This window comes from Algoriphagus boritolerans DSM 17298 = JCM 18970 (assembly GCF_900108085.1).
GTDB lineage: Bacteria > Bacteroidota > Bacteroidia > Cytophagales > Cyclobacteriaceae > Algoriphagus > Algoriphagus boritolerans.
This window is the reverse complement of record NZ_FNVR01000005.1, coordinates 115,344-230,686: the sequence shown is the minus strand read 5'-3', so window position 1 is coordinate 230,686 and position 115,343 is coordinate 115,344. Positions and strand designations below refer to the sequence as shown.

At 43.3% G+C, this 115,343-nt stretch carries 105 protein-coding genes and 1 pseudogene (2 of these 106 cut by a window edge); 61 read left to right on the top strand and 45 right to left on the bottom strand.

Going from position 1 to position 115,343, the window contains the following annotated elements:
• The 4 genes from C4S61_RS07465 to C4S61_RS07450 form a co-directional block, all read right to left on the bottom strand.
• A protein-coding gene (locus tag C4S61_RS07465; RefSeq protein ID WP_103924152.1) for a DUF3078 domain-containing protein crosses the window boundary here: on the bottom strand, nt 1-407 show its start. It extends 586 nt beyond the left edge of the window; 407 of the gene's 993 nt are visible here — the first part of the coding sequence; the start codon lies at nt 405-407; its stop codon lies beyond the left edge, outside the window.
• A 23-nt stretch (nt 408-430) separates the two neighbouring features.
• Nucleotides 431-2,017, bottom strand: coding sequence for a LysM peptidoglycan-binding domain-containing protein (locus tag C4S61_RS07460; protein WP_103924151.1), 1,587 nt, complete (start codon nt 2,015-2,017; stop codon nt 431-433).
• A gap of 61 nt (nt 2,018-2,078) precedes the next feature.
• Nucleotides 2,079-2,723: an O-methyltransferase gene (locus tag C4S61_RS07455; protein WP_103924150.1), complete on the bottom strand. Its 645-nt coding sequence runs from the start codon at nt 2,721-2,723 to the stop codon at nt 2,079-2,081.
• A gap of 3 nt (nt 2,724-2,726) precedes the next feature.
• Nucleotides 2,727-3,956 carry a M16 family metallopeptidase gene (locus C4S61_RS07450; protein WP_103924149.1) on the bottom strand — a complete coding sequence of 410 codons (1,230 nt, stop codon included), beginning with the start codon at nt 3,954-3,956 and terminating at the stop codon, nt 2,727-2,729.
• Between the two features lie 132 nt (nt 3,957-4,088).
• Between C4S61_RS07450 and C4S61_RS07445 the strand changes: the two genes are divergently transcribed.
• Entirely contained in the window at nt 4,089-5,378 is a 1,290-nt protein-coding gene (locus C4S61_RS07445; RefSeq protein ID WP_103924148.1) for an aminopeptidase P family protein, read from the top strand.
• Nucleotides 5,379-5,397: 19 nt separating this feature from the next.
• Here the strand turns inward: C4S61_RS07445 and C4S61_RS07440 are convergent, their stop codons facing one another.
• The 7 genes from C4S61_RS07440 to C4S61_RS07410 form a co-directional block, all read right to left on the bottom strand.
• Nucleotides 5,398-6,576 (bottom strand): DUF4221 family protein, encoded by a 1,179-nt coding sequence (locus tag C4S61_RS07440; protein ID WP_103924147.1) that lies wholly within the window; start codon nt 6,574-6,576, stop codon nt 5,398-5,400.
• Nucleotides 6,577-6,626: 50 nt separating this feature from the next.
• Nucleotides 6,627-6,806: a hypothetical protein gene (locus tag C4S61_RS07435; protein ID WP_103924146.1), complete on the bottom strand. Its 180-nt coding sequence runs from the start codon at nt 6,804-6,806 to the stop codon at nt 6,627-6,629.
• Nucleotides 6,807-7,004: 198 nt separating this feature from the next.
• On the bottom strand, nt 7,005-7,835 hold the full coding sequence (gene tsf / locus C4S61_RS07430; protein ID WP_103924145.1) for a translation elongation factor Ts: 831 nt from the start codon (nt 7,833-7,835) through the stop codon (nt 7,005-7,007).
• Between the two features lie 113 nt (nt 7,836-7,948).
• Nucleotides 7,949-8,710: a 30S ribosomal protein S2 gene (gene rpsB, locus C4S61_RS07425; protein ID WP_103924144.1), complete on the bottom strand. Its 762-nt coding sequence runs from the start codon at nt 8,708-8,710 to the stop codon at nt 7,949-7,951.
• A gap of 38 nt (nt 8,711-8,748) precedes the next feature.
• Complete coding sequence (gene rpsI / locus C4S61_RS07420; RefSeq protein WP_103924143.1) at nt 8,749-9,135, bottom strand: 30S ribosomal protein S9; 387 nt, start codon at nt 9,133-9,135, stop codon at nt 8,749-8,751.
• 11 nt (nt 9,136-9,146) lie between these two features.
• The gene (gene rplM / locus C4S61_RS07415) at nt 9,147-9,590 is read right to left on the bottom strand and encodes a 50S ribosomal protein L13 (protein WP_103924142.1); all 444 of its coding nucleotides are present in this window, start codon (nt 9,588-9,590) and stop codon (nt 9,147-9,149) included.
• Between the two features lie 177 nt (nt 9,591-9,767).
• On the bottom strand, nt 9,768-10,478 hold the full coding sequence (locus C4S61_RS07410) for an RluA family pseudouridine synthase (protein ID WP_103924141.1): 711 nt from the start codon (nt 10,476-10,478) through the stop codon (nt 9,768-9,770).
• Nucleotides 10,479-10,892: 414 nt separating this feature from the next.
• Here C4S61_RS07410 and C4S61_RS07405 point away from each other — a divergent pair, with 414 nt between their 5' ends.
• Entirely contained in the window at nt 10,893-11,696 is an 804-nt protein-coding gene (locus tag C4S61_RS07405) for a HipA family kinase (protein ID WP_103924140.1), read from the top strand.
• Nucleotides 11,674-12,057: a DUF3037 domain-containing protein gene (locus tag C4S61_RS07400; RefSeq protein WP_103924139.1), complete on the top strand. Its 384-nt coding sequence runs from the start codon at nt 11,674-11,676 to the stop codon at nt 12,055-12,057. Before C4S61_RS07405 ends, C4S61_RS07400 begins: the two co-directional genes overlap by 23 nt.
• On the opposite strand, the gene C4S61_RS07395 is transcribed toward C4S61_RS07400, so the two are convergent.
• The 3 genes from C4S61_RS07395 to C4S61_RS07385 form a co-directional block, all read right to left on the bottom strand.
• A complete protein-coding gene (locus C4S61_RS07395) occupies nt 12,054-13,142 on the bottom strand; it encodes a sensor histidine kinase (RefSeq protein WP_103924138.1) in 1,089 nt (362 codons plus the stop codon). The genes C4S61_RS07400 and C4S61_RS07395 overlap by 4 nt on opposite strands.
• Nucleotide 13,143: 1 nt before the next feature.
• The gene (locus tag C4S61_RS07390; RefSeq protein ID WP_103924137.1) at nt 13,144-13,833 is read right to left on the bottom strand and encodes a response regulator transcription factor; all 690 of its coding nucleotides are present in this window, start codon (nt 13,831-13,833) and stop codon (nt 13,144-13,146) included.
• Nucleotides 13,834-13,984: 151 nt separating this feature from the next.
• On the bottom strand, nt 13,985-14,926 hold the full coding sequence (locus tag C4S61_RS07385; RefSeq protein WP_235009861.1) for a DUF3108 domain-containing protein: 942 nt from the start codon (nt 14,924-14,926) through the stop codon (nt 13,985-13,987).
• 31 nt (nt 14,927-14,957) lie between these two features.
• Here C4S61_RS07385 and recA point away from each other — a divergent pair, with 31 nt between their 5' ends.
• Nucleotides 14,958-15,986 (top strand): recombinase RecA, encoded by a 1,029-nt coding sequence (gene recA, locus C4S61_RS07380; RefSeq protein ID WP_103924136.1) that lies wholly within the window; start codon nt 14,958-14,960, stop codon nt 15,984-15,986.
• Nucleotides 15,987-16,051: 65 nt separating this feature from the next.
• Here recA and C4S61_RS07375 read toward each other — a convergent pair whose 3' ends face one another.
• Nucleotides 16,052-17,299 carry an ABC transporter permease gene (locus tag C4S61_RS07375; protein WP_103924135.1) on the bottom strand — a complete coding sequence of 416 codons (1,248 nt, stop codon included), beginning with the start codon at nt 17,297-17,299 and terminating at the stop codon, nt 16,052-16,054.
• A 216-nt stretch (nt 17,300-17,515) separates the two neighbouring features.
• Between C4S61_RS07375 and queA the strand changes: the two genes are divergently transcribed.
• The 5 genes from queA to C4S61_RS07350 all read left to right on the top strand — a co-directional run bounded on the left by queA (nt 17,516) and on the right by C4S61_RS07350 (nt 22,136).
• A complete protein-coding gene (queA, locus tag C4S61_RS07370; RefSeq protein ID WP_103924134.1) occupies nt 17,516-18,565 on the top strand; it encodes a tRNA preQ1(34) S-adenosylmethionine ribosyltransferase-isomerase QueA in 1,050 nt (349 codons plus the stop codon).
• Nucleotides 18,566-18,653: 88 nt separating this feature from the next.
• Nucleotides 18,654-19,352 carry a 2-C-methyl-D-erythritol 4-phosphate cytidylyltransferase gene (locus tag C4S61_RS07365; RefSeq protein WP_103924133.1) on the top strand — a complete coding sequence of 233 codons (699 nt, stop codon included), beginning with the start codon at nt 18,654-18,656 and terminating at the stop codon, nt 19,350-19,352.
• 115 nt (nt 19,353-19,467) lie between these two features.
• Nucleotides 19,468-20,334 (top strand): LiaF transmembrane domain-containing protein, encoded by an 867-nt coding sequence (locus tag C4S61_RS07360; RefSeq protein ID WP_103924132.1) that lies wholly within the window; start codon nt 19,468-19,470, stop codon nt 20,332-20,334.
• Nucleotides 20,335-20,367: 33 nt separating this feature from the next.
• The gene (locus C4S61_RS07355) at nt 20,368-21,405 is read left to right on the top strand and encodes a sensor histidine kinase (RefSeq protein ID WP_235009859.1); all 1,038 of its coding nucleotides are present in this window, start codon (nt 20,368-20,370) and stop codon (nt 21,403-21,405) included.
• Nucleotides 21,402-22,136 (top strand): LytR/AlgR family response regulator transcription factor, encoded by a 735-nt coding sequence (locus tag C4S61_RS07350; protein WP_103924131.1) that lies wholly within the window; start codon nt 21,402-21,404, stop codon nt 22,134-22,136. Before C4S61_RS07355 ends, C4S61_RS07350 begins: the two co-directional genes overlap by 4 nt.
• Before the next feature lie 80 nt (nt 22,137-22,216).
• On the opposite strand, the gene C4S61_RS07345 is transcribed toward C4S61_RS07350, so the two are convergent.
• The gene (locus tag C4S61_RS07345) at nt 22,217-22,438 is read right to left on the bottom strand and encodes a DUF2795 domain-containing protein (protein WP_026952747.1); all 222 of its coding nucleotides are present in this window, start codon (nt 22,436-22,438) and stop codon (nt 22,217-22,219) included.
• Nucleotides 22,439-22,514: 76 nt separating this feature from the next.
• Entirely contained in the window at nt 22,515-23,765 is a 1,251-nt protein-coding gene (locus tag C4S61_RS07340) for a DUF349 domain-containing protein (protein WP_103924130.1), read from the bottom strand.
• A gap of 131 nt (nt 23,766-23,896) precedes the next feature.
• On the opposite strand from C4S61_RS07340, the gene ettA reads away from it, so the two are divergent.
• Together ettA and C4S61_RS07330 are read left to right on the top strand one after the other, a co-directional pair.
• On the top strand, nt 23,897-25,576 hold the full coding sequence (gene ettA, locus C4S61_RS07335) for an energy-dependent translational throttle protein EttA (protein ID WP_103924129.1): 1,680 nt from the start codon (nt 23,897-23,899) through the stop codon (nt 25,574-25,576).
• Between the two features lie 258 nt (nt 25,577-25,834).
• Entirely contained in the window at nt 25,835-26,029 is a 195-nt protein-coding gene (locus tag C4S61_RS07330) for a hypothetical protein (protein ID WP_103924128.1), read from the top strand.
• 172 nt (nt 26,030-26,201) lie between these two features.
• On the opposite strand, the gene C4S61_RS07320 is transcribed toward C4S61_RS07330, so the two are convergent.
• Nucleotides 26,202-27,416 carry an ATP-binding protein gene (locus C4S61_RS07320; RefSeq protein ID WP_103924126.1) on the bottom strand — a complete coding sequence of 405 codons (1,215 nt, stop codon included), beginning with the start codon at nt 27,414-27,416 and terminating at the stop codon, nt 26,202-26,204.
• A gap of 388 nt (nt 27,417-27,804) precedes the next feature.
• Here C4S61_RS07320 and C4S61_RS07310 point away from each other — a divergent pair, with 388 nt between their 5' ends.
• Entirely contained in the window at nt 27,805-29,109 is a 1,305-nt protein-coding gene (locus tag C4S61_RS07310; RefSeq protein ID WP_103924124.1) for a pyridoxal phosphate-dependent aminotransferase, read from the top strand.
• Nucleotides 29,110-29,174: 65 nt separating this feature from the next.
• Here the strand turns inward: C4S61_RS07310 and C4S61_RS07305 are convergent, their stop codons facing one another.
• On the bottom strand, nt 29,175-30,113 hold the full coding sequence (locus tag C4S61_RS07305) for a zinc dependent phospholipase C family protein (RefSeq protein ID WP_235009857.1): 939 nt from the start codon (nt 30,111-30,113) through the stop codon (nt 29,175-29,177).
• Between the two features lie 211 nt (nt 30,114-30,324).
• Here C4S61_RS07305 and rpsT point away from each other — a divergent pair, with 211 nt between their 5' ends.
• The 10 genes from rpsT to C4S61_RS07255 all read left to right on the top strand — a co-directional run bounded on the left by rpsT (nt 30,325) and on the right by C4S61_RS07255 (nt 39,748).
• Complete coding sequence (gene rpsT, locus C4S61_RS07300; RefSeq protein ID WP_103924123.1) at nt 30,325-30,579, top strand: 30S ribosomal protein S20; 255 nt, start codon at nt 30,325-30,327, stop codon at nt 30,577-30,579.
• A 112-nt stretch (nt 30,580-30,691) separates the two neighbouring features.
• Nucleotides 30,692-31,387: a RadC family protein gene (gene radC, locus C4S61_RS07295; protein ID WP_103924122.1), complete on the top strand. Its 696-nt coding sequence runs from the start codon at nt 30,692-30,694 to the stop codon at nt 31,385-31,387.
• Nucleotides 31,388-32,005 carry a DUF1684 domain-containing protein gene (locus tag C4S61_RS07290; RefSeq protein ID WP_103924121.1) on the top strand — a complete coding sequence of 206 codons (618 nt, stop codon included), beginning with the start codon at nt 31,388-31,390 and terminating at the stop codon, nt 32,003-32,005.
• Between the two features lie 107 nt (nt 32,006-32,112).
• Nucleotides 32,113-34,527 carry a phenylalanine--tRNA ligase subunit beta gene (gene pheT / locus C4S61_RS07285; protein ID WP_103924120.1) on the top strand — a complete coding sequence of 805 codons (2,415 nt, stop codon included), beginning with the start codon at nt 32,113-32,115 and terminating at the stop codon, nt 34,525-34,527.
• Between the two features lie 2 nt (nt 34,528-34,529).
• Nucleotides 34,530-34,814, top strand: coding sequence for a hypothetical protein (locus C4S61_RS07280; RefSeq protein WP_103924119.1), 285 nt, complete (start codon nt 34,530-34,532; stop codon nt 34,812-34,814).
• 1 nt (nt 34,815) lies between these two features.
• A complete protein-coding gene (locus tag C4S61_RS07275; protein WP_103924118.1) occupies nt 34,816-35,100 on the top strand; it encodes a cell division protein ZapA in 285 nt (94 codons plus the stop codon).
• 66 nt (nt 35,101-35,166) lie between these two features.
• A complete protein-coding gene (gene rny / locus C4S61_RS07270) occupies nt 35,167-36,732 on the top strand; it encodes a ribonuclease Y (RefSeq protein ID WP_103924117.1) in 1,566 nt (521 codons plus the stop codon).
• A 23-nt stretch (nt 36,733-36,755) separates the two neighbouring features.
• Complete coding sequence (locus C4S61_RS07265; RefSeq protein ID WP_235009855.1) at nt 36,756-37,562, top strand: zinc-dependent peptidase; 807 nt, start codon at nt 36,756-36,758, stop codon at nt 37,560-37,562.
• A 147-nt stretch (nt 37,563-37,709) separates the two neighbouring features.
• Nucleotides 37,710-38,720, top strand: a complete 1,011-nt coding sequence (gene yiaK / locus C4S61_RS07260) for a 3-dehydro-L-gulonate 2-dehydrogenase (protein WP_103924116.1) — start codon at nt 37,710-37,712, stop codon at nt 38,718-38,720.
• Nucleotides 38,720-39,748 carry a Gfo/Idh/MocA family protein gene (locus C4S61_RS07255; protein ID WP_103924115.1) on the top strand — a complete coding sequence of 343 codons (1,029 nt, stop codon included), beginning with the start codon at nt 38,720-38,722 and terminating at the stop codon, nt 39,746-39,748. The genes yiaK and C4S61_RS07255 overlap by 1 nt, the downstream gene beginning before the upstream one ends.
• A gap of 152 nt (nt 39,749-39,900) precedes the next feature.
• Here C4S61_RS07255 and C4S61_RS07250 read toward each other — a convergent pair whose 3' ends face one another.
• Nucleotides 39,901-40,704 carry a hypothetical protein gene (locus tag C4S61_RS07250; RefSeq protein WP_103924114.1) on the bottom strand — a complete coding sequence of 268 codons (804 nt, stop codon included), beginning with the start codon at nt 40,702-40,704 and terminating at the stop codon, nt 39,901-39,903.
• 126 nt (nt 40,705-40,830) lie between these two features.
• On the opposite strand from C4S61_RS07250, the gene C4S61_RS07245 reads away from it, so the two are divergent.
• The 4 genes from C4S61_RS07245 to C4S61_RS07230 all read left to right on the top strand — a co-directional run bounded on the left by C4S61_RS07245 (nt 40,831) and on the right by C4S61_RS07230 (nt 45,993).
• Nucleotides 40,831-42,948 (top strand): T9SS type A sorting domain-containing protein, encoded by a 2,118-nt coding sequence (locus tag C4S61_RS07245; protein WP_103924113.1) that lies wholly within the window; start codon nt 40,831-40,833, stop codon nt 42,946-42,948.
• A 250-nt stretch (nt 42,949-43,198) separates the two neighbouring features.
• Nucleotides 43,199-44,185 carry a TRAP transporter substrate-binding protein gene (locus C4S61_RS07240; protein ID WP_103924112.1) on the top strand — a complete coding sequence of 329 codons (987 nt, stop codon included), beginning with the start codon at nt 43,199-43,201 and terminating at the stop codon, nt 44,183-44,185.
• 21 nt (nt 44,186-44,206) lie between these two features.
• The gene (locus C4S61_RS07235) at nt 44,207-44,698 is read left to right on the top strand and encodes a TRAP transporter small permease (RefSeq protein ID WP_103924111.1); all 492 of its coding nucleotides are present in this window, start codon (nt 44,207-44,209) and stop codon (nt 44,696-44,698) included.
• Nucleotides 44,698-45,993 (top strand): TRAP transporter large permease, encoded by a 1,296-nt coding sequence (locus C4S61_RS07230; protein ID WP_103924182.1) that lies wholly within the window; start codon nt 44,698-44,700, stop codon nt 45,991-45,993. The genes C4S61_RS07235 and C4S61_RS07230 overlap by 1 nt, the downstream gene beginning before the upstream one ends.
• Before the next feature lie 195 nt (nt 45,994-46,188).
• Here C4S61_RS07230 and C4S61_RS07225 read toward each other — a convergent pair whose 3' ends face one another.
• Together C4S61_RS07225 and C4S61_RS07220 are read right to left on the bottom strand one after the other, a co-directional pair.
• A complete protein-coding gene (locus tag C4S61_RS07225) occupies nt 46,189-46,410 on the bottom strand; it encodes an Imm27 family immunity protein (RefSeq protein ID WP_262495014.1) in 222 nt (73 codons plus the stop codon).
• Between the two features lie 332 nt (nt 46,411-46,742).
• Nucleotides 46,743-48,377: an ABC-F family ATP-binding cassette domain-containing protein gene (locus tag C4S61_RS07220; protein WP_103924109.1), complete on the bottom strand. Its 1,635-nt coding sequence runs from the start codon at nt 48,375-48,377 to the stop codon at nt 46,743-46,745.
• Between the two features lie 162 nt (nt 48,378-48,539).
• Here C4S61_RS07220 and gndA point away from each other — a divergent pair, with 162 nt between their 5' ends.
• The 3 genes from gndA to C4S61_RS07205 all read left to right on the top strand — a co-directional run bounded on the left by gndA (nt 48,540) and on the right by C4S61_RS07205 (nt 53,318).
• Complete coding sequence (gene gndA / locus C4S61_RS07215; RefSeq protein ID WP_103924108.1) at nt 48,540-50,435, top strand: NADP-dependent phosphogluconate dehydrogenase; 1,896 nt, start codon at nt 48,540-48,542, stop codon at nt 50,433-50,435.
• Between the two features lie 241 nt (nt 50,436-50,676).
• Nucleotides 50,677-52,047: an amidohydrolase family protein gene (locus C4S61_RS07210; RefSeq protein WP_103924107.1), complete on the top strand. Its 1,371-nt coding sequence runs from the start codon at nt 50,677-50,679 to the stop codon at nt 52,045-52,047.
• Between the two features lie 134 nt (nt 52,048-52,181).
• A complete protein-coding gene (locus C4S61_RS07205) occupies nt 52,182-53,318 on the top strand; it encodes an aldose epimerase family protein (RefSeq protein WP_235009851.1) in 1,137 nt (378 codons plus the stop codon).
• Nucleotides 53,319-53,385: 67 nt separating this feature from the next.
• Here C4S61_RS07205 and C4S61_RS07200 read toward each other — a convergent pair whose 3' ends face one another.
• The 10 genes and pseudogenes from C4S61_RS07200 to C4S61_RS07155 form a co-directional block, all read right to left on the bottom strand.
• Nucleotides 53,386-53,949, bottom strand: coding sequence for a transposase (locus C4S61_RS07200; protein ID WP_103924106.1), 564 nt, complete (start codon nt 53,947-53,949; stop codon nt 53,386-53,388).
• Between the two features lie 71 nt (nt 53,950-54,020).
• A complete protein-coding gene (locus C4S61_RS07195; RefSeq protein ID WP_235009849.1) occupies nt 54,021-55,523 on the bottom strand; it encodes a glycoside hydrolase family 3 protein in 1,503 nt (500 codons plus the stop codon).
• Between the two features lie 112 nt (nt 55,524-55,635).
• Nucleotides 55,636-56,901: an MFS transporter gene (locus C4S61_RS07190; RefSeq protein WP_103924105.1), complete on the bottom strand. Its 1,266-nt coding sequence runs from the start codon at nt 56,899-56,901 to the stop codon at nt 55,636-55,638.
• Entirely contained in the window at nt 56,898-57,377 is a 480-nt protein-coding gene (locus tag C4S61_RS07185; protein WP_103924104.1) for a GNAT family N-acetyltransferase, read from the bottom strand. The genes C4S61_RS07190 and C4S61_RS07185 overlap by 4 nt, the downstream gene beginning before the upstream one ends.
• Nucleotides 57,374-59,017, bottom strand: coding sequence for a glycoside hydrolase family 10 protein (locus C4S61_RS07180; protein WP_103924103.1), 1,644 nt, complete (start codon nt 59,015-59,017; stop codon nt 57,374-57,376). Before C4S61_RS07180 ends, C4S61_RS07185 begins: the two co-directional genes overlap by 4 nt.
• Before the next feature lie 77 nt (nt 59,018-59,094).
• Nucleotides 59,095-59,763, bottom strand: a complete 669-nt coding sequence (locus C4S61_RS07175) for an N-acetylmuramoyl-L-alanine amidase (protein ID WP_103924102.1) — start codon at nt 59,761-59,763, stop codon at nt 59,095-59,097.
• Between the two features lie 487 nt (nt 59,764-60,250).
• Nucleotides 60,251-60,717, bottom strand: a pseudogene (gene tnpA / locus C4S61_RS07170) (IS200/IS605 family transposase).
• Between the two features lie 51 nt (nt 60,718-60,768).
• Nucleotides 60,769-62,871, bottom strand: coding sequence for an acylase (locus tag C4S61_RS07165; protein ID WP_103924179.1), 2,103 nt, complete (start codon nt 62,869-62,871; stop codon nt 60,769-60,771).
• A gap of 112 nt (nt 62,872-62,983) precedes the next feature.
• A complete protein-coding gene (locus C4S61_RS07160; protein ID WP_103924101.1) occupies nt 62,984-64,657 on the bottom strand; it encodes a bifunctional metallophosphatase/5'-nucleotidase in 1,674 nt (557 codons plus the stop codon).
• 179 nt (nt 64,658-64,836) lie between these two features.
• Nucleotides 64,837-65,820: a c-type cytochrome gene (locus C4S61_RS07155; protein WP_103924100.1), complete on the bottom strand. Its 984-nt coding sequence runs from the start codon at nt 65,818-65,820 to the stop codon at nt 64,837-64,839.
• 216 nt (nt 65,821-66,036) lie between these two features.
• Between C4S61_RS07155 and C4S61_RS07150 the strand changes: the two genes are divergently transcribed.
• From C4S61_RS07150 to C4S61_RS07095, 12 genes are all read left to right on the top strand, one after another.
• Nucleotides 66,037-67,461, top strand: a complete 1,425-nt coding sequence (locus tag C4S61_RS07150) for an amidohydrolase (RefSeq protein WP_103924099.1) — start codon at nt 66,037-66,039, stop codon at nt 67,459-67,461.
• Nucleotides 67,462-67,583: 122 nt separating this feature from the next.
• Nucleotides 67,584-68,120: a gluconate 2-dehydrogenase subunit 3 family protein gene (locus C4S61_RS07145; RefSeq protein WP_103924098.1), complete on the top strand. Its 537-nt coding sequence runs from the start codon at nt 67,584-67,586 to the stop codon at nt 68,118-68,120.
• A 45-nt stretch (nt 68,121-68,165) separates the two neighbouring features.
• A complete protein-coding gene (locus tag C4S61_RS07140) occupies nt 68,166-68,393 on the top strand; it encodes a hypothetical protein (protein ID WP_103924097.1) in 228 nt (75 codons plus the stop codon).
• Nucleotides 68,383-68,799: a putative toxin-antitoxin system toxin component, PIN family gene (locus C4S61_RS22630; RefSeq protein ID WP_103924096.1), complete on the top strand. Its 417-nt coding sequence runs from the start codon at nt 68,383-68,385 to the stop codon at nt 68,797-68,799. The genes C4S61_RS07140 and C4S61_RS22630 overlap by 11 nt, the downstream gene beginning before the upstream one ends.
• A 124-nt stretch (nt 68,800-68,923) precedes the next feature.
• Nucleotides 68,924-70,627, top strand: coding sequence for a GMC oxidoreductase (locus C4S61_RS07130; protein ID WP_103924095.1), 1,704 nt, complete (start codon nt 68,924-68,926; stop codon nt 70,625-70,627).
• Between the two features lie 148 nt (nt 70,628-70,775).
• On the top strand, nt 70,776-71,642 hold the full coding sequence (locus tag C4S61_RS07125) for a sugar phosphate isomerase/epimerase family protein (RefSeq protein ID WP_103924094.1): 867 nt from the start codon (nt 70,776-70,778) through the stop codon (nt 71,640-71,642).
• 60 nt (nt 71,643-71,702) lie between these two features.
• The gene (locus C4S61_RS07120; RefSeq protein ID WP_103924093.1) at nt 71,703-72,287 is read left to right on the top strand and encodes a Crp/Fnr family transcriptional regulator; all 585 of its coding nucleotides are present in this window, start codon (nt 71,703-71,705) and stop codon (nt 72,285-72,287) included.
• A gap of 70 nt (nt 72,288-72,357) precedes the next feature.
• Entirely contained in the window at nt 72,358-73,437 is a 1,080-nt protein-coding gene (locus tag C4S61_RS07115; RefSeq protein ID WP_103924092.1) for a right-handed parallel beta-helix repeat-containing protein, read from the top strand.
• 160 nt (nt 73,438-73,597) lie between these two features.
• Entirely contained in the window at nt 73,598-74,860 is a 1,263-nt protein-coding gene (locus C4S61_RS07110; RefSeq protein ID WP_103924091.1) for an alpha/beta fold hydrolase, read from the top strand.
• Nucleotides 74,861-75,397: 537 nt separating this feature from the next.
• Entirely contained in the window at nt 75,398-75,859 is a 462-nt protein-coding gene (locus C4S61_RS07105; protein WP_146064361.1) for a hypothetical protein, read from the top strand.
• Nucleotides 75,860-75,928: 69 nt separating this feature from the next.
• Nucleotides 75,929-76,222 carry a hypothetical protein gene (locus C4S61_RS07100; RefSeq protein ID WP_103924089.1) on the top strand — a complete coding sequence of 98 codons (294 nt, stop codon included), beginning with the start codon at nt 75,929-75,931 and terminating at the stop codon, nt 76,220-76,222.
• 355 nt (nt 76,223-76,577) lie between these two features.
• Nucleotides 76,578-77,303 carry a hypothetical protein gene (locus C4S61_RS07095; RefSeq protein ID WP_146064360.1) on the top strand — a complete coding sequence of 242 codons (726 nt, stop codon included), beginning with the start codon at nt 76,578-76,580 and terminating at the stop codon, nt 77,301-77,303.
• 465 nt (nt 77,304-77,768) lie between these two features.
• On the opposite strand, the gene C4S61_RS07090 is transcribed toward C4S61_RS07095, so the two are convergent.
• The 4 genes from C4S61_RS07090 to C4S61_RS07070 all read right to left on the bottom strand — a co-directional run bounded on the left by C4S61_RS07090 (nt 77,769) and on the right by C4S61_RS07070 (nt 82,557).
• Nucleotides 77,769-77,912 carry a winged helix-turn-helix domain-containing protein gene (locus C4S61_RS07090; protein ID WP_103924087.1) on the bottom strand — a complete coding sequence of 48 codons (144 nt, stop codon included), beginning with the start codon at nt 77,910-77,912 and terminating at the stop codon, nt 77,769-77,771.
• A gap of 637 nt (nt 77,913-78,549) precedes the next feature.
• A complete protein-coding gene (locus C4S61_RS07080) occupies nt 78,550-79,863 on the bottom strand; it encodes an ATP-binding protein (RefSeq protein ID WP_235009847.1) in 1,314 nt (437 codons plus the stop codon).
• A gap of 451 nt (nt 79,864-80,314) precedes the next feature.
• Nucleotides 80,315-80,995, bottom strand: coding sequence for a response regulator transcription factor (locus C4S61_RS07075; RefSeq protein WP_103924085.1), 681 nt, complete (start codon nt 80,993-80,995; stop codon nt 80,315-80,317).
• Complete coding sequence (locus C4S61_RS07070) at nt 80,992-82,557, bottom strand: sensor histidine kinase (protein WP_103924084.1); 1,566 nt, start codon at nt 82,555-82,557, stop codon at nt 80,992-80,994. The genes C4S61_RS07075 and C4S61_RS07070 overlap by 4 nt, the downstream gene beginning before the upstream one ends.
• Nucleotides 82,558-82,692: 135 nt before the next feature.
• Here C4S61_RS07070 and C4S61_RS07065 point away from each other — a divergent pair, with 135 nt between their 5' ends.
• The 4 genes from C4S61_RS07065 to C4S61_RS07050 all read left to right on the top strand — a co-directional run bounded on the left by C4S61_RS07065 (nt 82,693) and on the right by C4S61_RS07050 (nt 89,235).
• Complete coding sequence (locus C4S61_RS07065) at nt 82,693-83,517, top strand: GLPGLI family protein (protein WP_103924083.1); 825 nt, start codon at nt 82,693-82,695, stop codon at nt 83,515-83,517.
• A 276-nt stretch (nt 83,518-83,793) separates the two neighbouring features.
• Entirely contained in the window at nt 83,794-84,633 is an 840-nt protein-coding gene (locus C4S61_RS07060) for a GLPGLI family protein (RefSeq protein ID WP_103924082.1), read from the top strand.
• Nucleotides 84,634-84,870: 237 nt separating this feature from the next.
• The gene (locus C4S61_RS07055; RefSeq protein WP_103924081.1) at nt 84,871-87,546 is read left to right on the top strand and encodes a carboxypeptidase-like regulatory domain-containing protein; all 2,676 of its coding nucleotides are present in this window, start codon (nt 84,871-84,873) and stop codon (nt 87,544-87,546) included.
• Between the two features lie 168 nt (nt 87,547-87,714).
• Entirely contained in the window at nt 87,715-89,235 is a 1,521-nt protein-coding gene (locus tag C4S61_RS07050) for a Fic family protein (RefSeq protein WP_103924080.1), read from the top strand.
• 306 nt (nt 89,236-89,541) lie between these two features.
• On the opposite strand, the gene C4S61_RS07045 is transcribed toward C4S61_RS07050, so the two are convergent.
• The 3 genes from C4S61_RS07045 to C4S61_RS07035 form a co-directional block, all read right to left on the bottom strand.
• Nucleotides 89,542-90,126 (bottom strand): YceI family protein, encoded by a 585-nt coding sequence (locus tag C4S61_RS07045; RefSeq protein ID WP_103924079.1) that lies wholly within the window; start codon nt 90,124-90,126, stop codon nt 89,542-89,544.
• Nucleotides 90,127-90,337: 211 nt separating this feature from the next.
• The gene (locus tag C4S61_RS07040) at nt 90,338-91,768 is read right to left on the bottom strand and encodes a DUF1501 domain-containing protein (protein WP_103924078.1); all 1,431 of its coding nucleotides are present in this window, start codon (nt 91,766-91,768) and stop codon (nt 90,338-90,340) included.
• Between the two features lie 173 nt (nt 91,769-91,941).
• The gene (locus C4S61_RS07035; RefSeq protein WP_235009866.1) at nt 91,942-94,266 is read right to left on the bottom strand and encodes a DUF1549 domain-containing protein; all 2,325 of its coding nucleotides are present in this window, start codon (nt 94,264-94,266) and stop codon (nt 91,942-91,944) included.
• A 273-nt stretch (nt 94,267-94,539) separates the two neighbouring features.
• Here C4S61_RS07035 and C4S61_RS07030 point away from each other — a divergent pair, with 273 nt between their 5' ends.
• Nucleotides 94,540-95,466 carry a C1 family peptidase gene (locus tag C4S61_RS07030; protein ID WP_160111211.1) on the top strand — a complete coding sequence of 309 codons (927 nt, stop codon included), beginning with the start codon at nt 94,540-94,542 and terminating at the stop codon, nt 95,464-95,466.
• A 47-nt stretch (nt 95,467-95,513) separates the two neighbouring features.
• On the opposite strand, the gene C4S61_RS07025 is transcribed toward C4S61_RS07030, so the two are convergent.
• Nucleotides 95,514-98,318: a PQQ-dependent sugar dehydrogenase gene (locus tag C4S61_RS07025; RefSeq protein ID WP_103924075.1), complete on the bottom strand. Its 2,805-nt coding sequence runs from the start codon at nt 98,316-98,318 to the stop codon at nt 95,514-95,516.
• A gap of 307 nt (nt 98,319-98,625) precedes the next feature.
• On the opposite strand from C4S61_RS07025, the gene C4S61_RS07020 reads away from it, so the two are divergent.
• The 3 genes from C4S61_RS07020 (at nt 98,626) to C4S61_RS07010 (ending at nt 101,102) form a co-directional block, all read left to right on the top strand.
• Nucleotides 98,626-99,588 carry a glycosyltransferase family 2 protein gene (locus C4S61_RS07020; protein ID WP_103924074.1) on the top strand — a complete coding sequence of 321 codons (963 nt, stop codon included), beginning with the start codon at nt 98,626-98,628 and terminating at the stop codon, nt 99,586-99,588.
• Between the two features lie 113 nt (nt 99,589-99,701).
• Complete coding sequence (locus C4S61_RS07015) at nt 99,702-100,349, top strand: glycosyltransferase family 2 protein (RefSeq protein ID WP_103924073.1); 648 nt, start codon at nt 99,702-99,704, stop codon at nt 100,347-100,349.
• A 3-nt stretch (nt 100,350-100,352) separates the two neighbouring features.
• On the top strand, nt 100,353-101,102 hold the full coding sequence (locus tag C4S61_RS07010) for a hypothetical protein (protein ID WP_103924072.1): 750 nt from the start codon (nt 100,353-100,355) through the stop codon (nt 101,100-101,102).
• Nucleotides 101,103-101,105: 3 nt separating this feature from the next.
• Here the strand turns inward: C4S61_RS07010 and C4S61_RS07005 are convergent, their stop codons facing one another.
• From C4S61_RS07005 to C4S61_RS06985, 5 genes are all read right to left on the bottom strand, one after another.
• Nucleotides 101,106-102,074 carry an NAD(P)-dependent alcohol dehydrogenase gene (locus tag C4S61_RS07005; protein ID WP_103924071.1) on the bottom strand — a complete coding sequence of 323 codons (969 nt, stop codon included), beginning with the start codon at nt 102,072-102,074 and terminating at the stop codon, nt 101,106-101,108.
• A 65-nt stretch (nt 102,075-102,139) separates the two neighbouring features.
• Nucleotides 102,140-102,511 (bottom strand): VOC family protein, encoded by a 372-nt coding sequence (locus C4S61_RS07000; RefSeq protein WP_103924070.1) that lies wholly within the window; start codon nt 102,509-102,511, stop codon nt 102,140-102,142.
• Between the two features lie 129 nt (nt 102,512-102,640).
• Nucleotides 102,641-104,275 carry an L-glutamate gamma-semialdehyde dehydrogenase gene (gene pruA, locus C4S61_RS06995; protein ID WP_103924069.1) on the bottom strand — a complete coding sequence of 545 codons (1,635 nt, stop codon included), beginning with the start codon at nt 104,273-104,275 and terminating at the stop codon, nt 102,641-102,643.
• A 72-nt stretch (nt 104,276-104,347) separates the two neighbouring features.
• Nucleotides 104,348-105,043: a YjjG family noncanonical pyrimidine nucleotidase gene (locus C4S61_RS06990; protein ID WP_103924068.1), complete on the bottom strand. Its 696-nt coding sequence runs from the start codon at nt 105,041-105,043 to the stop codon at nt 104,348-104,350.
• A gap of 7 nt (nt 105,044-105,050) precedes the next feature.
• Nucleotides 105,051-105,434: an ArsR/SmtB family transcription factor gene (locus C4S61_RS06985; protein WP_103924067.1), complete on the bottom strand. Its 384-nt coding sequence runs from the start codon at nt 105,432-105,434 to the stop codon at nt 105,051-105,053.
• 132 nt (nt 105,435-105,566) lie between these two features.
• Between C4S61_RS06985 and C4S61_RS06980 the strand changes: the two genes are divergently transcribed.
• The 12 genes from C4S61_RS06980 to C4S61_RS06925 form a co-directional block, all read left to right on the top strand.
• Entirely contained in the window at nt 105,567-106,184 is a 618-nt protein-coding gene (locus C4S61_RS06980; RefSeq protein WP_235009864.1) for a carboxypeptidase-like regulatory domain-containing protein, read from the top strand.
• 170 nt (nt 106,185-106,354) lie between these two features.
• Nucleotides 106,355-106,600 carry a type B 50S ribosomal protein L31 gene (locus C4S61_RS06975; protein WP_103924065.1) on the top strand — a complete coding sequence of 82 codons (246 nt, stop codon included), beginning with the start codon at nt 106,355-106,357 and terminating at the stop codon, nt 106,598-106,600.
• Between the two features lie 69 nt (nt 106,601-106,669).
• A complete protein-coding gene (locus C4S61_RS06970) occupies nt 106,670-107,866 on the top strand; it encodes a GlmU family protein (protein ID WP_103924177.1) in 1,197 nt (398 codons plus the stop codon).
• A gap of 11 nt (nt 107,867-107,877) precedes the next feature.
• On the top strand, nt 107,878-109,035 hold the full coding sequence (locus tag C4S61_RS06965) for a DNA polymerase III subunit (RefSeq protein WP_103924064.1): 1,158 nt from the start codon (nt 107,878-107,880) through the stop codon (nt 109,033-109,035).
• Between the two features lie 4 nt (nt 109,036-109,039).
• Nucleotides 109,040-109,480, top strand: a complete 441-nt coding sequence (locus C4S61_RS06960; protein WP_103924063.1) for an ATP-dependent zinc protease family protein — start codon at nt 109,040-109,042, stop codon at nt 109,478-109,480.
• Nucleotides 109,477-110,385, top strand: coding sequence for a 30S ribosomal protein S6--L-glutamate ligase (gene rimK / locus C4S61_RS06955; protein ID WP_103924062.1), 909 nt, complete (start codon nt 109,477-109,479; stop codon nt 110,383-110,385). The genes C4S61_RS06960 and rimK overlap by 4 nt, the downstream gene beginning before the upstream one ends.
• Nucleotides 110,382-111,311 (top strand): hydroxymethylbilane synthase, encoded by a 930-nt coding sequence (gene hemC / locus C4S61_RS06950; protein WP_103924061.1) that lies wholly within the window; start codon nt 110,382-110,384, stop codon nt 111,309-111,311. The genes rimK and hemC overlap by 4 nt, the downstream gene beginning before the upstream one ends.
• Before the next feature lie 8 nt (nt 111,312-111,319).
• Nucleotides 111,320-112,171 carry a peptidylprolyl isomerase gene (locus C4S61_RS06945; protein WP_103924060.1) on the top strand — a complete coding sequence of 284 codons (852 nt, stop codon included), beginning with the start codon at nt 111,320-111,322 and terminating at the stop codon, nt 112,169-112,171.
• Complete coding sequence (locus C4S61_RS06940; RefSeq protein WP_103924059.1) at nt 112,143-113,078, top strand: SDR family oxidoreductase; 936 nt, start codon at nt 112,143-112,145, stop codon at nt 113,076-113,078. The genes C4S61_RS06945 and C4S61_RS06940 overlap by 29 nt, the downstream gene beginning before the upstream one ends.
• A 39-nt stretch (nt 113,079-113,117) precedes the next feature.
• Nucleotides 113,118-114,503 (top strand): sodium-dependent transporter, encoded by a 1,386-nt coding sequence (locus tag C4S61_RS06935; RefSeq protein ID WP_103924058.1) that lies wholly within the window; start codon nt 113,118-113,120, stop codon nt 114,501-114,503.
• 120 nt (nt 114,504-114,623) lie between these two features.
• Nucleotides 114,624-114,995 carry a response regulator gene (locus C4S61_RS06930; RefSeq protein ID WP_103924176.1) on the top strand — a complete coding sequence of 124 codons (372 nt, stop codon included), beginning with the start codon at nt 114,624-114,626 and terminating at the stop codon, nt 114,993-114,995.
• Nucleotides 114,996-115,063: 68 nt separating this feature from the next.
• Nucleotides 115,064-115,343 carry the beginning of a porin family protein gene (locus C4S61_RS06925; RefSeq protein WP_103924057.1) on the top strand. 299 nt of this gene lie beyond the right edge of the window, so 280 of the gene's 579 nt are visible here — the first part of the coding sequence; the start codon lies at nt 115,064-115,066; the stop codon falls past the right edge of the window.

The following is a 115,343-nucleotide window of genomic DNA, read 5'->3' as shown; positions in this document are numbered from 1 at the left end:
CGTCCGTAATTACTGACAAAAACGAAATTATCATTCGTCTTTCGTGTTTGAAACTGCCGATCAGACTGCCTGTTAAATCCAAGATTAATGTTCAGTTGGGTGTCCCAGACTTTGGAGTCTTTTTTATAGTTGGCAAAAAGGGAAACACCGGAATTCAACGCAAATGAACTTGCGCCACCCGCTGCCCAATTGCTTAACGTGACTTGCTGAATGTTGAGATTGTAGTTTCCTCCTGTCTGCCAAAAAATCTCTTTTACAGGTTCATCCAACAAAATGGAATCCCCCAGCATCAACAAGGTATCGCCATTTATCAATACCGTGTCGGGGATTATTAATCGGTCCTGTGCAAGGACGGAAATACTCAAAATAAAAAAGAGGATTCCCGTAAAAAAGGTGTGCTTAAGCATTGAAAGGAAGTTTGACAGGCAAATCAAGGCTTGAAGATAACCAATTTTTGACCGATGCTGATGATGTTTTGGCTTCCTATACTGTTCCAGGATTTTAGGTTTTCGACAGTGACTCCATATTTTCTGGAGATAGCGAAAAGAGTTTCCCCCTGCGCTACGGTGTGGGTTACCCGATTTGGTTGCGCAGTCTCCCTAGGGTAAGTTGGAGTGGAAGGTTTGGCTTCAACAGGCTTGGTAGCGGAAGCAATTACTGATTTATTTTGTTGTACAGGTTGGGAAATCGGTAGTATGGTAATGTCTTCGCCCCGCTTTCTGGGTTCTCGGAGGTTGAGTACCATTCCCGCTTTGAGATCTGAGTCTTTCCTGATTCGATTTTTTGATTTAAGGGAAGCTAGTCGGATTCCGTATTTCTGTGAGATGGACCAGAGCGTTTCACCTGGAAGTACCAAGTGTGTGTCCACTTGAGCGCTGGTTTTTTTCTTTTCGGTATAATAGTACTTTCCCGTCTCGATTCGCTCACCTGGATTCATGTCGTTGATTCTTAGGAATTTCTTCTCTTTGACGCCAATCTCATCGGAGAATTTGCTTGGGCTGGTGGTTTTTCCGGCCAGTACCCCATCCAGTTCATTGACTGTAATTTGATTGGGTTGATTGGCTTTGGTCGTATTTCCCGAAATTCTCGGATAGGAATTGGCCTGCTTGTATATCGGTGAATTTTTTGCAGATGCAGTGGACGCGGACTGGGACTTTTTAGGTTTTTCCTCAGGGGATTTAACTATTGCCGGCTCGATCGGAAGACTTGCTTCTTTGATATAAAACAGGGTAAAAGTGCCCGCAGGTACCCTTCCGTTTCCTGCCCATTTATTGTATTCTTTCAGGTGTTCTTCACTCACTCCAAACCGTTTGGCAAGTGCCGCCATCGTGACAGGACCCTGAATTTTTTCTTCCACCAGTTGCCGATTGGATACCAGCAAGCCAAATGCATTTCCGTAAGCGATTTTGTGTGCCAGGAATTTTTTGAAATACCAATGGGTATTGCGATCTACCTCAATGACTTTTTTTCCCGAATATTGATTTCCAAAATAGGCTTTGGCACCTCCAAGACCCATTTGGTAGGAAACTAAGGCGGTCATCCAGTTATCGAGTGTGGCGTTGTGCTTTTTCAGGTACAGGGCGGCCCCTCGGGAGGAGGAAGCAATATTTTTCCGCTCATCCACCTGGGCATCAACCCGCAGGCCTACTTCCTCGGCAGTGCCTTGCTTAAACTGCCAAAATCCTACCGCATTGGAAGTGGAGACTGCGTCTGAAATAAGTCCACTTTCCTGTATCACCAGGTATTTTAGATCTTCGGGAATTCCCATGCCCCGGAGTTCGCGTTCCACGATGGGCATGTATAGTTGGAATCGTTCTTGTTTTACCTTGAAATAGCTCGGATTTCGATATTGGGCATCTACATCCAGCTGGATTTCGCGTTGTGCTTGAGGGGTGATTTTGAGGGTTAAATCTGCAAATTCCAACTGTGCCGGAACCTTTGGGATTTGAGCTAGAAGTGGATTTGTTCCGAAGAATAGGTAAAGGAAAAGAATCGGTAAAGCTTGCTGAAATCTCATCGAAAGGGTCTTTCGTTTTATTTACCCATGCTGTGCAAAAATGATTCCCATTTTGCCTGAATCAGAGTTTTCTGGCCATTAGGACTCCGTCACGGATCGGTAAGAGAATGTTTTCTACCCGGGGATCATCTTGGACTTTTTGATTGAAATCCAAAATCGCCTGAGTGTCTTTATCTACTTTTTGGCCTTCTTCCACAAGAATCTTCCCCGACCAAAGGACATTGTCAGCTAAAATGATTCCCCCCTTTGGCACTTTGTCAATGACCAAATCGAAATATTCCGAATAGAAAAATTTATCAGCGTCGATAAAAACGAATTCAAATGGTCCCTCCAGCATAGGGATGATTTCCCGTGCATTTCCCAGTCTGTAGTCGATTTGATTTGCAAGTCCACTTTCTTCAAAAAATTCCCGCACCATCGTTTCCAGCTCATCATTGATGTCCAAGGTGATCAGTTTACCACCTGGTTTTAAGCCTCTAGCCAGGCAAATTCCCGAATAGCCGGTGTAAGTACCGATTTCCAGGATCGTCTTAGGTTGGGTCATTTTCACAAATAATTCCAACATTTTTCCCTGCAGGTGTCCGGAGATCATTCGTGGCATCAATACCTTGGCTTGGGTTTCTCGCGTGATTTTTTTCAGAAGTGTATCTTCCGGACTTGTGATCGATTCACAATAGGAGAGCAATGCCGGATCAATGAATTCCATCGCCTAGTTTGGAGTGTAAATGAGGTAACTGAGTTGCTCAGGATTGAAAATTTCCTGCGCAATTGCCTGAATTTCTTCAGCGGTGGTAGTTCTTATCCTCTCAAATATCAAATCTAAAGGATCGATTTTTCCATGGTCGATCAGGCTTTTGCCATAGACAAGCATCAACGAGGCGTAATTTTCCTCCGCCATGGCCATCTGCCCAATCGCTTGTTCCTTGGCCATGTGCAATTGGATATAGCCCAATTTTTTGGTTCTGAGTTTTTCCAGTTCCCGATGTACGATGGTCAGGGATTTCTTCAACGTTTTCTCTTCAGTGCCGAAGAAAATTCCAAAAAATCCCGTGTCAGAGAAAGCCTGATAACTCGATTCGATACTATAAACGTACCCGTGATTTTCCCGTAAGGAGAGATTCAATCGGCTGTTCATTGTGGGTCCGCCGAGGATGTTATTCAGGAGGTAAAGCTTGAATCGGTTTGCATCATGGAGAGAATAAGCTGGCCTTCCTATTGCACAAAGCGATTGGGTGACGTCTCGGGCAATCGTTTTCCGCTTGGGAACGTAATCTTGAAAACCACTTCTCACATACAAGGTATGCTTTGCCTGAATCTGACTTAAAGGGCCTTCAATAGCTTTCAGCACTTTCTCAAAAGTGATATTGCCTACCACCGAGAAAACGACCTCAGAAGTATCCAAGCGGGAGGAAATAAAGTCAAAGAAATCCTGTTGCGAAAATCGGGAGACCGTTTCTTCGGTACCCAAAATGTTTCTCCCCAAGGCATGATTTTCAAAAACCAATTCGTCCAATTCATCCTGAATCGAATCATCCGGAGAATCCCGATACATGGCCATTTCTTCCAAAATCACCTGGCGCTCCTTTTCGATTTGCTTCGTTGGGAAGGTACTGTTGAAGGTGATGTCGAAAAGTAATTCGGCTGCTTTGTCGTAGTGCTCCTTCAAAATGGAAGCGTAAAAACATACCTTTTCCTTGGTGGTGTAGGCATTGAGCTCCCCGCCAAGCGATTCCAGTCGGTTGATGATGTGAAATGTTTTACGTTTATGGGTGCCTTTGAAGGCCATGTGCTCCCAAAAATGCGCCAATCCTTCGAGTTCTTTATCCTCGTCTCTGCTTCCGATATTCAAAACAAACCCACAGTGGACTATTCTGGTATGGGTAACTTGCTGATGAACAATACGAATCCCGTTGGAAAGTTCTTTGATATTTAACTGCATGCTGTTAATCTGTCTCCTCTTCGGATACTATACATAAATGCTAAAACTGTAATGATGGGAATATAATTCAGGAAAGAACCGAATTGTTAACTTTAGGGTGAAATAATTGGTAGAAATTTCCCCAAATCCTGCATGAAATATAATCCATTATCCAAAGAACTCTACATCCGTAACCGCACAAAGTTTGCCGCAAAAATGGCAAAGAACTCGGTTGCCATTTTTAACTCCAACGACATTATGCCCACCAATGCGGATGGCACGATGAAGTTTAGGCAAAACAATGACTTATTTTATCTGTCTGGAATAGATCAGGAAGAGACGATTTTGTTACTAGCTCCTGATTGCCCAAATCCTGCGATGCGTGAAGTGCTTTTTCTCAGAGAGACGAATGAGTTGATCGCAGTCTGGGAAGGACATAAATATACCAAGGAAGAAGCTGAAGCTGCCTCGGGAATTAAAAACATCCAGTGGCTGTCCAATTTTGAGCAGGTTTTGAATACCGTTGTCTCACTTTCGGAGCGGATTTATCTGAATACCAATGAGCATCTGAGAGCAGGAGTGGTAGTGGAGACTCGTGATGCCCGTTTTATCAAAACTTGCAAAGAGAAGTTCCCGCTTCACATTTTTGACCGGGCGGCGCCAATCATGCACGAGCTTCGTGGTAAGAAGGAAAAAGAAGAAATCGATCAGATGCAGATCGCTTGTGATATCACGGAAAAGGGATTTAGACGAATTCTTTCCTTCGTCAAACCAGGTGTCACCGAATATGAGATTGAAGCAGAATACCTCCATGAATTTGTAAGAAACCGGAGCAAGGGGTTTGCCTACGAGCCGATTATAGCCTCAGGTGCTTCGGCCTGCGTGCTGCACTACATCGAAAACTATAAGGCCTGTTTGGATGGAGAGATGCTACTCATGGATGTGGGTGCCGAATATGGCAACTACAATGCAGATATGACAAGGACTATTCCGGTTAATGGCAGATTTACAGCGAGACAGCGCGCGGTATATAATGCTGTACTAAGAGTTCACAAAGAAGCTTCGAATATTCTCAGGCCTGGCACCAACATTCAGGATTATCACAAAGAAGTAGGCTTGATCATGCAGTCGGAATTAATCGGATTGGGATTAATCGATCAGACAGACATTCAAAATCAGGATTCCAACTGGCCGGCTTACAAAAAGTACTTTATGCATGGAACCAGCCATCATTTGGGCTTGGATGTGCATGATGTTGGGACGATGCACAATCCGATCACACCGGGAATGGTGTTTACCGTGGAGCCTGGGATTTACATTCCTGCTGAGGGAATAGGGATCCGATTGGAAAACAATATTGTGATTCAAGAAAACGGATTTTTCGATCTAATGCGAAACATTCCGATTAAGGTGGAGGAGATTGAGGAGTTGATGAATAGCTAAAAATAAAATCCCTCTCAGATTACTCCGATAGGGATTTTTCATGATTATTCTTTTTTTTCACAAATTTTAAAAGTTCAAATTTCATTTCATCTTCCTTAATTTCTGGGTTGAGTGGATGGCTCGTTGAAATGTAAATTCCTTCAGAAGTGATAAAATAGTCGAATGGATGATACTTGTTTGCAGGAAATGGTGTTTCACTCACTAGGCTGAGATTTTTATCAAAAACTTGGATGGAAAAAGGACCTGAGTGGTTTCTCATGTCTGATGGAGAAACATTTTCATCCTGTTCAAAAGGATGAAAAGCAAATCTGATAAATACCTCACGATAAGGATCATATTCCAAACTTTCATAATGAGGGCTGTAATAGGAGTATTTTCTGAAGTCCAAGCCATCGCCTTGAAGGGGAAATAATGGGAAGGTCTCTGGTAAGTAGGCACTTTTCCCATTGACCGACTTAAGGGAATCTCCCAATTCTTCTACAAAAAATAAGCGATGATCTCCAAATAGAGAGTAAACGTATTTGTCAGCTCCCTTTGCAATTGAAGCCTCAAATAATTTCAATCCTTCAGGCATGTAGTCTTTTGGAAATTTGAAATCCAAAAACCAGGTTTTTCCTGTTTTCAGGTCAATTTCATAGACCAAGTCTTTTTCTTGAAGTTCACTTTGAGTCATATTTTGAAGTGGTCCATAAACATGTGTTTTTACAATCATATTATCTCCGTTAAGAATGGGAGGACTAGAAAAATATGCATTGTGAATAAAGGCTGGGCTATAGTTATCAGGGGCTTGGTACCGTATTTTGCTTTTGATTTTTCCTGAAGAATCAATCAATGTAATCTCAGGCTCTAATTGATTAAAAAGAAAAATACTGTCTGTAGAATAGGGTAATATTCCCATGATGTCTAACACTCCAAACGGTCCTTCGTAGTCAAACTTTAGATCTTTAATCTTTTTTCTTGAGTTTAGATCATAAATCTGAATGCTGTTTTGAATCCAGTTTAGATTAAAAAGCAATTTATTTTCTGGTAAATAGGTTAGGCCATCGCTTATGTTGGAAGTACTATCATCAATAGGTAAAATCAGTTGAATTTGAGATTCTTTCAATTCAAGGGGTATTGAATCTTTTTTAGAAGTTGTACAAGAAAAAATTGATCCTAAAGCGGATAGACTTAAAAGAATAATGAATAGTTTTTTCATACAATATCAATTTGGGAAAAAGGCAGGGAAGATATTCCCTGCCTAAAAATTTATTGTTCACCAGGACATTTCCTAGTACAACTTCCAAAGCCCTGTGGGTCACAATATTTGGAAGGGTAAGTTACATCATAAGCATTTGGACAAGAAGCATCTGCCTTTTGAATCGGAAGGAAAACTGCTAAGCCAAGCCCAAAAATGCTTGCCAGGAAAATTTTTTTTAAGTTTTTCATTTTTTGTAAAGAATTAGTTTTCAAAAAAACCTTTGGCCAAAAGTAGCTAACCGACTAGTTAGTTGATTCAATTTTATTATTATTATTATTATTATTATTATTATTATGCAAATTTTTTAGAAAGAAAATTTTGTTAAAAATTAAAAACCCTCTCAGATCGCTCCGAGAGGGTTTTTTACTTATCCGGTGATCGGGAAATTATCCGATAGAAATTCTCTTGAAAGCATTTACAGTCAATCCTTTGCTTACTCCGTCAAGGTATTGCGCGATTGACTTAGAGTTGTCTTTAACAAACTGCTGGCTCAACAAGGTGCTTTCTTTGTAGAACTTCTGAAGCTTGCCCATGGCGATTTTCTCAAGCATTTCTTCTGGCTTGCCTTCCGCTCTTGCTTGCTCTTTACCGATTTCGATTTCTCTTTCGATAGTAGAAGCATCTACGCCGTCTTTGTCTACGGCTACTGGATTCATCGCTGCAATCTGCATTGCCACGTCTTTGCCTGCTTCTTCCACATCAGCTCCTGAAGTATTTACAAGGCCTACCAACACACCCAATTTTCCATTGGAGTGGATGTAAGGTACTACAGCCTCTGCAGTGATGATTTCAAAATGAGAGATATCGATTTTTTCACCGATTTTACCGGTCATTTCGATGATTTTCTCAGCGATTGTGATGTTTTCAAACGGAAGTGCCAAAACCGCTTCTTTGGAAGTCGCTCCGTTTGCTACAGCGATATCGATCAGCGTGTTTGCAAATGCTCCGAATTCTTCATTTTTTGCCACGAAGTCAGTCTCACAAGTCAAAGAAAGCAAAGTCCCTTTTGTACCGTTTTCGGTTATGCGGGTAGCTACTATTCCTTCTTTGGTTTCGCGGTCAGCTCTGGATGCAGATACTTTTTGACCTTTTTTTCTGAGGATGTCTACTGCTTTTTCGAAGTCGCCTTCAGCTTCGGTCAAAGCTTTTTTGCAGTCCATCATACCGGCACCGGTCATTTGTCTCAGTTTGTTTACGTCTTGTGCAGTGATTGCCATTTTGTGATCTGTTTTTTTTTAACTGGATATTTTCGTTGTTCTGGATAAAACAAAAAATTGAACATCGACCTGAGCCGGATGTTCAATCCTTGAATTATCAAATCAAATGTGGATTATTCTTTTACTTCAGCGTCCACCGCTCTTTTTGCTTCTTCCTCTTCAGAAAGTTTAGCATCGTCCTTGTCTCTCTTGCGTTCAGAAAGTCCTTCTTCGATAGCCGCTCCGAAAGCTTTTACCAAAAGAGAAACTGACTTAAATGCATCGTCATTGGCCGGGATGGGGAATTCCACCTCGTTTGGGTTGGAGTTGGTATCTACCAATGCGAAAACCGGGATGCCAAGCTTTTGAGCTTCAGCAATAGCGATGTGTTCTCTTTTGATGTCCACAACAAATAGCGCTGCCGGAAGTCTGCTTAGTTCAGCGATACCGCCCAAGACACTTTCCATTTTCTCTTTGTCACGGCTCACCATGAGACGCTCTTTTTTAGCCAAGTTCTTGTAAGCTTCTTCTTTCATCAATTTCTCGAGGGAAGACAGCTTTTTTAGAGACTTTCTGATCGTTGCGAAGTTGGTCAACATACCTCCCAACCATCTTTCGGTCACGTAAGGCATATTCAGACGCTGTGCTTCTGCTGCTACTAGGTCTTTGGCTTGTTTTTTCGTGGCGACAAACATGATTTTTTTGCCGGAACGAACGATTTGCTTCACCGCGTTGGATGCTTCTTCGAGGCAGGCGAGCGTTTTGTTGAGGTCGATAATGTGGATACCGTTCTTCTCCATAAAGATATATGGAGACATTCTTGGATCCCACTTTCTCGTCAAGTGTCCGAAATGGACACCAGCATCCAGTAAGTCTTTGTATTCGATTTTTGACATGAATGAAATTGTTTTCTATTGAATGAAGTAAGTTCCGATTAACGCTTGGAGAACTGGAATTTCCTTCTTGCTTTTCTACGTCCTGGCTTCTTACGCTCGACCATTCTAGGGTCACGGGTAAGGAAACCTTCTTTTTTCAACAGCGGTCTGTATTCCGCATCGAATTCGCACAAAGCTCTGGAGATCGCCATTCGGGCAGCTTCTGCCTGACCTTTGATTCCTCCTCCGTCTACATTGATCTGGATGTCGTAGTTGCCGTCCACGCCCACTAGGGTCAAGGGCTGCTTTACCACGATCTGGTGAAGATCAAATGGGAAGTAAACTTCGATTGATTTGTTGTTGACGGTGATTTTGCCATTTCCCGGGCCCATATAAATACGAGCTACAGAGGTCTTTCTTCTACCGATTTTGTTGATCATTTCCATGATTTAGGCGATTAAAGTGTGATGGCTTGAGGCTGCTGTGCCGCATGAGGATGCTCGGCACCTTCATACACGTACAGGTTTCCGTACAACTTGCTTCCCAATCGATTTTTAGGCAACATGCCTCTGACAGCTTTCTCAACCAAGATTGTGGAAGACTTCTGCTTCAACATTCTAGGGGTAGAGATTCGCTGTCCACCTGGGTAACCTGAATGACGCACATATACTTTTGCATCCCACTTGTCACCTGTCATTCTGACTTTGTCAGCGTTGATTACAATGACGTTGTCACCGCAATCGACATTAGGAGTGAAGCTTGGCTTCTTCTTTCCTCGCAAAATTTTTGCTACCTCACTCGCCAATCGTCCTAGAATCGCAGCTTGGGCATCCACTACCACCCACTGCTTTTCTACTGTGGAAGAATTGGCTGAGATGGTTTTATAGCTCAGAGTATCCACTGTGTAACTGTTTAATTTTTAGCTTGTTATTAATTTATCGACCCCAAAAAGGGACACAAAGATAGAAGTATTTTATTTTTCATCCAAACTATTTGCAATCCTACCTCCTAATTTTCACAACCTTAGGAATTTGGCTCCCCTAAAGCCCAGGTTGATTGGGGAAAATTTTAGAATCGTTTAGGCGTTTTTCTCCAGCTGATGCACCAATACCTGGAAATCCTTTGGATAAGGAGCTTCCACCTTGAGCGGTTGATTATCCAATCCTTCGAATGTGATGGAATAGGCATGCAAAGAAACCCGCTGCATGATCGGCAACTCTTCGGTTTCTTTTTTCAAATTGAATCGTCGCTTCAGTGAAGAGAGATAAAGTATGTTTCCTCCATAGAGCGTATCCCCACAGATCGGTGACTTGAGGTATGCCAAGTGAACCCGAATCTGATGCAATCGTCCTGTGATCGGTTTGCACTCCACCAAGGTATGCTTGTAATACGTTTTCAAAGTATTGAAAATCGTCTGTGCAGGTTTGCCTTCCTTACTTACTTTGGCGATTCCTTTGTTATTGGAAAGCAAGTTGCGGTCTACCATTTCATTTTTGAATTCCTTGATGCCTTCTACTACTGCATGGTAGACTTTTTCTACTTTTCGGCTTTCAAACTGCATGGCTAAGTGCCGGTATGCCACTGGATTTTTTGCAATTACCAGACAACCGGAAGTTTCCTTGTCCAAGCGATGACACAGTTGCGGATCTGTGGTATGCATTCGGGCAAGGTCGAGGATGTTTTGCGCTTCGTGTCGGTCATCTAAACTCGACAGGTAGGGCGGCTTGTTGATTACCAGGTAATCTTCGCTTTCAAATAATATAAGTTTCTGAAAATCTACTTTCTTCATTGATAAATCGCCTCAATTGAAGCGGCTGCAAAAGTAGGCATTTGACGTGCCGAAAAAAAATGAGATGTGAATTGGGTTTAACGGTATCATTCTTTCTAGCTCTTTTTTAACCGCAGAGAACACGAAGTAGCGCAAAGGTTTTTTATCCAAAGACTTGCTTGTTCAAGGCAGGATTTTCAAAGAAAGCGGCTTTATGGATTTTTGCTTTAATGATCTATAAATTACCCGTTTGGCTCGCCCTTTTCCAAGGTCACAGAGGCCGTTCGCTTCGCTCTTTGATCCTAATTGCAAGACTATTGACGTCAGTCAGGTGCTCGGACTGACAAATCCTGAATGTAAACTACAAGGAGATATTTCTCAGCTTTCAAGCCTTTTTGAAGTTTTCGGCTTTTCTTTGTTTTCTATAAATTAAAAATGTCAGCATCAAACTCAATTTCACCACTTCGAGTAGTCAATGTCACCCGTTACGTCATGCCGCTGCGTGAAGGTGGTTCTCTGCCTGCCTTGGCTGAGGCGGATGACGGATTCAATTATGTCCTCAAATTCAAAGGTGCCGGACAGCGTGAGAAAGCCCTCATCGCTGAATTGATTGGTGGAGAATTGGCAAGGCGTGTAGGCTTCAAAGTTCCTGAGATCGTTTTCGCCAATCTGGATGCAGCTTTTGGAAATTCAGAAGGCGATGAAGAAATTCAGGATTTGCTGAAAAGCAGCCAAGGACTCAACCTTGCGCTTCACTTCCTTTCCAAGGCACTGACTTTTGACCCCGGTGCCACTCAAGTCGATGAAGAATTAGCATCCCGGATCGTATGGTTTGATGCGTGGATTACCAATGTGGATCGGACTTTTCGTAATACCAATCTTCTGATTTGGAAACGGGAACTCTGGCTGATTGATCACGGCGCGTCTTTGGTGTTTCATCATTCCTGGGATAATTGGGAAAAGCATGCGATGAGTCCATTTCCAACGGTAAAAGATCATGTCTTGCTCCCAAGAGCTTCAGCTTTGGAAAAAGCTGATGAAGAAATGAAGCAAATCATCACTTCTGAACTGATCGATGAAGTCGTGCAAATGGTGCCGGATGAGTGGATTTTAGCTTCCCGGGACACCGAGACTGCTGAGGAGACCAAGGAAGTCTATGCTGCCTTTTTGAAAATGAGACTAGCCAATTCACAAGTGTTTTTAACTGAAGCAATCGATGCAAGGAAAGCACTTATTTGAATATGCAATGATTCGCCTTGTTCCACGGGTGGAGCGGGAGGAGTTTGTGAACGTGGGTGTGGTGATCTGCTGCAAACGACAGAACTTCATCCGATGCCAGATTCATTTGAATGAGCAAAAAGTTCTGATGCTAGACCCTGAGGCAGATTTTGATTTGTTCAGAAGCTATCTGCACTCCTTTGAAAAAATCTGCAAAGGAGAAAATCCGGAGAATCCGATTGCGCTTCAGGATGCGGCATCAAGATTTCGCTGGCTGACCGCCGTGCGAAGTTCTATGCTTCAGACTTCCCGTCCGCATTCTGGATTTACATTGGATTTGGAAGAATCCTTGGTAAGTCTGATGAAGGAATATGTGCTTTAAGCTGTTGATGCTTTGTTTTCAGCCAGTTCTTTTTCCAAAGTTTTCTTATCTTTTATTAGTGGCAACGAAAAGCTAAACATCGAACCTTTTCCCACGGTGGAACTTACCGAGATTTTGCTTTGGTGGCCTTCGAGAATGTGTTTGACAATCGCCAATCCAAGCCCGGTTCCGCCATCTTTTTTGTTTCGGCTTTTCTCCACCCGATAGAATCGCTCAAAGATCCGCTTCAGGTCATCGGGAGGAATGCCTTGGCCATTGTCTTTGATGTCTATTTGGAGAGTGCTTTTGCTACTTTTGAGGGATACTTTCACTTCGCCTCCGTCGTGATTGTATTTGACGGCGTTGTAGATGAGGTTCTGGCAGACCCGATAGATTTTCTGATAATCCGCCTTGGTGATGTAGGTTTTTTCGTGATCAAAGGAGAAGTCAATTTTTATTTTACGCTTACTGGCTTTGTGTTCGAGTTCTTCGATGACTTCTTCGATCAGCAGTTTCAGATCAAATTCCGTGAAAATAAACTTGATCACGCCACTTTCCATCTGATTCAAAGTCAACAGATCCTGAACCAGCACGTCAAGTGAATCCAGGCTTTTTGCGGCACGTTTCAAAAACTTTAATCGTACTTGTTTATCCTCAATTGCCCCATCCAAAAGGGTGTGAATGTAACCTTGTGCGGAAAAAATGGGGGTTTTCAGTTCGTGGGAGATATCAGCGATAAATTCCTTTCTGAATTCAGCGGTTTTTTGAAGCGTATCGATTTCCTTTTGCCTGGCCAAAGCATAGGAATTGATTATTGAGTTTATTTTACCTAGAGGTGACAGGGAAGATCTAAGGGATTTGTCGTTGATTTCAGAAAGATCCTTCTTTTGAATTTTTTCCAGTAAAGAATAAATATTTCCGATCTCACGAAAGACAAGGAACTCGAGTGTGATGGTGACTAAAAGATAAGAAACAGAAAAAGAAAGACCCCAAGCGACCAATAGCAAAGTCGCACTGGTATCCGGCATCAGCGAGAGGAATGCAGCCACAAGTGCTGATATGGCAAAAGCCAAAACCAATGAAATTCCCCTCGAATTTGTCAGCATTTTATCCCAAATCGAACTTGTATCCTACACCTTTTACTGTAGAGATATAGTCTTCACCGATCTTTTCGCGGACTTTTCGGATGTGCACATCGACCGTGCGGGCCAACACAAACACATCAGAACCCCAGATGTTGTGAAGCAATTCGTCTCTACTGAAAACCATATTAGGGTTTTTGGCAAGGAAATACAACAGTTCGAATTCTTTCTTGGGCAAAGTGATGGTCTTGCCGGATTTATCTATGGTATAGCTGCCCCGATCGATGGTCAGATCTTTGACTTTGATTTGAGCTTGCTCTTGCTCCTTTTTGGATTCTCTTCTGAAGAGTGCAGAGATCCTACTCATCAATGCTCTTGGCTTGATCGGTTTGGTGATGTAGTCATCAGCCCCCACATCAAATGCGGCGACCTCCGAGTATTCTTCCATGCGTGCAGTCAGGAAGATGATAAACGTGTTTTTCAATTCCGGAATTTGGCGGATTTGAAGGCAGGTTTCGACTCCATCCTGATTGGGCATCATGATGTCGAGCAAGATTACATCCGGCTGGAACTTAGAGGCGATTTTGACACCCTTAATTCCATCTTCAGCTGTGGCTACGTCATAGCCTTCTTTGAGAAGGTTGTATTTCAAGATCTCTACAATGTCCGGTTCGTCATCTACGACCAGGACTTTGATCTTTTGCTTTTCACTCATGGAGGAATTGCTTTAAGGTTTGGTTAAAATTAGTGAATAAATGTCCATAGAAACCAAACAATAATTGGTAAACGCTTCCAGAAATACAGGAATTTGATGTGGGGCGCATCAAAATTTGGGTAATGTTAATCATGCGTTAAGACTCCATGAATTAATTGTTTCTTAAACCTTTGGCTGAGGAAATGTCCATATTCAATGATCCAATAAAAAGATTGGCTTTTATCTTTACCGGTATTTTGTTTTGATCCTTCGTGACCCAGACTTTGACAGGATAGTCCCCTCTGAAGAGTTTGTTCTGAGGCATCAGGGGGGAAAAAATATAGGTGTCTTTTAGCCCGAGACTGGTTTCGATTCGCTCAGTGCCTTCGAATATTAATTTTAGGTTATATATTTCCTTATCGAAAAATCCCGTGATCAAAATTGCCTGACCCTTCTTAAGATTAGTGAGGTCCATGGTTCGTAAATAATAAAATCCGCTCACCAAATCCTGAACCTGACTCGGTAACTTATATTCTTTGGATTCCTTGAGTGTCCGGTTGTCGCGATCATAAAGTTCCATGATCGCTTTTTGGTTTTTTTGGTCAAAATAGACCTTTTCGTTTTTTCGATATTTACCTTCTTCAATGTATCGATACGAAACCGATGGGAGCAAGGTACCAGTATCCATATGAGTGCCCCAGTTGTCATTGACCCGTCCAAAAATAGTCGCCGCACCTTTGGTTTTTCCGAAAGCATCAATTTTGTAATGGGGACGTGAGTTTTCGGTGACCACTCGTCTATTAATTTGAAGTTTGGCTTCAGCGAGATTTAGCCAGCCATAAGAGACGTCAAACTGAAGCTCCTCCCCAAAAGTAAATGCCGAGTTTTTTTCAGTACTCTGCCCGAAGGACGAGCTGGAGATGAATAAGAAGAGAAGGAATAGCCCTGTGAAAGTGGTTTTCATTTGAAGCCTGACAATACCTGACAATTTTTCATCGATTCGGAAGGTATTACGAAAAAAAGAATCATTTGATTGATTAAAAATACGAATTTGGCACATCGAAACAATAGCCCTTGCCATCTTGGTAATGCCTTCATCTTTCGTTAATTTCACCACCATTTGAAACTTTTATAATTTAATAATCATGAGTAATAACGCAGAAAAACTGAAAGCTTTACAGCTAACCATAGATAAGCTGGAAAAGACATACGGGAAAGGTACCGTAATGAAGCTAAGTGACAATAAGGTTTTGGACATTCCGGCAATATCTACGGGTTCTTTAGGTCTTGACATGGCTTTGGGGATTGGGGGAATTCCTCGGGGCCGGGTGATCGAAATTTATGGCCCGGAATCCTCAGGTAAAACGACGCTGACCTTGCATTGTATTGCTGAAGCCCAAAAGGCCGGAGGGATGGCCGCTTTTATTGATGCTGAACATGCATTTGACAAAAGCTATGCCGAGAAGCTCGGCATTGATACTGAAAATTTGTTAATCTCTCAACCTGACAATGGTGAACAAGCGTTGGAAATCGCCGAACACCTCATTCGATCGGGAGCAATCGACATCATTGTAATTGACTCTGTAGCGGCTTTGGTCCCAAAAGGAGAATTGGAAGGCGAGATGGGCGAAAGCAAAATGGGGCTTCAGGCCAGATTGATGTCGCAGGCACTTCGTAAACTCACCGGAGCAATTCATAAAACAGGATGTGCTTGTGTGTTTATCAACCAATTGAGAGATAAAATCGGAGTAATGTTCGGCAGTCCTGAGACAACCACCGGTGGCAATGCATTGAAGTTCTATGCTTCCGTGCGATTGGACATCCGTCGGGTTGGGCAAATCAAGGAAAACGCAGACAATATCTTGGGGAACAGAACCCGGGTGAAGGTGGTAAAAAATAAAGTTGCGCCGCCATTCAAGGTGGTAGAATTTGATATTATATACGGTCAGGGGATTTCCAAAGTAGGAGAGATAATTGACTTGGGGGTTGAACTGGAAATCATCAAAAAAGCAGGATCCTGGTTTTCATACAATGGAGAAAAACTGGGTCAGGGAAGAGACTCGGTAAAAAATCTTCTCCTGGACAATCCGGAATTGATGGTTGAATTGGAAGCTAAAATCAAATCGGCTTCGGGACTGCTCCCCACCGAACCTACACTTTCTATCGAGGAATAAGTAGCGAAGTAAGCGCAACAAAAAAGGAGGTATTTGCCTCCTTTTTTGTTGAATTCCATTATGGATCAGGCCATACGGATCGCTTCCACCGGATCCAGTCGAGCGGCCATGGTTGCCGGCACGATACCCGCGACCACTCCGATGGCAGAAGATACGCCCAAGCCAAGGATGATATTGTTGAAAGATAAAATCAAGTCCAAGCTTCCAAGCGGTACAAAACTCAGAAAATAAACAATCAATATCCCGGTACCTCCTCCGATCAAACTGAGGCAAATAGCTTCAAATAAAAATTGAAATAAGATAAAGTAGTTTTTAGCTCCTAAGGATTTTTGAATTCCGATGATATTGGTTCGTTCCCGGACTGATACAAACATGATATTGGCGATACCGAAACCTCCCACCAATATTGAGAATCCCCCAATCACCCAACCTGCCACAGAGATCACATCGAAGATTGATCCGATGGCATTTTGGATAAATTCAGTTTTGTTAAGAGCGAAATTGTCTTCCTGAGTTGGTTTCAATCCTCTTTTGGCACGAAGTAATCCGGTCAGTTCATTTTCCAATGCAACTAATCCAATGTCAGTCTCGAGGCCTTTGGCTGCGATAGTTGGCTCAAGTCCATTCCTGCCGGTGTAGTACATTTTATTAAAGGCTCCATAGGGAATTAAGCAAGCTTCGTCTTTTGAGGGCAGATCAAGAAATCCTTCACCCTCCTCCTCAAAGATTCCGATCACGGTAAACTTCATTCCTTTTATTTTCACCTCTTTCCCGATCGGTGATTGGTTGGGATAGAGGGTATTGGCGATCTTTTTACCTAGAATGGCCAGGTTTCTGGATGCTTTTATTTCGGATTCCGAAAAATACCGTCCTTCCTCAAGTGCAACTTCAAAAACATCCTGATAGGTATATTCCACTCCGGACAAGGCCATTCCTTCGAATGCATTGCTGCCAGCCTGAATAGTGGCAGTCGCGGATGCAGAGATGGTAACAGCCGATGCATTTTGAATTCTTTCTTCGATAAATTTGTATTCGGCAAGTGTCCCTGGTGGACGTCGGAAATATTTCCACCAAGGGTAATCTTGAGGGCCGCTTGCAAATGGAAATCTGTCAACCCGCATCACATTGGTGCCCAAGAAAGCAAAGGAAGATTTAATTTTTCCTTCCAGCGAATCGACCAGTGTAAACACAGCGATGATTGCAAAAATCCCTATCGTTACTCCTAAAAGTGACAGGATGGTTCGGGTGAGATTGGACTTAAGGGCAGTAATGGCGAAGCGGAAACTCTCCCAGGTGAGTTGGAAAAACAGCATGCTTAGATTAGTTGGTTAAAACAATTTGTTAAGTTAGCTGATTTTGGACATTATTGTTGTTAACTTTGCATTTTTTAAAGCATTCACCAGGGTCTCAATATCGAGTAAGATTCAAAAGCTTCAACATGACATCGAGCATGACTTCCCTATCACAGGGAGGGAAGCATTTGAGTTATGCGAGATTCCATGTGGCCTTAAAAAATTAATTACAGACACATGAAACTATCAGACTTCAAATTTGACGTCCCCAAAAAACTCATTTCCCTTTATCCTACTGAAAATAGAGACGATTCCCGTCTCATGGTGGTACATCGGAAGACAGGGCAAATCGAGCACAGGATATTTAAAGATATTCTGGAATATTTTGAGGAAGGAGACGTTTTCGTTACCAATGATACCAAAGTTTTCCCCGCCAGATTATATGGCAATAAGGAAAAAACAGGTGCTAAAATTGAAGTATTCCTTTTGAGAGAACTCAATCCGGAATTGAGACTTTGGGATGTTTTGGTAGATCCGGCTAGAAAGATTCGGGTAGGCAACAAGTTGTACTTTGGCGACAGCGACTTGGTCGCAGAAGTCATCGACAATACTACTTCCCGCGGTCGAACCATCCGTTTTCTTTTTGATGGGAACCATGATGAATTCGAAAAGACCATCGATACCTTGGGTGAAACTCCGCTTTTGAAAGAAATCATTGAGCGAAAGATTGAGCCGGAAGACCGAGAAAGATATCAGACCGTTTTTGCAAAAAACGTAGGAGCTGTAGCTGCACCTACGGCAGGCTTGCATTTTACACCTCAGTTGCTAAAAAGACTGGAACTGAAAGGTGTAGAAGTAACTCCGATAACACTCCATGTGGGATTGGGCACTTTCCGTCAAGTGGACGTAGAAGATTTGACTAAGCACAAGATGGATTCCGAGAATTACAATATTCCGGCAGGCACGGTGAAACTTGTCAACGAAGCCCTTGATTCTAAAAAGCGCGTGGTCGCTGTAGGAACAACCTCTTTGAAAACCATTGAATCATCCGTCACAGCGGGTGGTCGACTTAAAGAAAGTAATGGATGGACCGATAAATTCATCATTCCACCTTACGAATTCAAGATTGCCAATGCTTTGATTACTAATTTTCACTTGCCAGAATCGACCTTGTTGATGACGGCATCTGCCTTTGGTGGATATGACTTGGTAATGAAAGCTTACAAAGAAGCCATCAAGGAAAAATATCGATTCTTCTCTTACGGGGATGCGATGTTGATTCTCTAAAAGTGTAAAGCTCCGAAAGGGGCTTTTTTTTTGTCTTTTGGTAGCAGTATCTTCGACCTGTCCGACACTTTTGTTTTAAAGTTTGATTATGAAAAAAGCAGCTGTATTGGTAGCAGGAGGCAAAGGCAATAGAATGGGTGGCCCGGTATCCAAGCAATACTTACCAATCGGCGGAAAGCCTGTGCTGATGCATACGCTTGAGAAATTTCATCAGGCGGACTCCGGGATTTTTTTAATTCTTGTCCTACCGGAAGGTGATTCTCCGCTTTGGAAAAGACTTTGTGAAGTATATCATTTTACCCTTCCTCATCAAGTGGTGGCTGGGGGTCAGTCCCGGTTTCAGTCAGTAAAAAACGGGCTGAATGCCATTCCTTTTGAAGAAGGACTTGTGGCTATCCACGATGGGGTACGACCTTTTGTTCGGAAGGAAGTAATTCTCGCCGGCTATGCTAGTGCTGAAAAATCCGGAAGTGCCATCGCTGTTGTCGATTTGAAAGATTCAATCCGAAAAGTTACAGCCAACGGAGAAAGTGTTTTTCAGGAGCGCCAATACTTCAGATTGGTTCAAACTCCACAGACTTTTCAGATCGGTAAAATAAAAAAAGCGTTTCAAGTAGAAGAACTGCCGCAGTTTACCGATGATGCCACAGTCTATGAAAATCAAGGCTGGCAAGTAAGTCTCATTCCCGGCAATTCTGAAAACATCAAAATCACCACTCCCGAGGACTTGGACTACGCTGAATTCATTCTTTCCAGGAAAAATAAGCCCGGCGAATTTCCCAAGTGAATTTTTACCGACTAAATCGCTGACTCTACCGACTTTTTGCAAGTCTTGGCCTATTGAGCATTTCTGATGTTTGTGGGGCGATGTACTTTTGATCCTCACACTTTAGCACCAAGCCATGAACGAATTTAAACACAAAAACAACGACTCAAATATTGCCTTTGGGTTTATAATCCTCGGTATAGGCATTATCCTGTTATTGAGAAAAGCTGGTTTTTTCATCCCTGAATGGGTTACCACTTGGCCGATGATCCTGATTGCAATCGGAACATTTGCGATTATCAAACATGAATTCAGAAGCTTTTTTGGATTTGTAATGCTTTTCCTCGGAGCATATTTTCTCCTTAGAAACGAATTCAATTTTGACTTCGGACTGAGTCAATTTATTTGGCCTTTGGGTCTCATCGCTTTGGGAATCTATCTTATTTTCCAAAAGCAACGCGAAAATAAAGTCCTGGAAAAGGTGCGTAATGACTGGGAAAAGAAACGAAAGTCAGATTCCAGCTATACGAAAAGCGATGTGGAAGAAGCCAAAGTGGTGGATGAGAGCGCAGGAACTTCTTCAGCTTCAGGTACATCTTCCTTTACTCAGGGACCTCAATCCACTGCCGGGTCAGGCTTTACGAGGACCACAGGAACAGCCTTTGCCGATCGGCTGAATATCGATGCAATCTTCAGCGGAGTCAACCGCAAACTGATGACCAAGAATTTTGAGGGCGGGAAAATCACCGCGGCATTTGGAGGGGTGGATCTTGACTTGACTTCTGCGGATTTCAATGGAGTGATCACAATTCAGATTGATATCATTTTCGGAGGGGTTAAAATGATTGTGCCACCGCATTGGGACATCCGTACTGAGGTCAGTAACATAGCTGCTGGCATCGAAGATAAGCGGTACTTCAGAGAAGGAGGAGTAGACCCAAATAAGGTCGTCGTCTTAAAGGGCACGATTCTCTTCGGTGGTTTGGAAATCAAATCCTTTTAACGACATTCAAACCAACTAAAAACCACCAATCCTTTGTTTTTTAACGCTTTTTCAAATCCTAACCTTGGAAAATGGATCATCCCCGGAACCGGACTTATCTGGTTTTTGGGATGTTTTCTTTTGTTGAACAGCTATCAAATCGAGATCGAATATGCACTGGTCGACTCGTTGATTTTTGCACTGATTTTTCTGGGAGGGATTTTTGTCTTGGATCGGGTTTTCAGCCTTTTTGCTCCGAAGGGGAAAAATCTAGGGTTGCTTTTTGCGGTTCCCCTGATTTTAAGCTGGGTAGGAGTGATGGTTCACAGGTATGTGTTGGAATGGGGAATTGATGAGGTGGAGTACCTGGATTTCCTTACCAAAAGTTTTTACTTGAGATGGGCGATCCTGGCGGTGGCCGAGCAACTGATTTCTGTTTTAGCCCTGGTTATTTCACAGTTGGAGCGACAGGAGGAAGTGAGAAAACGGGAAGCGCAAATGCTTCAATTATCCAAAGAGGCGGAATTAGCCCAGTTACGGCAGCAATTGCAACCGCACTTTCTTTTCAATAGTCTCAATTCCATTAACGCTTTAGTGGTGACCCAGCCCAAAAAGGCCCGTGAGATGGTGTTGCAGCTTTCAGAGTTTTTGAGAAGTACAATACGAAAGGACTCCCAAAAATGGATCACGCTGGAGGAAGAACTGGATCACCTCAAAAAGTACCTGGATATCGAGCGGGTGCGGTTTGGGCATCGGCTGGAAGTGGATTTTCAGGTGGGGGAGGAGTTTTTTCAGATCAAACTTCCTCAGCTGTTGATTCAGCCTTTGGTGGAGAACGCCATCAAACATGGGCTTTATGGTGTGACTGGTGAGGTAAAGATTGAGATTTCTGGAAAAAAGGAGGGAAGTTATTTCGTGCTGGAAGTGATCAATCCTTTTGATCCGGAATCGACTCCATCTGAGGGAACCGGTTTTGGGCTGAGTTCGGTGGAGCGAAGACTTTTTCTTTTATTTGGCAGGAAAGACCTGTTGGAATGTGGAGTTGAAAACCATGTTTTCAGAGTTCGGCTCAAAATTCCCCAATTTTCATGATAAAAACGATCATTATCGACGATGAACCCTTGGCAATTGGAATCATCCAGGAGTTTTTGGCGGCTTTCCCTCAATTCGAAGTCGTGGAAACGTGTCAAGATGGTTTCCAGGGATTGAAAGCAATCAACCAGCACAAGCCTGATCTGATCTTTCTCGATGTGCAAATGCCTAAGATTACCGGATTTGAGATGTTGGAATTGCTGGATGAGCCACCTGCGGTTATTTTCACGACAGCATTTGACCAGTATGCGCTCAAGGCATTTGATACCAAGGCCATGGATTATCTCTTGAAGCCTTTCTCGGAAGCGCGGTTTAGACAAGCGATTGGACGATTTTTGGAAAGCCATGGAAAAGCAACTGAGGTGGTGAAAACCGAATCAGAACTCGGTCACTTAGGTGAAAAAAGCACCCGGTTGGTAGTCAGGATAAAAAATGACATCAAAATTATTCCCGTTCCCGAAGTGGTTTATTTTGAAGCGGAGGATGATTATGTGGTGATTCATACTTCGGATGGGAAATACCTGAAAAAAATGACCATGAAGACTTTGGAGGAAAGCTTGGATCCGGCAAAATTTACCCGAGTCCATCGTTCCTTCATCATCAATCTGAATGGGGTCACGGGCATTGAGCCGTATGAACGCGACACTTACCTGGTCAAACTCCGTGCTGGTGAACGGATTCCTGTCAGTAAAACCGGCTATGCCAGACTAAGGCAGGTTTTGGGGCTTTAGGTCCATTTTATCCCTCCAAGGATTCGAAACCCTTGGAGGGTTAGGTACAAAAAAGCCCCGGAGTTCCGAGGCTTTAGTCATTAATATTCGTCTTCGTTAAAGAAGAAATCATCCTTGGTAGGATAATCAGGCCAGATCTCTTCGATGGTCTCATAAGGCTCTCCATCGTCTTCGAGCTCTTGGAGATTTTCCACTACTTCCAGTGGAGCGCCGGAGCGGATGGCGTAGTCAATAAGCTCATCCTTGGTCGCTGGCCAGGGTGCGTCCTCCAGATAGGATGCTAATTCAAGTGTCCAGTACATAGTGTTTATTTTAAAAGGGATTCTTCAATTTTTTAAAGGTGCAAGAATAGTGAATTTTTGAATAAGTAGTGTCTACTTAAATTCGCGGAGAAAGTTGCTTCAAAATATAGTTTTTTACATCTATTTTTCTTTTGAGACCGGCCAGCTTTTTTCGCATCATCATTTCAAAGTCAGGAGTCTGTACTCGGAAGTTGTCCGAATTGTTTTGCATGGTGTCCAATTCACCTTGATCCCGATGAAGCAAATCCTTGATAATCGAGGACTTGATCTGATTTTGCTCCTGAATTGGAAGGGAATCAAAGTCCGAATATTTGTTGTGGGCCAGTTTTTCCAGGAATGCCTTTTCGAAAATAATATCCATGAAAAACTGATACGATCTCGCCGGGAGATTTGCCTCTTTTGGTTTTCGCATCGGAAGTTTCTTCCAGTCTTCCTGAATCGCCTTGGCCCGAGTGGTGATGGCATAGGTGCTGGGCTGATGAGCCATTTTTTTAAGCTCTTCTACCATTTCATCGATCTTTCGAAGGATTTCCCTGGGATTCATCTGAGGTCCCGGGTTGAGGCCACGCTTGTATCGGGAGAAAATCCGGTTGTTCAGCTTCGAAAATTCATCCCATAGCGGTTGACGTTTTTCGGCAGGTACCTTTCCGGCTTCTTTCCATTCTTTCTGGATTCGCTTGCTGATTTCAAAAGCCATTTTGGCGTCAGGAAGATCATGTGCCTCTCTTGCCTGGATGACCAATGCTTCGTAGACTTTAATGTTTTCCTCGGCTTGGAGGGCCATGCCTTCGAAGAAATGCCTTCGATTCTCGAAAAATGTCTGAATGGAATCGTTGAATTCCTGCTCAAGTTCCTCATGAATTTCTTTATCCACGGGACCGGTTTTGATCCAGCGCATCTTGAGTTCTTTGAAAAATTCGGCGGTATTTTTCCAGTCCGTATCATTCTTCATGGCTTCCGCCTCGAGAATCAGCGCTTTTTTGACTTCCAGATTCTTGGATCGATTGGCTTGAATGATTTCATTCAAAAATTCCTCCTGGGCATTCAGTTCTTCGATCAGGGGGATAAAATCTCCCAAAGCGTCAGTTTCAAACAATGAGTCACGTAAATGGATCAACTTCATCAGAAAAGAACCTTTGTTTTGGTTCTCCTCAATATCGGACTTCAGTTTGGTTACTTTATCCTTGATTTGCTCAAAACGGGCTTCGAAATAGCTTAGCGTAGAGGCTTCATTTTCCTTTACTTCACCGATTTCCCGATCACTCCGTCCTAAAAAACCCTTCAAATAGACTTTGCCGTCTTTGATATATCCAAAAGGATGCTCCATTTCAGTTCAATAGGTTATAGGTGGTCGTTTTCAATCTTTCGCAAAATAATCATTTAGCCCTCACTTATCCTAAGAAAGCCATATTTTTGCCATCTTGTTTCAATCACATAATCAACGATTAAAATTCCACTATGAGCTCAGAAAAAATCATCTTTTCTATGGCCGGGGTTTCCAAAATTTACCCTCCACAGAAAAAAGTACTTAAGGATATTTACCTCTCATTTTTTTATGGTGCTAAAATCGGCGTTTTGGGTCTAAATGGCTCAGGAAAGTCCTCTTTGCTCCGAATCATTGCCGGAATGGATAAGGAATTCCTCGGCGAAGTCGTCTGGTCTCCGGGCTACACCGTGGGCATGCTGGAACAAGAACCAAAGCTTGATCCGACCAAAACAGTAAAAGAAGTCGTCGAAGAAGCGGTAGCGGATACCGTCAATTTACTGAAAGAATTCGAAGAGATCAACGAGAAATTTATGGATCCAGCGCTGATGGATGATCCGGATGCGATGGACAAACTGATCACCCGTCAGGGTGAGGTTCAGGAGAAGCTGGACGCTGCCAATGCCTGGGAACTGGACGTGATGCTGGATAAAGCGATGGACGCCTTACGACTGCCTCCAAGCGATGCCAACGTAGCAAATCTTTCCGGTGGGGAAAAAAGACGGGTGGCACTTTGCCGCTTATTGCTTCAAGAACCTGATGTCCTTCTGCTCGATGAACCTACCAACCACCTGGATGCGGAATCGGTGCATTGGCTGGAGCAACACTTGCAGAATTACAAGGGCACTGTGATCGCTGTGACTCACGATCGATACTTCCTGGATAACGTTGCCGGCTGGATTCTTGAACTCGACCGTGGCGAGGGTATTCCATGGAAAGGGAACTATTCCTCTTGGCTAGACCAAAAACAAAACCGCCTGAAGCAAGAAGAGAAAACCGAATCGAAGCGTCAGAAAACCTTGGAGCGCGAATTGGAATGGATCCGCATGTCTCCCAAAGCCAGACAGTCCAAAGGCAAGGCTCGTCTCAACTCTTACGATAAGCTAGTCGGAGAGGAATCCAAGGAAAAAGAAGCCAAGTTGGAGCTTTTCATCCCCCCTGGACCAAGATTAGGATCAAAAGTCATTGAAGTAAACAATGTATCCAAAGCTTATGGAGACAAGTTGCTATTCGAAAATCTGAGTTTCTCCCTTCCTCAAGGCGGGATTGTAGGAATCATCGGCCCAAACGGTGCCGGTAAATCCACGCTTTTTAAGCTGATTACCGGACAGGAAAAAGCCGATTCAGGTCACTTCGAAGTTGGTGAAACAGTAAAGCTTGCCTACGTCGATCAGGAACACGACTCCCTTGATCCCAATAAGACCGTCTATCAGTCGATCTCCGATGGTAATGAGCTGATGAAATTGGGTAATAAGGAAGTGAACGCCCGTGCCTATGTATCCAAATTCAACTTTGCAGGTTCGGATCAGGAGAAAAAAGTCGGCGTGCTTTCCGGTGGAGAGCGAAATCGGGTTCACTTGGCGATTACGCTCAAAGAAGGCGGAAACTTGCTCTTGCTCGATGAACCGACCAACGACTTGGATGTGAATACACTTCGTTCCCTGGAAGAAGCCTTGGAAAACTTCGGTGGCTGTGCAGTGATTATTTCCCACGACAGATGGTTCTTGGATAGAATTTGCACGCATATCTTGGCGTTCGAAGGCGATTCCCAAGTGTATTGGTTTGAAGGCAACTATTCCGACTATGAGGAAAACAAGAAGAAGCGACTGGGTGATGTGACGCCGAAAAGAATTCGGTATAAGAACTTGAAGTAACCTTTGAGTGCGCCTCGGCGTACTCGAAGGTTTTGCTAATAAAGTAGGCAGTCTCAGTTGGCAATCTTCCGAAAGTCAGAAGGCTAAAGTCTGATAAAAGCAGGAACATTGTCAGCCTGAGCAGCTTGCCCGCCGCGGCGGGGAGTTGAAGGTACTAAAAGCAGAAAGCTAAAGTGAGAAAGCTGAAAAAAGAGTAGTGTAGAAACTTTTGCAAAAAACGGTTCATTAATCCTCGATCCTCAATTTCTTAGAGATGATATGAAACGAAACGGAATCAATGAACCCTTGGACTATTCCATGATTCCCATTTTAAACTGGAAAACGATCAATAATGAAATCTTGATTATCGATACTAGTCAAGGAAGCCAACAAGTTCGCTATGGTTTCTCAGGCGATACCTTGCTTTTGGGCTATTCGAATGGGAATTCTCGCTTTTTGCTAAAACGAAAATGAGAAGAAAACCTATTGATAAATTGCATGGATTATCATTTTTACTCACAGGGATTTTGATTTTAGGAAAGTATTTAAACCTATTCCCTGTCCCAAATTGGCTGCTGGGAGGAGCTTTAATTTTAGGAGCGGTGACTTTTTTCTTGGAGGCGATCAGGCACAGAAAGAATGAAGTTTAGCCTATCCCGAAAAATTCCTTCGCTGGCATTAGAAGCCATTTCCAAATAGGCATCACCACTAGCCCTTCGAGTAAATCCTCCTGATTCCATGTAAGCAAAACCCCTTTTGGAGCTTGTGTTTCGGATAATGCAGCCTGCAATCCTTTGATTTCCCGATGGAGATTATCAGAATTTAATTCCCAACACACCTGTACCGCCCCGATGATTTCCTCATTCCACTTGACCACAAAATCGCATTCAGAATCCTTGTTTTGGAAATATTGGATTTCTTTGAAAGACCTGCGGAGATGGAGATAGACATAATTCTCAAGTTTTCTGCCCAAATCCTTGCTGAAGGAAAGTGAATTTGCAGCAGCCAAGGCAGGGTCAACGCAGAATGCCTTTTTGGGATTGGCCAGTTGCTTGCGGATCGAAGGGGAATACATTGTTATTAAATCAAACAGATAACTTTCCTCCAAATAGTCACAATAATCGATTACCGACCTAACTGACTTTATTTCTAATAGGCTTCCTATTCGGGAGTAGCTGAATGGTTTGCCCACATTGGAACATAGAAATACACCCAGCCTTATCAGCGAGGTTTCGTTAGTTATGTTTCGTCGGACAGCTATATCACGGGTAAGTATGTCTCGGAAAAGCGTTCTCAAATAGTCTTGATCCTGATTTTGCAGAAACTCAGGAAACCCACCTGTAAGGAAATAACTTTCAAAACTTTCTTCTCCCGGAGATAAATTTTTGAAAAGCAAAAACTCGGTGAAGCTGAACGGAAACAACTCGATTTGTTTGTAGCGACCTGTGAGACGAGTACCCAATTCTCGACTCAACATGCTGGCATTAGAGCCTGTGATGTAGAGTTTTTTCCCTTTTTCATGAAGGGATCTGGCAAATATTTCCCAACCCACCACACTTTGGACTTCATCCAAGAGAATGGAGGTTTTACCCATTGAATCTCTGAGTAGTTCGAGTTTTGGAAAATCAACCGCCTCGAAATCCACCAATCTTGGGTCTTCAAAGTTTAGATAAAGTCCGGACTCAGTGGAAGGTAGATTTTTTCGGATGAGAATGCTTTTTCCACACCGTCTCACTCCGCTCACAACCAGGATTTGGTTGGTTTGTAAGGGGACGGTTATTTCCCGGGAGATAAGCTGTTTTTGGAGGAAATTTCGGTCTTGTTCCTCGATTATCTGGGCAAGAAGATCTATTTGTATCATTTAAATCCTTGTTAATCAATACGAATATAAAAGCTTGTATTTGAAATACAAGATATCTTGTATTTCAAATACAAGCTTTTAGCCGATAAACCATTCTAATTATTTTCGCCTATAGGTGTCCAGAAATTAGGCCAAGTTAGTAGTCCCTAACTCTCGAAAAAGGGTAAATAATCGAATATCTTGTAATATAATAAGGGTAAATTCAGAGAATCTTGTCACAGAATAAGGGTAGATTTTTCCATTTCTTTTCACAGAATAAGGGTAAATCGGTAAGCCCTCCCTTTCTTGACTATTCCAATTCTTTTGAATTTTGTAGGGTAGTCCAATTTTTCTATGCCCTTTTCTCTTTCTTTGTACTGGAATTTTTTCCAAACCAGCCTATTGACCTATGAGACAGCTACTCCTCAGACCTGGAGCAGAAGAATTGAATTACGAAATTCGCGGCATTGTTAAGAAAGCCCGTCAGATCGAAGCATTGGGTTATTCCATGACCTGGGAAAACATCGGTGATCCCATCCAGAAAAGCAATCATGTACCAGGGTGGATGAAAGCCATCATTGCCGACCTACTCAAAGAAGATAAAACCTACGGTTACGCCGATTCAAAAGGAGTGCTGGAAACGCGGAAATTCCTTGCCGATCTAAACAATGAAAAAGGCGGAAACCAAATCACTGCTGAAGACATTCTTTTTTTCAACGGGCTCGGTGATGCAATTGCTAAGCTATACCAGTTTCTGATTCCAACGGCACGGATTATCGGGCCTTCACCAGCTTACTCCACGCATAGCTCAGCAGAAGCGGCACACGCCAATACCGCTCCGATTACTTATAAGCTTGACCCGGACAATCAATGGCTCCCCGATATGGAGGATTTGTACATGAAGGTGAAGTACAATCCTTCTATCGTTGGAATTTTGATTATCAATCCCGACAACCCTACAGGCATGGTGTATCCGAAGGAGGTTTTGGAAGGATTTGTGAAAATTGCAGAAGAGTTCAACTTGCTTCTGATCGCTGACGAGATCTACCAAAATATCACCTATAACGGGATCAAGGCAGTGGCTTTGGCAGAGGTGATTGGAAGCCGCCCCGCCATTTCGCTGAAAGGAATATCTAAGGAATTCCCATGGCCGGGTGCACGTTGCGGTTGGATGGAATTCTATAATCGGGATTCCTCCAAGGAATTTGCGAAGCTTTGTCAGACACTGGAGAATGCAAAAATGATCGAGGTTTGCTCCACCATTTTGCCTCAATTGGCGATTCCTAAGATCATGAGTCATCCTGACTATCAAGCCTATCGTGAAGAAGCGAATGCCCAAATCGGCAAGCGAAGCGATTGGATGCGAGAGATTTTGGGAGATATTCCCGGGATTAAATTCAATCCAACTCAAGGCGCATTTTACAATACCATTGTCTTTGATGAAGGAATACTTACACCTGAGCAAAGTTTGCCGATAGAAGATAAAAAGTTGAAAAGCTTGTTGGACTCTTGGCTGAGTGATCCGGAGATGCCTTTGGATAAGCGGTTTGTTTACTATTTGCTTGCAGCTGAGCGGATTTGTGTCGTGCCGATTTCTTCCTTTTGCTCGGATTTGAGAGGTTTTCGGGTGACGCTATTGGAGGAAAATGAGGAAGTATTTAAGGGGACGTTCAGGAGGCTTGGGAGGGCGATTGTCCAGTACCTTTCTTCGTAAAATGTAAGTGGTGAAATGTGAATAGTAAGTTGTGGAGGAACCTCTTACAACTTACCTCTCACTACTCACAAATGTTCCCTCACCTTCAACCCCGGGTCCGGTGTCAATTTTTCTTCTTCTACTTCTGCTTGGTCAAGTAAACTCAAGTCCGGCTGTCCTGCATTGATCCAGGCGGTGTACCAAAAGTCGGCGATCATTTTGATCGAGCGCTTCATCTGCCGTTCGATCTGATTGTCCAGCTCCAACGCATAGGCTTCGGTGAAATCTCTGGAATAAACCCGTACTGTCAGTCCATTCCGCTCCTCGTAGCTGAATTTCTGATCTTCGGGGAAGTTTTGGGTAAGTTCCCGCTCGATTCTAAATACACTGTCCACTTGATTATGAGCATTTTCGACTGCATCCCAGATGGCGAGTTGTGGCTTTTCGATATATTCAGCTTTTCCCACCCAAAGGGAATAATCTTTTGCCATCAGTTCCGGGATGCGGCTTTCCCAAAATCCATGAATTCCTTCTTGTCCGGTAAGTTGCCCGTTATAATTTTTGGTGGTGTGAAGCGGGACATTGAGATCTCCCAGGTAGTGCCCCAAGTCGGCCGAAAGTCGAAGAATAGCCTGAGAATTTTTCTGTTCGAAGGCTTTGGTCAGACTGATCATCGTCAGGTAAGCTGACCATGGGCCGATCCCATTTTGCCTGAGGGAGTCTTCAGGAATCTTTTCGACGGCCTCAAACCAGTATTTTGGCAAAATAAAAAGCGCACTGTCCCCGTAATGATCCAAATCAATGTAATGCTTCTCCGCTTCACCTACTACCGCATATCTTCTGCGGTCTGGGTTTACAGCTTTTTCGGTGATGAATTGAATATGAGGTTTGTAAAAGCCGATCATTTCGGGGGGTAGGGAGTAGACAGCCTGTTGATTGATCAGGGAATGCGCATAGAATCCCCAATCTTCAGGGGAATTTGATGAAAAAAGAAAGCCAAAAGCCCAAATCATAAAAATCTTCATACTTGAAAATAGTCAAAACAAGTATCTTTTCAATAAAGAATAAAGCTATCTTTGTATTAGGTTTTAAGCTTTTGACCAAATAAGTTGGGTTCAGAAAAGCGAAGACTCAAAGGAATGTTTTAAATTCCTTTGGCAGAATTAATTATTTACAATAACTTTGCACTCCAATTCGGAATAGGGGAACGTAAAGAATTTTATTTAAAAACGAGATATGGCAAATCACAAATCAGCTCTGAAAAGAATTCGTGCCAACGAAGCGAAGCGTTTGAGAAACAGATATCAGGCTAAGACCACTAGGACTTTCATTAAGAGGTTGAAAGCAGCAACTGATAAAGTTGAGGCTATGGAGCTTTACAAGAAAGTGGCTTCTATGTTGGATAAGCTGGCTAAGAAGAATGTCATTCACAAAAACAACGCTAGTAACAAGAAATCAAGATTAGCCAAATTCGTAAACGCGATTGGTTAATTTCTTTAAGACTACCATTCTAAAACCCTGTGAATAGCAGGGTTTTTTTTATGCCTTTTTCTGAGTAATTTTAGTTACGCTTTTGGTTCAAGTGCTTTTTAATGAACTGCTTATGAGTCAGCCAATTTCAATTAAAATATCCGAGCTAGCAGAAGAAGATCGTCCTCGGGAAAAACTCCTCCTCAAGGGTAAATCTTCACTTTCAGACGCAGAATTAATTGCAATTCTGATCGGTTCGGGCACACCGACGATCAGTGCTGTGGATCTTTCGCGAATGATTCTGAGAGAGGTCAGTTACGATTTAGCTTCTTTGGCTAAAATGTCGATCAAAGACCTGATGAAATTTAAAGGAATCGGAGAAGCAAAAGCCATTGCAATTGTTGCTGCTTTGGAATTGGGCCGTAGACGAAAAGAGCAGGAACCTCCGGTTAGGCTCAAGATTACCAGCTCAAGAGATATTTATGAGCTAATGAAGCCCGACCTCTACGATGAAATTATCGAGTATTTTTACCTGATTTTGCTTACCAGGTCTAATCTTGTAATAAAAAAACAACGCATCAGTCAGGGAGGAACCGCGGGAACTGTCGTGGATCCCAAAATCGTTTTTAAAATCGCGCTTGAGCAGATGGCGCAGTCTATTATTTTGGTACATAATCATCCGAGTGGCAACCTGAGTCCATCGGAACAAGATAAAAGATTGACAGAGCGACTGGTCAAAATCGGTCGGGATTTGGATTTACCTGTATTGGATCATTTGATTTTTGGAGATCGTGGCTATTTTAGCTTCGCCGATGAAGGCGTACTATAAATGAAGGCAAGTTACATTTTACTTATTGCTGTTGGCTTTGTTGTGATTGCTGCTGTGGCTTACATGTTTACAGCTGCGGAAAGCCCCGAAGCCTATGTTGAAAAAATCGAAAAAGAGCGGGAGCGGCAGTTTAAGTTTATCCGATTTAATGTCGAATCACCCTTGACTGAAGAACAAAAGCGAACTTTCACCAAGCTGACTTTTTATGAAATCGATCCTTCCTACAAGGTCAAAGCCCGAATACTACCGATAGAGAACAAAAAAGTCCGTGAAGTACCGCTGACTGATGGATCTACTCAGCGGTATATTGAGCATTCATTCGCTGAGTTTGAATTGGGAGGAAAAACAAACAAACTCCTTTTGCTTCAAGCGATGGATGAAGCAGATAAACGGAATTTCTTTTTGGCCTTTGCTGATGCCACCAGTGCCAGAGAGACTTATGGCGGTGGTCGCTATCTCAACGTACGTCAGGATGGAAAGAACAGCATCACGCTGGACTTTAACCTGGCATACAATCCCTATTGCGCCTACAATCCCGACTATGCCTGTCCGATTCCTCCAAAAGAAAACCTTTTAGAAATTGCCATAGAAGCTGGGGAGAAAAATTACAAGGAATAGATTAGCCCTCCTGCATTTCTTCTAAATTTGTCAATCAGTTTTTGAGAAGGTGCCCTCGCACCTTTTTTGTTAAAATTCAGGATTCATTTCCTGTAAAATCTAAGTAAATGAAAATCTCGATTAATCGATTAAAAAAATACATTGCCCTTTCAGAAAGTCCCGAAGAAATCGCCGCGCTCCTGACCCGATCCGGTCTTGAAGTGGAAGGAGTGGAGGAGTTTGTTTCTTTACCGGGTGGATTGGAAGGAATCGTGATCGGAGAGGTTTTGACCTGTGAAAAGCATCCGGATGCTGACAAGCTTAGCCTAACCACCGTGGATATTGGCACTGGAACACCTTCTCAGATCGTCTGTGGTGCGCCAAATGTCGCCAAGGGTCAAAAAGTAGTGGTTGCCACAGTCGGAGCAAAGTTATATCCGACCACAGGAGATCCTTTCGAAATCAAGAAAGCCAAAATCAGAGGACAAGCTTCCGAGGGAATGATCTGTGCTGAGGATGAAATCGGCCTTGGAACTTCCCATGCGGGTATCATGATTCTGGATACCGACCTACCTAACGGAACTCCTGCCTCCGACTATTTCGAAGTTTCGCAGGATCAGGTATTGGAGATTGGACTGACGCCAAATCGGGCCGATGCAGCCTCGCACCTTGGTGTAGCCAGAGATTTAAAAGCACTGCTCGGAAGACCGATTTACCTTCCTGAGGAAAAAGCCAACTCGATAGAGAAATCCGGGCTTTCCATCTCGGTCGAAGTGCAAAACCCCTCGGATTGTCCCCGCTATTCAGGAGTAGTTGTAACTGATCTGAAAGTCGGGCCGAGCCCGCAGTGGCTTCAGAATTTCCTCAGGTCACTTGACCTCGAGCCTATCAATAATATTGTTGATATCACCAATTTCATTCTTCATGATTTGGGTCAACCGCTTCATGCCTTTGATGCGGATAAGATTTCCGAAGGAAAGATTATCGTGCGAAAACTTCCCAAGGGTACTCCGTTTGTGACTTTGGATGAAAAAGAACGGAAACTTTCCGGAGATGAACTCATGATCTGTGATCCTCAGGGAGGACTTTGCATCGCAGGAATTTTTGGAGGAAATCACTCGGGAGTGAGTGATGATACGACTTCGATTTTCCTTGAATCTGCTTACTTTTCACCGGATGTGATTCGCAAAGGAGCGCAATTTCACGGATTGAAGACCGATGCATCTTTCCGATTCGAACGAGGAACGGATCCCAACATGCCTGTATATGCCCTGAAGCAGGCAGTAAGTCTCCTTCAGGACATTGCAGGTGGAAAAGTCGCTTCCGAAATCATCGATTTATATCCAAACCCCGCACAGGATTTTGTGATTGAAGTGAGCTACGGTCATATTAATCGTCTGATTGGAAAGAAAATCGATCCATCTGAAGTGAAATCTATTCTGGAAAGTCTCGATATCAAAGTTGAAAACGAGACAAATGATGGATTCACTGCGATTGTGAAGCCTTATCGAGTGGATGTCACCCGTGAGGCGGATATCATCGAGGAAGTCCTGCGGATTCACGGATTTCACCAAGTTGAGCTTTCAGAGAATCTACGCACAGATTATCTCGCCGAGCATCCGGTTAAGGATCTGAACAAGCTTCAATATCGAATGACCGAAATGCTAGCCAGCCAAGGCTACTTCGAATTGATCACCAACAGCCTGACCAAGCCGGTCTATGCAGACAAATCCGGCTTTTTGGATCCGGCGTTGAATGTTGAGATTTTCAACAAACTGAGTGAAGACCTGGGTGTGATGCGGCAGACCCTGCTATTCAATGGATTGGAGGTTTTGGCTCATAATATCAACAGAAGACAGACCGATTTGAAGTGTTTTGAATTTGGCACGGTGTACCAAAAGGTTGCAGAGGGATATAAAGAAGGTCGACGTCTTGCAATTTTCCACTCCGGAAATCGTTCTGCTGAAAGTTGGATTGAACCTGAGAAGCCTTTTGGGTTTTCGGATCTTTACATGACAATAGAACGTATTTTGGAACGATTGAATATTGAGTTGGGCCAGGTTTCTATGATCGAATCGGCACCTTTCAGCTATGGATTAACTTTGAAACTAGGAGAAAAGGTATTGGGTTCTGTGGGTTTGGTCGATGAAAAAATCCTCAAACTTGCTGAAGTTCGTCAGGATGTTTGGTTTGCTGAATTGGATTGGGATCTTTTGACTAAAAAAGCATCAGGATTGAAGAGATTTCAGGAAATCTCCAAGTTTCCGGAAGTGCGAAGAGATCTTTCTTTGGTGATTGACAAGGCCGTGACCTATGATCAGGTAAAGGCAGTAGCTGAAAAGGCAGGTGGGAAGCTGTTGAGGCGGATTGGAGTATTTGATGTGTACGAGGGAGATAAAATTGATTCTGGCAAAAAGGCCTATGCTTTGAGTTTTTATTTACAGGATCAGGAAAATACACTGACCGATAAGGTAATTGAGAAAACTATGAGTAAATTCATTCAGGCCTTCCAGGATCAGGTAGGCGCTATCATCCGAAGCTAAAAATGATTCACGAAGAACTGCTAAAATTAGAAAAGCTGGCCTCCTTGGTTAGTAAAAAACTGGAAACGGTGACCGCTGAGAATGAGCAGTTAAAGGCTCGATTAGCCGAACTTGAGCAGGGAATTGAAGAAAAAGAGCAGGAAATCCATCATTTTAAAAATAAGATTAAAATTAGTAACATTGTGGACAACCGACCGGTGAATCCAGAGGATGCCACCGAAATGAGTGACTTAATCAATAATTATATACAAGAAATCGATCATTTGATCACATACCTTTCCGAATGATATGGAGACGCTGGCCATCAGAGTGAAAATCGGAGAAAGGGAATATCCCATGCGTGTCAAGCCTGAAGACGAGGCTAAAATTAGACATGCAGGGAAGTTGATTAATGAAAAATTGAGGAAATATAAAGCCGAATTTGGTTTGGATGATTTTCAGGATTTGCTGGCTATGGTCGCATTTGACTGCATGGTAGAGTCCCTGGAGACCAATGAGGTAAATGCAGAAGACAGCGAACATGTTCGAAAGAGTCTTTCCCATATTTCAGCCTTGCTAGCCAAAGCTGTCTGATTATTGATATCCACTTGTTTCTGGGATTTTTGGAGCCGGAGAGGTAGTTTAACTATATAAATACCTATGGCAGACGTACTATTTATCATCCTTGCCGCACTGGCAGGTCTGGGTGGAGGTGCCGCATTGGCGGGATTTTTCATCAAAAATAAAAATGCAAAGTTGGAAGAGGAGACCCGAGAAAAAGTCAAATCCATGCTTCGGGAGGCTGAACTGACAGCTGAGACCATCAAAAAGGACAAAATCCTCGAAGCGAAAGAGAAATATCTGAAGTTGAAGTCGGAGTTTGATGAGGAGATGAACAATAAAAAGAATATCATCATCACCAACGAAAACAAGGTCAAACAACTCCAAAGTCAAGTATCCAAAGAACAGGAAGCACTCAAGCGTAAAGAAGCCGAGCTGGACAGCAAAAAAGAGAATCTAAGCGCCCAGCTTCATGCTGTTCAGGTGAAAAAAGACGAGCTTGATCGAATCACCAATCAGCGAATTGCAGACCTGGAAAAGGTTGCAGGACTTACGAGAGAAGAAGCCAAAGAGCAAATCATCACCATGCTGACTGAGGAAGCCCAGTCCAAGGCATCTTCACAGATCAAAGATATTCTGGATGAAGCTAAGATAACGGCTACCAAACAGGCTAAAAAGATCGTTTTGGATACCATTCAGCGGACTGCGACAGAGCATGCGGTCGAAAACTGCGTATCCGTCTTCAATATCGAAAGTGACGATATCAAAGGTAAGATTATCGGTCGTGAAGGAAGAAATATCCGTGCGCTCGAGGCTGCCACTGGAGTTGAAATCGTCGTAGATGACACCCCCGAAGCAATCATTATCTCCGGGTTTGATCCGGTTAGAAGAGAGATCGCCAGACTTTCACTTCACAGATTGGTGCAGGATGGCAGAATCCATCCTGCAAGAATCGAAGAGGTAGTTGCAAAGACTGAGAAAAACATCGAAGAAGAAATCGTGGAAATCGGCGAACGTACCTGCATCGATTTGGGAATACACGGCCTTCATCCGGAATTAATCCGCTTGGTTGGTCGATTGAGGTTCCGATCTTCCTACGGACAGAATCTACTCCAACATTCCAGGGAAGTGGCCAAGTTAGCCGCAACCATGGCTGCCGAAATGGGATTGAATGCCAAACTAGCCAAGCGTGCAGGATTACTTCATGACATCGGGAAAGTTTGGCCTGAAGAGCAGGAATTGCCACATGCTGTATTGGGAATGGAATTGGCAAAACGCTACAAAGAAAATCCCGAAATCTGCAATGCTATCGGAGCTCACCATGATGAGATCGAGATGACCTCCATGATCTCGCCTATAGTTCAAGCTTGCGATGCGATATCCGGCTCCAGACCGGGAGCACGACGGGAAATCATGGATAGTTACATCAAGCGCCTAAAGGAACTTGAAGAACTGGCATTGGCCTTTGATGGAGTGAATAAATGCTTTGCCATGCAGGCAGGTCGTGAACTTCGAATTTTGGTAGATGCAGACAACGTGGACGATCAGACGGCCGGTAAGCTTTCCTTTGACATTTCTCAGAAAATTGAAAAAGAAATGCAGTATCCTGGCCAGATCAAAGTGACCGTGATTCGGGAAATGAGAGCGGTCAATTACGCGAGATAAAATCTTATTTGGATCAATACCAGATGGCAATTACCTTTAAAGTAGTTGCCATTTTGTTTGTTATGATACCTGCTTATTATTTGATGCGTCGAGTCAGTTGGTGGTTGAAACAGACCCGCTTTTTGTTGTATAAGCGAAAGTTGACTCAAGGGGATATCATTTTCTTGGAAAAGTACTTTCCCTTTTATGGCCGGTTAAATCCCATTCACAAAAAGGAGTTTCTTTCGAAACTCGAGTTGATTCTCTCCTCTAAAAAGTTCGTAGCCAGAGGAGGACTGAATGAAGTGACTAATGAGATGGAAGTGCTGATCAGCGCGACCATCACCATGGTTACTTTTGGCTGGAAAAGGCTCCGGCTTGCTCATTTTCACACCATTCTGGTCTATCCCAACACCTATTTCAGCAATTCCAATAAAACCTACCATCGTGGAGAAGTAAATCCCAGGTTTGGGTTGATCGTAGTGTCCTGGCGCTGCTTCGTTGAAGGGTTTTTGGATGAAAAAGACGGTGTTAATCTCGGGATTCATGAGATAGCTCACGCACTCAAACTGGCTCATCTAATTGATTCTGATGGTGAAAAGGAATTCGAGACTCAGGCCTGGAAAGCTTACAAAAAACTCGTGCCGACCGAACTGGAAAATGTGAAATCTGGAGTAAACCCACTCTTTAGGAATGCGGCTACATTGAATGAACATGAGTTTTTTGCCGTTGCTCTGGAGAATTTTTTTGAAAGACCCTGGGAGTTTTTTAACACAAGACCGGAGCTTTATCAATCGCTCGTCCGATTGTTGAAACAGGATCCAAGAGTCTGGGCAAAAACCAATGAGTGATGATATTTTACAGGTTGGATCCCATTTAGTCATGCTTAGAGACCCTTGGGGAGTATGTATTCAGTTTTGCAAAAGAGCTGTTTCCATGCTGAAAGACTATTAATTGAGTTTCGGATTTCTGATCATTTTTTCTTTCCTTAACTGAATATGAATGATATACTGATTCCATTTGACGAGTTGGTTTCCGGCCTGAAGAAGGTTTTGCTGCACTATGGGTTTGAAGAAAGTCGGGCGAATCGATGTGCCACACTGTTTGCCAAAGCAGATCTGGATGGGGTTCGGTCACATGGTGTAAATCGCTTTCCGCTGTTTTTGGAATTTATAGAAAAGGGCTTTGTCAAACCTCAAAATTCGCCGACTCTGGCAAGTAAAATTGCGGTTTTTGAACGATGGGATGGGAATTTGGGTCCTGGAAATCTGAATGCCGAGTTTTCCATGGATCGAGCGATCAGCCTCTCCAAAGAATTTGGGATCGGGTGTGTTGCACTTGCCCAAACCAATCATTGGATGCGGGGAGGGAATTTCGGTTGGCAGGCAATCGAAGCAGGCTGCATCGGAATCTGCTTTACCAATACCAAACCCAATATGCCAACTTGGGGAGGCAGTGAGCCCATAATTGGCAACAATCCGTTGGTCATTGCGATACCAGGAAAGCAATCCCCCGTCGTCCTGGATATGGCGATGTCTCAATTTGCCTATGGTCAAATGAGTTTGTATGCGCAAAAAGGTCAGGAGTTGCCTTTTGAGGGAGGATTTGATTTGACTGGGAATCTTACCAAAGACCCAAAAGTAATCCTTGAAAATCACCTCGCTTTGCCCATGGGCTTGTGGAAAGGAGCAGGGCTTTCATTGGTTTTGGACTTGCTGGCCACGGTTCTTTCCGGAGGCAATTCTACGCATGAAGTTGATCACAATGGCGATGAGTATGGTCTTTCGCAGGTTTTTCTGTGCTTTGACCCGGTCAAGTTGGAATTGATGGATTGGATAGAGTCCAAGACCGAAAGCGTACTTAATAATCTTAAAAATTCTGCCGTTTTTGAAGGGGAAGGTGTTCGGTTTCCCGGAGAAAAAGTCCTGGAAACCCGAGCCAAAAACCTGAAGAACGGGGTTCCTTTGACAGAATCCACTTGGAAAAAAATCCTTAAACAACTAGAATAATGAACATTGGAATAATCGGAACCGGCTCAATCACCGGAAAACACGCCCAGGCAATTGACGAAATAGATGGAGCGGAACTGGTTGCTTTGTATAATCCCAATCCGGTAAGTGCCGCAAAAGCCAAAGCTCAATTTGGACTTCCTGTTTTTACCGATTTGAAAGAATTTTTGATTGTGCCCGGCTTGGATATCGTCTGTGTCTGTACGCCCAGTGGGATGCATTTGGAGCCGGCCTTAGCTGCCGCAAAAGCAGGAAAACACCTGATGATCGAAAAACCGATTGAAATCAACCTTCAGCGAACGGATGAATTGATCGCAGCATGTTCAGAGAGTGGAGTAAAGCTGGCTGTGATTTTCCAAAATCGATTTACCGAAGATTATCAAAAGTTGAAGAGCGCAGTTTCAGGGGGTGTTTTTGGACGACTCCTCATGGGCAATGCCTATGTGAATTGGTTCAGAGATTCCGCCTATTATTCCACCAGCAATTGGAAAGGAACCTTGATGGCTGATGGGGGAGGGGCTTTGATCAATCAGGGAATTCATACGATAGATTTGCTTCTGGATTTGATGGGGGACGTGAAAAGTGTTTTTGGACAAGTACAGACGACTTTGTATCCTATTGAGGGGGAAGATTTGGGAGCAGCCATCGTGAATTTTAAAAACGGAGCCTTGGGGAATATCACTTCTGCGACCGCGCTTTATCCCGGATATCCGGAGCGGATTGAGATTTTCGGCACGGAAGGAAGTGCCATTCTGGAAGCCGGTAAACTGACTCAATGGAATATCAGAGGGAGCTCAGAAACAATCAAGCCAACTGAAAATTCTGGCGGATCCGGAGCTTCAGACCCTACTGCAATCGGCCACCAATTGCACTTGGAGCAGTGGAGGTTATTTATCAAAGCGATCAAGGAAGACTTGAATCCGGTAGTCGATGGAAAAACCGCCCGAAAATCCGTGGAGTTGATCCGGGCGATCTATTTTTCATCTAAAGTGGGACAAATGGTAGAGTTTCCTTTTTTGGATAAGTAATAGCGTGTAAAGGTCAACACCAAGGAAAATAAAAAAGAATTCTCAGGTAAAGGTACCCTGAACTATGAATTGTCAATGTTGGGATCAAATTTGTAGAATCTAAAATTGGATTTTGATGGCTCTTTGGCTGAAATTGCCAATTTTTTTATATATTAGTTTTGATCACCTACTTGATTATAATAAAAGAATTCAGCCCAACTTTTCTGCTGAAATTCGAAATAAGGATCAAATTCTTTTTGCTTGATGATTCTTCCTTTTTCGTTATAAAAATACTGGAATGCATCCTGGCGATTCTCACTTATTATTCCCCGGATTCCTGATTCTTTTGCCTCAAGTAAGCTCTTAGTATTATACCGATACACCAAGTAATCAATTTTGAAATCTTCCTGTCCTGCGCCGGATTTCCATTCCCGGCTGATTCTTCCCAAAGAATCGTATTCGTAAACCATCAATTCTACACCGTTTAAAAAAGGATATTCAATTTGGGTCAGCAAGTTTTGTGAATTGTAACGGTATTGAGCCAGAAGGCTTCTTTCTTTAACTGCACTTGTTTGAAAAATTTTATCAATGCGATTTCCAGAAAGATATTCGTACTCTTTCGTAGACCACCAAACTGGTTTACCATTTTCGTAATTAAAAAAATGAGAAGTTTCCAGATTAGTTCCTGAAAAATAATTGAGTCCTATTCCAACAGTATCCTGATTCTTATCCCTTAAAATTTCCAGCGTAATATTTCCTAATGCAGGATAGCGAATTTCCCTAGAGATATCCACTTGTTCAGAATTTCCCCCATAAACTATTACTCTACTCAATTTTCCCTCTGGTTGATTCATGGGCAAGACAAACACTTGATTGAGTTCCTCTTCTAAGGTAATCGGAAGAGAGTTTTCGCTTTCGACTACCTCACAGCCGACAAGGCCAAAGATTGCAAAAAATAAAATCACTTTAGTTTTCATGTTTTCTGTAAGTTTTTTTTAAATTAAAGTGCAAAATTTAAACGCTTAGTTTATGAAAAAGTATTTCATTTTCCTCATTTTATTTATTTCAATTTTCAGCTAGGGAAAGCAAACGGACAAGCTAAAGTGGAAAAAGTTGATTCATCCAAAATCCCGGCAAAAATTTCTTCTTTCAAATCTCCATTCGTCCCTGAATTCTTGGGTAAACAAGAATTTTTAACAGGGTTATTTTTGGGTCTTCAAGACCAAAAATCTTTCGATGAGCCAATTAATATTGGTAAAAGCTTGGTATTTAAAATGGACTTCGAATCTATTCCAATAACAAAACGGGATGGGAAAATTTTAAGAGAAATTGAAATATTATCTCCCCACTCAAATACCTTGAGTGTAAATTTTAGTCTTATAGAGCTTTCTAAGAGTGCAGAGCTTTTCATAATAAATGATGAGGAATCCTATATTTTGGGACCAATCATTTCTGAAGACGTAACTAGAGTTAGGAATTTTGATCCAGGATTTATTCCTGGAGATAAGATTAGAATTTTATTGATAGAAAATGAAAATGAGGGTTCTATTAGCAAAGTTGAAATTTCAAACATCGGTCACATTATTTATGACTTTTTTGGTGTAAACAAATTCGAAGCATCAAAAATTGCAGGAATTAATTGTACAGGTTTTGGATGTTCTGCCTCATGTCTCCAGAATATTACCTGTTTTACCAATATGGACGTAGAGTCTAAGGCTGTTGCTTTACTTTCTTACACTGATAATTCAGACCCAAATTTTCCAGGAATAATCAGCTTAAGAGGCACGGGGTATTTAGTAAAAAATGGGGCACAAAATAAAAGACCATTGTTCTTGGCAATGATTCATGGAATTGCTGGTTACATGGTTCCAGATTTAAAATTTATTTTTCATTACAAGAGTCCACAATGTAATCCAACTACAAACGGTTCACAGATGTATTTTGTGCAGGGTGCTACCCAACTTGGGCTGGATGCATCAAATGATTTAAGGTTTCTAGAATTATCTACCAATCCAGGAACCAGCAGGGTTTTCTCCGAAAATCCAGTGGCATATTTAGGATGGAGTATTATTGACGAACCTATTACTTCCATTACAGGTATTCATCATCCAAAAGGAGATGTGATGAAGTACTTAGCAGGGGGAACAGCTACTCCAATTATTGAACCTGGAGAGGTTTACGGTGTTTGGAGTTATTCGACGACTAATGGTTTTCCAGAAACCATTAGTTCCGGTAGCCCAACTTTAAACCAGTCCAAACGGGTAATAGGATCTTTAAGAAGCGGTTCAGGGGTGCCAAACTGCTCAAATTTCGAAGATTTTGATACCTATTCTGTTACGCTTAGTCGCTCTTGGTCACTTTTGTGTCAATATTTAGATCCAAATAATGAAGGAATTGTTGCAATTAACACCTTGACCAGCTCTCCCGGAAGTAAAATTTTCCCTTCTGCTAATGGTCCTGATCTGGTTTGTAGTAGTTTCACTTTTACTTTGCAAAATGCACCTATAGATTTATCAATAAGCTGGTCCATTATTCAAGGTGCTTCACTTTTATCTTCTCCTTCATCAGGAACTGGCAAAAGTGCGATTGTTTCTATTTCAAACACCTCCGTCTCAGGAGAAGTCAAAATACGATTTACTGTTTCCGGATTATGTAATTCTAAAACTTATGACAAAACGTTTTGGGTAGGAAAACCCAGCGCAGCGGGATCAATTTCTGGGGGTACTTACGTTTATACTAATCATATACTCACATATCCGGTTTCAGCAGTCCCCGGAGCCACAAGCTATAATTGGCAGTTACCAAGTGATTGGACAGGAGGAGGTTCTGGATTAGGTAATTCAATCACCGTTACAGTTGGCACTTCAAGTGGAAATGTAACCGTAGTGCCTGTAAATTCATGTGCTCAAGGACAATCCTCTTCCTTGTATGTGACAGTAAATAATTGTTCAAATTGTAGAGCAATAAATATTACTCCTAACCCTGCAAGTGAGTCAATTTCAATTATTCCAAAAAATAATGATTTAGACGTTGATGAAAACTTTGAAATTTTGGGGTATAGTATATATGATATGAATGGAAGATTACTTAAATCGTCAGATCAAAAAATTATTGGCTCTCCTAAAAGAATCGAAGTAAGGGATCTTCCAAAAGGAATATATGTTTTACATTTAATTTTGAGGGAAGGAGTAATTGCAGAAAAGATTTTGGTTGAAAGATGACAAATAATTCCTAGGTGATTGTTTGAAGAATTTTTAAGTTATTTAGACATTTATACAATTGAAATATTAAAGAGGCTGTCGCATATGTTGGGGCAGTCTCTAATTTTTCAGCCTGAGATCGTAGTTTAAATAGTCATTTTGAGTTAAAAATCTCCTTTCAGCAAGATTTTTAAATCGATTTCGTAATTTCTGAGGATTCTAAGCTAAGAAAATCCAATATTGGTAGTGCCTTGTCAATAAACCCAAACCCATGCAAAAGATATTCGCCGTAGTTTTAGTTCTGGTTTTCGTGGGAGCTATTACTTTTTCCTGCAATAGTCCACTGGATGTCAAAATCATCAAGCTGGGACATGCGCAGGTTGTCAACCACCCGGTTCACGAAGCCATGCTTTTCATGGCCGAACAGGTCAAGAAAAAATCCAACGGCAAGATCATCATGAAAGTCTATCCCAATCAACAGCTGGGTTCCGAGCGGGAATTGGTGGAGTTGCTCCAGATTGGCAGTTTGGGAATGACCAAAGTTTCAGCAGCCGCACTCGAAGGTTTTGCTCCAACTATGCAGGTTTTTGGGATGCCTTATCTATTTCGGGATGATGCTCATCAGCGAAAGGTTTTGGAGGGAGAAATCGGTAAACAGCTTTTGCTGGATGGTGAAGAATTTTGGCTTCGTGGTTTGACTTATTATGATGCAGGAAAGCGGAGCTTTTATACCAAAGACAAACCTATAGAAACTCCTGCCGATCTAGCAGGACTAAAGGTGAGAGTGATGGAAAGTCCCACCGCTGCCAACATGGTCAAGAGCTTGGGCAGTTCGCCGACGCCGGTTTCCTACGGAGAACTTTACACAGCACTGCAACAGGGAATCGTGGATGCGGCTGAAAACAATCCCCCGAGTTTGTACACGTCAAAGCATTACGAGGTCTGTAAGTTTTACAGCCTGGATGAGCATACGGCTATTCCCGATGTGGTGATCATCAGTACCAAAGTCTGGGAGCGACTTACGCCTGAGGAGCAAGCTTGGGTGCAGGAAGCCGCAGATGAATCTTCCACCTATGAATATAAGCTTTGGGCCGAGTCTACCGCAGAATCCATGAGAGAGCTCGAAGCAGCTGGTGTCACGATCACTTATCCTGACAAGGAACCTTTTCGCAAAGCGGTGGAAGGTGTCTACGAACAGCTCAAAGTACAGCAACCTGAGATTTATGAAATTGTGAGTGCCATCAGAAAAGTGAATTAACCCCAAAACCGACCGAAAAACATGTTTTCATACGTTGCTAAATCAAAGCTGGACAAGGTAATCGCTACCTTCCTGATTGTATTAATGGCACTGATGGTGCTGAATGTGACTTGGCAAGTCACTTCGCGGTACATTTTTAAGGATCCGAGTTCGTTCACGGATGAGCTTTCCCGATACATGTTGATTTGGGTGGGAATGCTCGGCGCTGCCTTTGTCGCCGGGAAAAATGAACACTTAGCGATAGATATCATCCTGATGAGTCTCCGGGAAAAGCTCCAAAAGAAAGTTCTGATTCTAGTCAGCGTTTTAGTTATGGCATTTGCACTGACGGTAATGGTCCTTGGAGGCTCCAATTTGGTTTACATCACCTTTATTTTGGATCAGAAATCTGCCGCACTTCAGATTCCATTGGCCTACGTTTACGGCATTATTCCTTTCAGCGGAATTTTGGTATGCTACTATCAGGTTTTCACCATTTTTCATTTGAATCAATCTTTAAAATCAGCTGAATGATGGAAGTAATTAGCATTCTAATACTCGTATTATCTTTTATTTTCTTTCTGGGAATCGGTGTGCCGGTGGCTTGGAGTCTGGGGCTTTCCAGTATGTTGACTTTGATGGTGACTGTAGCTACCATGCCTGCGATTACCACTGTCGCTCAGCGAATGGGGACGGGGTTGGATAGTTTTTCTTTGCTTGCAATTCCTTTTTTCATCCTTGCAGGGGAGCTGATGAACCGTGGTGGGATCGCCAATCGTTTGATTGAATTTGCAAAAGCACTTACGGGCAGACTTCCGGGTGGATTGCTTCATGTGAATATTGTGGCAGCGATGCTGATGGGAGCCATTGCGGGCTCAGCTGTAGCGGCGGCTTCTTCGATGGGTGGAATTTTGGGCAAAAGAATGGAAAAAGAAGGCTATCCCAAAGAACTGGGAGCAGCCGTAAATATCACCTCTTCCACGACGGGATTGATCATTCCTCCTTCCAATGTACTGATCGTTTATTCTTTAGCTTCAGGCGGAGTTTCAGTGGCAGCCTTGTTTGTTGCGGGTTATTTACCGGGATTTTTGGTGGGATTGCTGTTGATGATCACAGCTGCGATTATGGTTAAAATTAAAAAGCTTCCATCAGGCGAGGCTTCATCAATAAAATTGGTTTTGACGACGTTTTGGAGAGCCGTTCCCAGTCTATTTCTCCTGATCGTGGTGATCGGCGGGATCATTGGGGGTGTGTTTACCGCGACGGAAGCATCCGCTATTGCAGTGGTATACAGCTTGGTTCTTACCTTGATTTATCGAGAAATCGGCTTTAAGGATCTTCCCTCTGTCTTATTAAAATCTGCCGAAACCACTGCGGTAGTAATGCTTTTGATTGCCACGTCCATGGCCATGTCCTGGGTGATGTCAAGCGAGGAAATCCCACAGCGGATCAGTAATGCCATGCTCTCACTGAGTGATAATATCATCGTGATCCTGATCCTGATCAATATTTTACTACTCTTTGTCGGCGTATTCATGGATATGACTCCTGCGGTGTTGATTTTTACGCCGATATTTTTACCCGTAGTTACTAACCTCGGTGTGGATCCGGTTCATTTTGGAATTATGATGGTGCTCAATCTGTGTATCGGTTTGTGTACTCCGCCGGTTGGGTCGATCCTGTTTATCGGAGTGGGAATTGCTCAGACGACGATTCAAAAAGTGATCAAACCCCTGCTCCCGTTTTTCTTGGCGATGATCATTGCTTTGATCCTGATTATGCTGTTTCCTGAGATTACGCTTTGGTTGCCCAGGAAATTTGGATTGTAAAAAAGACGTTAGACACAAGAAGCAAGATTCATGATTTTCCCCGTTCAGGACTTTCAAGTTCCTTGAGGGGCTTTGCTAGGCAATCGATTATTTTCCCGCAGATTCTCGCAGAAAAGGGCACAGATTTTCACAGATGTTTAATAATCCGTATTTAAAACAATCTTAGAAACCATACTGTTCGATACTCAACTATTCTTAATCAATTCCAAAAATTTCAAAAGCTTCTATTGACGTTATCACTTTCAAAGTTGGTGGACCTCCGCCGTGGTATTCTGAATTAGGATAAGTTAATAGCCAATAACGATTATCATTTGGATCTTGATAAAGTGTCTCCCAACCAGTTTCATCTACTGCCACTTTTATAAGATAGTCTGATTTCAACTTCTCAATTCTTTTACAAATTTCGTCTCTTTCGATTTTGTCATCAATTTTTTTTCACTGACCAACAAGGATGTTTTCTTCATTATTCAATAGGATTCCATATTCCATTTGTAAGTCTAATTTACTTCTAATTTGAAAATTTGGGATTTTTTTACCTAACGTGACTACAAACTGGATATCATCCAAGACTTCGACTCCGCTCAGTCTGACAAATTGAGTTCTGCCTACTACGACTGAAAACTGAAAACTGCATCTGCCAACTGAGACTGCAAACTATGCAAGGCTTTGACTCCGCTCAGCCTGAAAAGGAGCTGACCACTGAATTTTACAACTGAATTCCGGATCTGCCTACTGCGACTGAATACTGATCACTTTCGTTCCACTTCCCTCAGATTCTCCAGTTTTTTATTCCTCAGGAATCCGTTGATGTCTTCGAAGTGTTCTTTTACCCGCTTATTGCCGAATTCAAATACTTTGGTCACCAAGCCATCCAAGAAGTCCCGGTCGTGAGAGACAATTATCAAGGTCCCATCAAATGCCTTCAAGGCGTCTTTGATGATGTCTTTGGTTTTCATGTCCAAGTGGTTGGTCGGTTCATCGAGAATCAGCAAGTTGACCGGTTCAAGCAATAACTTGATCATCGCCAGGCGGGTTTTTTCCCCACCGGATAGGACTTTTACTTTCTTGTTGATTTCGTCTCCTTTAAACATGAAGGCACCCAAGAGGTCCTTGACTTTAGTTCGGATTTCCCCGACAGCAATCTGATCGATGGTTTCAAAAATGGTCAAACTTTCATCCAAAAGGGAAGCTTGATTCTGTGCGAAATAGCCGATCATGGCATTGTGCCCAAGTTCACATTTTCCCTGAAACTCAATTTCACCCATAATCGCTTTCATCATGGTGGACTTTCCTTCTCCGTTTTTTCCCACGAAAGCCACTTTCTGGCTTCGCTCGATGGTCATGGATGCGTTTTTGAAAACGACATGATCGCCATAGCTTTTGCTCATGTCATCCACGATGACCGGATAATTTCCCGATCTTGGAGAAGGGGGGAAGCGGAGTTTCAAAGCTGAGCCATCTACTTCGTCCACTTCGATGAGTTCCATTTTCTCCAGCATTTTCACACGGGACTGTACCTGAAGGGTTTTGGAATAAGTACCTTTGAATCGGTCGATAAATTCCTGAATGTCCGCAATCGTCCGCTGCTGTTCCTCGTAATGCTTCTGCTGCTGCTCGCGGCGCTCTTTGCGCAGCTCCAAGTAATGGCTGTATTTTGCTTTGTAATCGTAGATCCGACCCATGGTCACCTCGATGGTGCGGGTAGTAATATTGTCGACAAAGGCCCGGTCGTGAGAGATGACGACCACAGCTTTTGCTTTGGTCATCAGGAATTCTTCCAGCCACTGAATCGACTCAATATCCAAATGGTTGGTAGGTTCATCCAATAGAATTAAGTCAGGCTTCTGCAAAAGGATCTTAGCCAACTCAATCCGCATTCTCCAGCCTCCGGAAAACTCCGAAGTGGATCGGGTAAAATCCCCTCGTTCGAAACCTAATCCGAGTAGCACTTTTTCTACTTCAGCCTCATAGTTCACTTCTTCGATCGCATAAAACTTCTCGCTGAGCTCGGATACACGCTCGATCAGTTTGTAGTAATTGTCCGACTCGTAATCCGTTCTGACGGTGAGTTCTTCGTTGATTTTTTCGATTTCGGCCTTCATGTCCAGATAGCTTGCAAAAGCCTTGGCTGTCTCCTCCATCACGCTGCAATCATCTGCTGTCAGGAGATGCTGGGGAAGGTAGGCCACTACATAACCTTTTGGGGCTGAAACAGCCCCGGAAGTAGGTTTGCTTTGACCTGCGATGATCTTGAGAAGGGTGGATTTTCCTGCCCCGTTTTTGCCCATCAAGGCGATTTTGTCAGTATCATTGATGGCGAAGGAGATATTGCTAAAAAGCGGTGTGCCGCCGTGCATGACGGTCACATTGTCAACTGAAATCATGAATCTGGAAATTGAAGTCGCGAAGGTAAGGATTAGAAGTTGTAAGGTTGCAAGGTTTTGAAAGTTGAAAAGTGGTCGACAGTCGACTGTTCGATGCAATTTCCGAAATTCGGTTGACTGTTGACCGTTGACTGTTGACTGCAAAAAAGCTACCTTAGCCCCATGATTGTAATTGTCACCGGTGTATCGGGTACGGGTAAAACCACACTCGGTTCTCTCTTGGCCGAAAGGCTTCGACTTCCTTTTTTCGATGCGGACCATTTTCACCCGGCTGAAAATATCGCCAAAATGAGTACCGGTCATCCATTGAATGATGAAGATCGGGTTCCTTGGCTTCAAGCTTTGTCAGATCAATTAATCCACTCGGAGTCAGAGGGTGGTGCTGTCTTGGCTTGCTCTGCTTTGAAAAATTCCTATCGGGAAAAACTCAGTGTATCCGAAAATCTGCGTTGGATCCATTTGCTCGGAGAGCGGGATTTGATTTGGGAGCGGATGCTGGCCCGTAAAAACCACTACATGAAGGCTGGAATGCTGGATTCTCAGTTTGCAACCTGGGAAAAACCACTTTCCGGTTTTGAACTTGATATCTCCGGGACTCCTGAAGAATTGCTCGCGGAGTCTCTCAATTACTTAAAATCTCAACCTATGAAAATGAAAATGGGCCTGATCGGAATGGGCGTGATGGGCAAAAGCCTCGCGCTGAACCTTGCTGAAAAGGGCGTTCCGGTATCACTTTATAATCGATTTGTGGCCGGAAAAGAGGAAGGAATAGCACAAAAGGTAGTCGATGAAAATCCTGAATTTTCCAATATGCTGCCATTCGAGGATTTACAAAAGTTTGTCGATTCCCTCGAAAAGCCACGTCGGATTTTGATGATGATACCCGCAGGCGCGGCAATTGACGCGCAGTTGGATACGTTGATTCCAATGCTTGAAAAAGACGATTTGGTCATTGATGGAGGTAACTCCTTTTACCTCGACTCGGATCGACGCGTCAACCGATTGAAGGAAGTTGGAATGCACTTCTTACCAATGGGCGTTTCCGGAGGGGAAGAAGGCGCAAGAAAAGGCCCATCTATCATGCCAGGAGGAAATGCAAAAGGGTATGCGATGGTGGAGGATTTTTTGGGAAGAATATCGGCTAAGGACAAGGATGGCAAACCCTGCGTGACCTATGTTGGACCGGGAGGCTCAGGTCACTTCATCAAAATGGTCCACAACTCCATAGAGTACGGTGAAATGCAAGTGCTCGCCGAGCTGGTTCACTTGCTACGATTTGGATTTGGCTGTACGCCTGAGCAGGTCTCAGCGATTTTTTCTGAATGGGGCCAAGGGGAACTGAAGTCCTACCTAGGTGAAATCACGGCAAATTTGCTTCTTTTCAAAGAAAATGGGGAATTGCTTGTAGACAAAATCATGGATCAGGCTGGGCAGAAAGGTACCGGTGCTTGGTCATTGACTACGGCTTTGGAATACGGTGTACCCTACAGTCCGCTATCCGAAGCGGTAAATGCCCGCGCTGTTTCGGGCGAAAAAGCTTTGCGGGTGGAGTTTTCCAAGACGTTCCAGCATGAGTTTGTGAAAATAAATGATTCACTCGATGAATGGCTTCCTAGGATCAAATCGGCCTATTCGCTCGCAAGGATCATCAATCATGAAGTGGGTTTCCGTTTGATGAAAACTGTCTCTGATACCAAAAATTGGAATCTTAATTTCAAGGAAATTGCCAGAATCTGGACCAATGGATGTATCATTCGTTCCGGTCTAATGGAAACGATTGCTTCCAGGTATGAGACTTCGTTATTTGAAATTCCATCGATCAAACAGCAGGTCATTTCTGTAAGAAGGGATCTTGCTGAGTTGGTTGGACTTGGATTGAGCCATGGATTTGCACTTCCGGTGATGAGTGCGGGGATCAATTATTTATTGGGTAGAATCACAGCCGAGTCAAGTGCCTCGCTCATTCAGGCCCAGCGAGATTATTTCGGAGCGCATACTTATCAGCTCAAAGACGATCCCAGTGGGAAGTTTTACCATACGGACTGGATTCAGTTGTAAGGATTAGATAAAAGAAAAGGCTGGATTGATTCAGCCTTTTTTTCGTACAAGATTTCCCACAGATTACCACAGAAAAGGTCACAGATCAACACAGATTTTCTCCTTACTTTTTACCAATTACTGCTTACCAGACTCCACCAATAACTCCCAGACTCTGCGGTGAAATTAAAATTTTCCACCATCGGATAGGTTTGCAAAAGGGAAAGGGCGAAATTATGTTCTCAACCCTAACCTTACCGATATGAAGCCCGCTGAAATTCTGTTTTGGCTCTTTTTTCTGAGCTTTTTTACGTCCTCAACACTTTTTTCTCAGGAACTGCTAATCAATCATGTAAATGTCATTACCATGCAGGATGACAAAGTGCTTGAAGATCATTCTATCTATGTAAAAGACGGGATCATCATGGAGATTGTGCCGGAGGAAGCGATAAGTGTGGCAGGAATTCGGACTTTGGATGGAAGAGGAATGTATATTTTCCCGGGTTTGGCAGAATTTCATGCCCATCTGCCTAATCCGGAGCAATTTGGACCGGAGTTTCAGGAGGAAGTGCTTTGGATGTATTTGGCAAATGGAGTTTTGAGAATTCGTAGCATGCTTGGGCATGAATCGCATTTGACACTAAAGGAACGAGTGGAAAAGGGTGAAATTCCCGGTCCGAGAATGTTTATCTCAGGGCCATCGCTTAATGGTAATTCTGTAACAAGTCCTGATGCCGGACGACAAATGGTCAGAGATCAAAAGAACGCCGGCTATGATCACCTCAAACTTCACCCGTGGCTGGATACTCCGAAGTTTTTGGCAATAGCCGATGAAGCAAAGAAAGTTGGAATTTATTATGGTGGTCACGTATCTCAAGATGTTGGTTTGGTGACTTCTTTGACCAATGGCTACCGCTCAGTGGAGCATATCGATGGCTATTTGGAAGCCATGGTAACTGATAAATCCAAATTGGATCCAACCAAATCCGGACCTTTCAATATGTTGGCTGTCGGAGAGGTAGCTATGAGTTTGCTGCCGGGTTTGATTGAAATGACCTTGGAAAATAAAGCCTATATCGCACCTACAATGACCCTTTTTGAGCGATACTTTGGCTTTCAGCCTGCCTATGAGTTACGCCAGCAGCCCGAAATGTTTTATCTGCCAGGTCAGCTCGTGACGCAATGGTTTACTACCAAATCTCAGTTGGAAGGCAGCGGCGTTTTGGCTGAAGAGAAGGTGAAACCCTATCTGGAGTTTCGTCAAAAGCTTTTTTTGGAACTTCATAAGTCCGGAGTGCCCATGATTATGAGTTCGGATTCTCCTCAGGTTTTCAATGTTCCCGGTTTTTCGATCCACCGAGAGATCGAATCCATGTCGCAGGCAGGGATGTCCAATTATGAAATATTAAAAACCGGATCGGTAAATTGCGCCGAATATTTCGAGCAAGGTGGGGAGTGGGGAGTTTTAAAGCCCGGTGCTGCGGCAGAGTTTGTGATGGTTCAGAAAAATCCCCTGGAAAATCTTGAAACACTAAAAAGGCCTCAGGCCATCATGATCGGAGGTAAATTTATGCAACGGGATGAGTTTATGCTTGAGCTTAATTTGATTAGGCAGAAGTATATTAGACAATAGAAAGTACGAAGTACGAAATTAGAAATACGAGATTTTGAGTAGAGTTAAGGTCTATTTACAACTTTCGAACCTTGCCACTTTCCAACTTTAATTTTCCAATCTTTCAATCTTCAAATTTTGCAATTTTATAACCCATGAAACACCAAAAAATCCTAACAGCCGCAGTGCTACTATCCATAGTAATCGCCTGTGAACAAAAACCAAAACAAGAACCTATTAAAGAAGAAACAAACCTTATGATCAAAGCAGAACAAGTGGCCGAGCACAACGGCCAAGCGGTGTTCCATTACGTCCTTGACAACGGAACCATGCAAGTGGAACTCTCGAATTTCGGAGGGCTTGTTTTTAAAATCAATGCACCGGACAAAAACGGAAACCTGGAAAACATTACCCTGACGCTGGATAGTGTGCCAGAGTTTATTACCAAGCCTAACCCATTCTTTGGTGCTACTGCAGGCCGTGTGGCCAACCGAATTGCAAAAGGTCAATTTGAATTGGAGGGGACATCCTACCAACTTGCCACTAATAATGGAAATAACCACCTGCATGGTGGAAATGAAGGTTTCGATAAGAAAGTTTGGACCCCCGAATCTTACTCCAATGATTCAGTCGTCGGCGTAAAAATGACCTACCTTAGTGTCGATGGAGAAGAAGGCTACCCGGGAAATCTGGAATCTACCGTTTGGATGGAATTGACGACAGGTAATGCTCTCCGAATCCGGTTTGAGGCGACCACCGACAAAACAACTATTTTAAACCTGACCAACCATACCTATTTCAATTTGGGAGGAGCAAAGCGGGATGTGCAAGACCACGAGTTTCAGTTTTGGGCAGATGCCTACACCCCGGTGGATGATGAACTGATTCCTACCGGTGAGGTCAAAGACGTGGAGGGAACTCCTTTCGATTTTCGTACTCCAAAAATTCTCGGCGATCAAATTGCTGCCAATGCAGGTGGATTTGATCACAACTTCGTGATGAAGCGTGAAAAATCAGCCGATATGAAGCACTTCGTTCGTGTACGCCATGCCGAAAGCGGGCGTGTGATGGATATGTACTCGGACAACATGGGCGTGCAGTTTTACACCGGTAACTTCATTTCCAACTTTGCGGGAGCCGATGGCAAAACCTACGACAAACATTGGGGCTTCTGCCTGGAATCCCAAAACTGGCCAGACGCCATCAATCACGAAAACTTCCCCAGTCCTATCCTGAAACCTGGCGAAAAGTACGAGCATAACATTGAGTATCGCTTTTCGGTGGAGAAGTAATAAAGAAACAAGCCTCCAAGGGTTTAAAATCCCTTGGAGGGTTTCTATGTTAACTTCCTTGAGCCAACTATTTCCCGAAAATCCACTCGTTTTCTTGATTATACTTCATTTGATGGTCTTTAATAAAACCCTCTATTCCTCCAAACCAGTCCAAAACAACCTGTTTTTCAAGTTTGGTTGGCGATTCTGACAGGAAAGATTTCCATGAACTAAACTTCCAATCTCTGAAATCTTTTACAAATCCGTGGTTAGCGGGGTTTTGATGGATGTAGGTAATACACCTCGTGAAATAGGAGTCGCTTTCGATTTTTCTCCGATCAATATTGGGGATAAAGAGACTTCCCTTTCTTTGGTATTTTTTGTTGAATGCTTGGGTGTAAGAGTTTAAAAAATTTGAAAAAGCTTGACTTGGGTTATTAACTAAGCTTTCTCTGATTTGAATCATTAGATGAAAATGATTGGGCATCAAGCAATAGGCAAAGGTTTTGGCCAACGAATGGATGTAAATGGCATATTTCGAAAAGAAAAACTGGTAATTGTCTTCTTCTCGAAACAAGTTGTCAAGCCCATTTGCATGAGTCCAAACATGGTAAAAAGTGCCAGATTCAAATTGAACTTTTGGTGTGGGCATGGCTAAAAAGTTTGCTTTAATTTACTAAAAAAGGCAAATATTAAAACCAACTCTCCAACCCTCCAAGGGACTTAGAGCCCTTGGAGGGTTTTAGCCACTACCCCCTGCACCTCTTCAAATCCCTGATATCCACATATCACCGCTTCTAAATCTTCAAGCTCACCCAGGTGCTTTAATGCCAAAGGATTCCCAAAATGAATCAAAATACAAGGTTTGCTCTTAGCCAATTCCTTGATTCCCTCAAGCACTGATTGATCCATTCCAAACTGATTTAATGGCTTATGACTTGGGACAAATACGGCCAAAATCACTTTTTCTGCCTGATCTATGGGAGAAAAGCTAAAGTCTAATTGCTTGATAAAATGATTGGTTTCAGTAGTGAAATATTCCCGGTAACCCAACTTTCCTGCTTCCGCCAAAGAATGGAGTTCGGCGGGATTAATATTACCTGAAATGACCGAAACGTAGCTTTCTGCCAAGGCTTTTTGAAGTTGGGAATGACTTTCCCAATCGAAGGACGGAATTTCAATTGGCTGGAATTCCATTACTCCCAAGCGCTTTTTCAAGTTCATCACTTTTTCAAAAACTACATCCACTTCCTCATCTGAGGCGTTTTGTGCAATTTTTTCAATTCCATCTGCCACATGATCCGAAAAGCACAGGATGTCATTTCCTGCATAGAAAGCCTGCCATTCGAGTTCACCGGGTTCGGGATAGCGGTTGACGACGGCTTTCATGTTCAGCGCATCGGAGATCACGATTCCTTTGAATCCCATTTCCCCCTTCAGCAAATCGTTAATCAGTTCGCGGCTGATGCTGGCGGGAATATCTTTTCCTTCGGTCAAAGCTGGTACTGCCAAGTGTCCCACCATGATCATTTCCACGCCTCGGTCGATTCCGTATTGGAAGGGGAGGAGTTCCTCCATTTCGAGTTCGGCTTTGGTTTTGTGCAAGATCGGCAAACCTAAATGTGAATCTGTCGCCGTATCTCCATGTCCGGGAAAATGCTTCAGACAAGCGCCGATTCCGGCCTTTTTCATCCCTGAATAGGCAGCAAAAGCAAGCCTAGCCACTTTTTCAGTCTGATCTCCAAAAGAGCGATAGCCGATGACAGGATTATTTGGATTGGTATTCACATCAGCACACGGCGCGAGATTGATATGAATGCCGGAGCGCTTCATGTCAAGACCCATGCGATAGCCGACTTCTTCTACCCATTTTTCAGCATCTTTCTTTAAAGCGCCCAGTGTGATGGCAAAGGGATATTGCGGTGTTTTTTCTACCCGCATGGCCAAGCCATATTCCCCGTCGATGCTAATAAGTAAAGGGATTTTGGAAATGGTCTGGTAGCGGTTGATTAGACCGATCATTTTCTCAAAAGTGCCTGAGACGGCCAAGATCTCGGCCCGTTCTTCAAAGTTGGCAGCGGCTGAATGGCGACTGTGAAAAAAAGTCAATCCCCCGATTTCCTGCTCTCGAATTAGCATTTCGATGGCTAAGTAATTTTCCTCCGTATCGTGAATAAACGCCGCAGGAGAGAAGCATTGGGCGATTTTTTGGTGTTTGTTCATCATGTTTTCGATTTACGCTTCGATATTCAATATTCAGCGTTCGACATTCATTATTAAAAAAAACATCGAATATCCAACGTCGAATAATGAATACTGAAGTTTTAAAATTCTGACTTTAGCCTTCAGCCTTCTTCCCAAATTCCCTCGGATACTTCACCACATAGGCCATCAAAAACCCGGGAATCGTAGCAATCACCACCCAGACAAAGAATCCAGGGTAGCTGAGCCACTCCTGCATGTAGCCACTCAGCATCCCGGGAAGCATCATTCCCATGGCCATAAATCCGGTGGCAAGTGCGTAATGGGCAGTTTTGAAAAGGCCTTCTGCCAAATAAATCAGGAAAACCATATAGGCCGCAAAACCAAATCCATAGCCTAATTGCTCGATCAAGACAACGCTACCCGCAAAAAAGATATTTTCAGGTTGAAGCCATGAAAGAAAGACGTAACCAATATTCGGAACATTGATCGCAATAACCATTGGCATCATCCACTTGCCTAATCCATCCCGGGAAATCAAAATTCCCCCCAAAATCCCTCCAGCTAAAAGTGAAATCACTCCAAGCGTACCATAAAGAAATCCCACATCTGTCACGCTTAGTCCCAATCCACCTTCCGCTCGTTCGTCCAAAAAGAAAGGCGATGCCATCTTTACCAATTGTGATTCTCCAAGTCTATAAAGCAGGACAAATCCCAGGGATAAGCCAATGTTTTTCTTCGTGAAGAAGGTCGAAAATACCTTTCCAAAACTCGGCTGATCTACTCGGGTCACTCGTTCCTCAACGACATTTGGCGTGGTGAAATAATTAATCAGGGTGAGTGTCAGCATCAATGCAGCAACAATGATCATTGTCCAGGACCAAGCTTTGGCAGGTTCTCCAAAATGAGTTTCCAAATTTCCGGCGATGATGACGATCAGCCCTTGTCCCGTGATCATCCCTACCCGGTAGAAAGTACTTCGCATGCCCACGAAGAAACTTTGCTGATCAGGTTTGAGGGCAATCAAATACATGCCATCCGAAGCGATGTCATTAGTTGCCGAAGCAAATGCTCCCATCCAGAAGAAAGCCAGTGTAATTGTTAAAAAATGGCTCGTTCCGGTGGTCAGTCCTACACCAAGAAAGGTCAATGCCAACATCAGCTGCATGCTGAGGAACCATTTCTTTTTGTTTCCAAAAAGCTCCAAAATCGGACTCCAGATCGGTTTGATCACCCAGGGTAGATACAGAAATGAGGTGTAAAGTCCGATATCAGCATTGGAGACTCCCAGACTTTTGTACATGATCACCGAGACGGTAATGATAATGACATAAGGGACAGATTCAGTGAGATATAACGATGGAACCCAAAGCCAGGGGTTTTTGGTGGTGTTTTGGGTCATGTTTTTCGTAGCAAGTTCTGGTAAATATTGATCTCGGAACCTTCAATCGTTTTGGCTCTAACTGCTTTTTCGTAAAATTCTGCCGGCCCAACTCCACCTATGATAGCGTAGGCGTAACCCATTTCCCGGAGTGATTCCAGAGATTTTACCAAGAGAACTTTGCCTATTCCCTTCCCGCGCTCGGTCTCCAAAGTGCCAGTGGGTCCGAAAAAATTCCGTGCCGTGCTTTCGTAGCAGGCAAATCCCAAAATCCAATTTCCCCGCTGCGCGATCCAACAAGAAACGGGCTGCCGGGAAAAAGCGACTTCCACTTCTGATTGCCAGTAGGCTCCAAAATGCTCCTTAACCCATGCAGATACCAAGTGCTTTTCCGGAGCTATGGCTTTACGAAAGAGAATATTCTCTTTCTCCAGAAGTTTGGCTTCCAGTGCCCAGGTTTCCGGAAGTTCTAGTAAGCGGACGAGCATGTCTTTCATGGACGGGTGTTTTTTGGCGTTTGGAAAACCTGCGTTTGAACGATTCTGCCAAAATGATCAATCCAACGGATGGCTAGATATGCTGTATTCAAGCTTGGCACTTCTAAATATCTCACTCTCGATCCACCTACCCAAGCCGTATGAATAATTGCCTCGTGGAGTGTATTAAGGTCATTTCCTCCCTGTACCATCGCATATCTGATAGCGGGATCGAGCGGTTTTTCCAGATTGATTTGAGTTTTTTCCAAGGAGGTTTTCACATCAAAAACAACCGGAATCTCAATAACAGAAGCAGATTTTGGAGCAAAGGAAGGAGGTAAGGTTGGCTTGTCATAGATTTCCTTTTTCAGTAAATCAGCGATGTCCTGATTTTTGAAATAGAGTGATTTTGCTGAGAAAAAGGCGTTGCCGTTGATCTGAGGAAATGTTCGGGTGTAGTTGACTTGCGTATTGAGTTCAGACGGGACTTTCCAGGCCTGATCAGAATCTTCTCTGATTTTATAGGGGCCATTTCCGATGTAGACATTGGTGTTGTAGCTGTGGTTGGACCACCAGTCGGCAAGTTTGCGGTAGGAGGCAAGGGGATGCTCCATACTCCAATAGAGTTGGGGAATGAGGTAATCGATCCAGCCGTTTTTCATCCACAGCAGTACATCGGCAAACAAGTCATCGTAATTTGTTTGGCCGGCACGGGTCGGAGAACCTCCGGGATCTTTGTCCTGATTTCTCCAGACGCCAAAAGGCGAAATCCCAAACTGGACCCAAGGTTTTTGACCTTTGATTTCCTGATTCAGGGCAAAGATTAACTCATTCACATTCTGACGTCTCCAGTCATCCCGCGTTTGTCCGGGTTTTTTGTATTTGTCAAACGAAGCTTTGTCAGGAAATTCCAGTTTAGGCTCGCGATAAGGATAGAAGTAGTCGTCAAAATGAATGGCATCCACATCATAGTTCACTACAACCTCCCTGATGATGGCCAATAAATGATTTTTCACCTCAGGCAAACCCGGATCATAATACCACTTACTTCCGTATTTCAGCATCCAGTTTCGATGGGTGTTAAAATCATGTTCTGGGCTGAGTTCTTCGGTTTTCAAATCCATCGTAGCCCGGTAGGGATTGAGCCAGGCATGAAACTCAAGTCCTCGGTCATGGGCTTCTTTGATCATCCAGGTCAGTGGATTTTCCTGAGTTTTGGGAGCTTGTCCTTGTTTACCGGTTAGATATTTGGACCAAGGCGCAAAATTGCTGGGGTAAAATGCATCTCCAGCGGTTCGGATTTGTACAATTACTGCGTTGAAATTCAGTGATTTGTAATAGTCCAATAGGTCGATAAATTCCTGTTTTTGTTTTTCCCAGGGAGAAGTGGATGATACAGGCCAATCGATATTGGCTACGGTGGCTATCCAGACGCCGCGAAATTCCCTTGGAATATCAGGCATGCGAAAAGCAAGCGGTTTCAGTGCTATAGCAGGCAGGGGAGGGGTTTTCGTAGGAAGTGTTTCGCTGGTTCTTGGGGGTGAGGTGGAGACAGGTGTATTTGGCTTTTGAGCTTGAGTGACAGGTTTTTTTGTTTTGCAGGATGCAAAAAGAAAAAGAGAAATTAAAAATAGGGAAAGGAGCTTTAAAAGGGAATGCATGGAGGGAATTATAGCTGGAGATTTGATTCGGTATTGGATTGTATTAAATAGGTCTGTGGGGAAACAGACCTTGGGATTTAAAGCTGGGGAACTGGTTTGAGGTTAAGGTCTGAGAGTTTTTTGCGAAGCTGATTCATGAATTTATCGCCGGGATCAGTTTTGACAGTGCGGTAATTGGGGTCAGCTTCCTTCCAGAGATCCGTAGTTTGAAAATTTTGATATTCATGATGTCCGATGACGTAGTCGATGGGATATTTTCGTTTTAAATGCCGGATTAGCCTTTCATTTGCCGTTAGTTGAGCTTTTGTTAAAGGCATATCATCACTTCCGATGTTTTCGATTCCGATGGCCAGATAGTTTAAGCCAATTACGTGCCGAGCAAAAGTGGTGTCCGGCAAAAGTCTGAAAATCGTTCCGTCCCGATCGATCAGGAATTGGCTGGAAACATTCAGATTACTAGCTCCCGTGAGATCCGCCCTTCCTCCCAAAGTGGCGGGATTGAATACATCAAAGGTCACTTCTATATTGTCAATAGCAGTCCAATGCACGACAACCATCCTTGGTTCGATCGTAGCCTCCGTTTTCTCCAATCCATGCCGTTCTTTGAGGTATTGGAGCGAAAGCTGTTCCCGTTCTGCATTCCAGTTGATGGGTTTGTCAATGATGCGAAAAGTGGCTTTTGGACTACAGGAAAAGGCTAGAAGGGAAGCGAGAATTAAAGAAATTCTAGAGAGCTTGATTTGCATTTCTTCAGGGGTTGGGCGGTCTGTAATCAGCAAGCTAAACTACCCAGAAATCGCAAAATTATAATCTTTGACCTGTCTGAAGTTTTGATTTAAAAAATGAGGTAAAAAATAGCTTTTGATATTTTCAATTATATGGGGTCAGATTTTAATCCCAAAGGGATGAAATCGAGCATGACGAAGATCGTCACGTCACTGGGCTGATTATAATGCATTCGAGATTCTCCCGAAGAAAAATCGGGACAGGCTATCTGACCAATAAATATCAAATTATAAACAGATGAATACCCATGACGGGCGAACGACACACAGGGGGATGATTATAAACCATGCGAGATTCCATCTGACCAATAAATATCAAATTATAAACAGATGAATGATTGCAGGAAAAATTGAAGAATCATCATAAAAAATTCCCCAAAGCCCTAAAGGGGTGTAATGATTGTAGATCAAATCAAGAATTGTGGATCCAAACCCCGAAGGGGTGATATTATTCTATCCATTCAAAAAGGTATTTCTCTTCAAAAGGTATTTCGAATTTTTTCAAAAAGCCATAATACTCTTCCTTGAAGGGTTTCTTCCGATGATGCTCCTCCTGGTTTAAAATGTACTTATATACATTATTTAGTTGTGAGTGTGAATAGGAAAATACCCCAAAGCCATCCTGCCATGCAAATTTTCCTTTGACCAGTTTTTGGTCATTGATAAAATTCGAAGAATTGTTTTTGACGTCACGGATTAAATCTGATGGACAATGAGCGGGTTTCAATCCCACAAAAACATGAACATGGTCGGAAACGCCAATGACAATAATAGACTTCTGTCCCTTATTTGTGATTATACCTGACATGTATCTGAATACCTCTTCTCTCCAAGGTTTTTGTAGAAGGTTTGCTCTTCCTTTTACTGCGAAGACATATTGTATTGTAGATAGATTTGATGAAAAGTGCCTGCCATGATTTCATGATTAAAATGGAAAATTGGTTTTCAAAACCTAAAAAACATGGGTCACTTTCCCGGTTTGTAAACCCGCTCCGCAGTTCTCAACACTTCTGCCTTATCCAGGGTCATTGGTTTCAGATCCCGATTTAAAAAACGCTCCATTTGGTCTGCATAATGTGGACTATCGGGACGATTGCTGGCGCCATAGACGTTGATCGATTCGATGATTGGAAGATCTTCTCCAAATTTCACCATCAGGATGTAGGATTCTCCTTGGGCAGCTTTTCGCATGCCGTTTTCCCAAGGTGTGGATCGGATGGTAGTCAAGACATCGTCGATGCCCCAAATTGGTAAGACCTTATCGCCCCGCACCAACTTTTGATATTCACCCAATCGAACCAGGTCTTTTCCGAAGTGCGTTTCGAAATGGGTTTTAGCAGCCCGAATTCCCTGTACAGCCTCTTCTACTGTCAGTTGGGTGTCAAAACTTTTTCCGGCTTTCGCAAATTCATCCCACCAATAATAGTAGATGAATGCAAAAAGGGCGGCACCTTCGCTGTCAACCGAAGCTTCTTTATTCCAGTTTTTCAGCGTCAAAATCTGCTTTTCGATATCCGGATACTTTGCAGCATCCAGGCTGAAAAGCAAACTCATGTCGGTTCGATATGCTAAATCAGAAGGCAGCTTTTGGTCATATTTGATCCGCTCAAAATCTTCCCAGCTGATTTTTCCGGAATCTGCCATTAACTCTCTAAACCTGAGCGAGCGGTTGTTGTCTCTCAGATCAAATCCCATTTCCATCGGATAGTCGTCTGGAAAGAGATTGTCTTGATAGGAGCTTGCTTTAAATGGAGAATGATTGGTGTTGTAAAGGTATCCTGAGGAAGGATTTACCTGCTGAGGAAGTTCGGAAAAGGCGTGGAACTCTGTCCAAAGTGTCTTTTTGGTATCTCCCGGTACTGTACCGGCATAGTCAAAACCAGGAGTTCTTTTCGGCAAAAGGCCGTTGCTGACAAAAAATATGGTGTCATACTTATCCGCATAGACCGTATTGAAATTTGACAATTGCATGGAATTCATGGCCGATTTCCACTCTGTGAAATTCTTGGCTTTGTTCATTCGCCACCATTGTTCGGGGGCCCCAATTTGATCCAAAGCACCAAGCCGAATCGAGAAAGTACCTTGTTCGGTGACGAGCGTAGGGCCGTAGATGCTCTTCCAGACTTTTTTGGGTACAGGTAGGGTGATCAAATCCCAAAGCCGAACTTTCAGCCAGACGATCCGCTCCTCCAATTCCAGCCATTCGCCATCTACAAGATATTCGTCTTCATCCTCCGGATTTATTTTCAGTTGGTATAGATCCAGAAAATCAGGCGTATTCACCGTGTGTGCCCAACCCAAGTGCTCATTTACCCCGTGGAAAATCATGGAACCACCCGGAAAGAGACCTCCCAAAGCATTCCAGCCTTCCTCCGAGTGCAAGTGAGCTTCGTACCAAGCGACGGGACCTTCGAGCGGTTGGTGGGAATTGATAGCAAGGAATGTTTCTCCGGAATCTGTTCGAGAAGGATGAATAGCGATTGCGTTTGATCCTTTTGGCAAAGTGTCTTCTGGAATCAGATCGACATTTCCGCCTACAATTGCCTGAACCGCCCGATCTGCGCCTGACATTTGCGCAAGCGAAAGGATATAAGCCGAGATCATTTCTTTGGGTGAAATCGGAAATGCAGCCTGGTACAGGACTTCTTCAGGGTGTGCAAATGCATAGTCATTAAGTCCGGCAGCATAGCCTTCCAGCACTTTTTTGAATTCGGGAGAAAATGACGCCTCGTATTTTTCTTTTGCGATTTCTCTTGTCTCGAGCAAGTTGACGAAAAAGTCAATGGCCGCACCTTGCTCCCCAAAAACCCGTCCTGCTAAGCCTTTGCCTGCCAAAACTGTCATCTGTATCGTTTCAAAATCATCCTCTGCATGAGCCCAAGCCAATCCATAGGCCACATCTGCGTCTGTTTTACCAAAAATATGAGGCACTCCAAACTCGTCCCGGGCTATTTCAACTTTTGAAGTGTCCCAATCAGACGGTTTGTGAACATATTGGCAGGCAGATGCGAGCAGTGATATTCCAAAAATGAAAAAAAATGGGTTCGTTGAATAGTGTTTCAAAGCCATGTGAAGTGTCAGATCTTTTATACCCAAGATTACTAAAAAAGCCGACCATTTGGCCGGCTTAAGGGGGTAAATAAACACTTTTTTCTATCCTTTAGCGGATACTGGTATTTAATCATCTGAACTCATAATCAACTCCGCTTACCTGAGTCAGCAAGGTGGCCGGCGCATCAATTGCCACGGCAGATTGTGGAGGAGTGGGGGTGATAGGTGAATTTTCAGCCAAATAGTTTTTTATCGCTTGGTGGAGGGTGTAAGCTGTGTTTTCTGTTTCCATCACGCCTTTGAATCTGCAAAGTATATCGTCAGGATCTCCGTCGCGTTCGCAGGCGCAGATTGAATAGACTTTATTGGTGTCGAGTGGTTTGCCATGAACCAAGGTTGATTGAACTCTTTTTCCCTCTTCACCAAAGGCTTTAAACTTCACTTCCATGCCTTTGAATTTGATCACCCAGCCTCCGAACCGTTTGGAAGCATCGGCAGCGAAAACATTGTTCAGTTCTTTTTCCAACCAATCCTGAATCTGCTGACCGGTAACTTTTCCTGTCCGGATCCTACTGTCCACCGGAAGCATATCAAAAATGAATCCATTGGTTATGGGAATATTCCCCGTGTGATCCGGCGTGGACCGAGGCGGACAAAAGCGGAAACCATTGGAAAGGACAATGTCTACATCCGGCAATTGCCAGTTGATAGCATCCAGAATCATAGTATCGATGGTGTTTTCGATTACGAAATAGCGATAGAGTGGGATGGTGGAATAGCCTACCACTTTTTGGATGTCTTCCAGATAGGGACCCTCGTATTGAGAAATGATTTTCTTCATTTCCGGCGATTCGGGGTATTTTTCGGAATTCACTTCCATCAGTTCGTAGGAATCTGATACTACCTTTCCATTCTCGATTTTCAGTTCCAGTTTTCCGACAAAAGACCCAAAAGCCCCCGGTTCTACCACTTTGGCGTACCTACCTTGGATTGGTTTTCTCACGCGCTCGTGTGTACCGCCTCCAAGCATGTAATCCACTCCTTCGCATGTGGGATGATTTGCCAAATGGATTTGTTGAGAAAGCCCCAAATGGGCTACGAGCGCTACAAAAGCACACTTTTCCTGATTTCTAAGCACATCTACATAGTGGGATAGATTTTCTTCAGGCTTGGTGTAAATGATCCCTTTGCTATAATTAGGTGACTGTCGAAGGGGGACAAGATGGTCTGTATATCCCAGAAATCCGATTTTGACTCCGTTGACAGTCCAGATATGATAGGGTGGAAAAATCAATTCCCCTTTTTTACCATTCCCCAAATCGTGATACATATTTGCACAGACTTTTGGCGCGGTCAGCGATCCGAGGAGATGCTGCATGGATTTTTTGTAATAGATCACTTCCCAATTACCAGGGAGGTAAAGATCATAGTCCAAGGCGTTGAGTATCGGGATCATTGCTTCACCGGTGGTCTTTACTGATAGCTCCGAGCCCTGAAACATATCTCCCGTATCCATGAGGAAGCTATATTCCATTTTTTTTCGCTCTTGATCCAGGAAAGTTTTTAGATGAGCGTATCCACCGGTTTTTCGGTAAACCGATTTGCCATCTTCCCAAAACAGCTCATCATGCGCATGAATTTGACAGTGTACGTCGGTGGTTTGAAGAATGGAGAGAGTAAAGGATGTGGGTACACTTTTTTTCTGAATTTCATCGTTTGGAGCGGCATTTGCGATACCTGCCAGTCCTGTACTAGCACCTATTGCTCCTAGTTGCGCTATGAATTTCCTTCTGGATGACTGCATTTTTTTGGGCTTATGAAATTGATAATTCAAGCTTCTTTAAGGGAAATACCCTGCCTATGTCTTCGAAAAGTAGAAATTCTTTCGCTCAGGATTTGGTGATAGAGGTCACAAAAGGGAAATAAAAAAGGAAGTCGCCATCGGCAAGACTTCCTTATAGGTCTAATCAAATCAGGTGTTGACTAGTTTGAAGCCGCGAATTTGACTACCTCATTCTTGATTGGCTCAATGGTTTTCAGATAGGCGTAGATTGCTCTGAGATCCTCTTTTTTCATTCCGGCATACATCGTCCAAGGCATTATGGTGTTGAATTCTCCCGGAGAAACTTTTGGAATCACATAGCCAGAATCGGCATATTGGGCAAACCGCTGTACAAACATCTCCTCATTCCAATTGCCAATACCTGTTTCATCGTCTTGGGTAATATTAGATGAAGTAACAATAGACCCATCAGGAAATGGGAAACTACGTCCTCCAGCAAATTTTACGTCCTGAAGAATCATCCCCTGAGGATCAACCTGCGTATGGCATTCCACGCAGCCGGAGGCATTGACTAAATATCCCCCATAGGCAACCTGATCTGTCGGGTCAGGTTTTTTTGTCATTTCGGCATTTTTGGGAATTGTTCTCAGGATCAAATTCACAGGGAAATCAGCTTCAGAATCTGGGATGTCTGTCTCAATTGCCGACAAAGATCGAACGTAGGCAATGATGTCATAGATGTCCTCCGGATCCATTTTTCCATAATAGGTATATGGCATCAATGGAAACATAGGTCTGCCATCATTGGTGACCCCTGTAGTGATCAATCGGTACAATTCTCCATCTGAGTAGTCAGAAATACCATGGGGAGTGATGTTTTTAGCATAAAATACCCCCGGTAATCCCATCGAATGATCAAATACATCCCCACCAGCGCCAAGTGTCCCCGGAGCAGGGGGACCTGAAAACCTGGAAAAATCCCGGGTGGAGTGACAGTCCATACATACGGTGACATGGTTTGCCAAATAGGCCCCCCGCTCAATTCTGTCCGGGGTGTACTCAATCGTGAGTTCCGGGGCTGGATCTACCTTGGGAAATCCTAGTTGCAGAAATGCCAAGGCGATAATGAGTAATAAAACTACTGCTGCTATCAGGTAGGCAGCGATTTTCAGAAGTTTGTTCATAGTGCTTTTTGGTTGGTTTATGAAAAATAAAGAGATTGTTTCTCTCAGAAATTCAAATATTTAGAAATTTTAAAGCTTTATTTAAAAATTATTATTATTTCCAGAAAAGATTCAATTTCAACAATTAAACGTAATTCAAATAGCTTAAAATGTATTTGAAAAATTTTCATAAAAAAAATCACCTGTATTTGTAATTTGCCTAAAAACCAACCAATCATGAAAATAAAATCACTCTTATTTCTCTTTTTTATTTCGCGCTTTTCGGTATTTGGACAGGATGAAGTCTTGAAAAAACTCGATTCCAAAGCTGATTTTTACGGTGATATCGCCAGACAGATTTGGGCAAATCCAGAGCTCGGTTACTTGGAAACGAACAGTTCTGCGCTGTTGCAAAAGACGCTTTCCGATGCGGGATTTAAAGTGACTGCCGGTGTGGCAGAAATTCCAACGGCTTTCGTTGCTGAGTATGGTTCGGGCAAACCGGTTATTGGAATTATGGCCGAATTTGATGCACTTCCCGGAGTCTCTCAAGAAGCGTCTCCCTTTCGCAAGCCCATTGTCGAGGGCGGTGCGGGTCACGCCTGTGGTCACCATCTTTTCGGAGCGGCTTCTGTTGCATCCGGTATCGCGGTGATGGATTGGATGAAAGAAAATAACATCAAAGGTACTTTGCGCGTGTATGGCACTCCGGCTGAAGAAGGTGGGGGAGGGAAAGTGTACATCGCCCGTGCCGGTTTGATCAAAGATGTCGACGTGATGATGCACTGGCATCCGGGATCACAAAATGCCGCCGGAGCGACTTCCTCTTTGGCGAATATTTCTGCCAAATTCAGATTTTACGGCGAAGCCTCTCATGCTGCTGCTGCTCCTGAACGAGGTAAATCAGCATTGGACGCTGTAGAGGCGATGAATTTTATGGTCAATTTGATGCGAGAGCATGTCCCTATGGAGACTAGAATGCACTATGTGATTACCCGAGGAGGCGAAGCGCCGAATGTGGTTCCAGCTTTTGCAGAATCGTACCAATATGTTCGTCATCCAAATGCCTTGGTTGTTCAGCAGATTTTTGAACGAATGGTAAAAACCGCAGAAGCCGCAGCTTTGGGCACACAAACGCGTATGGAATATGAAGTAATCAATGGGGTTTACAATCTTTTGCCAAATGAGACCCTGGCCAAAATCATGCACAAGAATCTTGAAGCTATCGGTGGAGTAACGTATTCTCCTGAGGAGAAAAAATTTGCAGAGGACATCATCAAAACGTATCCCGCCGGTGTAAAGTCGACTCCTGAAGATGCCGCTAAAATAGCGCCTTTTATTGTCAGTGAGACTGGTGGAGGAGGATCCACAGATGTGGGAGACATCAGTTGGCTTGTTCCTACAGTTGGCCTGAATACTGCTACGTGGGTTCCCGGCACTTCGGCTCATACCTGGCAGGCGGTTGCCGCCGGAGGAATGTCTATCGGTCAAAAAGGAATGATGGTCGCCGCCAAAACCTTGACTTTGACCGCGATGGATATTTTCAAAGATCCGTCAGTAACTGGAAAAGCGCTGGAGGAATTGAACAAAAGAAGGGGAGACGATTTCGTCTATGAGGCATTGGTCGGTGATCGTAAGGCCCCGCTTGACTATCGGAAATAGAATTTCATCCTGAATTTCAAATGGCCGGAAATTCCGTTGGTGGAATTCCGGCCTTTTTTCATTTGGTCTTTTTTAAAATAATCTAACTTGTAGGCTGTCTTTGGCCTAAAATTCCGAATACTATGGATAGACGTAAATCGCTCAAAATAATCGGAGGTACCATCGCTGGAATTGCCGGCTTGGTACTCGCCGATAGCAAGTGGCAAATCGTGGATCGATTGACTCACGAAGGCTTCTTCAACTTTGATGAGGAGCAATTAATTTCCTTGATTGCGGATACCTTTATTCCAGCCGGACTTCCTCCCAAAATACCAACTCCGGATGTACAGCCAATCGGAGCATTAAGCACCGGAACTGATCAATTTCTGATCAAGCTTTTTGAAAAATGCTACGAAAAAGAAGATCAGGATTTGATCAAAGCTCAATTGAAAGCGCTTAAAAAGGCCCGATTTGGAGACCTCTCCCAGGAAGAAAGAGAAAAGGTCTTACTGGGATTAAATGAATCTGAAAAAGAGGACGAAAAGAAGTTTTACAATCTGATGCGATCCAATACGGTGATGGGATTCACTACCGTTAAAGAAGTGATGGTAAACTTTAGAAAATACCAGGTAGCTCCCGGGTTTTATCATGGATGTGTGGATGTGTATGCTTCGGTCTAAGGTCATGATTTTGATCCTTTTGAAGGATTAATCGTAAATTGAACTATGAAAAAAATAGAGATCCAGGTAGACCAAGCATCGCTTGAGCTATACAATAAGCTTGACTCAGCAGAAAAGCAGCGCTTTGAAGAAAGTGTCCTCCATTTATTGGCTAGTTTCAATCGTGAGGAAATCGATCGTTATCAGAAGTTTCGAAATCAAATGGCAAAAGAGGCAACGATCAATGGACTAACGGAAGATGAACTTAACCGTATCTTGAAACTTGAGGATTAGGAGAATAGTCATTGATTCGAACGTGCTTGTAAGTGCACACTTACTAGAGGATTCAGTTTCAAAGAGAGTAGTTGATTTAGCTTTTCTAAGCTTTCTTGTGTTGTATTCCGACGAAACGCTTCAAGAATTTGAATCTGTCCTTTTGAGATCAAAGTTTGACAGATATTCGCCAATTGATAAAAGAAAAGATGCTATTTCCTATTTTTCAAAAATTGCAATTCCCACAAAAGTCAGGAGTTCCTTCCAAATATGCCGAGACTCCAAAGACGACAAGTACCTCCAACTTGCTTTCGATGGATATGCGGATTTTTTAATCACCGGTGACCAAGATCTCCTTGTCCTTAATCCCTTTCATGGAATCCGAATCTTAAGTCCTGCTGAATTCCTGTTCATTTTGGAAAATTGAGCCAATCAAAACTTAAACTTTTTCATTCGGATTTTTCTCAATATTCTACCTTTTACACCAAAAGCAAGCTTTCTTTCCCGTCTTTTGCTACTTTTCAAGTACTGTAGTGAAAACCCGAAATGCCATGTCAAACCTAAACCTAAAAGCCAAACAAACCACCACTTACGACGCCATCGTCATTGGCTCAGGTGCCTCCGGTGGTTGGGGAGCCAAAGAACTCTGCGAAAAAGGACTTAAAACGCTCGTCTTGGAACGTGGCCGGATGGTTCGTCATATCGAAGATTATCCCACTGCTTCCAAAGCGCCTTGGGAATTTGAGTTTCGGGGAGTGGTGCCCATCGAGAAACGATCCGGAATCGGTGCAGCAAATTGGGGAAGAGAAGAGACGATGCATTGGGCTTTGGCTCAGGATGAACAGCCCTATATTGAAGAAAAACCTTTCCGTTGGTTTCGTGGCTACCACGTAGGGGGGAAATCCCTGCTGTGGGCAAGAGGAACTCAGCGCTGGTCAGACTTTGACTTCGAAGGTCCGGCCAGAGACGGTTTTGCGGTGGATTGGCCGATTCGGTACAAAGACATGGAGCCATGGTACAGCTATGTGGAGACTTTTGTAGGTTTCGCTGGCAGTCGAGATGGTTTGGATGTGCTTCCTGATCAGATCGTGCAACCGGGATTTGAGTTGAGTTGTCTGGAGAAATACTACAGTGAGCAGCTGAAAGAACTGTATGGCGATCGCTACTTGATTCAAGGCCGCTGCGCCCACCTCACCGATCCTCAACAAATTCATAAAGATCAGGGCCGTAACAGATGCATGAATCAGAATATGTGCAACCGGGGATGTGTGTATGGGGGCTATTTTTCGGCCAACGCATCCACGCTTCCTTGGGCAGAGAAGACCGGAAATCTGACTTTGAGACCGGACTCTGTAGTGGAATCGATTATTTATGATGAGCAAAAAGGAAAAGCTGTCGGAGTCCGAGTCATCGATAGACTTACTCAGGAATCGATTGAGTTTTATGCCAAAATTATCTTTGTCAACGCTTCCACGATCAATTCCAACGCAATTTTGCTTAATTCCAAGTCTTCCCGCTTCCCGAATGGGTTAGGAAATGACAACGGACTGATGGGTAAATTCATCACCTGCCATAATTACCGGGGAAAAGGCTACGCAACATTCGAAGGCTTTAGGGATAAGTTTAACGATGGTCGAAACCCCGGACATGCCTATGTACCACGATTCCGAAACGTCTATCGGCAAGAAACCGATTTTCTTCGGGGATACGCAATTGGGATGTCAGGTAGCCGTCAATTGGACGGAAATGGGGAACTGATAGGAGATGCACTTCGAGACAAGCTGCTCAATCCAACTTATGGGATCTGGGGAATGGCTGCATGGATGCAAGGCGAAATGGTGCCGGAAGAGTCCAATCATATCCGCCTTTCACCCGACGAAAAAGATAAATATGGAATTCCAAAGTTGATCATGTCTGTAGAATGGAAAGACAACGACAATAAGATGACAGCGGACTTTGTGCAGCAGCAAAGCGAGATGTACGAGCGGATGGGCTTCAAAAACATCAGCGTAAGCGATTCTGGAGCACCTCCGGGCTCGGATATCCACGAAATGGGAGGAGTACGTATGGGAAATGATCCCAAAACTTCGCTGCTCAACAAATACAATCAGCTCCATCATTGCAAAAATGTTTTCGTCACCGATGGTGCCTGCATGACAAGTGGAAGTACTCAGAATCCTACCTTGACCTTTATGACCCTGACTGCCCGGGCAGCAAATTTTGCGGTGGATGAGTTGAATAAATTGAATCTTTAATCTTGGTCAACGGTCCACGGACGACAGTCGACAGCAGCCCAATTCTATCAACCAAGTGAATGGATTGATTTGGCCTCATCGAATGAAGTACTTTGCAAGTAGCAGTGGACTGTGGACTGTCGACAGTTGACAAACCCCAAAAAAACTTATGAAAAATACCCTAATCCTCTTTATCCTCGCCTTGGCCTGGATCATTTCTCCACAGGAATCTTTCGCCCAAAAAAAGGGCGATCCGATGCTACAGGTTCCCCTTGGCTTTGCTTCTTATACTTTCCGCAATCAATGGAAAAATGGTGTCCCAGAAGCGCTGGACATCATCCAGCAAATGGGCTTTACCGAATTTGAAGGCGGTGCACCCCAAGGCGTGAGTGTCGAGGACTTCAAAAAAATGCTGGCAGACCGTGGGATTTCCCTTCCATCCACCGGAACCGGTTTTGAAGCGTTGGAATCGGATCCTCAGGCAGTGGCGGACAAGGCAAAAGCCCTTGGTGCCAAGTATGTGATGTGCGCCTGGATTCCTCACAAGGGAGGCGAGTTCAGCAAGGCTGATGCTGACCGTGCGATCAAAGCCTTCAACGAGGGAGGCAAAGTCTTAAAGGAAAACGGAATCACTTTCAAGTACCATGTGCACGGCTATGAATTTCAGCCGTATGGGGGCGGAACCTTGTTTGACTATTTGGTAGAAAATACCGACCCCAAGTATGTTTCCCTACAAATGGATGTAATGTGGACGCATTTTGGAGGTGGAGACCCGGTTGCATTATTGAAAAAATATGGGAAACGTTGGGTGTCACTTCACCTGAAAGATTTCCGCAAAGGTGCACCTCGGGATATGACAGGTCTGACCGGACCGGAGAATGATGTGCCGCTTGGCGAGGGTGAATTGGACTTCCCTGCCATCCTTCGTGAAGCCAATAAGATTGGGATCAAACACATGTTTATCGAGGATGAAGGGGATAATGAACTGGAGGCTTTGCCAAAAAGTATTGCCTACCTGAAAAGTTTGAAGTATTGATTTGAAGTGTAGCTTTTCCAAAGTTTCAAACTTTGGAAAAGTTTTTCTTTAATTTCATTCATGTCCAATCAAGCTATAATCCAGCATCTTGAAAGCTTTATCCCGCTAAAAGGGACTGAGAAAGCTCTCTTGGAAGAAAGGTTGGTTTCCCGTCCAATCAAGCGAAAAGAGAAAATTCTTATAGCAGGGGAGGTGTGCAAACATTATACTTTTGTTGCTCAAGGTTGCTTTCGGATGTTTGGCGTAGATGACAAGGGATTTGAGCATAACATTCAGTTCACTGCTGAGAATGAATGGATTGCAGATATCGGTAGTTTTCATTCCCAAAATCAAAGTCAGCTGAATATTGAGGCACTCGAAGCCGGATTAGTACTTCAGATCAAGCAGCAGGATTTGTATTTTTTATACAATACCATACCCAAGTTAAATCTGATTTTCAAAGTGCTGATTGAACTCAAGTACATCGAACTTCAAAATCGGGTGCTTCAAAACTTCAGTTCTACAGCCGAACAACGTTATTTGGGTTTTTTGGAACAATATCCTCACCTTAGCAATCGCTTGCCAAATACCCAAATTGCTTCCTATTTGGGAATTACGCCCGAGTTTTTGAGTAAAGTCCGGAAAAATATCCAATCCAACCGCTGATTTCTTAAGCTAGGTTAAGGGTAGATGCCGATTCATCAGCTGACCTTTGTGTTAATCAAAAAAGACACAAATGAAGAAGCTACTTACGATGGTTCTCCTGCTACTGTTTTCCTTCCAGGGATATGCACAACTGGAAAAAGGTGTGCTATACATTAATCCTAACTTAGGAAGTGATGGAAACTCAGGTCAAAAAGAAGATCCACTCCGCTCACTCTTTGAAGCAGCAGAACGGATAAATACAACTCAAGGAGAAGGTTCTGTGACAGTTTTCCTTTCCGAAGGAATATATGCCCTTGACACTACGGTTCGGTTTGAGCCCACAAAATGGAAGTTTACTCGTGAGAATAGACTGACTATTCGTGCGGAGGTGCTTCCGGATGATCCTGATTGGCACCATGGCAGGATGCCAGTATTGATTTCAACTATGTCATTTGAAAATCAACCAGATGATAATTTGGGTGGAGCCTCAAATGGGATTCAGGTCGAAACTAACCATGTGACCATTCAGGGACTACGGGTTTTGGGTTCACCAGTTCATGAGCGGCCTCGGGATGGGATGGTAATCCGGAATTACCCGATCATCAGAGAGGGTGAAGACTTGGATGATCTTCGCGTAACCCAATGTTTATTTTTAGGAGATATTCATGCTGCTCCAAACCATCTGCCTGTGTTGGCGAGTGGACAGGGTGTGGTGGTTGATCACTGTGTATTCTATGGAGTGAAAGATGCAGTCGTTTTTTGGTTTTCAGACCGACCCTCTGAGCGATCTGAGATACATCATAATTTGATAGTCAATATTTATGGAGCCGCGGTTTGGACATGGTCATTGGCTGAGGATTTTAAGTATTACAATAATGTGGTGACCAATGCCGAGGCATTTTGGATCTTGAATAAAGATGAAAAAAACAGCTTTAATCTTTCCAACTCCCTTGTAGTTGGCTACAACCAATTGGTCAACAAAGGAGGAGGGCCGGCAGGCTTGGGAGATCCGGCAGATCCTTCAAAACTCAAACTGGGTGAAAATGTCACTATCCAAAAAGAAGGAGGACTCGAAATCGTGAAAGACCCGACTAGCAAGTATTATCTGCACCTAGCACCGGGCACTTTGGGGAGCGAATTAGGAGCAGGGCTTTTTTACCAAAAGAAGTAAATTCAAATTATGAATTGCAGGAGACTCACACTTTTGAGCCTGTTTTCAAAATGTATGGAGTACAGGCTCAAACCATTCAGTTCGAAGGCTAATAATTTGCAATTTCCCGTGTCAGGCATCGGTTCATTTGTTAACTTGATAGTCCTTAAATAAGGTAGTTATGCAAAAGATCTTCATATTATTCTTCGCACTTCTTTTTACAGGATCAGGTTTAGCATTAGCCCAAAAGCAGTCCAAGACCATCCAAATTGATGGAAAATCCCAACATTACCTGTTAACCGGAATTAAAAACCGGAAGCTTGGACAGCCTTTGATTATCATAGAGAGTGGTCTTGGTGCAAACTTGGAGCCTTGGGATCGAGTCATCAGTGAGCTTCCGGAGAACACACCGATTTTCGCCTATGATCGGGCAGGAAATGGTCAATCGGAAGCCTTCGATGAAATTCCCACGCCTGCAAACAGGACCAAGCAACTCAAAGCTTTACTTGATAAATTGGAATTGACCCCGCCCTATATTTTGGTGGGACAAGAATGGGGAGGGATTTTGATTAAGCACTTTGCTTCGACTTATCCTCAGGACATTGAAGCGATGATTTATATAGATCCTATCAATCGATCCATGCAAAAGCAAAAGATGGTTTCGCTGTTGGACAAAGCAGGATTACAAGGGGAAAGGATCGCTGCTGCCTATTTCAAAATCAAGGAAGATCAACTCAGGTATACTCCCCAGAGTATTCGGTCTGAGGCCAAAGTCATCCTGGATTTGGAGACAGGTGAAATTTCAAACACTACTTTATATGATTATCCTAGAATACCTTCGGTGATTATTGCTGGAGGAATGAAGTCGGAAATCATGTTCAATCCATCAAGCCCTCTGGCTGAAGAGTTCAAAGACTTAAATCTGATTTTGCAAGCTGATAGAATAGGTGAATTTACGCAGCAGACTATGGGAAATAGTAATTCTGAAATGGTGCTGGTTTCTCAATCTGCACAGTTTTTCACTCTTCAAGAGCCAGAAAAGCTGGCGTCCATCATTTCTTTGAGATATTTCAATAACCCTTCCAATAAAATAGGTCAAGCAGCGAAGCGATATTCACCGGAAGAATTTCGGGAATATTTGGATGGCTTGTTAGCTTACTTTCCAGAAAAAAAAATCCCAGAGTCCCTTATAAACGGATTAGGTTATGATCAACTTCGACGGGATCAACCAAAATATGCTTTAGTTTTATTTCAGTACAATGTGAATCGCTTTCCCGATTCTGCCAACGTCTATGACAGCATGGGAGATGGATTGGTTGCTTTGGGAAAAGTCAAAGAGGCGGTTCCCTATTTTGAAAAGGCAGTCGAACTGGGCGAAATGAGTAAACACCGGGATTTGGGGCTATTCAAAAAGAATTTGGCTAGTGCGAAGGAGCTAAAGTGAGGTTGTAAAATGACTTTTCCAAAGTTCCAAACTTTGGAAAAGTTTCACGAATTTCCTATCGCAGAATTTGTAATTCTCTGTGGTCAAGTAAATGTATTCAACTATAGAAATAATTGTATTTGGTGATCAGTGAAGAGATTGGACACTCACTTTGGAAAAAAGATTCAAAACTTCGAAAAATGGTTTCATTTAGAAGATTTTTATCAGGAGTTTTTATTTTTTTGATTCAAACAACATGTTTTAGGACACGAACGGCTTTGTAAAAAAATAACATCATTAGTAGAATTTTCAGGATTGAAATCGAACAAATAATTTTTTTATAATTTTTTTAATAAAAACTTGTTCGGTATCAGGTTAATTATTTAATTCCATCCATTCTTTAAAACAACTTACTTTAAACTTTATGAGAGTATCTACCCCCCCCCATTCAAGATCGAATGGAATTTGGTAACAAGAGGGAAAAGAATTTTCCCTGTTCTATTGTCCGGAGTGCTGCTTTTTTCATGCAGTGATTTTGAATCAGCTCCAGAAAATCTAATGGCTTTGGAAGCTCAGGCTAAAAAATCCGGTTTGGATCCCAAAGAGCCTGGATTAACATTTGCAGCCGCTTTAGCCAACGGTCTAAAGAACGAAAATATTCGTGAATTTATCTTCGACAAGACTCAAGAGCAATTTGACGGGGATTTCAATTTTCTGTACTACACTGAAAAGAATCAATCGCTTGGAGGTCCAAATTCCAAATCGCTTACATTTTCAGAAGCAATTTTTGGAGACCAGTCTTATTTTAGATCCACTGAATCCAGCTGGGAATTTGATCCGCTGATGCAGGTCGCACTGAGAGGAAATGATGATCAACTCCTTGCCATGGAAGATGTTGATCCCAATACTCCGGTTCTTTACATTTCACCAAATCAAGATTTGAAAACCAACCCGATTGTACCGGTAATTAATTCTGCCGGAGAAGTATCTGAATGGGATATTCGCGTAGTACCTGAATAACCTGTATTGGTAATTAGTCAAAATGAGCGATTAGTTAAGGTTCCCAAAAATTCAAATGCAAGGATAGCTGTGGAGGAGCCATGTCTGCAAGAGGCAACACCCTATTTCAGCGACGGCACAAATGATTACTACTTTTATACCGATTCATTTTGCGGGGGAGGTGGAATTGGTGGTATTCCAGGTGGCGGATCTGGTGGAGGTACTATAGGATGTGATCGCGATTCAAACACTAAATCGGATCATGTAAATCAGATTAAGTTTGAAAGTATGGATGCCTTTGATTATGCCGAGCCATGGATAGATGGTACACCTGAATTATATTTTTTCGTTCTCACTGGGTCCGGACAAGCACATTTACAGTAACTTAGAAAAAATGTTACAGAGGTAGATAGGAGTCAGTGGAAGGATTGTGGATTATTTAGTTGTGTTCCTGAATGGCATTTTGTCGATATCGATTTATTTCATTGGGAGAGGCCATTATTTGCAGAAGTAATCAAGTTTCAATGGTTTGAACGTGATGGAGGTAATCCCTTTACTTTTAAAACAGGAACAACAATACCAAATCCTGCAGGAGGAACTTTAACTTCAGAAATATCATTGACAATCAGTGATAATGATGATAATCTTGGAGATGCAATTGTAAATTATTGTGATTTAGCAAGCTTTTCTAATTTCAAAATTCATTCAACTTCTACAGTACTTTTTGGATTAAGATTAGATGATTAAGAAGTTAATTTTATTCATTCTATTTGTTCTTCCTAGTCTCAGTTATTCTCAAAAATTTAGAGTAGGAATAGGTTTGGTCGGTGAGGTGGCGTATAATATTTCTGAAGTTTCGGTAGGAGGTCTTTCCATCTATGAGGGAAATCAAAAGAATAAGGATTCCCGATTGTCTCCATATCTGGGCTATGAACAATATTTATCTGATCGGTTTACAGCTTCTATTGGGATTCAATATTATCAAAGCTTCACAAGTCTTCAGGTAAAAGTTCCATTTCCTGATTTTCCAGCAATGCCTTATTCCATAAAAGGCCGAACTGTCTCCCATCGGAATTTTGAATTTCCTCTTGAAGTCACTTACGATCTTTTCGAGACTGGAAGAATAAAATGGAAGCTCAGAGGAGGATTGGTGCCTGTTTGGAGCTCCTCAAGGTCAACGAGACTGACAGAGGTGCCGCAGGGCCCTGACTGGTCTCAGGAGGTAGTCGACGCCTTAAATGCTGCGGAAACTATCCCAAAATCCTTTTTCATGAATTACCAATATGGATTGGGGTTGGGATATGGAAGATTTGAATTTAGTCTTTTTCAAAGCACTAATCTTGGCAGATCAATCAGTGACGGATACACTATTTATGGTAGTACTTATTCTTTCGATAGGCGAATTCGATCTACAAGGATTGGGGTTTACTATTCTTTTGGACTGAAAAAGAAAGATAAGGAATAGAAGCCTGGGTTAAACTTATGTGAAGACCTGAAGCATCCTTGGCTTCAGGTCTTTTGTTTGGTTTATCAGCTTCCGCTATTCGAGATTTGTAATCTCGAGACTTCGATCATTGGAATTAAAATCCGAAAACCCCTTGAAACCCACCTTAACTTAAATGTCACTTTTTGTAAAAGTATTACTAAATAGGTTAAAAGTTCGACCCCCTTCGGGGTCGGGATTGAGTTCATCATATTAATTTCCACGGGTTGCACCCGCGGTTATTGAAAAGTTTGATCCCTTCGGGATCGTTACTTTTCTAAATTTGGTGGCTCTTCGAGATTTGCAATCTCGAATCTCCTATCGCAGAATTTGTAATCCGAAAATTTTAAAAATCAGATTATAGCAAAATCGAAAAGATTGCTTCGGGATCGATAGATTAAAAAAAGAATTCAAAACCAAAATGATCCCTCGCAGTGACGCCTTAACTCAACACACCAACTTGAACCCATATCCCCGCACATTCAGAATCTGAATGGTTGGGTCGTCCTGGAGTTTTTTGCGGAGGGTGGTGATGAATTCGTCCATGCTGCGGGTGTGGAAAAAGGCGTCTGAATCTTCAGGGAAAACCATAAAAAACCTATTTTTAGTTTTAAATCGATGATAACTAAGCAAAAACCCAATACAGGCTGAGATTTATGGACAAATTGTCAAAAAAGTTGGCTCTCAAAATCTTAAAGAAAGTATTTCTTCGGAATGGCTATGTGAGAATAAAAGATAGTTCAAGGATTGAGGAATCCAAAACTCAAAAATATAAAAAGGGCTACGAAGTAAGGCTTGTGGCTAAAGATGAAGCCGAGTTAGCGCGAATACGGGTTGCAATCTTTTCTTTGGACCTTTATGTAGCCAAATCATTCCTCAAAGGAAATCAAATGGTACAACCCATCTATGGCGAGGAAATTACCAGAAAATTTGAGAAGATAAAACGTAAGAGTACTGGCTAAGCTAACGCTGCTATTCCACTCCTCCAGATTTGAAATCTCGAATCTCTTATCATATGATTCGCAATCCGAGAATATACCCGCTATTCGAAATTTGCAATTTCGAATTTCCTACCGTAGGATTTGTAATCCGATAAAACTCTCAACACACCAACTTTAACCCATATCCCCGCACATTCAGGATATGAAGATTCGGGTCGTCTTGGAGTTTATTTCCGACCTAGGGAAAAATTTTCATTTAATCTGTCAAGTTTAACATCCCCATTTTTTTACATATCCTGGAGAGAAAGGGCAAGGTACTCTTTAGTGTAGCCTAGTAAAAAGCTATCGAGGGCATTAGACTTCTCTTTAAGTTCTAATAAATTGATTTTGGCTTTGTTCAATTTAATTTCTGCAAAAACTACTCGTTTTTCGATTTCATTTATGGCCACAATATCAATTTCATTTTGATTTTTCTTGTCCCAAAAGGTTCCTATTTCAGAAAATTGCATGCTTAGCTTCAGCTTTTCTATAAAATATCGCTCAAGCATTTTGCCGGAGAAAGTGGAATAATCGCGTCTCACCAATTTTTCGACGTATTGAAAATTCCCGATTTCTACCGCACTTCGGTTTTTGTATATAAATCGAAACCAGAAGCTTAAAAAGTTGTCAGCTATTTCATATTTGATTTGTCGGCTTCCTGATTTAGCAAAAATCGGTTTTATTTTTTTAATGATGCTGAAATCATTTTCAAGCCGATCCAAATATCCTCCAACTCCCATTTCGAGGATTGATTCGATTTCTGGTCTGGAGGTTTTGGATGAAGCGATTAGGGAAAGAATAGAGAAATAAGTTGCATAATCTTTTCCAAATTCCTCAATCAATACATTTTTTCCTTCCTCTAGGAAAAATGAATTCTCACGGAAAATGCTCTTCAGGATATCGTCTAAAGCAAAGCTTTGGTTTTGAACAAAGCTCTCGACGTACTTTGCTACGCCGCCCGTAAAAGTGTAGAAATTGAGTAAATCTCCCCCGGAAAAGGTAGGGTAATTATCTGTCAAAATCTCCTTAAGTGTGGCCACATCGAAGGGTCCCACATTGATTTTGGACGTTGCTCTGGAAAAAAGCGGCTCTTTTGAGTTTTCAAAGATTTGGTTCATCATCGAATAAATCGAACCGCAAAAGATTAAATTGATTTTGCTTTTTCCCTTTTTGGAATCCCAAATGTTCTGGATGTCACTAAAAATTGAAGGATTGATGTTTAAGAATTCTTGAAATTCATCTAAGATCAGCGTAAAGCTTCTTGATTCAGAAAGCTCCATGATCCAGGCAAAAAGGTCTTTGATTTTTGTGATTTGGCCGAATGAATTCACTTGGAGTGTATCCTTAATTGTCTCGACAAATTCTTCACATAGCAGTATTTCACTTTTTCGGGACACAAAAAGATAGACAGACAGGTTTTCCTCGCTATCCTTTTTGAGTAGACTTGTTTTACCAATCCTTCTCCTGCCTACCATAACAGTCATTTGCGCATTTTGAAGAGATCGTTCTCTGATACGCTGTAGCTCTGACAGTTCCTGTTCTCTATTGTAAAACCGCATCATTTTATAACTGATTTTTTTTGGTCAGATAGCCTGTCCCGATCTTTATCGGGAGAATGCCCCTGATATTCATCCCCCTGTGTGAGAATCAGTTCTCATGGGCATTTCACCTGTTTATAATTTATTTTTCAATGGTCAGATAGCCTGTCCCGATTTTTCTTCGGGAGAATCTCGCATGGTTTATAATCATCCCTCTGTGTGACTTTTTAGTCATGCCCGATTTCATTACTATTTATTGTACTGCAAATTACTGTAACGCACAGTACAATAAAAAATATTCAGCAAAGGTTTTCGCCCTGCTATTCGAGATTTGCTATCTCGAATTCCTGTACAAGGATTTATAATTCGAAAATTTTAAAAATCAGATTATAGTAAAATCGAAAAGATTGCTTCGGGATCGATAGATTGAAAAAGCGTTGAAACCCTAAATGATCCCTGCCAATGACGCCTTAACTCAACACACCAACTTAAACCCATATCCCCGTACATTCAGAATCTGGATATTCGGGTCGTCTTGGAGTTTTTTGCGGAGCTTGGTAATAAAGACGTCCATACTTCGGGCATTGAAAAAGTCGTCCGAACCCCAGATTTGGGTTAGAATTCGCGTGCGATCCGTGATGTCATTCGCATTTTCCAAAAGAATCTGAAGCAGTTGGGATTCTCGGGAAGTGAGCGGATGCTCGCTTTCTCCCAGTTTTAGCAATTGTCGGGTGGGGTGGAATTCATACTTGCCCAAGACGATCCAGTCGCTTTGGCTCTGCCGGATTCGGATCTTGTCCAGATGGGATTTGATGCGGACGATCAGTTCTTCCATGCTGAAAGGCTTACGCACGTAATCATTGGCACCCAAGCCGAAGCCTTTGACCACGTCTTCGGTTTGGCTTTTGGATGTCAGGAAAATAATCGGCGTGTAAGGATCGATTTTTCGGATCTCGGCAGCGAGCGAAAATCCGTCTTTTTTTGGCATCATCACGTCCAAAACCAGCACATCCGGCTTTTGTGATTGATAACTTTCCCATGCTTTTTGTCCGTCTCCACATAGCCGAACTTTGAAATCCCGGCTTTCCAGACTTTCCTGAATGATCGTGCCCAAAGCCAATTCATCTTCGGCGAGAATCACGTTGATTTTGCTCATGGCCAGTAGGTGATAAAGGTGGTGGAATTTTTCCCTGCTTCCAGCTCGATTTTTCCTTCGTGCTTTTCCAGGATCTTTTTCACATAATAAAGTCCGATTCCAAAGCCTTTCACATCATGGAGATCTCCTTTTGGAATTCGATAAAACTGCTCAAAGACCCGGGCCTTTTGCTCCGAAGGGATATTTCCGCCATTGTCATGAATGCGGACTTTGTTCATGCCTTTTTGGTCCAGGCAGATTCGGATTTCGTTTCCTCCATACTTTATTGCATTATCAATCAGGTTGGAAAGCGCATTTTCGAAGTGAAAGGGATCTGCGAAAATGGTCTTGCAATGAGCGGGCATAATCAAGTCGATCTTCTTCTCCGGCGCCAAAGTCTGGAATTTCTGGACGAGCTGCCGCAAAAGTATTTCGGGTTCGATGGTCTCTTTCTTCAAAACCAACTGATCGGAATCCAATGTGGCAGTTTCCAGAAGTTTCTCTACCATCTGATTCAATTTGAACATCTGGTTTTTGGAAATCCCCAAATAGCGACTGGTTTTGGAAGGATCATTCTCAGGATTGAATTGCTGGATTCCCTCAATAGCCGATAGCGTGGTAGCGATCGGAGTTTTGAATTCGTGGGTGATGTTGGCGATCAGGTCCTGCTTGATTTCGGCGATTTCCTTTTGGTTTTTGATCGTTTGGTAGAGGTAGTAGAAGGCGTAAGCTATGATACTTAGGAATAGGAGGGAAGTGAGGATTTCGAAGATTCCCCTTCTTAGGATGGTCAGGGAAATATTTTCAAAGTACAGTTCCAAAGCCTGTCCGGGAGGTAAAAATGTGGATCTGGAAATGGTCATAAATGGCATATTCGGCTTTTCGATACCGGGATTTTCCTGTGGAGGATTGGCCTCTCCCAATCGGGGAATCCTTCGATTGACCTGGATGAGCTGATAATTGATGTCAATTTTCCTTCGATCCAGTTCGGCCTGGAGGAATTCTTTGATTTTGTCAAAATCCAGACTGTCGCGGGTAATGGAAATTATGATTTTGCTTGTTAGCGTTTGAAGTTGATTGATACTATCTGCCTGATCTTTTCCAAAAAAAACGAGAAGTTCATTTTTTCGATCCACGGCACTTCTTCGGGTGGAATCCAAAAGTGTTAGCCCTGAAGCCGTGTCCCTTGTAATCTCATTCCAAAAAAATGAATCGAAGCCGCCCTTTTCAGCCTTTTCCAAGGTTTCAAAGATTCTTTTACTTTGTCCTACACGATCCAAAAAACCACCTACACTGTCAAGGCGATTGACTTTGATTTCAGTGATTCTATTTTTTCCTGACAAACTATCCCCTCCAAAAATTGAATGATTTCCGGAAAAATCCGTCAAAGCAATAACATCCGTTTTGGCCAATTCGGCAAAATAGCTTTCCACCGCATTTTCTAAACTTTGCTGAATATCCATGACCAATTGGCGCTGGATAATCCGAAACTGAGAATACATCCGCCAAGCCTGCACGCCAATGCTCAACAGCAGGGTGAGTCCGATCAGAAATCCTATTCGCTTGAATTGCAGCTTTTTCACAGCGCTAAATTAGGGGCTTATGTGAAAGCGAAAAACTGGGGTTAACACACGTTAACAGTGCTTAACGCTTTTGAAGTTTTCCTTTGGATTGGTTTGTACCCGACAATTTATCCCAAACCAAAATCCAATTAAGCGATGAAAACCAGACTTTTGATTCTCCTTTCCTTATTCCTCGTTCTTGTTGATGAGGCAGAATCCCAGCAGCTTTCCGGCCGGGCTTATTACAAAGCCTCTAATCAGATTATGATCAGAATTGACAGCGCCGATATGAGTCCGGAAGAAATTGCTGATGCCCATGAAATGATGAAGAAACCCTGGCAGCGGGATTTTGTCCTTTCTTTTACCCAAACTGAATCTAACTGGAAGCAAATGGAAACGCTGGAAAATGGCTCAAGTCCTTCAGCCTCCGATGGAATGACTGTCAATCTCTCCGGAACAGGGGACGAAATCCTCTATAAAAACCTCGTGGATCAAAGTTATGTTCAGGAGCAGGAGTTTATGGGCAAGGAGTTTTTGATCCACGACGGCTTGGTTCCACGCCAGTGGGAACTGAGTGCAGAGACGAAAAAGATCGGTGAATACACGGCTCAGAAGGCAAGCTACATGGAGCTGGTGGATGCGATGCACTTTTCGGCAGAAATGACTGAAATGGAAAATGTCAAAGATACAATCCAGGTCACCGTCTGGTTTACTACCGAAATTCCCGTGGCTCATGGTCCGGAAAACTACTTCGGATTGCCGGGTTTGATCTTGGAGGTGCACAATGGCGGCAGAAGCTTCTATTGTGAAAAAATCGAACTCAATCCTGTGGCTGAACCCGTGGAAATCGAAAAGCCCAAACAGGGAAAAGTGGTCAGTCAGGGAGAGTTTCAGTTGATCCAGGAAGAAAGTATCCAGCAGATGCAAAATCGATATCAGGGCAAGCCTGGTGAGGGAAGTAAAGTCCGGATTGGAGGATAGTGATTTGAGGCAAGAAGCTAGAAGCAAGAATCTAGATTTTAGTATCAAGAAAGGCAAAATTGAAGGCCTCAGACTAAACTTTTGCAAGCTTAAAATTCAAAGTTAACACACGTTAACAGTGCTTAACGCTTGGACTCATTTCCTTTTTATTGGTTTGTCGCATGCTAGTCAACAGTCAACAGTCAACAGTCGACCGACGACAGCCGATATTGCCAAATAGTTAAACTTATTCCCATTTTCAATTGAATAGTTTCAGACACCTAACCCAATCAAATTATGAAAGCTAAAATCCTATTACTCGTTTCGATTTTTTTCCTGAGTGTGACGGTTCCTCAGGCCATTGCCCAGGGACTCACAGGAAGAGCGTACTATAAGTCGTCCTCACAAATCAAAATCTCTATGGATTCTACCAAAATGGCACCGGAGCAGATGGCTGAAATCCAAGCCCAGCTCAAAAAGCAGATGGATCGGGATTACATCCTGTCGTTCACCCAAACTGAATCCAATTGGAAGCAAGCGGAATCGCTCGGTGGAGGCCCGGCTACAGCATCCTCAGGCGGGATGACCATGGTGATCAATACCGGAAGTCAGGATAAGATTCTCTATAGAAATCTAGCCGATCAGTCCTTTGCTCGGGAAGAAGAAGTGATGGGCAAAGAGTTTCTGATTAAAGACACGCTGGAGCCCAGCGAATGGGAACTCACCGGGGAAACCAAAAAAATAGGCAATTACACCGCCCAGAAGGCAATTTATACCCGCATTATCGACTCCCAACGCTTCTCCACAGGGATGACTGAAATGGAAAATGTCAAAGACACGATCCGTGTGACGGCCTGGTTCACGCCAGAAATTCCGGTATCTCATGGGCCGGAAAGTTACTTTGGTCTTCCGGGATTGATATTGGAAGTTCAAAATCAGGGAAGAACACTGATCTGCGAAAAGATCGAACTGAATCCTTCAACAAACCCCGTGAAAATTGAGCAACCCAAAAAAGGGAAGGTGGTCAATAGGGAAGAGTTTCGTGCGATGCAGGAAGAAAGTATGAAGCAGATGATGAATCAATACCAGGGCAAGCCGGGTGAGGGGAATCAGTTTACGATACGGATAGGGAATTGATCTTGAGTACCAAGTACGATGTACAAAGTACGGCGGATAGTGTCAGGCTGAGCGGAGTCGAAGCCAATTCAATTTACTAATTACGAGGCAGTTCGAAGTGTCGGTGCCATCTCGGAGTACAAACCTCACGATTTGAAAAGGGCTGAAAAGAGTTGGCCTCTCTTCACAAATCGGAACTTTACCACATTACAACTTTTGAACTTTCCAGCCTTCCAACCAAAAAAAACTAAACCAACTATGCCTTTTTACTGCCGGATTCTGGTCTTCCTTGGCTTTTTCGTGATTTCCTTTTCTTCTTTCTCCCAAACCAAGCCCCTGATCGGACAGGTCTTGGATAGCCTAAACAGGCCCATTGCCTACGCCAATGTGGTGGCCATTAATCAAAGCACCCAAAAAATCGGCGGCTTTGGCATAACCAATGATGAGGGAAGATTTAAAGTGACTTTGGTGCCGGGATCAGCTTACTTGCTACGCGTTTCTTTTGTGGGCTATCAGCAATTCGAAAGGCTGATTACCGAATGGGATTCTGAAGTCCAAATGCAGATAGTATTGAAGCAAAGCGATACCGAGTTGGGTCTGGTGGAAGTAGTCTCAGAGATGCCAGTAACTATGAAGGGAGACACGCTCACCTACAAGACGGATGCTTTTACTACGGGCAATGAGCGCAAACTGGAAGATGTCCTGGAAAAGCTTCCGGGATTTCAGATCGATGATAATGGAGATGTAAAAGTGCAGGGTAAAAAAGTGGACAAAGTCATGGTAGACGGAAAAACTTTCTTTGACGGCGACACCAAGCTTGCCACCAAAAACCTCCCCGCCAATGCCGTGGATCGGGTTCAGGTACTAAAAAACTTCAACGAAATCTCTCCAATCCGGGGACTCGATAATGACGAAACTCTGGCGCTGAATATCCAGCTCAAAGACGGGAAAAAGAACATGGTTTTCGGTGACCTGACTGCCGGGGCAGGACCTCAGGAACGGTTTTTGGGACACGCCAATGTGTTCTATTATGCTCCAAAATTAAATCTCAACCTGATCGGTGGCTCTAATAACGTTGGGGAACAAACCTTCACCCTTCAGGATTATTTTCGCTTTAGTGGCGGCATGGCAGGACTTGGAGGGCGGACAGGTTCCCGGGTTTCGCTTGCATCAGATGATCTGGGCATTCCCATGGCGAGCAGAGATAATGCTGCCTCTCTGGAGACGCACCTTGGCGCATTCAATTTTAACTACAATCCTAGCAAGAATTGGCGACATTCAGGATTCCTGATCGGCTCAAGTTCGGATAATCGACTCGGGAGTTCCTCATTTCGCACCTATCTCAATTCCGGGGAAAACAATCAGGAATTGCTGACTTCCGCCAGCCGGGTAGAAAACAAATCAGGCTTGCTCAAATATGCACTCACATTCACCCCAAAGGAAGAAACTTATTTTAAATACAGCTTTTTTGGAAAGCTGGCCGATATCCAAAACGGGAATCTGTTGAATTCCAACTTCGGGCAAATCGATCAAAATCTGGCAACGCTCCAAACCCGAACTCCTTACAGTTTCCAACAAAAAGCAGAATGGTACCATGCCCCAAGTGAGAAGCGGGTCTATTCCATGGAGGTCAATTGGGAAAAGAAATTTCAGGATCCGTTGTATGATTTGAGCTCTAATCAAAAGCCGTTTGTAGGGCTGTTTCCTGTTATGAATCAAGAAAGCTATCAGTTCCTTCAGCAGCAGGAGATTCATACGCAGACACTTGAGGGAGCTTTCAACTACTACCAAATCCTGAATGCTACCAATCACCTGAATTGGTCATTGGGTCATCAGAATATTTCTCAAAGTATGTTTGGGAGATTGGATCAAATGGATTCAGATCAGGTTTTTGAGGAATTTCAAAATGATGCGGACTTTGGTTTTCAGGATATTTATTTGGGAATGACCTATAAGACCAAGTGGAAAAAAATGATCATCAGTCCATCGGTTTTCCTGCATCGGTATGCTTGGCAGGATCAGCAGTTTGGAAATGAATTAACCCATGATAAAGTGATCGCTTTGCCTGGGTTTTATTCCAAATGGAATATCAAATCGACCAAATCTTTGACTTATCGATTTCAGACAGAGGCTAATTTCATGGATATCCAAAAGCTTGCACAAGGGTTGGTTATACAGGATTACAACTCGATTTTTCAGGGTAACCGGATGCTGGAAAATGGACTTTTTACTACGCATACTTTCAATTACAATCATTTCGATATGTTTTCCGGGCTGAATTTCTTTGGGAATGTCAACTGGCAGCGCAAGCGGGACGAGATCATTACGACGACGGATTTTGCAGGAATCAACCGTCTGCTCTCCGCTTTGAATGTAGAGCCAGTCAACGAAACGCTCAATGGTGATTTGAGAGTGGATAAGCGGTACAATCGGTTCAAACTTGCCGCCGGGGGGCGCTGGAATGCTTTCACGACCAATTTGGTGTTGGATGAAAGACTGATCCGAAACGAGCAGTTTTCGCAGACCTATGATTTCAAGGTTACCGCTACGTTTTTCAAAGTATTGGAAGTGGATTTGGGCTATGCTTTCACAGCTAATAATTATAATTCCGGTGCGCTGAGCAATACCTTCTCCACCCATAGTCCAGAGGTTGAAATCGACTTGGACATCTACAAAGGCTTGAAGTTGAATGCAGATTACACTTACAATTCTTACCTCAATCAGGCAAGTGGTGTGCGAAGTGATTTTGAATTTTTGAATGCCTTTCTCAGCTATCAGGAAGAAAAGAGCCCTTGGGAATTCCGGCTTTCTGTATGGAATATCTTGGACACTAGGTCAATTCGAAGAGACAGTTTCAGTGAAAACCTGATCAGTACCTTCTCCTACTTGGTGCAGCCGAGGTATGGAATGCTGACGTTGAAGTATGATTTGTAGGATAAGGTGGTAGGTGGGAGATTGGTTTCAGGTTGTTGAACATCAAAATTAATACATTAAAAGCTAAATACAGTAAATCAATAAAAGCTAAATATAATGAGTCAATAAAAGCTAAAAAATATACAACATTAAAAGCTAAATGTTACCTTTGGAAAAAAAGGTAGCGCAATGGCAAGCCCTTCAGAAAAACTCGCAGATTCGTTGGCTGTCCTGAGGGATTTACAAGGATTGGGAAGAATTGCAATAAAGTCATCCGACTTGACTAGAACTCATCGGGAAAGGCTCGTGAAAACAGGTTTTCTTAAAGAGGTGATTCGAGGCTGGTATATTCCTGCCAGACCTGATGAGACCGCAGGAGAAAGCACATCTTGGTTCACCTCTTTTTGGGATTTTATAGCAGCTTATCTGAATGAAAGATTTGGTGATAAATGGAGCTTGTCGCCGGAACAGTCTGTTGTCTTTCATGCAGGGAATCTGACCGTGCCCCGACAGCTTCTTGTCCGCTCATCGCAGGCACGAAATCAGATCACAACACTTCCCTTTGAAACCTCAATTTTTGAAACTAGAGCCAGCATAGCTGGTTCTGAAGAACTTCAAGTTGAAAGTAATGGGTTGAGAATGTTTTCTTTGGCTCCGGCATTGATTTACAGCTCGGAGCCTTTCTTTCGAAACAACCCCACTGAGGCGCGGACGGCCTTGGCAACCTTTAGAGATGCGTCTGAGCTATTGCGAATTCTGCTAGCTGGCGGACAAAGTGTCGTTGCTGGACGTATTGCAGGAGCTTTCAGTAATATTGGGCGGGATAAAATTGCAGAAGATATCCTATCTGGGATGCGCTCAGCGGGATACCAAGTCAAAACAAATGACCCATTTATTGCCCCAAGCCCAATTTCTATACTTTCACGGCAGGTCTCTCCCTATGTGAACAGACTCCGGCTAATGTGGCAAACCATGCGGGAGCCTATTTTAGAAGATTTTCCTGCAGCACCTGGGTTACCTGAGAATATCAATGGGTATCTCCAGCTGGTTTCTGACAATTTCGTTAACGATGCTTATAATTCACTATCTATTGAAGGTTACCGAGTTTCTGCGGATTTGATAGAAAGAGTGCGAAGTGGGCAGTGGCAACCAGAATATGCTGATAGTGATCGGCAGCAGCGAGATGCACTTGCTGCGAGAGGTTATTGGCAGGCCTTTATGGAGGTAAAAAAGGCTGTAGAGCGAGTATTGATGGGAGAAAACTCCGGGACAGTTGCGGATGAGGTACACCAAAACTGGTACAGAGAGCTATTTGCTCCCAGTGTAACGGCGGGCATAATTAAGGCTTCGGATTTGGCGGGATACCGAAACCAACCCGTTTACATCAGGCGTTCCAAACATGTACCACCGAATATTGATGCAGTCAAAGACCTGATGCCCGTATATTTTGATCTATTGGCAAATGAATCAAGTCCTGCGGTAAGAGCTGTTTTAGGTCATTTTATGTTCGTCTATATCCATCCCTATATAGATGGGAATGGACGTTTGGGAAGGTTCTTGATGAACTTGTTTCTTGCTTCAGGTGGATATCCTTGGACTGTAGTTCCGATGGTCCGAAGGGAAGCGTATTTAAGCGCTCTGGAATCCGGCAGCGCGGAGCAAAATATCCGACCATTCGCAGTTTTTTTGGCCAGTTTGATTAAGCAATAGACCCAAACGAATTAAAATAATTTGCTCTAAAAAGCGAAAATGAGGCTGTCTCAAAACTACGTATTATCACATGGAGCAGCTTGTCCGCCGTGGCGGAAAGTCAAAATATGATCAAATTCACTAGAAAGAGACTTCGACTCCAGGCCCACTGAGCGAAGTCGAAGTGTCAGGCTGACACTGCTAGACCTTCTGAGACTGCCTCCTAACCCAATAAACTTAGAGGATACTGGCGCACTGTAAAATAAAAAAGGCCTGAGATTTCTCTCAAACCTAATTTTTCAATTTTAAAATCTTCCGATTTTTCAATCAAATAATCGCAACCAACTTCACATCCAGATTAACTTCATCATAGATCATTCGATCACCCAGATTTTCAAAGAAATTTCCTGAACGGAATTTGATGTCGTAGTGGGTTCTGTCAAATTTGATGGTTCCTGTAGCTGTCATTTTATTACCGGCTACAGCTACTTTGGCAGGGAAGGTTACCGGTTTGGTGATTCCTTTGATCGTCAAGTCTCCGGTGATGGTATAATCGGTAGCGTTGGTAGCCTTGACATCGGTAATTTTGAAGGTAGAAGTATTGAATTTTTCAACAGAGAAAAAGTCGTCAGACTTCAGGTGATTGGTCAAGTTGCCTTTGGATTTTTCATCTGTCAAATCTTCTACTGTAAGATTGACCATGTCCATATCGAAGGATCCACCAGTAATTTTACCTCCATTTACATCAAGTGAGGCGTTTTTGATCGGAACATAGCCCCAATGTTCGCCGGTTACTTTGGCGGCTTTCCAAGTGACTTGGCTTTCGGTTTTGTTTACTGTAGCGGGAGCAAAATTTTCATTGGCAGTGAAAAACGTCCCGTAGGCAAGAATTAGAGCGGCGATCAATTTCATAAGATAATGGTTTGGTTTGATGAGTTTTGTTTTAGCTTCTTTACTAGGTTTGACCTTTTCCAAGACAAATTGTTTAACGGACAATCCCTTTAAGGTTGGTGATTTATGACGAGTGGCTGTTTTTCCTGATTAAGCCTTGTTTATAAGGGGTCAAAAAACCAAAAGTTATCAAATTCAGCCTGATACAATTTCAATCAGAATCAATTGTAAATCAAGATTTTGCCAATAAGCCATACTCCACTTTCCCATGTCCATCCGGCGTAGTGTAGAAAGGTCGCTTTTCGATTTCATAATTTTTATCGGGAGGAATTCCCAAAGCATGATAAATTGTCTGGTGAATGCTGTCTATTTTGATCGGATTCTCGATGGTTTTGCAGGGGCGTTCGTCAGCGGTTTTTCCAAATACATGCCCTCGCTTGATTCCTCCTCCAAACATCAGGATCGAACATCCATCGGTAAAATGACGGTGCATGCCGTAGTTTTTCAGGTCTTCGATGATATCGGGTACTTCCACTTGGTCCAAGACTTTCAAGTCCGGTCGTCCTTCCGTGAGCATATCCCTGCTGAATTCACTGGCTACGATGACCAACGTGCGCTCCAGTTTGCCGCTTTCATCCAAATCCTTAATCAATTGTGCAATCGGAGCATCGATCATTTTCTTCATATCCTTCAACCGAGTGTGGCCGTTGTCATGGGTATCCCAGCCCAAAAATGGTTCGTACTCTGTTGTAACCGTGATATAACGAGCTCCCTGATCTAACAGCCTTCTGGCCAAAAGGCAGCCCAAACCAAACCTTCCTCCCGTATCATATTTTGCATAGCTTTCTTTGGGTTCCTGACTGAGGTCAAAAGCCTTGGCCTCCGGGGAATTAAGCAGCATGTAAGCCTGCTCCATGGATCTTTTTAGGGATTCTCTTTGGTAATCCGAGCCAAATTCCCCCATTGGCCCAGCAGAAATTAAATCTTTGTACAACTGATTTCTGGATTCAAATCGCTTACTGTCCATCCCCACCGGAGGTCGGACGGCATCCAGGCCAGTGGTAGGATCGGGAATCAGAAAAGGACCAAATTCAGATCCTAGAAAACCGGCACTGTGAAAAGCCTTCAGTTCTTCACCTTCGCCGACCGTAAACCGCTGACCGATATTGATAAAGGGTGGAATTACCGGATTGAGTGGGCCTTTTTCCTTGGCGATCCAGCTTCCCAAGTGTGGTACGACCACAGATTGAGGCGGTTCGTAGCAAGTGTGAAAGTGATACTGATGTCTGGTGTGGAGAATGTGCCCCAAGTCAGCCGCCTGATAGGATCGGATGAGGGTGCCTTTGTCCATCACGGAAGCAATATTTTCCAGTCCCTCGGAAAAGAAGATTCCATCCAGTTGGGTAGGGATGGTAGGGAAAGTGCTCAATATTTCCTTTGCTTCCATTCCCTTGCGGAAGGGAGTGTATTTCTTAGGATCAAACGTCTCCGTATGCGCCATTCCACCAGCCATAAAAAGCAAAATTACCGAATCCGCAGTACTTGGGATTTTGCTTTCGCAGCTAGAAAGCAAACCAGCCAATGGAGCTCCCATTCCCATGGTGGCAATGGCTGCTGCACTGGTTTTTTTGAGGAAATCACGTCGGGTTTGGATGAGTTTCATAAGTGATAATTCTTTATTCAGTGAATACAGAATTCAGAAATTTGTAACTGTTGTTACTAATGTGGGTTGGAAGACCGTTGACCGGGGACCGAAGGGTTTTCTTCCGTCTTCCAGCCAAGGAATTAAGAGGGATCTCCTTATTGGTTTTGAAGTATAGGTCTTAGTTATTCTCATTAATAAATCATTTGAAATTCTGGTAATAGAAACAAGGCCCAAAGAAAATCCTGAACTTCGGCTGTCTCTGGCTTCTCTCCAAAAACCTTTTTTGCAAGAGTCAGCTCCTTTTCGGTAGGTTTTCGCAAGAGCGCTTTTGCATAAAGTTCCATCGTAAGAGGAACTGTTTCAGGCAATGTTTCAATCCAGTTTTGAGCTCCTTTTTCCAAGGTTTGGTTTAGCCGTTCACCGTTGCTGAGTTCGAGTGCCTGAAGTAAACTGGCTTGCGAATCCCGGCTGGTTGACACAATTTCCCGGTTTGGTCGGCCGAGTGATTTTAGGAAGTCATTGTTTGCTACCAAGGATGCTCTGGCAAAGCCCAAATTACTTTTCGCTTCAGGGATTAGCTGGTAGGGCCAGAATTTAACTTCAGCAGAATCGAATAAAGGTGCTGAAATCACGCTGACAGCGTCAGAAAATTGCTCAGCTGTCAGTCGTCTTCGTATCATTCCTTCAAACTTGAAATCTTCAGCCAAAAGCAAATCAGGAGAAGCCAAAGGAATCGATTGACTTTGGTAAATTTTCGAGGAGGCGATCTGATTAATCAGGCGCTTAAGGTCGTAGCCATTTTCCACAAAATCCACCGCCAGCCAATCCAGCAAATCCTGACTCCAGGGCAAATTGTCCATCTCATCCACCGGCTCCACGATGCCTCTGCCCATTAGCTGCTTCCAGATTCGATTGACGACTGTTCGGTACATTCGACCGTTGGCAGGCTGGACAAGTTGATCGGCAAGTTGGCGTAGTTTTTCGGCTTTGGTGGCTAGAGAGTCAATTTCTCCCAGTTCTTCCCAGAGGATTTTGGTTTTGGCCAGTTTGCCGGTTGGCTGCTCACATCGACTGACTTCCAGCGTGGAGTCAGCAAAAATATTTGCGAAAGCATAGGCTTCCTCAAGCTTCCAATCACTGATGAAGCTATCGTGACAGGAGGCACATTTCAGATTCAAGCCCAGCAAGACCTGTCCCACGTTTTGGGCAGCTTGCATTTCAGTTCGCTGGGAGGCATTGACAGTCCCTCGCCAGCGGATGCCTTCGATAAATCCTTTGGACTTTTCATTGGGATTGAGCAATTCCTTGACAAATTGATCATAGGGTTTATTGTCGAGAATCGAAGTGTATAGCCAATCGGTGATGGCGAATCGGCCTCTGGTAATATAGCCCGTTCCGGTGTAGTCATTGCGCAGCGCATCATTCCAGAAGGTCAGCCAATGCTGTGCAAAGTCATCCTTTCGGTCGAGCAATTCCTGAATTCGGAGCGCTCTTTTGTCAGGATTTTGATCTTGCTCAAATGCCGCCAATTCTCCCGGTGAAGGTAAAAGTCCGATGATGTCCAGATAAACTCTTCGGAGAAAAGTCCGATCATCGATCGGTTGAGACCAGCTAAGCTGATTTTGTTGAAAATACTGATCTACCCAGCGATCGATTGGGTTTTCCAATCCAGGTTTTGATGCAGGTAGAACTGGATTTCTTGGTGCCAAAGCCGCCACCCGATAGATGGACTGCTGCGCTACACCATCCGGCCAGGGAGCTCCTTTTTCCACCCAAAGTGTGAGCAATTGAATTTCTTCTTTGCTGAGTAATTTGCCCTTTTTGGGCATTACCTCTTTGTGATTTTTGGATAGGGAAATTCGGCGGATCAGTTCACTTTCATCGGCATTTCCCGGAATGATTACTTTTCCATTTTCGCCTCCGGCAAATACAAATTCCTTTTCATCGAGACGAAGTTCACCTTCGATTTTAGCCCCGGAGTGGCATTTGTAACAATTGTGAGCGAGGATCGACCGGACATTGGTGACGAGTTGAATTTCTTTTTCCGGGGAAAGATCAGCAGCGAAAGTGGCCAGATCCACCGTTAAAGATTGAGGTGCTTCCTGTTCTGAGTTTCCGGGCAAAACTTCAGTAAGGTAATCTTCTCCATGCGTCAAAGCCGCCCCAAAGTGCCCTGCTACACCAATGCCCATTCCTGTCAGAAAAAGGAAAAACCGAAAAGTCTTGATCGAGGAAGAACTTGGGTGTAGTTCACTTTTGCGCAGCAAAACCAATAGAAATAAGGAAAGTCCTGCACTAGTCAGACCGACTATTCGATGGAGGTCCAATGTGCTTCCGCTGATCCCTTCATTTTCGGCCAAAAGCCAGCCCATTCCTGCAGCGATAATCGCCGATAAAGCTCCTGAAAAAACCAAAAATCGGATGCCTGACCGAAACGAATGCCTGAAATTTCCCAAAGTAAATAGCTCCATAACAACAGCTACTAAGAGCAGCGCAATCGGAAAATGAACCAGCATCGGGTGGAGCCGTCCAAAAAGCTGGAGTAGCCAAAAGCCGCTTTCCGCCAGAATCAGCCCGGTTCCGGAGGTAAATGAAACTAGAAGGTGAAGATTAAGAAATTCAGACAAAGAAGAAATCATCGAGAATACATAGACTCGAAAAATATAAGGCTTTTGAGGCTAAAAACTGTCCTTTGAGTGGTGAAAAAACTGTTTTTCCATTTTTTGTTTGGGCTTTGTAGCGAAATGAGAAAGTTGTCCGTTCAGTCAATGACTAAAATTTTATGGTTTATGAGAAAGATCCTGTTTTTACCTGTTTTTCTATTCCTGCTTAGCGGTTGCTTGGATAAAAATGAATTTGCCTCTGTGCTCTCCACTGATCCGCTATCCAAAAAAGGGGAAATTTTCATCGCAGAGGATGGAGAGGAGTATTGGATGGGGTGCGAAAACTCCTATTGTTACGGATTTTCGGCAGGAGCTCCGGAAAGTACTAAAACACTTCAAAATCTAGCTATTCCTGCTAATCTTCCTGTTGCATTCGATTTGTCCGGTTTCTTGCCTGAGGTAGGAAATCAGGGTCGCCTGGGTTCCTGTACGGCTTGGGCTACTACCTATTATGGTCGAAGTTTACTTTTTAATTACAATGAGCGCAACGCCCGTACTCAGAGCATTCGCTTGAGTCCTTCCTACATTTATAATCAGATTACCCAAGGGGAATGTAAAGGGACTTCAATCGCAAGATCCCTCCAACTTTTAGTAGATGAAGGTGCCAGTGAATGGGAGGTCTTTCCCTATCAATCCACCGGATGTAATTTGCAACCCGACGCCGAACAGCGAGAAAACGCCAGTAACTTTAAGATGAAGGATTTCAAGCTTTTGAGTGGAGAAAATATGGTGGCTGAAGTAAAAACGCTGATCACTCTAGGCAATCCCGTCGTCGTGGCTATGGGTTTGGATCCTGAGTTCGGGAAAAAGGATGAGCTCGGTCTGAGTGCCTACCGGCCTCATCAAGTGGTGAAGGAAAAAATTTTTGGGGCCCACGCCATGCTCGTGGTAGGCTATTCTGATCAATATCAAGCGTTCAAGCTGGTGAATTCCTGGGGAGAAGGTTGGGGTGACGGTGGTTTTGTCTGGGTGGATTATGAAGCGTTTGAGAATGTTTTTGATCTCCAAAATCCCTTTCGGGTCTTGTGTCAGGCTATGGTCGTGATGAATTGATTGAAAGAAAGACCCCTTGACTTTTTTACCGTCAAGGGGAAATTGTGTTATTCAACTACTTTATTTTTGAATTCAATCTCCAAGATACTCATCAAAACTTCTTCTCCTTTGGAGTCAGGATTTTTGAAGATGAAGTATAGATCCTGTATGCCTATGGTTGGTTGGATTTTCACTACGGCTCGATTGGCATTTTGTCTTACCCACTCGACCATGCTTACTCCCTGAGGTGGGCGGAATCCTCCGCCTTCTTTTCTGCCAATTTTTTCAGATTGACCGAGGAGTTCTCCGGTGGCCGAACCCAAGCGTATTTCTACAGACCCTCCGATGGCACCATTTCGCTCAGTGATGCTACTTAAGACATCGATTTGCTGGATGCCGGTGAGGTCGATTTGCTTTAGCGCAAACTGAGAATTATTTCCCGCCATCATGAAACTAACCCTTGGTGTGGTCAGGAGTTGAACGCCTTTTCTATCAACCGAAGTTTGAGGATCAATAAATGGATTTTTCAAAGCCACGAAATCAATGCCATTTAGCGATCCAATGGCACCCGAACCCTTGTCAGAATACGAAGCTCTGAGTAAGAAGCAGCCTTGACCGTTTTCTCCTTCAGGAATCACGGTGTTTACTTTTCCGCTCAGAGGCAATGAAGCGATATTGGCTCGGGTATCATCCATTGACAGGATGTAATCGACCATTCTTCTTGCATCCGCCTCGCTTAGCGATGGATGCGCGCTCATCCCGTGATCTCCCCAGACTCCCGAGCCACCATTGATAATTTTTCCCATGAGGTATTCGGTGTTTTCTTCGGAGTTCGGGTACTTTTCGGCTACTGCCATATAGCTTGGGCCGATGGATTTTTCATTGTATTGGTGGCAAGACTTGCAATCGCTTGCCTCGATCAGGTTTTTGCCCAGGTTCAAAATTGCGGCATTTTCGACTCCAGTTTGCTTCGAGGCAATCTCGATCGGATCAAATCCTGCCGGGACGTAATCGAAAGTCACAGCCACTTCCTCGGCTTTGATTTTTCCGTCTGCAAAGCTTCCGTCTTCCTTGTCAGCTACTGCGATTGAATATTCCAATTCGGATTGTCCAAACCAGAAACTGCGATTTATTTCTCCAATATCAATGGTAATTACCGGAGGCTCGTTGCCGGCTGTGACTTCCAATGAAGCTGAGTTTTTCTCCCCTTTGGTGTCGGTGACCGTGAGGTTTACAAGGTAAGTTCCGGCTTCAGAGAAGGTAAAACTTGGATTTGCTTCAGTCAAGGTCTGATCAAAGCCCGATCCGTTGGTGATTCTCCACTCAAAAGTCAGTTTTCCCTCGTCGTAGTCATCAAAGTCATTCGTGCCTTCAGATGTGAAATTGACAGTCAATGGAATAGCTCCCGCTGATTTGTCTGACGCTGCATTTACCTTGGGTTTTCGATTGCCTTTGTTGTATTCGATTTTGATCAAACGGGAATTGGCATTGCCTCGAAACCAAGCAGAGCCATATTCCAAAATATAAAGTGCTCCGTCAGGTCCGAAGTCCATATCGATTGCCGAGCTGAAGGTTTCATTAGGCAGAAACCGCTCCATGCTTTGGAAATCCCCGTTTTCGTCCATGGTCACCGCAAAAATCCATCCTCGCATGAAGTCCACAATCAGCCATTTTCCTTCGTAATAAGCAGGAAAAGTGAATGGAGCGTCTTTCCTGAAATCTGCCTTGCGGAACACCGGTCCGCCGGTAGCGCTTCTTCCTGAGCTTCCCAGTTGTGGAAAAACCTCAGATACGCCGTAAGGATAATAGATCATGGCAGGAACCACCGGAGTAGGCAGCTCTCTCAATCCCGTATTGTTTACCGATTCATTGACCGGGGCATTCACATCGTAAGGTGCCCCATAAGAGCTGTCTGCATGATTATGTCGGTTGTAGGGGAAATTATCACCGATAAAATAAGGCCAACCGAAGAATCCGGGCCCTTTTGCCTGATTGAATTCGTCGTAGCCCTTTGGTCCCCAGATGGAGTCAACCGATGCATCCGGACCGACTTCACCCCAATAGAGGTATCCGGTTTTGCTATCCAAAGTTGGCCTCCAAGGGTTTCGATGACCCATCGTGTAGATCTCAGGTCTGGTCTTCTCTGTGCCTACAGGGAAAAGATTCCCCTTAGGAATCGTATAGGTACCATCATCTTCAGGATGGATTCTCAGGATTTTTCCTCTCAAATCGTTGGTGTTTCCCGGAGCGCGCTGATCATCGGCATTTTCCATTCCCGGTCTTTCGTCCAGATTAGAGGAGCCTTCACGTGGGTTGACTGTATTGTTGCCGACGGTCAGGTAAAGATTTCCTTCTGCGTCAAACACCATTCCTCCACCGGTATGGCAGCATTCCTGTCGCTGGGTTGGGACTTCCAGAACTATTTTCTTCGAGGATTCGATGAGTTCGTTTCCTTTCAGCTCCCATCTCGCCAAAACGTGTTTGGTATCCGTAGGATCAGCATAGTACAGGTAGATCCAGTTGTTGATAGCATAGTCGGGATGAGCGATTACACCCATCATGCCTTCTTCCGCTTCACGGACCACACCTTGTTTGTTGGTGTATTTGGTGTTGACAGGGATGGTGGCTACCAAGGTAACTTCTCCGGTTTTTTCATCCAAAATCTTCACTCCACCCTTTCGCTCGACAAAAAGGATGCGGCTTTCCGGTAAAAAGGTCAATTCCATGGGCTCGTCCATTCCTTCGGTCAAAACGACTTTGGTAAAACGGTTGTCCTCAGGCTTGACTCCGGGATCGTCGTTTGATTTACAGGATAAAAATCCCAAGCATAGGAAAAGTGCTGAAATTCTATTCCATGGTAAACTGTTTAACATAGGCTTAAGAGATTAATGTAAATTTCTTTCAGGGGTATTATTTCTATTGTCTCAATTCTGAACAAAAGAATCTCCATTTCCAAAACTTATTTCTGATACGGTCTGAAAGCAAGATAAATGCAGCGGATAAATGGTTGATTATTTGAGGTATTGTATGATTCGATTTCTTTCCATGTGTTCTAAGGCTTTTTAACCAAAGATTTAATTTTCTTAAGAAAAAACGTTTTTTTTGGAGTTGAAGAACCGCCAATTCTGTTTTGGCTTAATTTTGTTTCATTTTGTTTAATCCTCTCTTAATTCTGTTTGAATGACTTCTCCTGAAATCAGTATTTTGATCCCTTATAAAAATGCAGCCGATTGGATTTCCGAGTGCCTAATTTCGATTCAAAATCAAAGCTTTGCAGATTGGGAAGTCATTGGAATAAATGACGCCTCAGCTGATGAAAGCGAGGTAATATTTCAGCAGTTTCAAAAAAATGATCCACGATTTAAAAGCTTCAAAAATCCGGGAATTGGAATTATTCCCGCTTTGGAATTCGGGTTGCTGCAAAGTCAGGGAAAGTACATCAGCAGGATGGATTCTGATGATATGATGCCAGTCAAAAGGCTGGAGCAAATGCGAAACGCTCTTTTGAAAAGCGGAGAAAAAACGGTTGTGACCGGGTTGGTTCGGTATTTTTCGGATCAGCCGGTAACGGATGGATACCAAGCTTATGAACGCTGGATCAATCAAATCAATTTATCAGGTGTTCAATTCGAAAATATTTATAGGGAGTGTGTCATCGCTTCGCCCAACTGGATGACCAGGAGAGAAGTTTTGGATTCGATTGGAGGATTTGCTGAGCTGAGGTATCCCGAAGATTATGATCTGGTCTTTCGGTGGTATGCTTACGGAGTTGATTTCGTAGTAGTCCCGGAAGTCACCTTGCTTTGGCGGGAGCATCCGAAGCGAACTTCGAGAAATTCCAAAAATTACTCCCAATCTGCGTTTTTTGATTTAAAAATAGGAGCGTTCTTACGACTTGATTTTAGGGGTGATCAGCTGATCATTTGGGGTAAAAATAAAAAGTCCCGATTGATATCAAGGATTTTAAGAGAGAAAGGAATTCCTTTTGAAAATCACGACCAGGAAGAATTCAAAAAAGTAAATGAGGTCAGGAATCCACAGGTTTTGATAGCAGTTTATCCCTCTGAAAATGAACGGAAAGCTATTCAAATCTACCTTCAATCCCTCAATTTACAGGAAGGGCTGGATTGGTGGTGGGTCTGAATGGGACGTGTCTAAATTGGACATTTTAAAGTTTTTCTCTGAAATGATAAAAGAAAGTCGGTTATTGCAGTTTTATTTTTAGACCTTATGTGGGTTTTCTAATTATTCGAGTCATGTGCAAAGTGAAAGTGAGTGTCTTGATGGCGGTCTTTAATACCCCGTTTGAGTTGGTGAAAAGAGCGATTGATTCAGTGATCAAACAAGATTTTAAAGACTTTGAACTGTTGATTATTGACGATGGGAGCTCCATGAGTCTCAGTCTGGATATCCTTCAATACTGTACGCATTTTGAGGACAGAATCAGCTATATCCGGAGTAGAAATGTGGGTCAGTCCTTTGCGATCAACAGAGCTGTTCATTTTGCAAAAGGTGAATACATCACGATTATAGATGCAGATGACGAATATAAGCCCAACCACTTGACTACCTGTATTCACGAGATGGTGAATGCCGACCTGATTGCTTCCCTTACGGAGACTGTGGTCTCCAGCAATGAAGACTATTATGTCGCAGATAAATATGATCTCCACAAAAATATCCATGTGGACGACTGTATTTTATTTGCCACACTTTTTGGTAAAAAAGAAGTGTTCAAATCAATTCGCTTCGAGAATCGATATTCAGCTGATTCTCATTTTTACGAGCAGGCTGCAAAGAAATGGAAGGTCAAAAAGTCCCAGAATCGGACTTATATCTATTACCGGAACATTGCCAATAGCATTACTGCATTGCAAAAGCAATCGAGGGTTTTGGTGTCTTAATCCATGCTGTCTTTTTCAGAAAATATCATTTGTGCGTCGCTCTTTACCGGAGTTTACGATGTCAACATAAATGAAATGCTTCAAGCTGATGATTTTCAGATCGTAGAAAAGTGGGTGCAATCCATTCGAGAATTAGGGCTGAATGGTTTCATGTTTCACAATAATTTCTCCCAAAAAACAGTTTCAGAACACGAGTATGAGCAGCTTCGATTCTGCAAAGTGGAGTTTAATTCCTCACTCAATGCGAATGTGTATCGTTATCTCGTGTATTTTGATTTTCTGAAAATGCATAAAAATCACATCCGAAATACCTTCTTTACAGACATTGCTGATGTGGAAGTGGTGAAAAATCCCTTTGCCGACCCACTTTTTATAGAAAATTCAGGCAACTTGTTTTGTGGCGATGAGGATGAAATCTTGGATAACCCTTGGATGCAGGATCATTGTACCCATTTGAGAAATCAGATCGATGGCTTTGCTGATTTTGAGTCAAAAAATAAATCCGAAACGTTGTTTAATTGTGGTGTGATCGGTGGTCAAACTAAAGTCATGCTGGAGCTTTTAGACCAGCTAGTCCAAATTCACAGTACCCACACCGTCACCAATCAGACTCCTTTCACCTTGGATATGGGGGCGTTCAATTATGTGGCAAGGACATATTTCGCAGATCGACTTTTTCATGGTTTTCCGGTTAACACGCGATTCAAAGGCTATGAATCTGAGCGTGAGGATTATTGGTTTAGGCACAAATAGATATCATTGGCTTGAAAGATCCAGGATCACATTTCCGATTTTTTTACCGGAGGCTACGAGTTGAAATGCCTCTCGGATTTGATCCAGCGGAAAAGTATGACCGATCAGTGGCTTAAATTTCCCCTGAACGACCAATTCCTGAATGGTCCTCATGCTGTTGAGGATGTCGGAAGGAAGTGGGAAAATAACCTTTTTTCCACCAAAAATTGGTGTGGTCAGGGCCAAGGTGATATTCTCCCAGTTTGGGCCAAGTTCGGATGACATGTAAATCCCACCGGGTTTTAGGATGGGTTTGCACAGTGAAAATCGACTTTTCCCGACGGCATCAAAGACGAAATCGTATTCGATTTTTTCGGTGGTAAAATCTGTCTGCTCCAAAGCAATCACCCGATTAGGCCCCAATGCTTTCACCAGATCCACATGTGCTTGATGACATACCGCAGTCACTTGGATTCCTCGGGCTTTCAGCAATTGGATGGCTGCTGATCCGATTGCTCCGGTGCCTCCATTGACTAGGACATGAGTTCCGGGGTTTAGTTTTACTTTATTCAGAAAGTTGATGGCATAATGTGCCGCTTCTGCGCAGGCGACAATTTGAGGAAAATCAATTCCTTCAAGGATTGGCAGAATGGCATTTTTGATAGAATAGCAGACGTATGCTGCATGGGTGCCTATCCCATTGTCTCCGAATCCCCAAACCCGATCTCCGACTTTAAATGTTTTCACTTCTGAACCAACTTTGTCTATTATACCCGCAAAGTCGGTTCCGGTCACTGGCAATGTAGGTTTGGGAAAACCTGCAAATGCTCGCATCAGGTAAGGTTTTCCTGTAAGGACACCCACATCCGTCCGGTTGACAGTAGTGGCCATGACTTTGACCCTGATTTCATTAGCCTTTGGTTCGGGAATCGCAATATCTAGAACTTGTATTTGTTCCGGGTAGCAGTAAGTGTAGCGGACGGAGGCTTTCATAGTGGGATCGAACTCGGGTAAATTAAAAAAAGAAGACTCCTTCTATAAGGAGGGTAAAACTATTTTTATCTATGTTGATCGATTAGAATCGTATTTCCATCCGGGTCGAAAAGCAAAATGCTTCCCGGGCCAGAACTTGCCGGATCTGCTTCCTGTGCCAATAAAATTCCCTTTTCTTTCAGGCGTTCTTGAATAGTTCTAACATCATCAAAGAAATCCAGGTTTCTGGCGTTTTGGTCCCAACCTGGATTGAAGGTCAAAATGTTTTTATCAAACATTCCGTTGAAAAGCCCGATTAAAGTTTCCTCGTTTTTCATGATCAGATAGTTCATTTCTTCACCTCCGGCAAATACCGAGAAGCCTAAATTTTCATAAAATTCTTTGGAGACTTGAAGGTTTTTTACTGAAAGGCTGACGGAAAATGCGCCGAGTTTCATAAGCTGTTGGGGTTAGCGGGAAGCAATTGATAGATTCTGAAGGATTAAAATCTTGAGCAGTAAAGTTTTAGGCTGAATCTTTTTACATAAAAAAAGCCCCAATCGAGCGAATCGGAGCTTTTGAGATTCTTAGTCATTTCCCAAAAAGGGGTATCGGTAGTCTTCCGGCGAAACGAAGGTTTCTTTGATTGTTCGAGGAGAGACCCATCGGAGGAGGTTGATCATTGATCCGGCTTTGTCGTTGGTTCCGGAGGCTCTCGCTCCACCAAACGGCTGTTGGCCTACCACTGCTCCGGTTGGTTTATCATTGATGTAGAAGTTGCCCGCAGCGTTTCTGAGTTTGGTAGTTGCTAGTTCAATCGCATAGCGATCCTGAGAGAAGATTGCGCCTGTCAAGGCATAAGGAGAAGTCTGATCAACTAATTCCAGCACTGTCTCAAAATGCTCCTCATGGTAGACATAGATCGTCAAAACCGGACCGAAAATCTCCTCACACATGGTCCTATACATGGGGTCTTGTGTTAAGATGACAGTAGGTTGGATAAAATATCCTTTCGATTTGTCACAGTTTCCACCGGCGATGATTTCTACTCCAGGTGCTTTTTTTGCATCTTCGATGTACTTGGCAATTTTATCGAAGGACTTTTCGTCAATTACGGCATTAATAAAGTTGGTGAAGTCTTCCGTGCCCCCCATTTTCATGGAAGCCAGATCTTCGAGCATGTACTTTTTCACATCCTCCCACAGATTGGAAGGAATGTATGCGCGGGAAGCTGCGGAGCATTTTTGGCCTTGGTACTCAAAAGCTCCACGGACTAGACCCACTGCAAGGGCTTTGGGACTTGCTGATTTATGTGCCAAAACGAAATCTTTTCCACCTGTCTCACCCACGATTCGTGGGTAGGATTTGTAGGTGTTAATATTCGCACCGATCGTTTTCCAAATGTGCTGAAATACTCCTGTCGAACCGGTGAAGTGAATTCCTGCAAAATCCGGATGCTTGAAAATAATGTCACCGGCAACAGGTCCATCGACATAGATCAAGTTGATCACCCCATCCGGTACGCCAGCTTCTTTGAACACTTCCATCAGTACGTTTGCGGAATAGATCTGTGTGTAAGCTGGCTTCCAGACTACAGTATTTCCCATCATCGCTGCGGAAGTCGGAAGATTTCCGGCGATAGCCGTAAAGTTGAACGGAGTCAAGGCAAAAACGAAGCCTTCAAGCGGTCGCTGCTCCAATCGATTCCAAACTCCGCTGCCGGAGACAGGTGGTTGTTGCGCGTAGATTTCGCTCATGTATTTGACATTGAATCGTAAGAAATCAATGAATTCACACGCGGCATCGATTTCTGCCTGCATGGCGTTTTTGGACTGACCTAGCATGGTGGCTGCATTGATTTTGGACCGATAGGGTCCAGCCAGTAAATCGGCTGCTTTTAAAAAGATAGCTGCTCGCTGCTCCCAAGCCAGCTTTTCCCAAGCTTCCTTTGCTCCTAAAGCGGCATTGATCGCCTGCGTCACATGCGAGGCATCTCCCTCATGAAAGTGTCCTAGGATATGCTTGTGGTCATGAGGTGGAGACATGGGGTGTGTATTTCCTGTTCTCACTTCTTCGCTTCCGATGTACATCGGGACATCGATTTGCTTGGATCTTGCCTCAGCTAGCGCTTTCTGAAGTTCTTTTCGCTCAGGACTACCCGGCGCGTAGGTTTTTACCGGTTCGTTGACAGGTGTGGGTACATTGAAAAATCCTTTTAACATACTATTTGGAGTTTATTTAGATGCTGTGGTAGCAAAGATAAGTGATCGCCCTCGAAAGGGCAGTCAGTTGACTTACAAAAGGTCCTCGAGCTCACGGAGGTGGCGGATCATATAGGTAGGCTTCAGGTCTATCGTTTTACCGTCAGGATTAAAGTAAACCTGATCGATAGCGGCATTTTGTGCTCCTAAGATATCCGAACTGGGATTGTCTCCGATCATCAGACAACGATCGGGATTGGTGGCCAATTGATCCATGGCATGATAGAAAATCCTCGGATCGGGCTTTTTGTAACCGGTCGTTTCTGAGGTGACGATCAACTCAAAGTAACTATCCAAGCCGGAAGAACGCATCTTTTTGGCTTGGGATTCATTGAATCCATTGGTGATTACGTGAATCCGGTATTTTTCCTTCAGGTAAGTCAGAATTTCTTTGGAGTAAGGAAATACGTGGGGTTTTGAGGATGTTCTGTGCATGAAATCTTCCTCAAATTCCAAAGGAATCGCAGCGGCATTACCTCCGGCATGGGTGAAAATCCTTGGAAATCGCTCTTTTCTCAAGTCATGTTTGTCAATTTTCCCGACGTTGTACCAATCCCATAGTTGGAAGTTGATCTGATGAAATGCCTCAAAGAATTTTTCAAAGGTCGGAATCCCCAAATCCCGAAGCCCATAGATTTGGTATAATTCAGAGAGGGATTCGGCTACATTCCGATCATAATCCCAAAGCGTGTGGTCAAGGTCGAAAAAGAGATGTTGGTACGTTTTCAATTGAAAATCAGCGTCTATATTGATTGTTTTGGATCTTGTTGATCGCCAGTTCACGGTTGGATTTTAGGATTTCGAAAGTTTCCTGATCGCGGATGAGACTGGGATCTTTTTGAATAAACTTGAAAATCTGCTGAATGATTTCAATATATTCTTCTAAAATGTAATAGAACATCCATTGATCTACCCGGCGGCTTCCCAACAATCCCGCGTTTTTCAGGTATATAAGATGGCGGCTTGTTTTTGTCTGTGTGAAATCAAGAATATGTTCCAAATCCGAGATACTCAATTCTTTGTTAAGCATCAATAAATGGATCATCCGCACGCGAGGCTCTTCCGAAAGTGCCTTAAAAATTCGCAATCCATAGTTTAAACTGATATTTTTGAGTCTCATTTAGTAAGTTTTAACTTAGAAATCAGGGTGAAAATAAAATTTCAACCGAAATTAGATTAAAATCGCATCAGCTTTTCGAAGCTTTCAACAGAATCAATATTCGTGAAAATAACCCAGCTTCTTCCTTTCGTTCTGATTTTGGCCTTTGGAATCCTAGTTTTTCCATCTCAGTCCTTGGCCCAAGATCAAGATAAAAAAGTGATCCAACTTTCAGGTATCATATTAAATGCAGATAGTACTGACGCTGTCCCCGGAGTGAATATTTATGTTCCCAAAAAAGGCAGAGGGACTTCCAGTGGTCGTTTTGGTTATTTCTCGATGCCCGTTTTGGAGGGTGACAGTGTGGTATTCACCTTTATTGGTTTGAAAAAGCAAAGCTTCAAAGTACCTGACAAGGTAGATAATGATCGAATCAGTCTGATCCTAACCATGCAAGTGGATGAAATTGCGCTGGCTGAAATTGAAGTAATGCCCTACCCAACGGAAGAAGAATTCAAAAAGGCTGTCATTGCCATGAATGTGGTTGATCCGATGTCAATTAGCCGATCCAATATGAGTCCTGAGATGTTGCTTAGATGGGCAGCCTCTATGCCTGCTTCAGGCGAGGAGAATTACCGGTACTTCCAACAAGGACAAATGCTCCAGAATCAAGATCTCTACGGCCCCAGACCCCTTCGAATCCTCGATCCCTTTGCCTGGTCACAGTTTATCCGATCGATCAAGCGTGGTGACCTAAAGAATAAAAATTAGACCTAGTACAAAGATCACGACTTTTTCGAACGGACTTTTTCAATCAGAATCCTTCTCTTTGAAAATCCTTTGCGATTTGGAAATAATCATCGGTAAATATTTTGTCAAACTTATTTAAAAGGGTATCTTTGTGCCTCGTTTCGAAAAAGCAATAGAAAACTAGCTATATCATGAAGAAAGATATTCATCCAAACTACAGAGACGTCGTGTTCTATGATACGTCTAGCGAATTTAAGTTTTTGTCTAAGTCCACTATCGAGACCAGCGAAACTATCGAGTGGACAGACGGCAAAACTTATCCGGTTTACAAAATCGAAGTGAGCTCTGAATCCCATCCTTTCTACACAGGCAAGAAAATGCTTCTTGATACGGCGGGTAGAGTCGAAAAATTCAACAAAAGATACGCGAAGAAGTAATTTTCTTCGGCGGTCACCGAAAAAGTCTCCCGGGGCATGGATTCCGGGAGACTTTTTTATTTTTGTCCCATGAACAAAATTTTGTTGTTTGACGATCCTTCAATCCGCGGGTCTCTGCTTCCGTTTACTTTTACGCGTCCTGTGGCTGATATTCGGGTAGGGATTCTGAAGATTTCCGAAAAATGGCAGAACTATGCCAATCTGGAGATCTCTTATTTGACTCAGGAGTACCTGCAAGCCAAATTTCCCAGAAACTCATCACCTGCCCTTGCCGTCAATGGAGCCTGGCTTCCGGAAGTTGGATCTATTGATCATTTGAAAAATCTCAAACCCAATCAGTCACTCTATTGGGGCAAAACGCTCATGGCAACCTATATCGGTGAAACTGAGAAAAACCTGAGTTTTGCCGCCGATCGTGAGATTGTGCAGCTCGTGGCTGAACCGACTTTGCTTCAGAAAACCTGGAATATATTTCAGCTTAACGCTTCAGAAATTAAAAAGGATTTTGCCCTGTTGACCAAAGGAAGAAAGTCTCAACCCGTCAGGGATCCGCATACCATAGTTTATGCTTCGGAGAATATTTTCATTGAAGAGGGTGCCAAAATCAAAGCTGCTGTCCTCAATGCGGAAGCAGGCCCGATTTATATTGGAAAGAATACTGAAATTCAGGAAGGGGCTTTGATCCGTGGACCTTTTGCGCTTTGCGAAGGATCGACTGTGAATATGGGAGCAAAGCTCCGTGGTGATACGACGGTAGGTCCCTATTCTAAGGTGGGAGGAGAAATTTCCAACGCCGTTTTCTTTGGTTATTCCAACAAAGGGCATGATGGATTTCTCGGAAACTCAGTGATCGGGGAGTGGTGTAATCTCGGCGCAGACACCAATACGTCAAATTTGAAAAACAACTATGCCACTGTAAAACTTTGGGATTACACCAAGGGCGGATTTTCCAATACAGGATTGCAGTTTTGTGGACTCATGATGGGAGATCACTCCAAGTGCGGGATCAATACCATGTTTAATACCGGCACGGTGGTCGGAGTTGGAGCCAATATTTTTGGGGATGGATTTCCAAGAAATTTTATCCCCTCGTTTTCATGGGGTGGTGCAGCAGGCTTTTCTACCTTTTCCATGCCTAAATTTGAAGAAACCGTAAAGGCTGTCTTTGGTCGAAGAGGAAAAGATTGGACCAACGAAGAAAAAGAAATAATCGAACGAGTTTTTGATTTGACCAAAAGCTACAGAATTTGGGATAAAACTTCCTGATCTAAGATCTTATGCAGTTCGCAGAAATTCCCGGCCTTCCCGAAACCAAAGAAAAACTGATCAATGCTGTCAAATACAATCATTTGGCACATGCACTGCTCTTTCATGGACCTGAGGGCTCGGCTAATTTGACTTTGGCACTCGCGTTAGCTACTTTTTTATACTGTGAGAATCCTTCCGAGACAGACTCCTGTGGGGTGTGCAGTTCTTGTCAGAGGATGTCACGTTTGGTGATGCCGGACCTAAACTTTGCTTTTCCGGTTGTTGCAAAGGAAAAAGAAAAGGAAAAGGAAAAAGAAAATGAAGAGGATGAGGAGGAGGAAAAGACCGATGTGCTGACCAACTGGAGGAAGTTTGCCACAGCCCAACCCTACGGAAATGTGCATGATTTCATTTATTTCAATAGATTTGAGAAGAAACAGCTGAATATTTCCAAAGCCTCCGCACGAAAGATTATTCAGGCACTTTCGCTGATGTCTTTTGAGGGAGGTTACAAAATCATTTTGATTTGGGCTCCGGAATTTCTTCACCCTTCGGCTGCCAATGCCTTGCTAAAAATCATGGAGGAGCCACCTGCAAGGACGATTTTTATGCTGGTGACTTCCCAGGCAGATCAGCTGCTGACCACGGTACTTTCGCGGACCCAGAAGATTTTGGTTCGGGCATTTTCTGACGAAGAGGTTACATCACATTTAGTCGATTCCGGGCTTTGCGATAGCAAATCAGCCGAACAGATCGCCATGCTTGCCGATGGCAATATGCGTGAAGCTTACCGCATGGTCAATCAAGTGGAAGACAAGCAAGTGACCCAAATCCGGGATTGGTTTAGGCTCTGTGTCTCCAAAGATCTCAAAGAGATTTTTGAATTGGCGGATAAGTTTCACAAGGAGCCCAAAGAATCCCAAAAGTCACTCATGCTGACCGGGCTGAATGTGACACGTGAGATTTTATTGAAAAATTTCGATCTCGATTCCCTGCTGCGTACTACCGAAGAAGACCGGAAATTCATTACTGCTATCAGCAAAAAAGTGCTCCATGAGGATCATGCGATGAAGCTTTATGATTCGTTTAATCAGGCTCACTATCACTTGGAGCGAAATGGGAATGCGAAGATGATTTTTACCGATCTTTCGATGAATATTTTGGTCATGATGGCCCAGAAGAAATAAACTAATGGAAAAGAAAGTAATCGGTCGGAAGGAGAAGATCACACTTCCTGAATTGGATCTCAAGTCCGTTTGGGCCAAAATCGACACAGGAGCTTTTACAAGTAGCCTTCATGCTGAGAAGATCAGAGAGGAAGAACAAGGCGGAAAAAGACTGCTGAAATGTGAAATCCTGATGCCCGGGCACAAAAATTTCACAGGGAAGACGCTCGTATTTGAAGAATTCAAGCAAAAAAAAGTGAAAAATTCCTTTGGTCAGGCTGAGGTCCGTTATTTGATCGTGACCAAAATTAAAATTGCCGGGGAGACCTTCTCTGCAGAATTTACGCTTTCGGATCGTTCCAATATGAAAAATTCCATTTTGCTGGGAAGAAAAATTCTGCGGGACAAGTTTCTCGTGGATGTAAATAAAGTGAATCTATCCAAAGCTTACCGTAAGAACTTATGAAGATTGCTGTCCTTTCGAGGAATTCAAATTTATATTCCACACGGAGGCTCGTTGAGGAGATCAAGAATTCCGGGAATGAAGCCCTGATCGTTGACCATAGTCTTTGTGATCTGATCATTGAGCAGGAGGGGCCTTCGATCATTTATCGGGGACAGCGGCTTGAAGGTATCGATGCCATCATTCCCAGGATAGGGGCTTCAGTGACTTTTTATGGGACAGCTGTAGTCCGTCAATTTGAATTGATGGGGGCGTTTTCGGCGGTTACTTCCCAGGCCATTGTGCGAAGTCGCGATAAGTTGAGAAGCTTACAGATTCTTTCCAAAGCTGGACTGGGTATGCCTAAAACAGCCTTTACGAATTTTTCAAAAGGAGGTGAAAAGCAGTTGATCGAGCAGGTTGGTGGAGCTCCGCTGATTATTAAGTTGCTGGAAGGGACACAGGGCCTCGGAGTCGTTTTAGCTGAGACGAAAAAAGCCGCGCAGTCTGTGGTAGAGGCTTTTCATGGCCTGAAAGCACGAATTATTGTCCAGGAATTTATCAAAGAAGCCAAAGGAGCAGATATCAGGGCGTTTATTGTCAATGGGAAAGTAGTCGGTGCCATGAAGCGACAGGGTGCCGATGGGGAATTTCGGTCCAACTTGCACCGCGGTGGTGCTGCCTCTGTGATCAAACTGACCCGAGCGGAGAAACAAGCCGCCTTGAATGCCGCCAAAGCTCTTGGACTCGACATTGCTGGGGTGGACATGCTACAATCTGATCGAGGCCCCTTGATTTTGGAAGTGAACAGCTCTCCGGGGCTGGAGGGAATCGAGCAGGCAACGGGAGTCAATATCGCGGATGAAATAATTAAATATGTAGTGGATGGGTTCCGTAAGAAGTCCTTCAAAAGAGATCAAACGCAATGAGTAGAAAAGTAAAAATAGGTACCCGGGGAAGTAAACTTGCCCTATGGCAAGCCTACCATGTCCAGGATTTACTGAAGCTTTCGGGTGTCGATGCCGAGATCATTGTTATCGACACCAAAGGCGATCAGGTTTTGGATGTTTCCATTTCCAAAATTGGCAGCAAGGGTGTTTTTACCCAGGAGCTGGAAGATCAACTTCTGGACGGTCGAATCGACATTGCTGTTCATTCTGCAAAGGATATGCAGTCTACTCTTGCTGAGGAATTTGAGATTATCGCATTCACCAGTCGCGAAAAGGAAAATGATGTTTTGCTCTCTGCCAAAACCGGAATTGACATCCATGATCCCGAAAAACCCCTAACTTTGGGAACCTCCTCTACCCGGAGAGTGGCTACTTTAAAACATTTTTATCCCCATGTGAAAACCATCGATGTGCGGGGAAACCTTCAAACCCGGATTCAGAAGATGGAAGAAGGCCACTGTGATGCGCTTCTACTTGCGTACGCGGGAGTTCACCGAATGGGCTATGATTCGATGATCACCGAGGAATTGGATTTGGCTGAATTCACTCCTGCAGTGGGGCAAGGTTCTGTTGCCATCGAAGCAGCCAAATCACTTGATTCAGCTTTGCGCCGGCAAATTATCCAAGCTTGTAATCATCCAGAAACCGAATACAGACTGAAAGCTGAGCGAGCCTATCTCCGTGTTTTGGAAGGGGGATGTAGTATTCCGGTTTTTGCCTTGGCTACTTTTGAAAAGGAGGAGTTGATTTTGAGAGGAGGAATCATCAGTCTCGATGGACAAAGGCGAGTTTCTTTGGAAGTTGCAGGTGAAAGAAGGGGTGCAGAGAAATTAGGACAAAAACTGGCTGCCCTGGTTTTTGCCGCAGGCGGAAAGGAAATTCTGGACGAAATCAAAAAATCATAATCACGCCAATGAGTAAACTATTTCAATCCCTGTCAATCGGACTGCTGCTGATCAGTACATTAGCTTGCGGACAGAATAAGAATAAAGACTATCTGATCACCATTTCCACTCGGCATGGGGAAATCAAAGCGGTGCTTTTTGACGATACGCCTAAGCATAAGGATAATTTCATTGCTTTGGCTGCGGCAGGCAGGTTCGATTCAACGCTTTTCCATCGGGTGATCGAAAACTTCATGGTGCAGGGAGGAGATGTTTTTACAAAAGAGCAGCTACCTGCTGATCAGTGGCCAACTATTCCCGCCGAAATCCTTCCCAATCATTACCACAGAAAAGGCATGATCGCTGCGGCAAGACAAGGCAATTCTATCAATCCGACCAAGGCCAGCAACGGCTCTCAGTTTTACATCGTGCAGGGAAGAACCTACGAGGAACTTGAATTGACGACTGATTTTCCTGCCTTGCAAAAAGCCGTGCTTCAATATGTGCAGTTGGAAAGTCAGCGCCCGCTCAAAGAGGAATACAATCGACTCTATGCCGAGCAAAAGTTTGATAGCCTGACGAATCTGATTCTCTCCAAACGGGATGAAATCGCCAAGTCGCTGAATTTGACTTTAACCAAAAATTATACCCCTGAGCAAATTGAGGCTTATGCCACTGTCGGTGGAACTCCCCATTTGGACCAGGAATACACGGTATTTGGCGAAGTGATCTCTGGAATGGATGTAGTAGATAAGATCTCAAAGGAACCCACTACCCGGGAAATGCCCAACGAACCAGTGTACATGCAGGTGAAAGTAGAACGTATCTCAAAAAATAAAATCACTCAGGAATATGGCTATAGCTACCCCAAAATCAACTAATCCCAAAATATTGATAACCGGAGCTAATGGACTCTTGGGGCAGAAGTTGGTAAAGCAGTTGGCTGATGAAGGGAAGTTTGAGGTGATTGCTACCGGAAAAGGTCCTTGTCGACTGATCGGAGACGGTTTTACTTACCAAAGTTTGGATATCACCAATGAAGCGGAGGTGAATGAGGTGATCTCAAAAATTGCTCCTGAGACCATCATTCACAGTGCCGCTATGACAAATGTGGACGAATGTGAATTGAATCAGGAGGCCTGTAAAAAAGTAAATGTGAATGCGACCGAATACCTGGTCCAGGCTGCCGAAAAGGTTCAGTCCCATTTCATTTTCGTCTCCACTGACTTTATTTTTTCAGGGGAAAATGGTCCTTATGACGAGGAGGCGGAAGCTGCCCCGGTCAATTTCTATGGGGAGACAAAGCTAATCGGAGAGAATCTCGTAAAAAACTCAAAAACTTCTTGGGCAATTGCCCGAACTGTCTTGGTCTATGGTATTGCCAATGATCTCAGTCGGTCCAATATTATCCTTTGGGTAAAAAACTCCCTGGAAGCCGGGAAGGAAATACAGGTCGTGGACGACCAAGTACGGACGCCTACTTTGGCGGAAGATTTAGCAGCGGGATGTATCCTGATGGCAGCGCAAAAGGCAGAAGGGATATTTAATATTTCAGGTTCTGATGTACTGACACCCTATCAAATGGCGATGATGACGGCTGACTTTTTTGAGCTTAACAAAGACTTAATCAAAAAAACCGATTCAATCCGTTTTACCCAGCCTGCAAAGCGGCCATTGAAAACAGGCTTTAGTATCGAAAAAGCAAGAAAACAGCTGGGTTTTGAGCCCAAAACTTTCAAAGAGGGAATAGGTATTTTGTCAAAACAAATTATCTTAGCCCGCTCTTAAAAAGCAGTTCACACCCAATTATTAACTTTAAGTTTATTTATGGCAAATATCTCAAATACCGAAGAGCGGGGACAATTTGGTTCGAGTCTCGGTTTTATTATGGCCGCAGCCGGATCTGCAGTCGGTCTTGGTAATATTTGGAGATTCCCCTATCTCACCGGGGAAAACGGAGGAGGTGCCTTTGTGTTTGTTTACATTCTCTGCGTCCTTTTGATAGGCTTGCCACTACTTTTCAATGAGATTGCTTTAGGTAGAAGATCAGGAAAAAATCCAATTGGAGCGATCAGAGATACTGGAGGTAACAAATTCTGGCAGTCTGCGGGTGTTCTCTGCGTATTGGTTTGCTTTTTCGTTTTTAGTTATTACTCGGTCATTGCAGGTTGGACAGTTGGGTATATTTTCACTGAGATCATCAATATTCCGGTTGATTTTGAGGAGTTTGTAGAGACTCCGATGTATGTGATCCCCCTGACTTTTGTCTTTATTTTAGCTACAATTCTCATAGTTTTAGGGGGTGTTTCAGGGGGTATCGAAAAGGCAGCAAAATTCCTCATGCCTATCCTATTTATCATTATCATTTTCATCGCCGGCAGGTCAGTGACTCTGGAAGGGGCTCAGGCTGGAATTGAATATTATTTGTATCCTGATTTTTCTAAAATCAATTCTACGGTGATTTTACAGGCTTTGGGACAAGCCTTTTTTTCCATGTCAGTAGGCTGGGGCTTGATGATCACATTTGGTTCCTACTTGCAAAAAGATGCCAATATCCCTCAGGCAGGGGGATGGATTGCAGGAATGGACACAGCTGTTGCGCTCCTGGGCGGATTGATGGTGTTTCCGGCTTTGTTTGCATTGCTGCCTGGAAAAGACCCATCTGCGGGTCCTGCTTTGGTTTTTGACGTTCTTCCCAGAGTTTTTGACGCGATGCCGGGAGGGAATCTGATTGGTGGACTCTTCTTCATTTTATTGATGGTGGCAGCCTTGACCTCGACTATTTCGATGCTGGAGGTGCCGGTAGCTTATCTGATAGATGACCGAAAGTGGAACCGTAAAAAGGCCACCTGGACTGTAGGGATTGCGGCCATGATTTTGTCCATTCCTTCCGCACTTTCATCGATTGAAGGAAACTTTTTTGCAGAGCTGAGCTTCACCTTTTTGAGCAATGAGCTCACCGGATTCTTTGGAATTATGGACTTTATTTTTGGGACATTTGCGGTGATTGTAATCTGTTTGATGCTGTCATTATATACCGGTTGGGGCCAAAAAATAGCTGACTACGCTGATGAATTAACTCAGGGAGCTCCCGGGTTTACGGGTCCTTATCGTATCGCCTGGATGTTTTTCATCAAGTGGGTGTGTCCTATTGTAATCATTCTTCTGATTTTGAATACGATAGGATTATTTGGTGCGCCACAGGTTGCTTAATTAATTCCTCATTCAATGATAAAAAAAGGGCCTTCGGGTCCTTTTTTTTTTTCGTTTTATAAAAATTAGTTTGTATTGCAGGATGCTTTTCATATACTTGAAAAAGTATTTCGTGATGCCATGAAGATTCTCCTCGTAGATGACGATTGTGTTCATCTTTTGATTCTTAGAAAGATATTTGAGAAATCAAATGATGAAGTAGTGGTCGCACACAACGGAAAGGAAGCCCTTCAATACCTGGAGTTTGATCCATTTTTTAACGTGATAATGACGGATATCATGATGCCGGTCATGGATGGTGTCGAATTTTTAGAGCACCTAAAGGAAAGCCCTCAGACCTGTAAAATACCGACAATAGGAATTACTGCAGGTGATGTGGAGTATTTTCGTGAGAAATGCAAAAATGGCTTTGATAGTCTTGTTTCGAAACCGATGGATTTTTACGACTTGTACAATTTGGCTAAATCAACGGCCAGCCATCAATTTAATTAAAACAGAATTGGCAAGGGAATTGCAAAAGGGACGTTTACTAGAAAACTAAACCCTAAATTCCTTTCACTATGAAAAAATTAATCTTCTCAGCAATCCTCTTTTGCGGAATTGTATTCGCGGGATATTCCCAAAATGGTGGCTTTGGCATCAAAGTAGGTCTAAGTAGTACGGAAGTAGACTTTAAAAATAAACAGTTTACACCGCAAGGTTCCCAAACAGGGTATCATGTTGGGGTTTTTGGGCGAATTGGTGGAGCCGGTTTTTTTGTGCAACCTGAACTCCTTTTTACTCAAACAAGTGGAAAATTCCTGAATAATGGGGATGAATTTAAGGCAGAATTCAATCGCC

Bases quoted from the DNA above. Each gene is read 5' to 3' on its own strand.
- C4S61_RS07460 (WP_103924151.1), bottom strand. From the start codon at position 2,017: ATGAGATTTCAGCAAGCTTTACCGATTCTTTTCCTTTACCTATTCTTC.
- C4S61_RS07455 (WP_103924150.1), bottom strand. From the start codon at position 2,723: ATGGAATTCATTGATCCGGCATTGCTCTCCTATTGTGAATCGATCACA.
- C4S61_RS07450 (WP_103924149.1), bottom strand. From the start codon at position 3,956: ATGCAGTTAAATATCAAAGAACTTTCCAACGGGATTCGTATTGTTCAT.
- C4S61_RS07445 (WP_103924148.1), top strand. From the start codon at position 4,089: ATGAAATATAATCCATTATCCAAAGAACTCTACATCCGTAACCGCACA.
- C4S61_RS07440 (WP_103924147.1), bottom strand. From the start codon at position 6,576: ATGAAAAAACTATTCATTATTCTTTTAAGTCTATCCGCTTTAGGATCA.
- C4S61_RS07435 (WP_103924146.1), bottom strand. From the start codon at position 6,806: ATGAAAAACTTAAAAAAAATTTTCCTGGCAAGCATTTTTGGGCTTGGC.
- tsf (WP_103924145.1), bottom strand. From the start codon at position 7,835: ATGGCAATCACTGCACAAGACGTAAACAAACTGAGACAAATGACCGGT.
- rpsB (WP_103924144.1), bottom strand. From the start codon at position 8,710: ATGTCAAAAATCGAATACAAAGACTTACTGGATGCTGGTGTCCATTTC.
- rpsI (WP_103924143.1), bottom strand. From the start codon at position 9,135: ATGGAAATGATCAACAAAATCGGTAGAAGAAAGACCTCTGTAGCTCGT.
- C4S61_RS07410 (WP_103924141.1), bottom strand. From the start codon at position 10,478: ATGAAGAAAGTAGATTTTCAGAAACTTATATTATTTGAAAGCGAAGAT.
- C4S61_RS07405 (WP_103924140.1), top strand. From the start codon at position 10,893: ATGTCAGCATCAAACTCAATTTCACCACTTCGAGTAGTCAATGTCACC.
- C4S61_RS07400 (WP_103924139.1), top strand. From the start codon at position 11,674: ATGCAAGGAAAGCACTTATTTGAATATGCAATGATTCGCCTTGTTCCA.
- C4S61_RS07395 (WP_103924138.1), bottom strand. From the start codon at position 13,142: ATGCTGACAAATTCGAGGGGAATTTCATTGGTTTTGGCTTTTGCCATA.
- C4S61_RS07390 (WP_103924137.1), bottom strand. From the start codon at position 13,833: ATGAGTGAAAAGCAAAAGATCAAAGTCCTGGTCGTAGATGACGAACCG.
- recA (WP_103924136.1), top strand. From the start codon at position 14,958: ATGAGTAATAACGCAGAAAAACTGAAAGCTTTACAGCTAACCATAGAT.
- C4S61_RS07375 (WP_103924135.1), bottom strand. From the start codon at position 17,299: ATGCTGTTTTTCCAACTCACCTGGGAGAGTTTCCGCTTCGCCATTACT.
- queA (WP_103924134.1), top strand. From the start codon at position 17,516: ATGAAACTATCAGACTTCAAATTTGACGTCCCCAAAAAACTCATTTCC.
- C4S61_RS07365 (WP_103924133.1), top strand. From the start codon at position 18,654: ATGAAAAAAGCAGCTGTATTGGTAGCAGGAGGCAAAGGCAATAGAATG.
- C4S61_RS07360 (WP_103924132.1), top strand. From the start codon at position 19,468: ATGAACGAATTTAAACACAAAAACAACGACTCAAATATTGCCTTTGGG.
- C4S61_RS07350 (WP_103924131.1), top strand. From the start codon at position 21,402: ATGATAAAAACGATCATTATCGACGATGAACCCTTGGCAATTGGAATC.
- C4S61_RS07345 (WP_026952747.1), bottom strand. From the start codon at position 22,438: ATGTACTGGACACTTGAATTAGCATCCTATCTGGAGGACGCACCCTGG.
- C4S61_RS07340 (WP_103924130.1), bottom strand. From the start codon at position 23,765: ATGGAGCATCCTTTTGGATATATCAAAGACGGCAAAGTCTATTTGAAG.
- ettA (WP_103924129.1), top strand. From the start codon at position 23,897: ATGAGCTCAGAAAAAATCATCTTTTCTATGGCCGGGGTTTCCAAAATT.
- C4S61_RS07330 (WP_103924128.1), top strand. From the start codon at position 25,835: ATGAAACGAAACGGAATCAATGAACCCTTGGACTATTCCATGATTCCC.
- C4S61_RS07320 (WP_103924126.1), bottom strand. From the start codon at position 27,416: ATGATACAAATAGATCTTCTTGCCCAGATAATCGAGGAACAAGACCGA.
- C4S61_RS07310 (WP_103924124.1), top strand. From the start codon at position 27,805: ATGAGACAGCTACTCCTCAGACCTGGAGCAGAAGAATTGAATTACGAA.
- C4S61_RS07305 (WP_235009857.1), bottom strand. From the start codon at position 30,113: ATGAAGATTTTTATGATTTGGGCTTTTGGCTTTCTTTTTTCATCAAAT.
- rpsT (WP_103924123.1), top strand. From the start codon at position 30,325: ATGGCAAATCACAAATCAGCTCTGAAAAGAATTCGTGCCAACGAAGCG.
- radC (WP_103924122.1), top strand. From the start codon at position 30,692: ATGAGTCAGCCAATTTCAATTAAAATATCCGAGCTAGCAGAAGAAGAT.
- C4S61_RS07290 (WP_103924121.1), top strand. From the start codon at position 31,388: ATGAAGGCAAGTTACATTTTACTTATTGCTGTTGGCTTTGTTGTGATT.
- pheT (WP_103924120.1), top strand. From the start codon at position 32,113: ATGAAAATCTCGATTAATCGATTAAAAAAATACATTGCCCTTTCAGAA.
- C4S61_RS07280 (WP_103924119.1), top strand. From the start codon at position 34,530: ATGATTCACGAAGAACTGCTAAAATTAGAAAAGCTGGCCTCCTTGGTT.
- C4S61_RS07275 (WP_103924118.1), top strand. From the start codon at position 34,816: ATGGAGACGCTGGCCATCAGAGTGAAAATCGGAGAAAGGGAATATCCC.
- rny (WP_103924117.1), top strand. From the start codon at position 35,167: ATGGCAGACGTACTATTTATCATCCTTGCCGCACTGGCAGGTCTGGGT.
- C4S61_RS07265 (WP_235009855.1), top strand. From the start codon at position 36,756: ATGGCAATTACCTTTAAAGTAGTTGCCATTTTGTTTGTTATGATACCT.
- yiaK (WP_103924116.1), top strand. From the start codon at position 37,710: ATGAATGATATACTGATTCCATTTGACGAGTTGGTTTCCGGCCTGAAG.
- C4S61_RS07255 (WP_103924115.1), top strand. From the start codon at position 38,720: ATGAACATTGGAATAATCGGAACCGGCTCAATCACCGGAAAACACGCC.
- C4S61_RS07250 (WP_103924114.1), bottom strand. From the start codon at position 40,704: ATGAAAACTAAAGTGATTTTATTTTTTGCAATCTTTGGCCTTGTCGGC.
- C4S61_RS07240 (WP_103924112.1), top strand. From the start codon at position 43,199: ATGCAAAAGATATTCGCCGTAGTTTTAGTTCTGGTTTTCGTGGGAGCT.
- C4S61_RS07235 (WP_103924111.1), top strand. From the start codon at position 44,207: ATGTTTTCATACGTTGCTAAATCAAAGCTGGACAAGGTAATCGCTACC.
- C4S61_RS07230 (WP_103924182.1), top strand. From the start codon at position 44,698: ATGGAAGTAATTAGCATTCTAATACTCGTATTATCTTTTATTTTCTTT.
- C4S61_RS07220 (WP_103924109.1), bottom strand. From the start codon at position 48,377: ATGATTTCAGTTGACAATGTGACCGTCATGCACGGCGGCACACCGCTT.
- gndA (WP_103924108.1), top strand. From the start codon at position 48,540: ATGATTGTAATTGTCACCGGTGTATCGGGTACGGGTAAAACCACACTC.
- C4S61_RS07210 (WP_103924107.1), top strand. From the start codon at position 50,677: ATGAAGCCCGCTGAAATTCTGTTTTGGCTCTTTTTTCTGAGCTTTTTT.
- C4S61_RS07205 (WP_235009851.1), top strand. From the start codon at position 52,182: ATGAAACACCAAAAAATCCTAACAGCCGCAGTGCTACTATCCATAGTA.
- C4S61_RS07200 (WP_103924106.1), bottom strand. From the start codon at position 53,949: ATGCCCACACCAAAAGTTCAATTTGAATCTGGCACTTTTTACCATGTT.
- C4S61_RS07195 (WP_235009849.1), bottom strand. From the start codon at position 55,523: ATGATGAACAAACACCAAAAAATCGCCCAATGCTTCTCTCCTGCGGCG.
- C4S61_RS07190 (WP_103924105.1), bottom strand. From the start codon at position 56,901: ATGACCCAAAACACCACCAAAAACCCCTGGCTTTGGGTTCCATCGTTA.
- C4S61_RS07185 (WP_103924104.1), bottom strand. From the start codon at position 57,377: ATGAAAGACATGCTCGTCCGCTTACTAGAACTTCCGGAAACCTGGGCA.
- C4S61_RS07180 (WP_103924103.1), bottom strand. From the start codon at position 59,017: ATGCATTCCCTTTTAAAGCTCCTTTCCCTATTTTTAATTTCTCTTTTT.
- C4S61_RS07175 (WP_103924102.1), bottom strand. From the start codon at position 59,763: ATGCAAATCAAGCTCTCTAGAATTTCTTTAATTCTCGCTTCCCTTCTA.
- C4S61_RS07165 (WP_103924179.1), bottom strand. From the start codon at position 62,871: ATGGCTTTGAAACACTATTCAACGAACCCATTTTTTTTCATTTTTGGA.
- C4S61_RS07160 (WP_103924101.1), bottom strand. From the start codon at position 64,657: ATGCAGTCATCCAGAAGGAAATTCATAGCGCAACTAGGAGCAATAGGT.
- C4S61_RS07155 (WP_103924100.1), bottom strand. From the start codon at position 65,820: ATGAACAAACTTCTGAAAATCGCTGCCTACCTGATAGCAGCAGTAGTT.
- C4S61_RS07150 (WP_103924099.1), top strand. From the start codon at position 66,037: ATGAAAATAAAATCACTCTTATTTCTCTTTTTTATTTCGCGCTTTTCG.
- C4S61_RS07145 (WP_103924098.1), top strand. From the start codon at position 67,584: ATGGATAGACGTAAATCGCTCAAAATAATCGGAGGTACCATCGCTGGA.
- C4S61_RS07140 (WP_103924097.1), top strand. From the start codon at position 68,166: ATGAAAAAAATAGAGATCCAGGTAGACCAAGCATCGCTTGAGCTATAC.
- C4S61_RS07130 (WP_103924095.1), top strand. From the start codon at position 68,924: ATGTCAAACCTAAACCTAAAAGCCAAACAAACCACCACTTACGACGCC.
- C4S61_RS07125 (WP_103924094.1), top strand. From the start codon at position 70,776: ATGAAAAATACCCTAATCCTCTTTATCCTCGCCTTGGCCTGGATCATT.
- C4S61_RS07120 (WP_103924093.1), top strand. From the start codon at position 71,703: ATGTCCAATCAAGCTATAATCCAGCATCTTGAAAGCTTTATCCCGCTA.
- C4S61_RS07115 (WP_103924092.1), top strand. From the start codon at position 72,358: ATGAAGAAGCTACTTACGATGGTTCTCCTGCTACTGTTTTCCTTCCAG.
- C4S61_RS07110 (WP_103924091.1), top strand. From the start codon at position 73,598: ATGCAAAAGATCTTCATATTATTCTTCGCACTTCTTTTTACAGGATCA.
- C4S61_RS07105 (WP_146064361.1), top strand. From the start codon at position 75,398: ATGGCTTTGGAAGCTCAGGCTAAAAAATCCGGTTTGGATCCCAAAGAG.
- C4S61_RS07095 (WP_146064360.1), top strand. From the start codon at position 76,578: ATGATTAAGAAGTTAATTTTATTCATTCTATTTGTTCTTCCTAGTCTC.
- C4S61_RS07090 (WP_103924087.1), bottom strand. From the start codon at position 77,912: ATGGTTTTCCCTGAAGATTCAGACGCCTTTTTCCACACCCGCAGCATG.
- C4S61_RS07080 (WP_235009847.1), bottom strand. From the start codon at position 79,863: ATGATGCGGTTTTACAATAGAGAACAGGAACTGTCAGAGCTACAGCGT.
- C4S61_RS07075 (WP_103924085.1), bottom strand. From the start codon at position 80,995: ATGAGCAAAATCAACGTGATTCTCGCCGAAGATGAATTGGCTTTGGGC.
- C4S61_RS07065 (WP_103924083.1), top strand. From the start codon at position 82,693: ATGAAAACCAGACTTTTGATTCTCCTTTCCTTATTCCTCGTTCTTGTT.
- C4S61_RS07060 (WP_103924082.1), top strand. From the start codon at position 83,794: ATGAAAGCTAAAATCCTATTACTCGTTTCGATTTTTTTCCTGAGTGTG.
- C4S61_RS07055 (WP_103924081.1), top strand. From the start codon at position 84,871: ATGCCTTTTTACTGCCGGATTCTGGTCTTCCTTGGCTTTTTCGTGATT.
- C4S61_RS07050 (WP_103924080.1), top strand. From the start codon at position 87,715: ATGGCAAGCCCTTCAGAAAAACTCGCAGATTCGTTGGCTGTCCTGAGG.
- C4S61_RS07045 (WP_103924079.1), bottom strand. From the start codon at position 90,126: ATGAAATTGATCGCCGCTCTAATTCTTGCCTACGGGACGTTTTTCACT.
- C4S61_RS07040 (WP_103924078.1), bottom strand. From the start codon at position 91,768: ATGAAACTCATCCAAACCCGACGTGATTTCCTCAAAAAAACCAGTGCA.
- C4S61_RS07035 (WP_235009866.1), bottom strand. From the start codon at position 94,266: ATGCTGGTTCATTTTCCGATTGCGCTGCTCTTAGTAGCTGTTGTTATG.
- C4S61_RS07030 (WP_160111211.1), top strand. From the start codon at position 94,540: ATGAGAAAGATCCTGTTTTTACCTGTTTTTCTATTCCTGCTTAGCGGT.
- C4S61_RS07025 (WP_103924075.1), bottom strand. From the start codon at position 98,318: ATGTTAAACAGTTTACCATGGAATAGAATTTCAGCACTTTTCCTATGC.
- C4S61_RS07020 (WP_103924074.1), top strand. From the start codon at position 98,626: ATGACTTCTCCTGAAATCAGTATTTTGATCCCTTATAAAAATGCAGCC.
- C4S61_RS07015 (WP_103924073.1), top strand. From the start codon at position 99,702: ATGTGCAAAGTGAAAGTGAGTGTCTTGATGGCGGTCTTTAATACCCCG.
- C4S61_RS07010 (WP_103924072.1), top strand. From the start codon at position 100,353: ATGCTGTCTTTTTCAGAAAATATCATTTGTGCGTCGCTCTTTACCGGA.
- C4S61_RS07005 (WP_103924071.1), bottom strand. From the start codon at position 102,074: ATGAAAGCCTCCGTCCGCTACACTTACTGCTACCCGGAACAAATACAA.
- C4S61_RS07000 (WP_103924070.1), bottom strand. From the start codon at position 102,511: ATGAAACTCGGCGCATTTTCCGTCAGCCTTTCAGTAAAAAACCTTCAA.
- pruA (WP_103924069.1), bottom strand. From the start codon at position 104,275: ATGTTAAAAGGATTTTTCAATGTACCCACACCTGTCAACGAACCGGTA.
- C4S61_RS06985 (WP_103924067.1), bottom strand. From the start codon at position 105,434: ATGAGACTCAAAAATATCAGTTTAAACTATGGATTGCGAATTTTTAAG.
- C4S61_RS06975 (WP_103924065.1), top strand. From the start codon at position 106,355: ATGAAGAAAGATATTCATCCAAACTACAGAGACGTCGTGTTCTATGAT.
- C4S61_RS06970 (WP_103924177.1), top strand. From the start codon at position 106,670: ATGAACAAAATTTTGTTGTTTGACGATCCTTCAATCCGCGGGTCTCTG.
- C4S61_RS06965 (WP_103924064.1), top strand. From the start codon at position 107,878: ATGCAGTTCGCAGAAATTCCCGGCCTTCCCGAAACCAAAGAAAAACTG.
- C4S61_RS06960 (WP_103924063.1), top strand. From the start codon at position 109,040: ATGGAAAAGAAAGTAATCGGTCGGAAGGAGAAGATCACACTTCCTGAA.
- rimK (WP_103924062.1), top strand. From the start codon at position 109,477: ATGAAGATTGCTGTCCTTTCGAGGAATTCAAATTTATATTCCACACGG.
- hemC (WP_103924061.1), top strand. From the start codon at position 110,382: ATGAGTAGAAAAGTAAAAATAGGTACCCGGGGAAGTAAACTTGCCCTA.
- C4S61_RS06945 (WP_103924060.1), top strand. From the start codon at position 111,320: ATGAGTAAACTATTTCAATCCCTGTCAATCGGACTGCTGCTGATCAGT.
- C4S61_RS06940 (WP_103924059.1), top strand. From the start codon at position 112,143: ATGGCTATAGCTACCCCAAAATCAACTAATCCCAAAATATTGATAACC.
- C4S61_RS06935 (WP_103924058.1), top strand. From the start codon at position 113,118: ATGGCAAATATCTCAAATACCGAAGAGCGGGGACAATTTGGTTCGAGT.
- C4S61_RS06930 (WP_103924176.1), top strand. From the start codon at position 114,624: ATGAAGATTCTCCTCGTAGATGACGATTGTGTTCATCTTTTGATTCTT.